General features: G+C 44.3%; 114 protein-coding genes and 2 tRNA genes (2 of these 116 cut by a window edge). 56 read left to right on the plus strand and 60 right to left on the minus strand.

From position 1 onward, the window contains the following. On the minus strand, positions 1–33 hold the 5' end (the start) of the coding sequence (lysA, locus tag E7Z59_RS14200; protein WP_136337021.1) for a diaminopimelate decarboxylase. 1206 nt of this gene lie to the left of the window's left edge; 33 of the gene's 1239 nt are visible here — the first part of the coding sequence; its start codon is at positions 31–33; the stop codon falls past the left edge of the window. A 156-nt stretch (positions 34–189) separates the two neighbouring features. Here lysA and E7Z59_RS14205 point away from each other — a divergent pair, with 156 nt between their 5' ends. Then, a complete protein-coding gene (locus tag E7Z59_RS14205) occupies positions 190–837 on the plus strand; it encodes an LON peptidase substrate-binding domain-containing protein (RefSeq protein ID WP_136337022.1) in 648 nt (215 codons plus the stop codon). Between the two features lie 240 nt (positions 838–1077). Next, positions 1078–2271 carry an ADP-forming succinate--CoA ligase subunit beta gene (sucC, locus tag E7Z59_RS14210; protein WP_136337023.1) on the plus strand — a complete coding sequence of 398 codons (1194 nt, stop codon included), beginning with the start codon at positions 1078–1080 and terminating at the stop codon, positions 2269–2271. 708 nt (positions 2272–2979) lie between these two features. Here the strand turns inward: sucC and E7Z59_RS14215 are convergent. Both E7Z59_RS14215 and E7Z59_RS14220 read right to left on the minus strand, forming a co-directional pair. Then, entirely contained in the window at positions 2980–3231 is a 252-nt protein-coding gene (locus E7Z59_RS14215) for a DUF1456 family protein (RefSeq protein ID WP_136337183.1), read from the minus strand. A gap of 67 nt (positions 3232–3298) precedes the next feature. Further along, on the minus strand, positions 3299–4114 hold the full coding sequence (locus E7Z59_RS14220) for an alpha/beta hydrolase (RefSeq protein WP_136337024.1): 816 nt from the start codon (positions 4112–4114) through the stop codon (positions 3299–3301). Between the two features lie 65 nt (positions 4115–4179). Here E7Z59_RS14220 and E7Z59_RS14225 point away from each other — a divergent pair, with 65 nt between their 5' ends. Then, on the plus strand, positions 4180–4584 hold the full coding sequence (locus tag E7Z59_RS14225) for a TerB family tellurite resistance protein (RefSeq protein ID WP_136337025.1): 405 nt from the start codon (positions 4180–4182) through the stop codon (positions 4582–4584). Here E7Z59_RS14225 and E7Z59_RS14230 read toward each other — a convergent pair whose 3' ends face one another. Then, the gene (locus tag E7Z59_RS14230) at positions 4585–5028 is read right to left on the minus strand and encodes a DUF2214 family protein (protein ID WP_136337026.1); all 444 of its coding nucleotides are present in this window, start codon (positions 5026–5028) and stop codon (positions 4585–4587) included. Positions 5029–5050: 22 nt separating this feature from the next. Next, a complete protein-coding gene (locus E7Z59_RS14235) occupies positions 5051–6331 on the minus strand; it encodes a DUF2254 domain-containing protein (RefSeq protein WP_136337027.1) in 1281 nt (426 codons plus the stop codon). Positions 6332–6564: 233 nt separating this feature from the next. Here E7Z59_RS14235 and E7Z59_RS14240 point away from each other — a divergent pair, with 233 nt between their 5' ends. Next, positions 6565–6996, plus strand: coding sequence for an Hsp20/alpha crystallin family protein (locus tag E7Z59_RS14240; RefSeq protein WP_136337028.1), 432 nt, complete (start codon positions 6565–6567; stop codon positions 6994–6996). Positions 6997–7067: 71 nt separating this feature from the next. Here the strand turns inward: E7Z59_RS14240 and uvrB are convergent, their stop codons facing one another. From uvrB to E7Z59_RS14260, 4 genes are all read right to left on the minus strand, one after another. After that, entirely contained in the window at positions 7068–9065 is a 1998-nt protein-coding gene (gene uvrB, locus E7Z59_RS14245) for an excinuclease ABC subunit UvrB (RefSeq protein ID WP_136337029.1), read from the minus strand. Positions 9066–9121: 56 nt separating this feature from the next. Then, positions 9122–10837, minus strand: a complete 1716-nt coding sequence (locus E7Z59_RS14250; RefSeq protein ID WP_136337030.1) for a T9SS type B sorting domain-containing protein — start codon at positions 10835–10837, stop codon at positions 9122–9124. 450 nt (positions 10838–11287) lie between these two features. Then, the gene (locus tag E7Z59_RS14255; protein WP_136337031.1) at positions 11288–12118 is read right to left on the minus strand and encodes an ABC transporter permease; all 831 of its coding nucleotides are present in this window, start codon (positions 12116–12118) and stop codon (positions 11288–11290) included. Between the two features lie 15 nt (positions 12119–12133). Beyond that, positions 12134–13036, minus strand: coding sequence for an ABC transporter ATP-binding protein (locus tag E7Z59_RS14260; protein ID WP_136337032.1), 903 nt, complete (start codon positions 13034–13036; stop codon positions 12134–12136). Between the two features lie 95 nt (positions 13037–13131). On the opposite strand from E7Z59_RS14260, the gene E7Z59_RS14265 reads away from it, so the two are divergent. After that, complete coding sequence (locus E7Z59_RS14265; RefSeq protein WP_136337033.1) at positions 13132–14199, plus strand: hypothetical protein; 1068 nt, start codon at positions 13132–13134, stop codon at positions 14197–14199. 41 nt (positions 14200–14240) lie between these two features. Further along, positions 14241–14948: a LolA family protein gene (locus E7Z59_RS14270; RefSeq protein WP_136337034.1), complete on the plus strand. Its 708-nt coding sequence runs from the start codon at positions 14241–14243 to the stop codon at positions 14946–14948. 52 nt (positions 14949–15000) lie between these two features. On the opposite strand, the gene E7Z59_RS14275 is transcribed toward E7Z59_RS14270, so the two are convergent. From E7Z59_RS14275 to E7Z59_RS14290, 4 genes are read right to left on the minus strand one after another with little or no spacing between them, the layout of a single operon-like run. After that, positions 15001–16059 (minus strand): nucleoid-associated protein, encoded by a 1059-nt coding sequence (locus E7Z59_RS14275; protein WP_136337035.1) that lies wholly within the window; start codon positions 16057–16059, stop codon positions 15001–15003. A 48-nt stretch (positions 16060–16107) separates the two neighbouring features. After that, positions 16108–16626, minus strand: a complete 519-nt coding sequence (locus tag E7Z59_RS14280; protein WP_136337036.1) for a plasmid pRiA4b ORF-3 family protein — start codon at positions 16624–16626, stop codon at positions 16108–16110. A 27-nt stretch (positions 16627–16653) separates the two neighbouring features. Next, positions 16654–17688 (minus strand): COX15/CtaA family protein, encoded by a 1035-nt coding sequence (locus E7Z59_RS14285; protein ID WP_136337037.1) that lies wholly within the window; start codon positions 17686–17688, stop codon positions 16654–16656. Positions 17689–17726: 38 nt separating this feature from the next. Next, positions 17727–19166, minus strand: a complete 1440-nt coding sequence (locus tag E7Z59_RS14290) for a CCA tRNA nucleotidyltransferase (protein WP_136337038.1) — start codon at positions 19164–19166, stop codon at positions 17727–17729. Between the two features lie 289 nt (positions 19167–19455). Here E7Z59_RS14290 and E7Z59_RS14295 point away from each other — a divergent pair, with 289 nt between their 5' ends. After that, the gene (locus E7Z59_RS14295; protein WP_136337039.1) at positions 19456–20565 is read left to right on the plus strand and encodes a glycosyltransferase; all 1110 of its coding nucleotides are present in this window, start codon (positions 19456–19458) and stop codon (positions 20563–20565) included. A gap of 30 nt (positions 20566–20595) precedes the next feature. Here the strand turns inward: E7Z59_RS14295 and E7Z59_RS14300 are convergent, their stop codons facing one another. Next, positions 20596–21162: an L-threonylcarbamoyladenylate synthase gene (locus E7Z59_RS14300; RefSeq protein WP_136337040.1), complete on the minus strand. Its 567-nt coding sequence runs from the start codon at positions 21160–21162 to the stop codon at positions 20596–20598. Between the two features lie 396 nt (positions 21163–21558). Here E7Z59_RS14300 and E7Z59_RS14305 point away from each other — a divergent pair, with 396 nt between their 5' ends. Continuing rightward, on the plus strand, positions 21559–22353 hold the full coding sequence (locus E7Z59_RS14305) for a glycosyltransferase family 2 protein (protein WP_317130474.1): 795 nt from the start codon (positions 21559–21561) through the stop codon (positions 22351–22353). On the opposite strand, the gene E7Z59_RS14310 is transcribed toward E7Z59_RS14305, so the two are convergent. Further along, positions 22350–23420, minus strand: a complete 1071-nt coding sequence (locus tag E7Z59_RS14310) for a glycosyltransferase family 9 protein (RefSeq protein WP_136337041.1) — start codon at positions 23418–23420, stop codon at positions 22350–22352. The two genes, E7Z59_RS14305 and E7Z59_RS14310, sit on opposite strands and share 4 nt — an antisense overlap. Before the next feature lie 103 nt (positions 23421–23523). Here E7Z59_RS14310 and E7Z59_RS14315 point away from each other — a divergent pair, with 103 nt between their 5' ends. Continuing rightward, positions 23524–24468, plus strand: a complete 945-nt coding sequence (locus E7Z59_RS14315) for an NAD-dependent epimerase/dehydratase family protein (protein WP_136337042.1) — start codon at positions 23524–23526, stop codon at positions 24466–24468. Between the two features lie 65 nt (positions 24469–24533). On the opposite strand, the gene E7Z59_RS14320 is transcribed toward E7Z59_RS14315, so the two are convergent. Next, the gene (locus E7Z59_RS14320; RefSeq protein WP_136337043.1) at positions 24534–25349 is read right to left on the minus strand and encodes a 2,3,4,5-tetrahydropyridine-2,6-dicarboxylate N-succinyltransferase; all 816 of its coding nucleotides are present in this window, start codon (positions 25347–25349) and stop codon (positions 24534–24536) included. Positions 25350–25451: 102 nt separating this feature from the next. Between E7Z59_RS14320 and ruvX the strand changes: the two genes are divergently transcribed. The 9 genes from ruvX to E7Z59_RS14365 all read left to right on the plus strand — a co-directional run bounded on the left by ruvX (position 25452) and on the right by E7Z59_RS14365 (position 31726). Beyond that, positions 25452–25865 carry a Holliday junction resolvase RuvX gene (gene ruvX / locus E7Z59_RS14325; protein WP_136337044.1) on the plus strand — a complete coding sequence of 138 codons (414 nt, stop codon included), beginning with the start codon at positions 25452–25454 and terminating at the stop codon, positions 25863–25865. A gap of 130 nt (positions 25866–25995) precedes the next feature. Next, positions 25996–26421 (plus strand): T9SS type A sorting domain-containing protein, encoded by a 426-nt coding sequence (locus E7Z59_RS14330; RefSeq protein WP_136337045.1) that lies wholly within the window; start codon positions 25996–25998, stop codon positions 26419–26421. A gap of 89 nt (positions 26422–26510) precedes the next feature. Then, the gene (gene def / locus E7Z59_RS14335; protein ID WP_136337046.1) at positions 26511–27101 is read left to right on the plus strand and encodes a peptide deformylase; all 591 of its coding nucleotides are present in this window, start codon (positions 26511–26513) and stop codon (positions 27099–27101) included. Positions 27102–27160: 59 nt separating this feature from the next. Next, the gene (locus E7Z59_RS14340; RefSeq protein ID WP_136337047.1) at positions 27161–27595 is read left to right on the plus strand and encodes a DUF5606 family protein; all 435 of its coding nucleotides are present in this window, start codon (positions 27161–27163) and stop codon (positions 27593–27595) included. 231 nt (positions 27596–27826) lie between these two features. Further along, complete coding sequence (locus E7Z59_RS14345) at positions 27827–28498, plus strand: NRDE family protein (protein WP_136337048.1); 672 nt, start codon at positions 27827–27829, stop codon at positions 28496–28498. A 186-nt stretch (positions 28499–28684) separates the two neighbouring features. Beyond that, positions 28685–29461 (plus strand): nucleoside triphosphate pyrophosphohydrolase, encoded by a 777-nt coding sequence (gene mazG / locus E7Z59_RS14350; protein ID WP_136337049.1) that lies wholly within the window; start codon positions 28685–28687, stop codon positions 29459–29461. Between the two features lie 39 nt (positions 29462–29500). Beyond that, on the plus strand, positions 29501–30895 hold the full coding sequence (locus E7Z59_RS14355) for an MATE family efflux transporter (protein WP_136337050.1): 1395 nt from the start codon (positions 29501–29503) through the stop codon (positions 30893–30895). 4 nt (positions 30896–30899) lie between these two features. Beyond that, on the plus strand, positions 30900–31130 hold the full coding sequence (locus E7Z59_RS14360) for a hypothetical protein (protein ID WP_136337051.1): 231 nt from the start codon (positions 30900–30902) through the stop codon (positions 31128–31130). A gap of 23 nt (positions 31131–31153) precedes the next feature. Further along, a complete protein-coding gene (locus E7Z59_RS14365; protein WP_136337052.1) occupies positions 31154–31726 on the plus strand; it encodes a phosphatase PAP2 family protein in 573 nt (190 codons plus the stop codon). Here the strand turns inward: E7Z59_RS14365 and E7Z59_RS14370 are convergent. The 5 genes from E7Z59_RS14370 to meaB are packed head-to-tail and all read right to left on the minus strand — an operon-like array spanning position 31713 to position 36437. Beyond that, entirely contained in the window at positions 31713–32375 is a 663-nt protein-coding gene (locus tag E7Z59_RS14370) for a hypothetical protein (RefSeq protein ID WP_136337053.1), read from the minus strand. The genes E7Z59_RS14365 and E7Z59_RS14370 overlap by 14 nt on opposite strands. Positions 32376–32380: 5 nt before the next feature. Beyond that, positions 32381–34009 (minus strand): ArnT family glycosyltransferase, encoded by a 1629-nt coding sequence (locus E7Z59_RS14375; protein WP_136337054.1) that lies wholly within the window; start codon positions 34007–34009, stop codon positions 32381–32383. Then, complete coding sequence (locus E7Z59_RS14380; RefSeq protein ID WP_136337055.1) at positions 33993–34625, minus strand: lipid-A-disaccharide synthase N-terminal domain-containing protein; 633 nt, start codon at positions 34623–34625, stop codon at positions 33993–33995. Before E7Z59_RS14380 ends, E7Z59_RS14375 begins: the two co-directional genes overlap by 17 nt. A 1-nt stretch (position 34626) precedes the next feature. After that, the gene (locus E7Z59_RS14385; protein ID WP_136337056.1) at positions 34627–35340 is read right to left on the minus strand and encodes a glycosyltransferase family 2 protein; all 714 of its coding nucleotides are present in this window, start codon (positions 35338–35340) and stop codon (positions 34627–34629) included. A 44-nt stretch (positions 35341–35384) separates the two neighbouring features. Further along, positions 35385–36437, minus strand: a complete 1053-nt coding sequence (gene meaB / locus E7Z59_RS14390; RefSeq protein ID WP_136337057.1) for a methylmalonyl Co-A mutase-associated GTPase MeaB — start codon at positions 36435–36437, stop codon at positions 35385–35387. Positions 36438–36545: 108 nt separating this feature from the next. Here meaB and E7Z59_RS14395 point away from each other — a divergent pair, with 108 nt between their 5' ends. Beyond that, positions 36546–36971, plus strand: a complete 426-nt coding sequence (locus tag E7Z59_RS14395) for an organic hydroperoxide resistance protein (RefSeq protein ID WP_136337058.1) — start codon at positions 36546–36548, stop codon at positions 36969–36971. 21 nt (positions 36972–36992) lie between these two features. On the opposite strand, the gene E7Z59_RS14400 is transcribed toward E7Z59_RS14395, so the two are convergent. Then, positions 36993–37946 (minus strand): aldose epimerase family protein, encoded by a 954-nt coding sequence (locus tag E7Z59_RS14400; RefSeq protein WP_168731314.1) that lies wholly within the window; start codon positions 37944–37946, stop codon positions 36993–36995. A gap of 107 nt (positions 37947–38053) precedes the next feature. Here E7Z59_RS14400 and E7Z59_RS14405 point away from each other — a divergent pair, with 107 nt between their 5' ends. From E7Z59_RS14405 to E7Z59_RS14415, 3 genes are read left to right on the plus strand one after another with little or no spacing between them, the layout of a single operon-like run. Then, on the plus strand, positions 38054–38602 hold the full coding sequence (locus E7Z59_RS14405) for an RNA polymerase sigma factor (RefSeq protein ID WP_136337060.1): 549 nt from the start codon (positions 38054–38056) through the stop codon (positions 38600–38602). After that, entirely contained in the window at positions 38586–39182 is a 597-nt protein-coding gene (locus tag E7Z59_RS14410) for an Mce/MlaD family protein (protein WP_136337061.1), read from the plus strand. The genes E7Z59_RS14405 and E7Z59_RS14410 overlap by 17 nt, the downstream gene beginning before the upstream one ends. Next, positions 39163–40674 (plus strand): hypothetical protein, encoded by a 1512-nt coding sequence (locus E7Z59_RS14415; protein WP_143969386.1) that lies wholly within the window; start codon positions 39163–39165, stop codon positions 40672–40674. The genes E7Z59_RS14410 and E7Z59_RS14415 overlap by 20 nt, the downstream gene beginning before the upstream one ends. Here the strand turns inward: E7Z59_RS14415 and msrA are convergent. Together msrA and E7Z59_RS14425 are read right to left on the minus strand one after the other, a co-directional pair. Next, the gene (gene msrA / locus E7Z59_RS14420; protein ID WP_136337063.1) at positions 40671–41357 is read right to left on the minus strand and encodes a peptide-methionine (S)-S-oxide reductase MsrA; all 687 of its coding nucleotides are present in this window, start codon (positions 41355–41357) and stop codon (positions 40671–40673) included. The two genes, E7Z59_RS14415 and msrA, sit on opposite strands and share 4 nt — an antisense overlap. A gap of 163 nt (positions 41358–41520) precedes the next feature. Next, positions 41521–41862 carry a DUF6249 domain-containing protein gene (locus tag E7Z59_RS14425; RefSeq protein WP_136337064.1) on the minus strand — a complete coding sequence of 114 codons (342 nt, stop codon included), beginning with the start codon at positions 41860–41862 and terminating at the stop codon, positions 41521–41523. Between the two features lie 151 nt (positions 41863–42013). On the opposite strand from E7Z59_RS14425, the gene E7Z59_RS14430 reads away from it, so the two are divergent. Together E7Z59_RS14430 and E7Z59_RS14435 are read left to right on the plus strand one after the other, a co-directional pair. After that, positions 42014–42589: an RNA polymerase sigma factor gene (locus E7Z59_RS14430; protein WP_136337065.1), complete on the plus strand. Its 576-nt coding sequence runs from the start codon at positions 42014–42016 to the stop codon at positions 42587–42589. Beyond that, on the plus strand, positions 42586–42969 hold the full coding sequence (locus tag E7Z59_RS14435; protein ID WP_136337066.1) for a hypothetical protein: 384 nt from the start codon (positions 42586–42588) through the stop codon (positions 42967–42969). The genes E7Z59_RS14430 and E7Z59_RS14435 overlap by 4 nt, the downstream gene beginning before the upstream one ends. 55 nt (positions 42970–43024) lie before the next feature. Here the strand turns inward: E7Z59_RS14435 and E7Z59_RS14440 are convergent, their stop codons facing one another. The 10 genes from E7Z59_RS14440 to lnt form a co-directional block, all read right to left on the minus strand. Then, the gene (locus E7Z59_RS14440) at positions 43025–45547 is read right to left on the minus strand and encodes a M14 metallopeptidase family protein (protein ID WP_136337067.1); all 2523 of its coding nucleotides are present in this window, start codon (positions 45545–45547) and stop codon (positions 43025–43027) included. A gap of 79 nt (positions 45548–45626) precedes the next feature. Further along, positions 45627–46892 carry a sterol desaturase family protein gene (locus E7Z59_RS14445; RefSeq protein WP_136337068.1) on the minus strand — a complete coding sequence of 422 codons (1266 nt, stop codon included), beginning with the start codon at positions 46890–46892 and terminating at the stop codon, positions 45627–45629. Between the two features lie 78 nt (positions 46893–46970). Then, positions 46971–47876 carry a sensor histidine kinase gene (locus tag E7Z59_RS14450; RefSeq protein ID WP_136337069.1) on the minus strand — a complete coding sequence of 302 codons (906 nt, stop codon included), beginning with the start codon at positions 47874–47876 and terminating at the stop codon, positions 46971–46973. A gap of 199 nt (positions 47877–48075) precedes the next feature. Next, the gene (gene secA, locus E7Z59_RS14455) at positions 48076–51435 is read right to left on the minus strand and encodes a preprotein translocase subunit SecA (protein WP_136337070.1); all 3360 of its coding nucleotides are present in this window, start codon (positions 51433–51435) and stop codon (positions 48076–48078) included. Between the two features lie 83 nt (positions 51436–51518). Further along, positions 51519–51740 carry a DUF2795 domain-containing protein gene (locus E7Z59_RS14460; protein ID WP_008612884.1) on the minus strand — a complete coding sequence of 74 codons (222 nt, stop codon included), beginning with the start codon at positions 51738–51740 and terminating at the stop codon, positions 51519–51521. 156 nt (positions 51741–51896) lie between these two features. Then, positions 51897–52472 carry a cob(I)yrinic acid a,c-diamide adenosyltransferase gene (locus E7Z59_RS14465; protein ID WP_136337071.1) on the minus strand — a complete coding sequence of 192 codons (576 nt, stop codon included), beginning with the start codon at positions 52470–52472 and terminating at the stop codon, positions 51897–51899. A 4-nt stretch (positions 52473–52476) separates the two neighbouring features. After that, positions 52477–52629: a hypothetical protein gene (locus E7Z59_RS15340; protein WP_168731315.1), complete on the minus strand. Its 153-nt coding sequence runs from the start codon at positions 52627–52629 to the stop codon at positions 52477–52479. Positions 52630–52657: 28 nt separating this feature from the next. Continuing rightward, a complete protein-coding gene (locus E7Z59_RS14470; protein ID WP_136337072.1) occupies positions 52658–53161 on the minus strand; it encodes a hypothetical protein in 504 nt (167 codons plus the stop codon). A gap of 3 nt (positions 53162–53164) precedes the next feature. After that, positions 53165–55033, minus strand: a complete 1869-nt coding sequence (locus E7Z59_RS14475) for an ABC-F family ATP-binding cassette domain-containing protein (protein ID WP_136337073.1) — start codon at positions 55031–55033, stop codon at positions 53165–53167. 53 nt (positions 55034–55086) lie between these two features. Beyond that, positions 55087–56673 carry an apolipoprotein N-acyltransferase gene (lnt, locus tag E7Z59_RS14480; RefSeq protein WP_136337074.1) on the minus strand — a complete coding sequence of 529 codons (1587 nt, stop codon included), beginning with the start codon at positions 56671–56673 and terminating at the stop codon, positions 55087–55089. 147 nt (positions 56674–56820) lie between these two features. Between lnt and E7Z59_RS14485 the strand changes: the two genes are divergently transcribed. Beyond that, the gene (locus tag E7Z59_RS14485; protein ID WP_136337075.1) at positions 56821–57573 is read left to right on the plus strand and encodes a CDP-alcohol phosphatidyltransferase family protein; all 753 of its coding nucleotides are present in this window, start codon (positions 56821–56823) and stop codon (positions 57571–57573) included. Here the strand turns inward: E7Z59_RS14485 and lptB are convergent. The 4 genes from lptB to E7Z59_RS14505 form a co-directional block, all read right to left on the minus strand. Continuing rightward, positions 57570–58310: an LPS export ABC transporter ATP-binding protein gene (lptB, locus tag E7Z59_RS14490; protein ID WP_136337185.1), complete on the minus strand. Its 741-nt coding sequence runs from the start codon at positions 58308–58310 to the stop codon at positions 57570–57572. The genes E7Z59_RS14485 and lptB overlap by 4 nt on opposite strands. A gap of 85 nt (positions 58311–58395) precedes the next feature. After that, entirely contained in the window at positions 58396–58752 is a 357-nt protein-coding gene (locus E7Z59_RS14495) for a carboxymuconolactone decarboxylase family protein (protein ID WP_136337076.1), read from the minus strand. After that, complete coding sequence (tatC, locus tag E7Z59_RS14500; protein WP_136337077.1) at positions 58752–59576, minus strand: twin-arginine translocase subunit TatC; 825 nt, start codon at positions 59574–59576, stop codon at positions 58752–58754. Before tatC ends, E7Z59_RS14495 begins: the two co-directional genes overlap by 1 nt. Beyond that, positions 59576–60541, minus strand: a complete 966-nt coding sequence (locus E7Z59_RS14505; RefSeq protein ID WP_242015595.1) for a KpsF/GutQ family sugar-phosphate isomerase — start codon at positions 60539–60541, stop codon at positions 59576–59578. Before E7Z59_RS14505 ends, tatC begins: the two co-directional genes overlap by 1 nt. Before the next feature lie 84 nt (positions 60542–60625). Between E7Z59_RS14505 and recQ the strand changes: the two genes are divergently transcribed. Further along, a complete protein-coding gene (gene recQ, locus E7Z59_RS14510; RefSeq protein WP_136337078.1) occupies positions 60626–62824 on the plus strand; it encodes a DNA helicase RecQ in 2199 nt (732 codons plus the stop codon). A 315-nt stretch (positions 62825–63139) separates the two neighbouring features. Here recQ and E7Z59_RS14515 read toward each other — a convergent pair whose 3' ends face one another. The 3 genes from E7Z59_RS14515 to E7Z59_RS14525 all read right to left on the minus strand — a co-directional run bounded on the left by E7Z59_RS14515 (position 63140) and on the right by E7Z59_RS14525 (position 66326). Further along, complete coding sequence (locus E7Z59_RS14515) at positions 63140–64258, minus strand: pyridoxal phosphate-dependent aminotransferase (RefSeq protein ID WP_136337079.1); 1119 nt, start codon at positions 64256–64258, stop codon at positions 63140–63142. Positions 64259–64721: 463 nt separating this feature from the next. Continuing rightward, entirely contained in the window at positions 64722–65222 is a 501-nt protein-coding gene (locus E7Z59_RS14520; protein WP_136337080.1) for a GNAT family N-acetyltransferase, read from the minus strand. A gap of 45 nt (positions 65223–65267) precedes the next feature. After that, complete coding sequence (locus E7Z59_RS14525; RefSeq protein WP_136337081.1) at positions 65268–66326, minus strand: S66 peptidase family protein; 1059 nt, start codon at positions 66324–66326, stop codon at positions 65268–65270. Between the two features lie 178 nt (positions 66327–66504). On the opposite strand from E7Z59_RS14525, the gene E7Z59_RS14530 reads away from it, so the two are divergent. Genes E7Z59_RS14530 through E7Z59_RS14550 form a run of 5 tightly spaced genes read left to right on the plus strand, consistent with a single transcriptional unit; the run spans position 66505 to position 69494 of the window. Then, positions 66505–66717 (plus strand): hypothetical protein, encoded by a 213-nt coding sequence (locus tag E7Z59_RS14530; protein ID WP_136337082.1) that lies wholly within the window; start codon positions 66505–66507, stop codon positions 66715–66717. Continuing rightward, positions 66704–68068, plus strand: a complete 1365-nt coding sequence (locus E7Z59_RS14535) for a 2TM domain-containing protein (RefSeq protein WP_317130475.1) — start codon at positions 66704–66706, stop codon at positions 68066–68068. The genes E7Z59_RS14530 and E7Z59_RS14535 overlap by 14 nt, the downstream gene beginning before the upstream one ends. Further along, a complete protein-coding gene (locus tag E7Z59_RS14540; RefSeq protein ID WP_136337083.1) occupies positions 68065–68376 on the plus strand; it encodes a 2TM domain-containing protein in 312 nt (103 codons plus the stop codon). The genes E7Z59_RS14535 and E7Z59_RS14540 overlap by 4 nt, the downstream gene beginning before the upstream one ends. Before the next feature lie 11 nt (positions 68377–68387). Then, positions 68388–68714: a 2TM domain-containing protein gene (locus E7Z59_RS14545; protein WP_136337084.1), complete on the plus strand. Its 327-nt coding sequence runs from the start codon at positions 68388–68390 to the stop codon at positions 68712–68714. A 24-nt stretch (positions 68715–68738) separates the two neighbouring features. Next, positions 68739–69494: a LytR/AlgR family response regulator transcription factor gene (locus E7Z59_RS14550; RefSeq protein WP_136337085.1), complete on the plus strand. Its 756-nt coding sequence runs from the start codon at positions 68739–68741 to the stop codon at positions 69492–69494. Here the strand turns inward: E7Z59_RS14550 and E7Z59_RS14555 are convergent. Continuing rightward, the gene (locus tag E7Z59_RS14555) at positions 69475–70731 is read right to left on the minus strand and encodes an LETM1-related biofilm-associated protein (protein WP_136337086.1); all 1257 of its coding nucleotides are present in this window, start codon (positions 70729–70731) and stop codon (positions 69475–69477) included. The two genes, E7Z59_RS14550 and E7Z59_RS14555, sit on opposite strands and share 20 nt — an antisense overlap. A gap of 129 nt (positions 70732–70860) precedes the next feature. Continuing rightward, positions 70861–71409 carry a DUF2911 domain-containing protein gene (locus tag E7Z59_RS14560; RefSeq protein WP_136337087.1) on the minus strand — a complete coding sequence of 183 codons (549 nt, stop codon included), beginning with the start codon at positions 71407–71409 and terminating at the stop codon, positions 70861–70863. Positions 71410–71663: 254 nt separating this feature from the next. Here E7Z59_RS14560 and asnB point away from each other — a divergent pair, with 254 nt between their 5' ends. The 5 genes from asnB to secDF all read left to right on the plus strand — a co-directional run bounded on the left by asnB (position 71664) and on the right by secDF (position 80838). Next, positions 71664–73334 (plus strand): asparagine synthase B, encoded by a 1671-nt coding sequence (gene asnB, locus E7Z59_RS14565; protein WP_136337088.1) that lies wholly within the window; start codon positions 71664–71666, stop codon positions 73332–73334. A 168-nt stretch (positions 73335–73502) separates the two neighbouring features. Continuing rightward, complete coding sequence (gene gyrB / locus E7Z59_RS14570) at positions 73503–75443, plus strand: DNA topoisomerase (ATP-hydrolyzing) subunit B (protein WP_136337089.1); 1941 nt, start codon at positions 73503–73505, stop codon at positions 75441–75443. Between the two features lie 86 nt (positions 75444–75529). Further along, entirely contained in the window at positions 75530–76540 is a 1011-nt protein-coding gene (locus E7Z59_RS14575; protein WP_136337090.1) for a DUF6588 family protein, read from the plus strand. 232 nt (positions 76541–76772) lie between these two features. Then, positions 76773–77699, plus strand: coding sequence for a malate dehydrogenase (gene mdh, locus E7Z59_RS14580; protein WP_136337091.1), 927 nt, complete (start codon positions 76773–76775; stop codon positions 77697–77699). Positions 77700–77859: 160 nt separating this feature from the next. Beyond that, entirely contained in the window at positions 77860–80838 is a 2979-nt protein-coding gene (gene secDF / locus E7Z59_RS14585) for a protein translocase subunit SecDF (protein WP_136337092.1), read from the plus strand. Positions 80839–80952: 114 nt separating this feature from the next. On the opposite strand, the gene E7Z59_RS14590 is transcribed toward secDF, so the two are convergent. The 10 genes from E7Z59_RS14590 to E7Z59_RS15345 all read right to left on the minus strand — a co-directional run bounded on the left by E7Z59_RS14590 (position 80953) and on the right by E7Z59_RS15345 (position 91413). Continuing rightward, positions 80953–81384, minus strand: a complete 432-nt coding sequence (locus tag E7Z59_RS14590) for a hypothetical protein (RefSeq protein ID WP_136337093.1) — start codon at positions 81382–81384, stop codon at positions 80953–80955. Positions 81385–81640: 256 nt separating this feature from the next. Next, positions 81641–83002: an alpha/beta hydrolase gene (locus tag E7Z59_RS14595; protein WP_168731316.1), complete on the minus strand. Its 1362-nt coding sequence runs from the start codon at positions 83000–83002 to the stop codon at positions 81641–81643. A gap of 176 nt (positions 83003–83178) precedes the next feature. Continuing rightward, the gene (locus E7Z59_RS14600; protein WP_136337095.1) at positions 83179–83676 is read right to left on the minus strand and encodes a DUF1648 domain-containing protein; all 498 of its coding nucleotides are present in this window, start codon (positions 83674–83676) and stop codon (positions 83179–83181) included. Positions 83677–84173: 497 nt separating this feature from the next. Then, complete coding sequence (locus E7Z59_RS14605) at positions 84174–84644, minus strand: DUF192 domain-containing protein (RefSeq protein WP_136337096.1); 471 nt, start codon at positions 84642–84644, stop codon at positions 84174–84176. Continuing rightward, positions 84634–85458 carry a prolipoprotein diacylglyceryl transferase gene (lgt, locus tag E7Z59_RS14610; protein WP_136337097.1) on the minus strand — a complete coding sequence of 275 codons (825 nt, stop codon included), beginning with the start codon at positions 85456–85458 and terminating at the stop codon, positions 84634–84636. The genes E7Z59_RS14605 and lgt overlap by 11 nt, the downstream gene beginning before the upstream one ends. A 90-nt stretch (positions 85459–85548) precedes the next feature. Beyond that, positions 85549–85782, minus strand: coding sequence for a membrane protein insertion efficiency factor YidD (gene yidD / locus E7Z59_RS14615; RefSeq protein WP_136337188.1), 234 nt, complete (start codon positions 85780–85782; stop codon positions 85549–85551). Between the two features lie 31 nt (positions 85783–85813). Further along, entirely contained in the window at positions 85814–87301 is a 1488-nt protein-coding gene (gene cysS / locus E7Z59_RS14620) for a cysteine--tRNA ligase (RefSeq protein WP_136337098.1), read from the minus strand. Positions 87302–87361: 60 nt separating this feature from the next. After that, positions 87362–88042 carry a GTP cyclohydrolase I FolE gene (gene folE, locus E7Z59_RS14625; protein WP_136337099.1) on the minus strand — a complete coding sequence of 227 codons (681 nt, stop codon included), beginning with the start codon at positions 88040–88042 and terminating at the stop codon, positions 87362–87364. 568 nt (positions 88043–88610) lie between these two features. Then, positions 88611–90125, minus strand: a complete 1515-nt coding sequence (locus E7Z59_RS14630) for an OmpP1/FadL family transporter (protein WP_136337100.1) — start codon at positions 90123–90125, stop codon at positions 88611–88613. Positions 90126–90177: 52 nt separating this feature from the next. Beyond that, positions 90178–91413 (minus strand): hypothetical protein, encoded by a 1236-nt coding sequence (locus tag E7Z59_RS15345; protein ID WP_168731317.1) that lies wholly within the window; start codon positions 91411–91413, stop codon positions 90178–90180. A 95-nt stretch (positions 91414–91508) separates the two neighbouring features. On the opposite strand from E7Z59_RS15345, the gene proS reads away from it, so the two are divergent. The 6 genes from proS to E7Z59_RS14660 all read left to right on the plus strand — a co-directional run bounded on the left by proS (position 91509) and on the right by E7Z59_RS14660 (position 95280). Continuing rightward, positions 91509–92984 (plus strand): proline--tRNA ligase, encoded by a 1476-nt coding sequence (gene proS, locus E7Z59_RS14635; protein WP_136337101.1) that lies wholly within the window; start codon positions 91509–91511, stop codon positions 92982–92984. An 84-nt stretch (positions 92985–93068) separates the two neighbouring features. Next, positions 93069–93140 (plus strand) — tRNA-Glu (locus tag E7Z59_RS14640). A gap of 63 nt (positions 93141–93203) precedes the next feature. Then, positions 93204–93275 (plus strand) — tRNA-Glu (locus tag E7Z59_RS14645). Between the two features lie 72 nt (positions 93276–93347). Then, positions 93348–93602, plus strand: coding sequence for a 30S ribosomal protein S20 (rpsT, locus tag E7Z59_RS14650; protein ID WP_136337102.1), 255 nt, complete (start codon positions 93348–93350; stop codon positions 93600–93602). 128 nt (positions 93603–93730) lie between these two features. Further along, positions 93731–94663 carry a peptidylprolyl isomerase gene (locus E7Z59_RS14655; RefSeq protein WP_136337103.1) on the plus strand — a complete coding sequence of 311 codons (933 nt, stop codon included), beginning with the start codon at positions 93731–93733 and terminating at the stop codon, positions 94661–94663. 68 nt (positions 94664–94731) lie between these two features. Next, positions 94732–95280 carry a YfiT family bacillithiol transferase gene (locus tag E7Z59_RS14660; protein ID WP_136337104.1) on the plus strand — a complete coding sequence of 183 codons (549 nt, stop codon included), beginning with the start codon at positions 94732–94734 and terminating at the stop codon, positions 95278–95280. Positions 95281–95434: 154 nt separating this feature from the next. Here the strand turns inward: E7Z59_RS14660 and E7Z59_RS14665 are convergent, their stop codons facing one another. Then, positions 95435–95992: a thioredoxin family protein gene (locus E7Z59_RS14665; protein WP_136337105.1), complete on the minus strand. Its 558-nt coding sequence runs from the start codon at positions 95990–95992 to the stop codon at positions 95435–95437. A 164-nt stretch (positions 95993–96156) separates the two neighbouring features. Here E7Z59_RS14665 and E7Z59_RS14670 point away from each other — a divergent pair, with 164 nt between their 5' ends. Together E7Z59_RS14670 and E7Z59_RS14675 are read left to right on the plus strand one after the other, a co-directional pair. Next, positions 96157–96459 carry a phosphoribosylpyrophosphate synthetase gene (locus E7Z59_RS14670; RefSeq protein ID WP_136337106.1) on the plus strand — a complete coding sequence of 101 codons (303 nt, stop codon included), beginning with the start codon at positions 96157–96159 and terminating at the stop codon, positions 96457–96459. Positions 96460–96470: 11 nt separating this feature from the next. Further along, positions 96471–96809 (plus strand): tRNA-binding protein, encoded by a 339-nt coding sequence (locus E7Z59_RS14675; RefSeq protein ID WP_136337107.1) that lies wholly within the window; start codon positions 96471–96473, stop codon positions 96807–96809. 2 nt (positions 96810–96811) lie between these two features. Here E7Z59_RS14675 and E7Z59_RS14680 read toward each other — a convergent pair whose 3' ends face one another. From E7Z59_RS14680 to E7Z59_RS14695, 4 genes are all read right to left on the minus strand, one after another. Next, on the minus strand, positions 96812–97276 hold the full coding sequence (locus E7Z59_RS14680; RefSeq protein WP_136337108.1) for a DUF4440 domain-containing protein: 465 nt from the start codon (positions 97274–97276) through the stop codon (positions 96812–96814). A 573-nt stretch (positions 97277–97849) separates the two neighbouring features. Beyond that, positions 97850–100357, minus strand: coding sequence for a M14 family zinc carboxypeptidase (locus E7Z59_RS14685; protein WP_136337109.1), 2508 nt, complete (start codon positions 100355–100357; stop codon positions 97850–97852). 74 nt (positions 100358–100431) lie between these two features. Then, a complete protein-coding gene (locus E7Z59_RS14690; protein WP_136337110.1) occupies positions 100432–100821 on the minus strand; it encodes a PUR family DNA/RNA-binding protein in 390 nt (129 codons plus the stop codon). A 74-nt stretch (positions 100822–100895) separates the two neighbouring features. Beyond that, positions 100896–102656 (minus strand): ABC transporter ATP-binding protein, encoded by a 1761-nt coding sequence (locus E7Z59_RS14695; protein ID WP_136337111.1) that lies wholly within the window; start codon positions 102654–102656, stop codon positions 100896–100898. A gap of 139 nt (positions 102657–102795) precedes the next feature. On the opposite strand from E7Z59_RS14695, the gene E7Z59_RS14700 reads away from it, so the two are divergent. The 4 genes from E7Z59_RS14700 to yajC all read left to right on the plus strand — a co-directional run bounded on the left by E7Z59_RS14700 (position 102796) and on the right by yajC (position 105807). Continuing rightward, complete coding sequence (locus E7Z59_RS14700; protein WP_136337112.1) at positions 102796–103899, plus strand: Leu/Phe/Val dehydrogenase; 1104 nt, start codon at positions 102796–102798, stop codon at positions 103897–103899. 89 nt (positions 103900–103988) lie between these two features. Then, the gene (gene nusB, locus E7Z59_RS14705; protein ID WP_242015687.1) at positions 103989–104930 is read left to right on the plus strand and encodes a transcription antitermination factor NusB; all 942 of its coding nucleotides are present in this window, start codon (positions 103989–103991) and stop codon (positions 104928–104930) included. Positions 104931–105023: 93 nt separating this feature from the next. Continuing rightward, positions 105024–105479 carry a DUF1573 domain-containing protein gene (locus E7Z59_RS14710; RefSeq protein ID WP_136337113.1) on the plus strand — a complete coding sequence of 152 codons (456 nt, stop codon included), beginning with the start codon at positions 105024–105026 and terminating at the stop codon, positions 105477–105479. A 37-nt stretch (positions 105480–105516) separates the two neighbouring features. Continuing rightward, on the plus strand, positions 105517–105807 hold the full coding sequence (yajC, locus tag E7Z59_RS14715; RefSeq protein ID WP_136337114.1) for a preprotein translocase subunit YajC: 291 nt from the start codon (positions 105517–105519) through the stop codon (positions 105805–105807). 36 nt (positions 105808–105843) lie between these two features. Here yajC and E7Z59_RS14720 read toward each other — a convergent pair whose 3' ends face one another. Both E7Z59_RS14720 and pepT read right to left on the minus strand, forming a co-directional pair. After that, positions 105844–106347 (minus strand): YdeI/OmpD-associated family protein, encoded by a 504-nt coding sequence (locus E7Z59_RS14720; RefSeq protein WP_199287191.1) that lies wholly within the window; start codon positions 106345–106347, stop codon positions 105844–105846. Positions 106348–106431: 84 nt separating this feature from the next. Then, entirely contained in the window at positions 106432–107673 is a 1242-nt protein-coding gene (gene pepT / locus E7Z59_RS14725; RefSeq protein WP_136337115.1) for a peptidase T, read from the minus strand. Positions 107674–107787: 114 nt separating this feature from the next. Here pepT and E7Z59_RS14730 point away from each other — a divergent pair, with 114 nt between their 5' ends. The 8 genes from E7Z59_RS14730 to E7Z59_RS14765 all read left to right on the plus strand — a co-directional run. Continuing rightward, positions 107788–108801, plus strand: a complete 1014-nt coding sequence (locus E7Z59_RS14730) for a quinone-dependent dihydroorotate dehydrogenase (RefSeq protein WP_136337116.1) — start codon at positions 107788–107790, stop codon at positions 108799–108801. 2 nt (positions 108802–108803) lie between these two features. Continuing rightward, entirely contained in the window at positions 108804–109430 is a 627-nt protein-coding gene (locus tag E7Z59_RS14735; protein WP_136337117.1) for a LysE family translocator, read from the plus strand. Positions 109431–109477: 47 nt separating this feature from the next. Further along, positions 109478–110140 carry an HAD family hydrolase gene (locus E7Z59_RS14740; protein WP_136337118.1) on the plus strand — a complete coding sequence of 221 codons (663 nt, stop codon included), beginning with the start codon at positions 109478–109480 and terminating at the stop codon, positions 110138–110140. Beyond that, a complete protein-coding gene (locus tag E7Z59_RS14745; RefSeq protein WP_136337119.1) occupies positions 110131–111003 on the plus strand; it encodes a hydroxymethylglutaryl-CoA lyase in 873 nt (290 codons plus the stop codon). The genes E7Z59_RS14740 and E7Z59_RS14745 overlap by 10 nt, the downstream gene beginning before the upstream one ends. Positions 111004–111137: 134 nt before the next feature. After that, positions 111138–112334 carry a DUF4856 domain-containing protein gene (locus E7Z59_RS14750; protein WP_136337120.1) on the plus strand — a complete coding sequence of 399 codons (1197 nt, stop codon included), beginning with the start codon at positions 111138–111140 and terminating at the stop codon, positions 112332–112334. A gap of 34 nt (positions 112335–112368) precedes the next feature. Beyond that, positions 112369–113493 (plus strand): imelysin family protein, encoded by a 1125-nt coding sequence (locus E7Z59_RS14755; RefSeq protein ID WP_136337121.1) that lies wholly within the window; start codon positions 112369–112371, stop codon positions 113491–113493. A 65-nt stretch (positions 113494–113558) separates the two neighbouring features. Beyond that, the gene (locus E7Z59_RS14760) at positions 113559–114938 is read left to right on the plus strand and encodes an HTTM domain-containing protein (RefSeq protein ID WP_136337122.1); all 1380 of its coding nucleotides are present in this window, start codon (positions 113559–113561) and stop codon (positions 114936–114938) included. After that, positions 114919–115343, plus strand: the beginning of a protein-coding gene (locus tag E7Z59_RS14765) for a TonB-dependent receptor (protein ID WP_136337123.1). It continues 2002 nt past the right edge of the window; only the first 425 of its 2427 coding nucleotides appear in the window; it begins with the start codon at positions 114919–114921; its stop codon lies beyond the right edge, outside the window. Before E7Z59_RS14760 ends, E7Z59_RS14765 begins: the two co-directional genes overlap by 20 nt.

The raw sequence follows: 115343 nt of genomic DNA on the forward strand, positions 1-115343 counted from the left end.
CCGGGCTATGTTTTGGAGATCTTGATGTGTCATTTTCGGTAAAATTTATGGTCGCAAAAATAATACGGGAAATTAATGCGAAGAAATAACATGGCAAAACATTTAAAAATAAAACAATATGTTATGTATGTAACAATATTACGATAGGGTCACCCGGGTTTTATTCATTAGATTTGTAATACAAACATTATGAATCAGTTACTCCCTCTTTTTCCGTTACAGATCGTTGTTTTTCCCGGAGAGCGTCTTCCCCTCCATGTTTTTGAGGAGCGTTACCGTGAATTGGTGCAGGATTGCCGTGATGGCCGATCGGCTTTTGGTATCCCTGCCTATATTGACGGGAAACTGGGGTTTGGGTGTGAGGTCGTAATCAGTAAGGTGGCCAAGGAGTACGATTCAGGGCGTTATGATATTCTTTGTGAGGCTACCCGGGCTTTCAGTTTGCTGGAAATGAGCAATCCTATGCCGGGGAAGCTCTATGCGGGTGGCTTGGTCAGTTATGTTGATAACATGGAAGACGGGCAGGATACCCAGCGGGAGCGGGTGGTCAACCTGATCTATACCCTTTATGAAGAGATCGGGGTGAACTACAAGGTGGTTCCCTTTCAGGAATTTAACTCCTTTGCTTACGGACATAAGGTGGGCTTTAATCTCAAAGAGGAGTACGCTCTGTTGCAAATGGCCAGTGAAGCCGAGCGTTTGCTGTATATGGAGCGTCATCTCCAGCGCATTATCCCGATCATCCGCCAGGTCAACCAAACCAAAAAGACCATACAGCTCAATGGGCATTTCAGGAATTTTGATCCCCTCGATTTTGAGGAGTATAAGTTGAGTTAGACGGGTAAGCGGGTAGGCGGGTAGGCCGGAAACCGGAAATTCCAAATTTCAATCTCCAAATTCCAACAATTCGTATCATTCACCATTCACCATTCATCCTTCATCATCCATAATTTATGACTCACTATTATCTGCAAACTGATACAGAAACTCGTCCCTCAAACTGTTATCTGAAATAATTGGTATTATAACCTTGCTTTTGTTACATTTGTTTCCGCTTAAAATCTACAAGAAATCGTTATGAATTTACACGAATATCAAGGAAAGGAAATTTTAGCAAGTTTCGGAGTCCGCATTCAACGCGGTATCGTTGCCGGAAGCGCCAAAGATGCGGTAGCAGCTGCAAAACAGCTTACCCAGGAAACGGGTACAGGATGGCACGTGATCAAGGCTCAGGTGCATGCCGGAGGCCGCGGAAAAGGTGGTGGAGTAAAACTGGCTAAAAACCTGCAGGAAGTTGAAGAGATCGCAGATAGCATTATCGGGATGGATCTGGTAACCCCACAAACCTCTGCAGAGGGGAAGCGGGTACATCAGGTATTGGTTGCCGAAGATGTGTATTATCCGGGAGACAGTGAGCCAGACGAATTCTATATGTCGGTACTGCTTGACCGAAGCAAAGGTCGCAATATGATCATGTATTCTACCGAAGGAGGGATGGATATCGAAGAGGTAGCCGAAAAGACCTCTCACCTGATCTTTCACGAAGAGGTAGATCCATCGATCGGATTAATGCCATTCCAGGCCAGAAGAATTGCCTTCAACCTTGGCTTAAGCGGAACTGCGTTCAAAGAAATGGTGAAATTCGTAACAGCATTATACAAGGCGTATGAGTCTTCAGATTCATCACTTTTCGAGATCAACCCAGTACTGAAAACATCAGACGATAAGATCATGGCTGTTGATGCCAAGGTAACTCTTGATGATAACGCTCTTTACCGTCATAAGGATTATGCAGAGATGCGTGACCTTCGTGAGGAAGACCCGATCGAGGTAGAGGCAAAAGAGGCCGGATTGAATTTTGTGAATCTTGACGGAAACGTAGGGTGTATGGTAAACGGTGCCGGATTGGCCATGGCTACTATGGACCTTATCAAGATGGCCGGAGGAGAGCCTGCCAACTTCCTTGATGTAGGAGGTACAGCAGACGCCAAGCGTGTGGAAACAGCTTTCAGAATTATCCTGAAAGATCCTAACGTAAAGGCCATCCTTGTGAATATTTTCGGTGGTATCGTTCGTTGTGATCGAGTTGCCCAGGGTATCGTTGATGCCTATAAGAACATGGGTGATGCTATCCAGGTGCCGATCATCGTAAGGCTGCAGGGTACCAACGCTGAGATCGCAAAAGAACTTATCGATAACTCCGGACTGGCAGTACACTCTGCTATCGAGTTCCAGGAAGCTGCCGATAAGGTTCAGGAAGTATTGAAATAATACATATACTCGCTATAGAAGGAAAGCCCGGCCCATTGGTCGGGCTTTTTTTGTCAGTCCTGTCTTCGCTGTACACCATCGTATCCTTTAAATGAATTTTTTCAGGGTACATTAATTGATGATCATGTGACTTTCTCGTTTCCGGGAATCTATTCTTCCGGGATTTGGAATATTAATTTGGCGATAAAACCATCGGTTTATACGATGAAAATTCCTTCAATATTACCACAATGTTAAATGGGGTTACCCCAGGGTTAAATGATGGATTGGAAGTTGTAATGTTGTTCCATGAGGTTGTAGTTTTGGACAGACGTTCATCATCAATCGTTTAAAAAACGAGCCTTGTAAAAATTAGTGATTAGCATATTATGGTATACAGCAAGTAGTATTTTATCTGCAAAGCTGCCCCTTTCCTGCGTTAGCACCCGGTAATGAGCAATGGCTCGCAGTTAATGCGAGCCTGCTTATAACCATGAGCTGTCCGGGAGGTGTTTTTGGATAAAGGAGTGTTTACCTACGAGGAGGGCCGGGAGTTTCAGTGTGAAAAGCAGGGAGAAGGAACGTTCAGGAGGGGTGATACCTCTGGTCAAACCGGAATGACTACGAAAAGACTGAATTAATCAATTCAGAATAAGATTATATGGTTTCCCCGCCGATCAAGTCTTTTGGTGGATTTGGTTAGTTAGTTTGTTAGGGGAATGCCCGGGCTTAGTTCCGGGCATTTTTATTTTGTGGCTTTTTCTCCATGGGCCCGCGCATGTGGATGATCAGGCCGTTGAGAAAATTACGTAAGATCTGATCGCCACATTCAACGTATTTAGGATGATCTTCTTTTCTGAAAAGATTGTTGATCTCTCCCTTGGAAATGTTGAAGTCAGCAAGTTTCAAGATGTCGATAATATCGGTATCTCTCAGCTTAAGGGCTACTCTTAGTTTTTTTAAAACGTCATTATTGGTCATGATCTCTTCTGTTATATGTTTTTGAGTAAATGATCTGGTAAGCAATGGAGGTAAAGTTGCAAGTTACTTATTTCCTGTTGAAATAATTTTCCAGGTACCAGGACATTGCTTTAGGAAATTCTTTCTTCCAGAAATCTTCATTATGAGCTGCTCCTTCACGTATCTCAGTGTGCAGATCCTCTTCATCGAATCCGACCTGCTTTAATAGTGCTGCCATTCGTTCGTGGTCAGCTACGGTAGAGCCGGGTTCCATGGCTCCTGAAGCAAGGTAGATCATAGTGTTTTCCGGTGCTTCTCCGGTTTTGGTAAGATCGTAGATCTTTTCTGAGTACCAGTAACTGGGGGAGAACAAGATCCCCTTAGAGAATACCTCGGGATAGGTGAATAACATATAATGAGAAATGAGTCCGCCAAGGGAGCTGCCGCCCACCAGGGTGTGTTCGTTCTCCGGGAGGGTGGGGTAAATACTGTCAATCGCTGGTTTCAGGGTGTTCACAATAAAGTTTGAGTAAGCACTTCCTTTTCCACCCCCGTATTTTTCGTGGGTGTAGGGGGTAAGTTCGTCAATTCTCTTTTCATTACCGTGTTCTATAGCGACTACAATACATGGAATATTCAAACTGTCTATGGTCTCATCTACCTGCCATTCCCCGGCATACGATCTGGATGCATCGAAGAGGTTTTGAGCGTCATGCATATAAAGCACGGGAAATCTTTCCGATGTGGTTTTTGCATCCTCCGGCAGTAAAACCCAAATAACCTTTGTGGTGTCCAGTTCAGGGGAAAAGATGGTAATGGATTCTGGTTCAAGGTGTTGGCTGTGTCCTTTGGTAAGGCATAACAACCCTATAAGTAGTATTATTCTGTAAGAAAAATAGTCCATTGGTCGATATTTTTTTATGGTAAGGCAATAAATATCTAATTTTTTCTTCCAATTCGCTTTGTATTATGAAGAATAAAGAAGAAAAATTAAGTCTTCTTTCCGACCTGATCTACCTGGTGCGCTCCGATCATGATGTCAATGAACGGGAGTATCTATTTATTCAAGCGGTTGCCCGTAATATGAAGGTTGATGATGATGACCTTAACCGTCTCTTTTCTGACGAGCGCCCGCCCTATGTAGCGCCTGAGACAGAGCCGGAGCGTATTCTTCAGTTCCAGCGTTTACTCTTGTTGATGAATATCGACCGAAGAATACACCCTAAGGAGAGGTTGGCGCTTAAGGATTGCACCCTTAAAATGGGTCTCAACCCCATTGCGGTAGACCAGGTGTTGTCGGTCATGAACAACTATCCTGACCGGGTGGTGCCGCCCAAGGTAATGATCGATATTTTTAAGGTCTATTACAATTGATCAGGATAAACCTGTGCCTGCAGCCATCAGAACGGCGAGCAGGGGGATGAACAAAAGGATGATCAACTCCAGCCTGACCACCCATCTCACCATTCCCGGAACCTTAGTACTCTCATTTTCTTTTAATGCCTTTCGTTTGTTCCTGTAAAATAAGGTCGGGTAAACAGACAGTAAACCCACCAGGATAAACAATCCGACCTTTATCAGAAAGAGGTGGTTCTTGCTGTAAAAGTCAGCCGGTTTTCCAACCCCGAACCAAAGGGTGAGTCCGAGGCCTACCACCACTATGGAAGAAATTCCGTAAACAAGGTCTGTTCTGCTGATCACCCGGATCTCCTTCCCGTTCATTTGCTTTTTTAATAAGAATTGTTGTGTGATCACGCTGCCTATCATAATAAACAGGAAGAGCAGGTGGAGGTATCTGAAAATAAGGTAATAATTCATTTTCGGGATTTATAAGCGCTGGTTATATGTGAATCGTATTTGCAAGTTCCTTAATGGTGGTCAGGTCCTTTTCATTACTGATGCTTTTACCGGCATCATCCAGGAGTAATTTAACCTCCTCTTTGAGGCATTCAGAATAATGCTCTTCTGCTGCAGGTTGAAATAATAAGTAGCGGATCATTAGAATTAACTTCTGCATGATGATCACATCGTGTTTGCAATAAAGTCTCAGGGAAGCCATGACATTGTAAAGCAGTTCCTGAAAAGAAACTGACCCCATTTTGATCACCGGCTCCTTCTCGATGCTTAACATGATCTGGTCCTTTTTCTTCATGCGTCCGGCAAATAATTCGGTGAGATAATCAATGGCATTGAGTGCTGTTCCGGGATCGTTTATACCGGGAGACATGGCTTTTACCGCAATCTCTGTGATCTGCTTAAAGGCGAGGACGTAGTTCTCTTTTAATAATTGGGTTTTAGAAATAATGATACTGCTTCTCAGCTTATTTATGACTTCTTCCTCCAGTTTCCGATCGCATCGTATCAGAGGGATGCCTTCCAGAATAAAACTCCCCTTGGGAGGAATGATCTCCAGCTTAATGCTGTGTTTTTGACAGAGCTCTTTTAAAGTGTCTATAATGCAATCCTGGAAATATCCTGTGCTATCTGCATGGTAAACATGCCACTCATCAGTTGCCGGAAACCTCATCCCGTCTTCATCAGCCTCCAATACCTCCTTTAGATGTCGTTGGGACGTACGGTAAATGTTATCAAGAATATTATTTACCAGAATGGATTGAGAGATCGAATGGATGAAGTACACAAATAATCCCAGGCAGAAAATAGTCAATATAATGGCCACCAATACAGGGAAGCCTGCCGGGTTTGTCGGATGCTCATTACCATCAACTGACACCAAAATAAAGATACAATAGATCAAACTGGCCAGGAATGACCCCAGAACCAGTTGGTGTCTTCTGTTGGAGATCAGGCCTGGTAATAACCTTGGTGAAAAATTACTGGAGGCCTGGTTGAGCAGGATCATCACCATAGAGAAACTAAAGACCATCAGGGAGATCATACCGGCAATAAAGGCACTTAATAGTGTTCTTGCCGTTTGCAGGTCTTCAATGACAAGGATGGGGGCTTTTTCTTTGAGGTAGGCAGATACGCCCATCTCATTCAGGTAGAGTACGATCAGGGTAAGCAGGAATCCGAAAGCCGAGAGCAGGGTAGGGTAAAAAGCGATCTTGCTCTGAAGTTTCGATGAAAAATGAAGGAGTTTATGGTATAATGCTTTCATGAATCGCAATGATCGCTAACAAACAGAAAGTTACATAAAATGCTCGTTTCTTGTAGACTATCAGGGAAATAAGGGTTTAGAGATTTCGGTTAAGGGGAGGTGAATTGACATTTTGTCGGTATAAACCAGTAAAATCGCGTCAAAATGACATTAAATCGCAAATGGAATTGATTTTGTTTTATATAGGGTGCAACGATTTAAAATTAGAAGTTAAACCTAAAAAACATAGCATTATGAATTTGATCAGAAGAAACCCAGGTACCTTACCTTCCCTTTTAGATGAGTTTTTCAAGCCAGATTGGTTTGGAGGTATGGAAGGTATGAACGCCAATGTTCCGGCGGTAAACATTTCCGAATCTGAAACAGGATTTGAACTGGAAGTAGCCGCTCCGGGAATGAAGAAGGAAGATTTTAACATTGAAGTCGACAACAATGTGATGACGATCTCTAATGAGCACACCTCTGAAACCAGTGAAGAGAATAAGGAGAAAAACTTCAGCCGAAGAGAGTTCTTTTACTCTTCTTTCAGGAGATCATTCAATTTACCAGAAACGGTGAATACCGAAAAGATCAAAGCCTCTTACAAAGACGGAATCCTCAGTGTGGAGATCCCGAAGAAAGAAGAAGCTTTGCCTAAGCCAAAACGAATGATCCAGATCGGATAACCGAACATTTATTTAGAGTTCTAAAATTTGTAGTTAGTTAGCTGAAAACGCCTCCAATTGGGGGCGTTTTTTTATTCTGTAATTCGTTCCTGCAGGGTTTTGATCTCATCCCGGAGCCTTGCGGCTTCCATAAAGTCGAGCTCTTTGGCGGCCTTCTCCATGGACTTTCTTTTTTCCCGAACCAGTTTCTCCAGCTGGTCTTTGGTCATGTATTCCACCTCAGGCTCGGCAGCCTTTCTTGCCGCTTCCTTCTCCTGCTGGTAGGTGGCAATGGAGTTTTTTGCCAGGGCGCTGTCCAGGTTCTTTTTCAGGGCTTGTGGCGTGATGCCATGCTCCTTGTTGTAATTCATCTGTTTCTCCCTGCGGTATTCGGTCTCATCAATGGTCTTTTGCATGCTATCGGTGATCTTATCAGCATACATAATGGCCATCCCGTTCACATTCCTTGCTGCCCGACCTACCGTCTGGGTAAGTGATCGGTTGCTTCGTAAGAATCCTTCCTTGTCGGCATCCAGGATAGCCACGAGGGATACCTCCGGAAGGTCGAGCCCTTCCCGTAACAGGTTTACCCCGATCAGTACATCAAATAACCCTTTTCGAAGATCCTGCATGATCTCCACCCTTTCCAGGGTATCTACATCTGAGTGAATATATCGACACCTGATCTGAATACGGGTCAGGTATTTGGTTAACTCCTCGGCCATTCGCTTGGTGAGGGTAGTTACCAGGGTTCTTTCATCCTTGTCTACCCGTTGTTGAATCTCTTCGATGAGGTCATCGATCTGGTGCTTGCTGGGGCGGACTTCTATCACCGGATCCAGCAGTCCGGTAGGTCTGATCACCTGTTCTACATAGACCCCGCCGCTGTGTTCCAGTTCATAATCTGCCGGGGTGGCGCTCACATAGATCACCTGGTTTTGCAACCCTTCAAATTCTTCGAACTTCAGCGGACGGTTATCCATGGCTGCCGGCAAACGGAAGCCATACTCCACCAGGTTCTCTTTTCGGCTGCGGTCACCGCCGTACATGGCATGTACCTGGGGAATGGTTACGTGACTCTCATCCACCACCATTAAATAATCGTCCGGAAAATAATCCAGCAAACAGAAAGGGCGGGTTCCCGGGGGGCGCCCATCGAGGTATCGTGAATAGTTTTCGATCCCTGAACAATACCCCAATTCCCGTATCATTTCCAGGTCAAAATTCGTGCGTTCTTCCAGGCGTTTTGCCTCCAGGGGTTTCCCGATGTCCTTGAAATAGTCTACCTGTTTTACGAGATCATCCTGGATCTCGTGAATGGCATTTTGCAATACATCAGGAGAGGTTACGAACATATTGGCGGGATAGATGTTCAGTCGGTCGTACTTCTCGATTACCCTGTTGGTGTTTGGATCAAAGGCTTCGATCTCCTCGATCTCATCTCCAAAGAAATGGATGCGGAAGGCATCATCAGCGTACCCGGGGTAGACATCAACCACATCTCCCTTTACCCTGAAATTTCCATGATTAAATTCAGCCGTGGTCCTTGAATATAAACTCTGCACCAGACGATGCAATAATTTGGTTCTTGAGATCACCTGGTCCCTTTCCAGGGTAATCACATTCTTTTGAAACTCTATGGGGTTCCCGATACCATAAAGACAAGATACGGAGGCCACCACCAGGACATCTCTTCTCCCGGACAGGAGGGAGGAGGTGGTGCTGAGTCGTAGTTTTTCGATCTCCTCGTTGATGGAAAGGTCTTTTTCGATATAGGTTCCCGTTACAGGGATATAAGCCTCCGGCTGGTAGTAATCGTAATAGGATACAAAGTACTCCACGGCATTCTCAGGAAAGAACTGTTTGAACTCAGAGTAGAGCTGTGCTGCCAAGGTTTTATTATGGGCCAGCACCAGGGTAGGTCGCTGCACCTCTTCCACCACATTGGCAACGGTAAAGGTTTTTCCGGATCCGGTTACTCCCAAAAGGGTCTGGTAACGTTCTCCTTCTTCTATGCCCCGGGATAATTGTGCAATGGCATTGGGTTGATCTCCCGTAGGCTTGTATTCTGACTGGATCTTAAAACGCATAAGGCAAATCTAGTAATTTGCCCTGTGTCATGGGATTAACGTCCTCTTAAATTTCATTAGCGTTTCAGGGAAAAATGTCCTTTTTTCAAGGTGCCATCATTGAACTCTGCCCTGTACCAATAATCAGAAGCCGGGAGCTCCCGACCGTTGTAGGTCCCGTCCCATCCGCTATCCTCAGGAGCTAAACTGATCAGTAATTTTCCGTAGCGGTCAAAAATATGCACTGCGAGCAGGTCAGGTTGCATTCGCCCAATAACAGTGGGTTTCCAGGTATCGTTAAAGCTGTCCCCGTTAGGGGTAAAGAAATTCGGAAAGGAAACCGGGTTAAGGGTGAAGGAGGTGATCCCGCATGCCAAAGGCTCCCTGATGAAAAGGGTGTAGGATTCCTGTTCCGGAAGATCAAAGGTTAGTCCTGTGGTATAAGGTCCTGCTTCACTGTTGATCGAGTATTCATAGTTGCTCTCTCCCTGTACCGAGATCGCTACCCTGATGCCTGACGGCGTCTCTGTAAAATCTGCTCCGGCCAGACGGGGTGGATCGGTAATGATCACGGTAAAGGTTTCGATCGTGGTGCATTCCAATACATTATTTTCCTGTTGTATGGTATCGGTGACCTCTACAAAATAGGAGCCTGCCTCTTCCAGTTGCAGAAAAGGGTCATTTCCTAATTCCCTTATCCCTTCCTCTGAATCCAGGAACCAGGAATAACTCAAAGCAGGGTCAAATCCGTCCAGCAAAGGAAGATTCTGAGTACTGCAAACAGCCAGGGTATCGGGAATGCTGACGACCGGGTTCAGGTCAATGATGTTTCCTGTAACGGGATCAGTAAACGGGCCACACCCTGCAGTGGTTGAAAAGGATTCTGTAATACAACCCAGAGCCTCTCCGACTTCATTAAAGGGGGTAATGGTTACATAGACATCACTATTGGGTAAAAATTCAAGGACCCTGGCGGTAGGGCCGGTAAAGACAGCATTATCCAGGATATCATTTACGCCGGGTGAATACCCCATGTTTACAATATAACCGGTGGCCTCAGTCTCAGGCTCCCAGTCGATAGATGTGGTTAAAGCTACGTTCATGGCTCCGTCCTCCGGAAAGGTCAGAAATGTACACCCCGGAGCCGACCCTGATGGGCGGGTGATAAAGGTGGTTTCTGCACAGTTCATAGTAATCCCGAGGCTGTTGTACGGAGCAATACGAACATAGATGACCGTTTCGGGAGGAAGGGTGCCGGTCAGGTTGTAGCGGGTGGAATTTCCTGCGTCTTCCATATTGAGAAAGTCGGTGCCTCCGGGTGTACTGCCTGCAGAAATAAAATAGCCTTCGGCTCCGTAGGCATAGTCCCAGCTGAGAAGGGGGGTGTATTCAATACCTGCCTCCCCATTAGCCGGATCGTTTAATTGGGTACAATCGGGGGGCGCGGTCAGCGCTTCGGTGGTAAAGGTTTGAGGGGGACAGTTCGTACTGGGAGCATCAAAATAAAAGGGGGCAATGGTCACATAAATGGTGGTTCCTGCGGGAAGCCCGGCTTCGGGGGTGTATGAGGTTACCGAGCCTACCATTTCATTATCGAGGATGTCGTTGGCCCCTGGCGCGGTTCCAATGCTCAGCAGGTAGCCGTTCACCCCGGGTACCGTGGTCCAGCTGATAGACGTATCAAGCCGTACATCAGTAGCTCCGTTCAGGGGTGCTGTCAATTGTGCACAAGGGTCCTGTGCCAGGATAATTAAGGGGAGCCCCAGTAAAAATATGAGGATTAACTTTTTCAATAGCAGTGAATTAGCGTCACTGCAATTTAAGTATTAATTGGAAAATCCGGTTAAGCACAGGATGTCCCGAATTGCTGAGCTCCTGCTTTGTGGCAGATGAGTTCTGGTTGCGAAGAAGCAAGGAGGTAAAGAAGCAAAGGATCCATATTTAATCAAAAATTAAATTATAGATGGTTCGTCTTCGCGAACCCTACCCACTGGGTAGGGTGTGGCGATCTCATGGTTTTATCTCCAGGCCTATTTTTGGTCTTTCATCACCAAAGTTAATTTTGAAAATGCTTTTACCCTCCCCTTTTTTAAGGGGAGGTGGTTTTCTATAGGAAAACCGGAGGGGTATAAGGAGGGGTGTCTCATGGCGATGCCATGAGACGGGGTGGTTTGTCAGTTCCTAAACACCTGTTTTAAGAATATTGACCCCTTTGCCGATTCAATTAGAAGCTCTTTTAGAGTTTACAAATCCCTTTTCTTCAACAACCAATAAGAAGCATAGATAAAAAAGGCTACCCATACCAGAACGATAAGGATCTCTGAAAAGTGAATAGCGTAGTCCTTTGAAAACTCTTCTCCCAGCTGGTTGGCCACCGACTGCACGGCTCCCAGTCGTGAAAAGGGTTCTTTTATAAGGCTGGCCATAGCCTCCAGAGGCATGAATTGATGTACGGTATCTGCTAAAGATTTACTGGTTCTCCAAACCAGGAGTCCGTAAATAATGCCTTCAACGGCCTGCCAGAGTACCAGGAACCCCAGGGCAAAGGCTGAACGCTTCACCAGCATCCCCAAAAACAGACAGAAAGAGAAGAATCCAACTAATTTGGCAAAGAAGGCGATCAGGTATTCCAGGTCTGAAAAGATGATACCTACTTCATTGTAATCCGAAAAAATAAGTCCCAGAACAAGGGAAACCACAAAGACAAATACCGTAGAGATCAGGGCAAACACCACTACAGTAATGAACTTACTTAAAATGAACTCTTTTTTGCTTAAACCGTCTATCAGATTTTGTTTTATAGTCTTATTACTGTATTCGTTGGCCATCATAGATACGATAATGATAGCGAGAAACAGTTTGAACCAGGCGGTGATATAGGTGTTAAAATGCCATATATACGGGAAATTAAAGATGCCCTGGTCGGCCAGGTGAAACTGAATTGGACCAATATCAAATTTAATGGCTGCTATCAGCGCGATGGAGGTAAGCAGCACAAAATAAGCGATGATAAGAATTCTGCTGGATCGGTTGTTCCAGAGTTTTATTGCTTCTATTTGGAGTAATCTTGTCATGATGGTGGTTTGCGATTAGTTGGATTGGTCTTCGGTTAATGTCAGGAATTGTTCTTCGAGGCTTTCTTTGCGTTTTACAAGATGTGAAAGCACTAATCCTTTTTCAAAAACCAATTTATTGAGGTCTGAAGCTTCCAGGGGTTCATTCAAAAAGGCAGTGATCAAACCGTTATCCCTGTTAATTCGTCCGAATGCCTGGTGGTCTTCGAGCAGGCTGATCAATTTTTCCTGGTCGTTACTTTGCAACACAAAATAACCGTGACTGGCTATCATTTCATCTACGCGACCGGAATAAAGCTTCTTGCCTTTTCTCAAAATGACTACATGAGAACATACTTTCTCTACCTCGTCCAGCAGGTGAGAGGCCAGCAATATGGTGGTACCCCTTGAGGCGATCTCTTTGATAAGTGACCTGATCTGATGAATACCCTGAGGATCTAATCCGTTGGTGGGTTCATCAAGAATAAGGATCTCAGGATCGTTTAAGAGAGCAGAGGCGATGGCCAGACGTTGTTTCATTCCCAGGGAATAGGTTCTGAACTTATCATCCTTTCTGTCGAGAAGTCCTACCAGTTCCAGTTTTTCCCTAATCTTATCATAAGGGACTTCCTTGATCTTACATACCAGTTTCAGGTTTTGTTCGGCACTCATATAAGGATAAAAGTTAGGACGCTCGATGATGGCTCCAACTTTTTTAAGGGCCTCATGGGTAGAGACTGTACCGTCAAACCACTGAAAGTCGCCTGATGTTTTGTTGACTACGTTCAGGACAATGCCCAGGGTCGTTGATTTCCCACTTCCGTTAGGTCCCAGAATTCCGTAAACGTTGCCTTTTTCTATGGTGAAAGACAAGTCGTTCACAGCGGTGAGATATCCGAATTTTTTCGTTAGATTGTTAATGGTTAGTATCGTGCTCAATGTATAAAGGTACTTGTTGATTTCTATTAATGTGACGAGTCTTCAGGGCTTTTGTTACAATATAATTTAAATTTGAGAAAACTTAAGGAAGCCAGATGAGTCAGAAATTAATGTCAAAAAAGAAGCCGACCTACCCGATCAATGAAATGTTGCTGGGGTATCTTGAACGTTATAACCGAACGACCAAGATCCCGATCTTTTACGATGATCTGCTGCGTTTCTCGGGGTCAATAGTGGTTTATGATGAGGATGATAACGATACTATGTGGATCCGGGTTTTCTATTCAGAATTCGAGCGGCCGGAGATCGATTATAACTTGAAAAAGGTTTATACGCTGATCTTTTCTGATGGTAATGAAGAGGTTTTTCAATACCTGAATGTAGACGCTATTGATTTTTGCACCTTTGGAAACTCCAAGCCTTTCCGAATCAAGATCCGGAATATTCTCAATGACAACTATACCTATCTCTATGTAAAAAAGGCCGATGCTTCGAGGGTTTATGGCCTGGAGCTGGAACATATACTTTCTCCAAACCGGATCAATTTCGCGGTGTATAAAGATACCCTGATCGAGGAGCATATCTCCGGGATTCCGGGAGATGAATTCATAAAGAATTCCTTGCCCGGTTGTACTGAGATTCAGAAGAGTCAGATCGCAAAGGAATTCGTGAAATTCAACGAGCGCTGCATGATCAGGCTACTGGGCGACATGCGTTCCTATAATTACGTGATTCTGCCCATGCATGATTTCGATAATGTGATCTTCAGGATACGCGCCATCGATTTTGATCAGCAGTCTTACGAAGGTAATTTCAAGGTTTATAAACCACAGTTCTTTAAGGAGAATTACCAGATGGTCAAGATGGTCGAGGAGAAACTAAAACCGGCCTCCATAGAACAATACCGTAAGGAAGAAAGGTCGGTGATCGCAAAAAGGATCATTACCTCTAAAAAAAGACTTCGCGCCCTGATGCGGTGTATGACCAAAGACAGGATCAGTCCGCCGGAAAATCTTCACGAATTACAAATGGAACTGTATCAGTATACGCTTGATATGAAATTTAAGCGCTGTAAAAGTATGGGCCAGGTGGTGCGAACCGCCCTTGACTTTGTAAAACGCAACTATGAAGATGTGAGTATGCAGCGTTTATTAGGAGGGTGATATTGTATTATTTTTACTACATTTAGCCAAAATCAAAAAGCATGAAAAAGTTTCAGATACTCTTCTTTTTCCTGATCTCATTAGGACTGGGAGCTCAAACTCCTGCAGAGGTGGTCGACAACTACCTCGAGGCTATAGGAGGAAAGACGGCCCTTAAAAATATCAAATCGCTGCAGGCAGAGATCCGTGTAGAGTCTAATGGGATCGTCATGGATGGTCGCCTGGCATACAGCATTCCGGGGAAGCAGTATACTGAAATGACCTTTAGAGATGATAAGATTGTTGAAGTGATCAATGGAGATCAGGGTTGGATGATCAATCCGATGACGGGTTCTTCAACTCCCATTCCCATGACCGCAGAACAGGTAAGGGCTGCTAAAAAAAATATTACTGCAGAAAAATTACTGAACACTGCCGACTATACCCTGGAAGACCTGGGAGAGAAAGTGTTAAAAGGCAATACCTACAGGGTCCTCAATGTGAAGTTCAAGCAGGGCGATGAGCCTGCCCGCAAACAATACTTCAATAAAAGTACGGGACTCATAGAGTTTACAGAGGTGGCATCTCCTATGGGAGGTACTATTTTTGTGGCCTTTGAAGACTATAAGGATGTGAACGGATTGAAGTTTCCCGCATCCATCCTCAGCTATACCGACTCAGACCTGGATTCACCTGCCATGAGTTTGACCATGAAGAATTTGCAGGTAAATGCACCGGTTGATAATACGCTGTTCAGTAAGCCTCAATAAGTGGACCTGTTATGAAATAAAAAGGCTGTCCATCCGGACAGCCTTTTTTTAATTAGCTCTTTTGCTCCTTGTTAAAGTAAACCAGGTAGTAATACATCTGTTTTTCTTCATCCCAGCCTTTTTCTACATACTTTTCAGCCGATTCAGGATTGATAAAATCCATCTTGATCTGAATGTTGGTATCCAGCTCGATCACATTTTTGATCTTTTTTCGGGCGTCTGAAACAGCTTTGTTAGCAATCGGAAAATTGCTCACATCTTCAATGCTGTATTTAGGACCTTTTTCGGTTTTATAATTTTTGAACTCAGGAATCAGCTGTGGATTGTCCATTACCTCGTTCAAAAAGCTGGTCTCCTCAAATTCGTCATTGGAAGCAAAATGATTCACGGCCCTATTCATGAACATGACCTCTTCCTTTTTATCCTCCGCAGGCAATACAACATCCTTGGCAAAATCCTGGCAGAATTTAAGGTACTTTTTAGTGTAGTAGTTCTCATCGGTAGTAGCCTCTACCTGGAGGAATTTTTCCAGCCAGTACTTCGTATCGTAACGGTTACTGTCTACCGAGAGGATCTTGAAGCCTTCCTCTTTATTGCGATTAATGATCAAGGCTCCCTTATCGAGTTTGTTTACATTGATACCTTGTCTGATTATGATCTCCAGGTTATTCCCTTCTTCTTCAAACTCAAGGAAATCGTGTTTCAATTCTGATTTAAAGATACCGACCGCGTCGATCTTTTCGTTGTCGAGAACAACATCTCTGAGGTAGCAAACATATAATTCCCCGCTTTTAATGTGAGGGTGATTTGATTGTTCAAAGAGATGAGAAGCAATTCGTTTTGAGTTCTGATGAGCACTTGAAGGCTCCTCAAAGATATCAGAACAAATTTTGTACAGTTCGTTGAACTCTACATCCACTTCATTGCTGAAATGAAGGTAATTTTCTTCTTTCTCGCGAAATGGCTTAAAAAAGTATTCTTTTAAAATAGCGGTGATCTCGTCATTGAGATGGTAGGGTTCTTCAGAGAAAAAAACCTGTTCGTTCTTACTTTTGTTCCCAACCTTGTGAATAGACAGGGTTTCAAGCTGAGTAGGGTATAGGTTAATCATAGGTTTTTCGTAGGATGGTCGGACAATCGTAACTGTCCTGGGTTAACATCAATTCCAGTTTTCGTCAAAATCAAAGTCCTCGTAATTCTCAGTACCGAACTCCAGGGCATCTTCGTCGTCAAAATCAGAAGATCCTGTTAATTCGGCTTCGAAGGATTTTTCCGGCGGGCTCTCCGGGAGCTGTCCGTGAACAAACATAAGGTTCGGATAGGTAGTCCCATCTTCTTTTTCAGAGATTTCGGCAAGCTCTACATAAAAGGTCCACATATTGAAGAAATCATAAACGTAGATCAGGTTGCGGTTATCTTCGTTTAATTGGTCTTCCATCAGGGTCTCACTCATGAGTTTTACCTGTTCATCACCTTCGCTCATATCGAACAGGGCGATCTCTTCACCTTGCTCCCATTCTTCATTACTCACGTAAAAGGACGCCATCTCGGTTCCGTCAAACCCGAAGGATTGAGCGATCGCATTGTGAAGGTCTTCCAGAGTGTTGGAGGCTTCGATCTCCAGGTCCCGGAATACATCTTCTTCGGCATCCAGTATAATTCTGAACTTATAGATCATTCCTGATAATTTAATTAGGTTCGCAATTTACAAAGAAATACGCTGTTTTTTGGCTGAGAGGGATTCCAATACGAGGTAAAATTGCAGCCCGAACAATACGGAAGCAATAACCAGGTGAACAGGCTGGCTGCCGAAAGGAAAATTCACATAATACATCGCCATCCCGCTTAAGATCTCGATCCCGAGAAGGGCGATCACCCAACTGATCTTGTTGAAACCCAGTCCCGCTCTCTTGTTGAGATAGAGCAGATAGATATTGACGGCTAATACCAGGATTGAAAAACTTCTGTGTACATAAAAGTTCCACTCCGGTGCGCTTAGCCATCCTCCTTTATCAGCCTCTCCCAGTAATTTAACCTGCTCGTCTATGAATTGACGTACCTGGGTTCCAAGGATGACCTGAAACAGGGTGAGCAGTAAGGCCAGCCACAGCAGATGATGAAAAGACTTTTTGAATACTTGTCTGCCTCTCATGGGCTTTAACAACTGAATGATTTTTAATACAACAGCTACGATCAACAAGGCCATAACCATGTGCAGGGTGATGCGTACAGGAGCCAACACTGAATAGACGACGGTGGCCCCCAGCCAGGCCTGGAATCCCATGCCGAAAACAGCCAGCCAGGACAGCAGGGTAACCGTTTTGTTCTTTTTCCACCAACCTACAGACCATACCGCCATGATAAGTACGGCTAATCCTGCCAGGGCGCCCAGTAAGCGGTTGATATATTCTACCCAGGTATGGGAGGCATTGAAGATATTGTAATCGTGTTTGGTATAGACCTCCCAATGGTCTGCATTAAAAGTCTCCCCGGTGGTAAGGTCTTCATTTGCGGTAAGCAACTGTTCATCCTTAATGATCACCTGTCCTTTCTTGAAGGTTCTTCCGGGAGCCCACAACAATTGAGCTTCCTCTGTTGGAGGAATATAATACCCGAAACATTTGGGCCAGTCGGGGCAGCCCATCCCGCTTCCTGTCATTCTCACAACAGCCCCGGCAACGATGACCAGGTAGATCAGGATAAGTGATAATTTTGCAAGTTTTCTGAGATTGATCTTCATAGCTTTTATTTGGCAGGTCGACCTGGCAACCCTTTTAATTATACTCCTTTAGGGGTTTGCTCTTCTTTCGGGGTCAGGCCGAGGTCTTTTCCTTTTCTGATCATAAAGGCCCGTGCGGCCTCGTATTCGTTAGGGATCTCACCCTCAAGAATTGCCTCTTTGATGGCGTCTTTTATTAGGCCGATCTCACGCGAAGGCTTCAGGTCAAAGAAATCCATGATCTCCTGCCCATCAACCGGAGGTTGGAAATTTCGGATATGATCCCTTTCTTCCACTTCCTTGATCTTTTCCCGTACCAGGCGGAAATTGTTGTGATACTTTTTAAAACGCCTTGGGTTCTTAGTGGTAATATCCGCCTCACAAAGCGTCATCAGGTCTTCAATATGATCGCCGGCATCAAAAATAAGTCGGCGTACCGCAGAATCTGTTACCTCGTCCTGTGATAGAACGACCGGTCTGGAACTAAGAAGCACCATCTTTTGAACAAATTTCATTTTTTCGTTCAGCGGTAAACGCATTCGTCTGAAAAGCTTGTAAACCATTTTAGACCCTACAAACTCGTGTCCGTGAAAGGTCCACCCGATCTTTTTATCAAAGCGTTTGGTAGGGGCTTTTCCGATATCGTGCAATAAGGCCCCCCAACGCAACCAAAGATCGTCTGTGTGAATTGAGATATTATCCACGACCTCCAGGGTATGCCAGAAATTGTCTTTATGGCGTTGACCTTCAATCTCCTCGATACCTGAAAGGTTGGTGAGCTCCGGGAGGATCATTTTGAGAAGCCCGGTTTTATACAACAGGCTCAAACCAACGGAAGGTTTTTTGCTTAGAAGGATCTTATTGAATTCGTCAACGACGCGCTCCTTGCTGATGATCTTAAGTCGGTGGCGGTTTCTCGTGATGGCTTCAAAAGAATGTTGCTCGATCTTAAAGTTGAGTTGAGAGGCAAAGCGAATGGCCCTGAGCATTCTCAAGGGGTCATCAGAATAGGTCAGGTCGGGATCTAATGGAGTGCGAATGATCTTATTCTTCAGGTCTTCCTGTCCGTTAAAGGGGTCCAGTAGGTCTCCGTAATTTTCAGGATTCAATGAAAGGGCCAGGGCGTTGATGGTAAAATCTCTTCTGTTTTGATCATCTTCAAGAGTCCCGTTTTCTACAACCGGTTTTCTGCTGTCAAAATGGTAGCTCTCTTTTCTTGCGCCCACAAACTCCAGCTCCAGCTCGTCAGTTTTGATCATGGCAGTGCCAAAATTCTTGAAGACAGAAACCTTTGGTTTGCCTTCCAGGGCGTTGGCAACGGCCGTGGCCAGTTCAATGCCGCTTCCAACAGCTACAATATCAATATCCTTGGGTGTACCTCGTTTCAGAAGAAAGTCTCTGACAAACCCACCTATCACATAGCTGTCTGTACCCAATTTTTCAGCCACCCTGGCAATGGTATTAAAAACCGGATCTTCTATTGCATGTTTGTAATTCATAGTACCTCGAATATTAGAGTGCAGCATGGGGTTAAATTTCCCCGGAGATCTCAGAGAAAAGAGGTGGGCCTATTTCCTGACGATCTTAACGAGTCCGCTGTTAATCAGCTGGGTAATGGTTGAAGGCGGACCGGTTTTCTTTTTGCGGTGCAAAGGTAGTATATGCGGTAGTTCTTTGAAAATTTTGGAAGACTTTAGTTTATGGGCTGGCTCTTTCCGCTAAGGGTGTTTTGAACATTGTGCTCCCCCATAAAAGAATGCTATCTTGCACCACTAAACGCAGGCGCACATGAACATTTTGCACTTATCCGGAGCCATGGTATGGGGAGGAAATGAAAATCAACTGGCTCATTTTGTGACCGGTCATACAGGTGAAGCATTAGAACAAACAGTGTTTTGTTTTGAAGGCGCACCTATCCATAAGTTCTGTAAGTCCAAGGGGGTGCGGTATTATTCCGTTCCCAAATCGGGGTCGTTTTCGTTAAGAACAGCTCGCTCGCTCAAACAATGTGTGATGGAGCATACCATTGATATTGTTCATATCCACACCAGTAATTTCGTATCGCTGTATATGTTGTCGGATATGTTGTTTAAACTGGGAGTTCAATGTGTGTTTTCTAAGAAAGGGATCAGTGATGCTTCCACCACGCTGAGTATGCTCAAGTATAATTACAAAGGCATCAACGCCTATATTTCCGTGTCTGAAGTTGTCGAACAATCATTTAAACAGCAGCTTTATAAAAGAAACTGGAGTAAAATGCATGTGGTATACGATGGAATTCCTGAGGAAAGAATACTGGCAGACAGAAATAAGTCCATTAAAGACCTGCCGTTCATAAAAGAAGATACTTTCATCATCGGATCGGTAGCCAACCATACTCCTGCGAAAGATCTGGAGACTTTGGTTGGGGTTGTAGATATTTTGGTGAATGACCTTGGCAAAACTAATGTTTTATGTGTGCAGTTTGGCGGCCATAGTGATCTTACCACTACCTTATCAAAGATCATTGAAGAAAGAGGTTTACACGATCATATCAAATTATTGGGATACAGGGAAAATGTTAAGGAGTTCATCAAGGATTTTAACGTTGCCCTCATCACCTCAAAGGCTGAAGGTGGTCCGGTATTTCTTTTGGAGGCCTTACGGGATGAGGTTCCGGTAGTCACCACCAGGGTGGGGGTAGTTGGAGAGTTGTTGACACATTCAAAGCATGCGCTCATTTCAGAAATCCACGATGCAAAAGCCCTCGCGCAGTCTGTGCAGAAAGTGATGGAAGATCCGGATCTTGCTATGCGTATGACCCGTGAAGGGAAGAGCCTTTTCCTTAGGGAACTGACGCTGCAAAATACGATATCCGCAACGTTTAAGATCTATGAGGACTTAATGAAATCTGCGTAGAGAATGATCGCAACCACTAAGAGGAGTGTATTATTTTCTGATGATTCTCACCTCTCCGTTATTGGAAAGTTTTATAACGGTTGAAGGGATGTTTATAACCAGTTTCATTTCAGGAGAAATGGTGTGGTCGGTTTGATTCTTGATCTCGGTCTCAATATTTTTAAAAGATCTCGGCGCTTGCTGCCCATGGGTATTAGCAGAAGTGAAAACCAAAGGGCGCTTAAATTTGGCTATTAATTTTTGACAGAGTTCGTTCTGTACAACCCTGAAAGCAAGGGTGTTATCTGAACCGATCAGGCTTGGAGCAATGTTGATTGGCCGATCGTAAATGATGGTTAAGGGTTTGTTGCTGGCCTCAATAAGGTCGTAGGCCGGATCAGGCACCTCGTAAACAAATCGTTCCAGCATCCTGGTATTAGCTACTAAGCACAGCATGGCTTTTGGGTCTGTATGCTTTTTAAGATCGTAGACCTTTTGAACGGCAGCTTCATTGGTGGCATCGCAGCCTATACCCCATACCGTATCAGTAGGGAATAATATCAGCCCTCCCTTATTGAGAACGTCTAAAGCATTGGTTATTTCCGTTTGTAACTGCATGAAGGCTGGAATTGAAATGTAAAGTTAACCGAAGTTTTGCTGATATGGTATAGAAATGATGTTTTGCTACTTGTTCGTCTTATCATGCGGTGGGGGTGAGGTTGGATTTCTTTGCAGGGGCAATAGTAGGAATCAGAGGTGTCTCCTCGAGTGATTCCGCACCGGGGGATCGTATCGATAGGCTATCAGTACAGAATTGTTCTCGATACACCACGCTTTCAGCGTGTCACTCGAACTGACGCTTTCGGATAACTTTTGACATAATATGAATCATCAAAACCCGTCTCCTGAAACCTTTCCGATTGACTTATAGTACCTTTGCAATGAGGATTAAAATAAAAGTATTATATTTGCCGCCCCAAATTATTGGTTTTTAATGAGTTAAATCAGCGGACCATGAACAAGATATCGACAACATTACTCATTTCTACATATAATTGGCCGGAGGCCCTGAACCTCGTTCTTAAGAGTGTATTAAATCAAACAGTAATGCCCGATGAGGTGATCATTGCCGATGATGGTTCTGACGAACGTACCAGGAAGGTGATTGACAGTTATCGTTCAGGCTTTTCCGTAGATCTTAAGCATATCTGGCATGAGGACAAAGGATTTCGTAAATCGAAGATCCTGAATAGGGCTGTGGCTGCAGCTACTGCAGAGTATATTATTCAGGTTGATGGAGACTGCTTTCTTCACTCAAGGTTTATTGAAGATCATATCGAAAATGCCAACCGCGACCGCTACCTCTATGGTACCCGCGTTCGCATCAAAGAATCGGTAGTTCCGGAAGTGTTGAATACTGAACAGATCAAGCTGCATTTCTTCAAGCAGGGACTTAAAAAACGCCCAAGGAATATCAGGATCCCCGTTATTTCTACCTTGTTTAAAGTTCAGTCCCAGATCTCACCGAAGTTTCGCGGTTGCAATACGTCTTTTTGGAGGGAAGATTTTATTGCCGTTAACGGTTATAATGAAGATCTCGAAGGATGGGGGAGAGAAGACTCTGAATTAATGCTTAGAATGCATCACCTAGGGGTAAAGGCCAAGCGTCTGAAGTTTAACGGGATCGTTTATCATCTGGATCATCATGAAAAACCAAAAGACCGGTTTGATGAGAATGACCGTATTCAAAATAAAACCATTGAACAGCGTGCTGTACAGTGTAGTAACGGGATCGATAAATATCTCTAACCCCTGATTTCTTGTAAAAACTCTTTTAGAGCCGGGAATATAAGCTCAGGTGAGTAGGCCCGGTACAATTCATTACTTTTTGCTTTCAGGGCTTTTGACTTGACATTGTTAAAACGTTCCGGTTGAAAGTCCCTTAAATGAACACTGCGGTTTTGACCGTCCTCAAAAATGGCCCAATCTCCCTTTGGTATCCAGGGAGAAAAAATGGAAAAGGTTGGAATATCCAGTGCCTTGGCCATGTTTACCGCTCCGCCTTCGTTCCCTATCAAAGCCTTACAGTAGGATAACAGCGCTATAAATCCTCTGAGAGAGTTGGCAAAAAGGTCCAGCTTAATCCGCTCCCGGGTCTCAGGTTTGCACAGGTCGTAGATCTCTTTTACCTGTTCGTATTGATTTGGAATGTAATTGAACAGCATAGCTCGTTTTGTTGCTGCTGCCAGCTCATCCAGGAACCGTGCCATATGGTCTGCCGGATAGCTCTTGTTTGCACCGCTTCCCAGGATGGAGATCATAAAGGGTTGTTCGTCCGCATCCAGTCCGTGAGCCTGCATCAGGGCTAAAGCCTCTTGTTTTTCTTCACGAGTCAGATGTATCTTGGGCTTGTGAATCATTTCCTCCATGCTTTTGCCATTTAATAAAGGCTGGAGAAGCTGTAACCGGTGCTCAATGGCGAGACCCAGGCCATACTTGCTCTCTTTCCATCGTTTTACAGGGTGGGTATATGCAAAAGCACTGTACCATTTATAATATCCTATGCTCTTAGGAGATCTACTCCACAAGGCGATAAGGGAGGTCTCTATTTTGGCATATACATCAATAATAGCATCATACTCCTCCTTGTCCAGTTCTTTTACATAGTGGTAAAAACGAAATTTATTGTTTCGAAGCTCCGGATCAAATCGAATGATCCTGTCTATAGAGGGGTGGTTTTCAATAACTGCCGTCGTGTGCTTATGGGCCATATAATGAACCACTGCATCGGGGAATTCGCGCTTGAGATTATCACAAAGGATGCTGGAGGTGAGTACATCACCTATCATTTTTTGCTGGATAACGAGGAATTTCAAAGGCAGTAGAATTTTTCTGCAAATTAATCAAAGTTTTGCCAGACGTTTACTATGATTAAATGGTAATTTTAGCTCGTGTAAGCAAAGTTATTAAAATCGAATAATGAAAATACTTATTACCGGAGCCGCAGGGTTCATAGGTTCTCATACTGCCGAATATTTTGCCCAGCAAGGACATACCGTGTACGGTCTTGACAATTTCTCCACCTATTACGACCCGATATTAAAACGTCTGAACAAGGCAGACCTGGAGGCTAAGGGGGTTGAATTTATTGAGATCGACCTTATGGGAGATCTCGATACACATATGCCGGCAGACTTTGACCTTGTCTTTCATTTTGCTGCACAACCCGGAATTTCTGCTACCACTACCCTGGAAGAATATGTTAGAAATAATATTTATGCAACCCAAAGGTTGCTTGACTGGACAAAGCAATACAATCCTGAGCTGAAATTATTCGTGAATATAGCCACCTCCTCCATTTATGGAAAAGAGGCTACCCTTCCTGAAACCGCAGTACCCACACCGATCTCTTTCTATGGCACCACAAAGCTTGCCGGAGAACAGCTGGTGATGGGAGAGCAGCGCACCGGCAAGATCAAAGCATGTTCGCTACGCCTGTATTCTGTGTATGGACCACGTGAACGCCCGGAGAAATTATATACCAAATTGATCAAAAGCATTTTTGACGGTGAACCTTTTCCTCTTTTTGAAGGCAGTGAAAGGCACTCCAGAAGCTTCACCTATGTTGGCGATATCGTGAAGGCTATGGCTGCAGTTCCCGGTCGGGAAGAAGTGCTGAACGGGGAGATCATCAATATAGGATCAGACTATGAATATACCACCGGTGAAGGGATCGCCCTCATAGAAAAGATCATCGGTAAAAAAGCCCAATTGCAAAAAACACCTCCCAGACCCGGAGATCAATTAAGAACAACCGCCCTGATCGATAAGGCACGGAAATTACTCGATTATGAACCGGACACGGATTTTGAGGAAGGACTCAGGGCTCAGGTAGAATGGTATAGGAGCAAATTCCTACGGTAATGCACTTAAATAACACAAGCCTCCGGATGGAGGCTTGTTCGTATTCTTATCAACCGGAATATTATTTATACGGCTACGTTGTATTCTCTGAGGGCATCGTTCAATGATGTCTTTTTGTTCGTGCTCTCTTTTCTTTTCCCGATAATTAACGCGCAGGGTACCTGGTATTCTCCGGCAGGGAATTTCTTAGTGTAGCTTCCCGGGATCACTACTGATCTGGCCGGTACCTTTCCTTTCATTTCAATGGGTTCTTCTCCTGTCACGTCGATGATCTTGGTAGATGCGGTAAGTACAACATTGGCTCCCAGAACGGCTTCTTTTTCTACATGAACCCCTTCAACAACGATACAGCGGGAACCTACGAACACATTGTCTTCAACGATTACGGGAGAAGCCTGTAAAGGCTCGAGTACTCCACCGATACCCACTCCGCCACTCAGGTGCACGTTCTTACCGATTTGGGCACAGCTCCCTACAGTAGCCCAGGTGTCAACCATGGTGCCCTCATCAACATAGGCTCCTATGTTTATATAGCTGGGCATCATAATAACCCCACTGGAAACATAGGCTCCGTGACGTGCTACGGCATGAGGTACCACGCGAATACCTTTCTTTTTGTAACCTGTCTTTAGTGGTATTTTATCATGAAATTCCAAAGGACCGGCTTCCATGGTACGCATTTCCTGGATAGGGAAATAAAGTACCACCGCTTTCTTTACCCATTCGTTTACCTGCCATCCGGTGGCTGTTGGTTCAGCAACCCTAAGAGAGCCTTCGTCAAGCATATCAATAACCTTTCTGATGGTATTCTGCGTTTCCGCCTCTTTGAGAAGTTCCCGGTTCTCCCAGGCTTTTTCTATAGTATTCTTTATTTCGTTCATTAAACTTGCATTTTTGCAGACAAAGATAAAGTCTTATCAATTATTGACACCCCACATTTACAGATGTAACAATTTAAAGTTTAATTTTGGTAAAAATGAAGTATGGCAAGAATACTCGCTATTGATTACGGGAAAAAAAGAACCGGCCTGGCAGTGACCGATGAGTTACAAATTATCGCCTCCGGATTAACCACTGTTCCCACAAAAGACCTGCTAACCTTCCTCAACGATTACTGCAAAAACGAGCAAGTGGAAACCATTGTTGTTGGGGAACCTAAACGATTGCATGATGAAGCCTCCGATATAGAGGTGGATATTTCTCGATTCCTTAAAAAACTGGACAAGGTCTTACCGGGAATCAAGGTGGTGCGAATGGACGAACGATTTACCTCAAAAATGGCATTTCAGTCGTTGATTGATAGTGGTTTAAGTAAGAAAAAACGACAAAATAAAGCGTTATTGGACGAAGTTAGTGCGACGATAATCCTACAAAGTTATATGGATAGCAGGCCTTAAATTTTAGTAAAATCCTTATAAAATTTACGAAAAAAGGTGGTTGGTATTGAAATATTTTTAACTTTGTTTACTGATAATTAGATAATTACCCATTTTAACCTACATATGTCTAACATTAAATTAATAGTGAATGAAACAAATAACTACCCTAATCATTTGCTTATTACTCTTACAACCAGTCTTTTCCGCCCCAAAGGAACCCTGTGAAGAGTTTCAGTCAACAGTATCACCGATGGAGTTAATTGATCCGCCCGGAGATACTCCTGAGTGGTCTATGGAATATAGATTACTGTTACTGTCAGAGACCCAAAATCAGAATAATGCCGTGAAGGTATACCCTAACCCGGTATATCGCAAGGATGAACTTAATATCAGTCTTTCCGGAGAAGGAACCAAAAATCTGAGCTTCTATGATATCACCGGTAAAATGGTGAAGAAGGTGGTTACCGAAAGAAATTCGGTTTCTATCAATATAGGCGATCTCGGCGTTGGGGTATATATTCTGAATGTCAAATCTGCCACGCTTCAGACCACCAAGAAGGTGATCATCAGGTAGAATTTCAATTTTAAGATAAGCTTTACTGTCACCCTGAAATGAATTAGGGAATATCTTTGTATTTTTGCTGGCCTAAAAGCTTAGCAAATATGATATTACCTATTGTTGCCTATGGTGATCCTGTGCTGCGTAAGGTTGGCAAGGAGATCGATGCTGAATACCCAAACCTGAATGGATTGCTCGAGAATATGTTCGAGACCATGTACAATGCTCAGGGGGTGGGGCTTGCAGCTCCTCAGATCGGTTTACCCATCAGGTTATTTATAATTGATGCAACCCCGTTTGCTGAAGATGAAGATCTTCAACCGGAGGAGCAGGAACTTCTCAAGGATTTTAAAAAGGTATTTATTAATGCAAAGATCCTGGAAGAGAATGGAGACACCTGGAATTTCAATGAAGGCTGTCTCAGTATTCCTGATGTCCGTGAAGATGTAAGCAGGCAGGAGAAGGTTCGCCTTGAATACTACGATGAGAATTTTGAACGTCATGAAGAGGAATTCACCGGGTTAGCGGCACGTGTCATACAACACGAGTACGATCATATTGAAGGAGTGCTTTTTACCGATAAGCTTTCCAGTTTACGAAAGCGCTTGCTAAAAGGGAAGCTTGCCAATATATCTAAAGGGAAGGTAAGGGCCGATTACAAAATGCGATTCCCGGCGGCTAAAAAAGCCAGATAATTACTTTGAAATCTATAGTAAAGCTGTAATATTTGCGTTCGCAAAAAAATAATATGATTATGGGGTTAGATAAGATCTTAGCTATTTCCGGGAAACCCGGTCTATACCAGTTGAAAGCACAAACCCGTTCAGGATTTGTGGCAGAGTCATTAATTGATGGAAAAAAGATCTCGGTAGGATTGAGAAACAATGTAAGTCTTCTTTCTGAGATCGCCATCTATACCTTGACTGAAGAGGTGCCTCTTCGTGAAGTTTTTAATAAGATCTCAGAGAAGGAAGAAGGAGGGAAGACCTCTGTCAGTCATAAAGAAGGGAAAGATAAACTGGAAGAGTATTTCTTTTCAGTACTTCCCGATTATGATGAAGACCGCGTTTATCCAAGTGATATCAAAAAAGTAGTGCAGTGGTATAACCTGTTACACGAGAATGGTATCACAGATTTCGCCGAAGAAAAAGAAGAAGAGGTGAAAGAAGAAGACGCTGCGGCAGAATAGATCTCCAGAGCATATAACTCATATAGAAAAAGGCCTTCCTGTTTCGGGAAGGCTTTTTTTATGCTGCCATGAACTATAGATCACTGAAATTCGGTTTTTTTTAGATAAAAAGCCGGCTTTAAATTCATTGATACCCTGATTGGTTCCTGTTTTTAAGGGAGTTTTGTATGTTAGTGCCGTAAAATTTCTTATAATATTTCAGGCTAAAGGCCTTTTACATCAGATCTTATTATGTGTACTGTTACTTATATACCTGTAAACAATGGCTTTGTATTAACCTCGAACCGGGATGAAGCGCCTCATCGAAAAACCTTTTCCCCCGAGATCTGGGAGCTTGAAAATGCAGGTAGTATCAAGGCACCAAAGGACGGTGAAAAAGGAGGAACATGGATCGCAGTTGAAGAGGAAGGCAGAGCAGCTTGTCTGCTGAACGGAGCCTTTGAGAAACATCATCGAAATCCGCCCTATGCCATGAGCAGAGGAGCGCTTATCCCGATGGCCTTTAAGGCTGAAAGTTTTTTTCATTTTTATGAAAACCTGGATCCCAAGGGTATGGAACCATTTACCCTGATCCTTATTGACAGCGAATTGCAAGTATTGAAATGGGACGGGCAAAAATTACAGATCCAGTATTTGAGCAGAAAGCATCCTCATTTATGGTCTTCAGCGACCTTGTATTCAGCAGAGGAACATAAGCAGCGGGTTGCCGTGTTTGAAGAATTTCTGGAAAGCAAGAAGGAGAAGAGTGTAGATCAGATCCTGCACCTGCATGGTGTAGACGGGAAGGATGATTTTGTGTTGAGACACCCGGAAGTTCAAACCGTTAGCATTACCCAGGTGGTAGTTCAGGGAAGCGGGGTGGAAATGAACTATTGCCAACCCTTTGAAATTTTAGCAGAATAGAACCGGCATTACCAGGACTTAGTCTCTGAGCTGGAGGTATTTGTATTTGGAAATGAGGTGATCTGCCTGTCACCATTTCTGTGGTGATGACTTCAATTTCCCTGTGTTTTATAATGTAAAACCCCGTTATTTGCACTACCTGAGCTTTTAATATATTGTCTGATAGCTTCAAATAAGTATACTGTTATGAAGAATACCCGTGAAGAACAACTCAAGGCCTTCGAACGTTTGCTCACCATTATGGATGAGTTGCGTGAACAATGTCCGTGGGATCGTAAGCAAACCTTGCAATCGCTTCGTCACCTAACTATTGAGGAAACCTATGAATTGGGCGATGCCATCCTGGATAACGATCTGGAGGAGGTAAAAAAAGAACTGGGAGACCTGCTGCTTCATATAGTTTTTTATGCGAAGATCGGCAGTGAAAAAGAAGCCTTTGACATCGCTGATGTGGCTCATGGTATTTGTGATAAACTGATAGACAGACACCCTCATATTTATGGTGATGTAGAGGTGGCCGATGAAGAGGAGGTAAAGAAGAACTGGGAGAATCTCAAGCTTAAGGAAGGGAAGAAAAGCGTGCTGGAAGGCGTGCCTAAAAGTCTGCCGGCCCTCGTAAAAGCAAGCCGGATTCAGGATAAGGTAGCTGGGGTAGGATTTGACTGGGAAAAACCGGAACAGGTTTGGGAGAAATTAGAGGAGGAATTACAGGAATTTCGCCAGGAGATCGATTCGGGAAGCCAGGATCATATAGAGGCTGAATTCGGAGATGTCATGTTTTCAATGATCAACTATGCCCGATTCCTGAAAATTAATCCGGAAGATGCTCTTGAGCGCACCAATAAAAAATTCATCAAAAGATTTCAATACCTCGAAGAGAAGGCTATGAATTTGGGTAAATCACTCAAGGATATGACCCTTGCCGAGATGGATGTCTTTTGGGAGGAGGCCAAAAGATTATAAGGGGTAATTCACGTATCTTTGACGGACTGAAACAGAGGTATGTTAAAAAAATACACCCGGGAATTTGGATATAACTGGCGGCTGGCATCTCCCGTGATATTGGGAATGCTTGGGCACACCTTTGTAGGGTTTGCAGACAATGTCATGGTAGGCCAGTTGGGTACCGCAGAACTGGCTGCAGTTTCACTCGGGAACAGTTTTATTTTTGTTGCCATGTCACTGGGAATTGGTTTTACAACCGCCATAACCCCTTTGGTGGCCGAAGCCGATGCTGCCGGAAATGTCCTGGAGGGTAAAAGTGCCTTTAAACACGGACTTGTATTATCTACCCTGATCGGGGTGGCTCTTTTCCTGGTCGTTTTATTCTCCAAGCCTTTGATGGATCTTATGCAGCAACCCGAGGAAGTGGTCACCCTTGCGCTGCCCTACATGGATATTGTTGCGGTGTCACTGGTGCCTTTGGTCATGTTCCAGGCCCTAAAGCAGTTCTCAGACGGACTATCGCAAACGAAATACCCTATGTATGCCACCATCGTGGCTAATCTGTTAAACATAGTGCTGAATTATCTGTTGATCTTCGGTAAGTTCGGTTTCCCTCAATTGGGTATCGTTGGTGCCGGTATAGGTACCCTGGTATCACGTATTCTGATGACTGTATTCTTGTGGAAATTGCTTCACAACCGGAAGCGAATCCGAAAGTACCTGACCAATATTCGGTTTTTCAGGCTTAAAAAGATCATGGTGAAAAAAGTATTTGACCTGGGCTTTCCTTCTGCCCTGCAAATGTTTTTTGAGGTGGGGATCTTTACGGCTGCCGTCTGGTTGAGCGGTGTATTAGGTAAAAATCCACAGGCGGCAAACCAGATCGCTCTCAACCTGTCAAGTATGACCTATATGGTAGGTGTCGGATTGAGCGTAGCGGCTATGGTACGAGTAGGAAATCAAAAAGGCTTAAAGGATTACCGGGAGTTAAGAAGGATCGCCATTTCAGTTTTTGTGCTCACATTTTTCCTGGAAGTGCTCTTTGCTTCTTTCTTTATACTGTTTAGAGACTGGCTGCCCACACATTACCTGGATCAATATGATATGGCAAACATGAAGGATAATATGGAGGTGATCTCCGTAGCTTCCCAGCTGCTATTGATCGCAGCATTTTTCCAGATCTCAGACGGGTTTCAGGTGGTGTTCCTGGGGGCTCTCAGGGGGCTGCAGGATGTAAAGATCCCAACCGTGATCACCTTTATTGCCTATTGGGTGGTAGGATTTCCGATCTCTTATTTTCTGGGGCTTCACACCGAATTGGGAAACATGGGTATCTGGATAGGTCTTCTATCCGGACTCACGGTAGCAGCCGTATTTTTGTATTTTAGATTTAATTATTTAACTCGAAAATTAATCATGGGCATTACTTTGAAGCCCGGAGATAACAATTAATATTATGGAGCTTCCAAAATTTTTACTGGGTGACAACACTGATTTTCCCAATGCTATTTTTATTGTTCATACGGATTATCCGCGATTTATTATAAACCTGGAGAACGATGAAGTAGAGTGGCTGGAGGAGTTTTCGCCGGAGGATGAAAAAGAGCTGGCCTCAGAAATGTCGGGATTGATCGAGGAGGCTACCAATTTTTATGATCGGGAGATCAGTCGTTACGAAGATGAATAATAAAGCTGTTCACTCTTAGCCCTATGCTTGATCAACTAATTTCCTGGGATAAAGAAATGTTTACCCTGCTCAATGGGCTGGGACAGCCTGCCTGGGATCCGTTCTGGATGTTTATTACCAACAAATTTGGCTCCATCCCCCTTTATTTGGCTATGTTGGGGATGGCCATATATTTTTTGGGGCGTAAAAAGACCCTGGTATTATTGGTGGTCATTGCTTTAATGATCGCTGCTACCGACCAATTAGCCAACGTATTCAAATACGGTTTTGAGCGATTACGTCCGTGTTACGATCCCGACCTTGAAGGGTTGGTGCGATTGGTTAAAGACAATTGCGGAGGGCAGTTTGGGTATTTCTCGGCTCATGCCGCCAACAGCTTTGCTGTAGCAGCTTTCTTTGCCATAGGTTTTAAGCGTTACTTGCGAATTTTGCCCCTATTTCTCTTCCTGTGGGCTGCTATGGTAGCCTACAGCAGGATCTACATCGGAGTGCACTTTCCCTTGGATGTGATCACCGGAATGGCCGTTGGATTGCTTAATGGAACGTTGTTCTACCTTTTGTACCGCTGGGCCGTGAAAACCTTTAATCTTTCCTGAAGATCTCCTTGTTCAAAGGATTCAGGAAGATGAGGAAGAAGATCACACCAAAAGCCAGCTCATATACTTCCCACTTGCGATCAGGAGGGTTGATGCTTACCAACAGAGAGGTGATCAAAAACACAATGGTATGGTGCCACTGCACCACCGGTACGGCAAAACGATCCATAAGGTTTTTTACCCATGTCTTTTTTCTGTACAATATGGGCGTTACAATGAGGTAGACCACCATGATCACCATGAGCAGCTGGCTAAAAATGACTTTGTTCACTTTTTTACCGCCTACCACTAAATTGTGAAGATTAGTTTCCTGTTGGGCGTTGTTTTCGAGGAAATATTCTCCTGATTCTATATTAAAAATGCGCTGTCCCCATGAAATTTCTTCTCCTGCTCCGAATATAAAGAGCAGGGCAAACCCTAAAACTCCTATTTTCCAGGTAAGGCCTTTAGACTTACCCAGGGTAATAAATCTGTAGAGACATAAAACAGCGATAAGGAATAAAAATATTGCTGTACCGTATTCTACAACCCCATCTTCTCTGGTAATAACCCCATTAAAGAATTCCGGATCTGTGAATCCAAAATAAAGACTGATCGCGAATACAAATGCCAGGAAGGTGTATGCTATTTTTTCTGTGTTTGTCAACATAGTGGTTATTTCTTTTTAAGCAGGTAATACTTACTCACCAGTCTGTCCTTGTAATTACTGTCACCCGGTGAGGCAGTGTAATTTATGTCAAAGGTTTCCAGGAGTTCCATGGAATATTCTTCAGCAAAGATACGTTTAAATTCATCTTCCAATTCAGGACCGACAAGGACGGTGAAATCTTTTCCCTGCGCATCCGGACCGTTCTCCATTTTGGTAATATCAGGCGCGGTATGCCCCAGGTGCCAGATCATTTCGGGAGCAGGTTCGCCATAGGAATAGCGAATTTCAGCCTTTTGTTCATAGGTGTTGATATTGTTGAATTGCGGATTGCTGTATAGCATATGGCTCAGGGGGAGTACAAAACAAACAATAGCAGCTATCAACAGGATACTCAGGTAAAAAAGCTGCTTGAGCTCTCTTTTGTAAACATAATAAACAAAGCCTGTTCCCAGAATGAAGAGCAGCAAAGAAGCGGCTGCAAACCAACCTTCATATCCCTTAAGCTTATCTCCGAACATCCAATAACCTCCTATCGGAAACGCCAGGCCGATCAGGGCAAGGAGCCCGAAATGCAGATATACCGGTAATTTTTCTTTTACGGTGGCACTATTCTTAAAAGACTCCACCAGGTATTCTATATAAAAGGCAGTATTTATTGCCATGGGGATAAGTACAGGTAACAAATACCTTGACTTTTTTTCAGGGATCACAGAGAGTAATATCACAGAAAAAAGTGTCCAGAACAGCGTGAATCGATACGACTTCAGATCCTGAACCCTGTTTTTCATATAAGGGTATAACAGTGCAATGAATGCCGGAAGAGTCCACATGCCACTTTGGGTAAAGAAGCTCCAGTAGTACCAGAAGGGTCTTACGTTATAACTTGACCAGTTGGCAGTTTCTTTTGAGGTGATCTTTACAAAGGTCACAGGATCAGCGATACGCACATAGACGTACCAGGAAACCCCAATAACGATCCCGGAGATGAGAAGTCCTATGAAAGGCTTCCATTTCTTAGCGGGAATATCCTTTCTGTAAACCACTAAAACGGCCAGAAGAAAGGGCAACCATAGCGCATAGAGTGATACGGGGCCTTTACTCAGAATCGAAGCAGCAAAGAATAAGGATGCGGCCAGGGCGTATATAAAGACCCTGTTCTTCTCTAAAAACAGTTTCAGTGAAAAGTAGATAGCACCGGCCATAAAAGAATGGGTATAGATATCCCATTGCCCGTTTCTGCCCGCAAAAACGATATAGAAAGAGGTGATAAGAATAAGTCCGCTGTATAAGGCAAAGCGGGTGTTGCTTCGAATTAGAAGCGCGATGTTGTACACAAAATAGGCAAGCATGATAGCGCTTAAGGCCGCTGTAAGTCGCAGGCCAAAAAGGTTGTGAACTCCGAACACACCGGCTGAAAATGCCGTCAGCCAGGTAGGCAGCGGAGGCTTGGCATACCTGGGGTAGTCATTCATGGTCGTCAGTATCCAGTTGTTTTCCGTGAGCATCTCCCTGGCAGTTACGAAATTCCGGGCTTCCATGATATTCACGTAGATAACGTCGAGATTAACCAGGAAGATCAGACCTGAAACGACGAGTAATGATTGAAGTGGATATTTCTCAAGAAGTTTTATCATCTTGTTTTTTTAACAGCATTAGGTTTCTGATATAAATGACCGATCCCAGGGAGTGTCCCACCAGGAGTACCGGATCTTTTCTGAAAATGGCATAGGTGAAGATCAATAGTGCCCCGGTAAGACTCAACAACCAAAATCCCTTAGGCAGGCTTGATTCTTTGTGTCTTTCTGAATGGATCCATTGGTAAACAAAACGCAGGGTAAAGGTAATCTGGGCAATACTTCCCAGTAGCAGGAGCCAAAGTGGAATATCTTCGTTTTGAAAAAGCTCGTAAACATCGTAAGTATTGTTGTTGTAACCGTAAATGACTACCATCAAAGGGAAGAACCATAGAAAGGTGCGCAACAATTTTGGACTCTTCTGCCATTCTCCCTGCAACTGTAAATTTCTGATATAAATAAAATAGGTGAGGGTTTGCCCCAGCATTATGGCAAAGTCATCCCTGAGCCAACCATATACAAACAGGAGAAAGGAAGCCAGCAGGCTCAATTTCCAAAAAAGGGTAGGAGTGAGTACCTTTTTACTTTTTTCAGAAAGGAACCACTGCAGAAAAAGACGTCCGGAGAACAGGATCTGAGCAGTAAATCCTATGGCGTAGATCAACCAGGAATCCATATTAACTCTTCTTGGCTATTTGGTAGTTGATATACTTTTTCTTCATCCACAAATATGCAAAACAGTCCATTAAAGGCCCCAATAACCTGTTCCATAGTCCGTATTTTGCCGTTCCTGCTATCCGGGGGAAGTGTTGTACCGGAACCTGTTTGATTCTTCCGTTCTGAAGCAGGATCATGGCAGGTAAAAACCGGTGCAACCCATTAAACATCGGAATTCTCTTGGCGTAATCAGTTCGGATAACCTTCAGGGGGCATCCCGTATCGTCCATCCCATCATGGGTAAAGGCCCTGCGAATACCATTGGCTATGGTTGACGACATATTCTTCACAAACGAGTCCTGACGATTTGACCTTACACCAGTAACAAGCTCGTGATCTTTGATCTCTGAAAGCAGTAGGTTGAAATCTTCAGGGGCCGTTTGCAGATCAGAATCGATATAACCGGTAAGTGGTGTTTCAATGTGGTCAAAGCCCGCTTTAATAGCGGCGCTCAGGCCTCTGTTTTCTTTAAAAAGCAGGTATTCAAAATCTTCATTGCGCTCACAGATCCGTTCTATCAGGTCCTGACTATTGTCTTTTGAACCATCGTTAACAAATAAGATCCGTGTTTTTTTGTCAGCCACCTTGAGGTATGAAGACAGCTTTTCCTCCACTCTCAGAAGGTTGTCTTCTTCATTGTATACGGGTACAATAATGGTGAATTCGTAGTTCATTCAGGGCGTTTAAAATTTTTGCAAATGTAGCGTATTTCAACCGATTAACGGCTTAGGTCTAACAAAATATGTGCAGCCGTGATAGGCGATGTTTGATGTGTTTCCACCAGTCTCAGTTGTTCTTCCAGTGCTGCTTTAACAGCAGGGTCCTGGTAAAATCGAAGCTTGAGTTGCTCGTCGATGGTCTGCAAAACCCATTGTCTGTTTTGTCCGGCTCGCTTTGATTGTAACCACCCGCTCTTTTGGTTCTCTTCCACGTATTTCCTGATCAGATCCCAGACCTCGGTGATACCTTCATGCTTAAGTGCAGAGGTGGTGAGCACTTCAGGAGTCCATCCGTTGTCTTTTGGAGGAAAAAGGTGAAGGGCTCTTTTAAATTCTACTCTTGCTTTTTGTGCCCTTTTAAGGTTATCGCCATCGGCTTTATTGATCACCACCCCATCGGCCATTTCCATGATACCTCTTTTGATTCCCTGTAATTCATCTCCCGCGCCGGCAAGTTTTAACAGGAGAAAAAAATCGACCATGGAGTGTACTGCGGTCTCACTTTGACCAACCCCCACGGTTTCTATAATGATCACATCAAACCCTGCGGCCTCACATAAAATGATGGCTTCCCTGGTTTTTCGTGCCACTCCCCCCAGAGAATCACCTGCAGGGGAGGGGCGAATAAAGGCATTACTTTCCAGCACCAATTGCTGCATCCGGGTCTTGTCGCCCAGAATACTACCGCCGGAAACACCACTTGTAGGGTCTACTGCAAGAACGGCTACCCGATGCCCCTGCTCTGTAAGGTGTTTGCCAAGGCTTTCGATAAACGTACTTTTTCCTACCCCGGGAACCCCTGTAATTCCTATTCTGACAGTTCCTGTAGCAGCCCCGATACATTTTTCAATGATCAACCTTGCTTTTTCCCGGTGTTCATTATTCCTGCTTTCAATAAGTGTAATACCCCTGCTCAAGGCTACACGGTCACCCTCCTTAATTTTACGGGCCAGCTCTTCGGGGTTGGCTGCAGCTTTTCGCAGTTGACGAATACGGGCTATGGCTTCCCGGTTGGTGTTGAAATCATCTGCATTAGATGGGGTTTTGTCCATAACAAAGAGTGAATATTAACAAGGATGTTTTCAAAATTTACAACAAATTTAATAATTCGTTCATAGCCCGCTCGGGACAATCACGTATCTTAATGCAAAACTTTATTTATGGATACTTTATATGAAGCAACTGCCACCACTACAGGTGGTCGGGCCGGCCATGTACAAAGCAGTGATGGACTCATCGATATGAAACTGGAGCTTCCGGAAGAACTGGGAGGAAAAGGTGGCGATTATACCAACCCTGAACAACTTTTTGCGGCGGGATACTCGGCTTGTTTTGGCAGTGCGCTTGACGCAGTAGCTAAAATGCATAAGGTAAAACTTGAAAACCCTGAGGTTACGGCAACCATAGGTATAGGAAGGCATCCTGAAGAAGATGGCTTTCTACTCAATGCGGTTCTTGATGTGTATTTACCCGGGATTGATCTTGAAACTGCCGAGATGCTCGTGGAAGAGGCTCATGAGTTATGTCCTTATTCCCGCGCCACGCGTGACAATATTGATGTAACCCTGAATCTTCTGGAAGATTAATAATAGGGTTCCCAGCAACCACTATATCAGGTCAAAATCCAGAGTAATGCTGTTTGAGTAAACATCTCCGGGTTCAAGCACTGATGACGGAAAATGGGTTTGATTAGGGGCGTCCGGGAAATTTTGAGGCTCCAGGCAGATAGCAGGAAAAGCAGCCGGAGTAATGTTCCTGAACTGCTCTTCGCCCAGATCAGCTGGGGTAAAGATCACCACCCCCGGTTGATTAGTGGTTAATGTCATAGAAATGCCTGTTTCCTGAGAAAAGATCTTAGCCCTGCGGTGACCCTTACTAAAGGCATATACATGATCCAGGGAAATGTGTTTAAGTACATCTCCCAGGCGTATGTCTTTCCGGAGATCGTAAGGGGTAGCCTGTAAATCTGTGAACTTACCGGTAGGTACTTTCAGGGAATCTGTTTCCAGTAATTTATCGGCAGTCACCTTTATCTTATGGTCAACAATGCTGCCACCGCCGTTAAGGTTATAGTAATTATGATTGGTCAGGTTCAGGTGGGTGGTACGATCGGTTTTACCCCGGTAATGAATAAGGAGGGAATTGCCTTTTAATGTGTATTGCGCTTCAATCTCCAGGTTTCCGGGATAACCGCCCTCCAAATGTGCACTATGTATGGTATATATAATGTAAGGCTCTTCGCCATGATGAATTTCCTTTAATGTCCATGGTTTAAATGCCAGGGAGGCACCTCCTCCATGAAGATGAACGGGGCCGTCAGAATCCAGGATATACCGTTGGCCTTTCAGCTCAAAACCATGATCGGCTATACGCCCTGCGAAACGTCCGCAGGTGGCACCCATGAAGAATGGATTTCCTTTATATTTTTCTCCATTGGAATAACCATAAATAAGATTGCGGGTGACGTGGCTTTTATCGTTCATATATAAGGCGGTCATACTTGCTCCGTAAGGAGAGGTATGAAGTTCCAATACCCTATTTTTGATGCTGTATGCTCTCAAAAAATTATAAATTTTAATAAAGATGAAACTTTTTTGCAACGCCCGCTAAACAGCATCGTCTTTATAGTGTACAACAAATGTAATCAACCAGGAAGAAATCAACCGGAATGTTTCAATCAGATCTGATCGAGAAATGTCGCAGAAACGATCGTAGGGCACAAATGCAGCTATACGACAAGTATTGTGATGCTATGTATGCGGTCTCTATGCGATATCTCAAAGATGGTGAAGACGCCAAGGATGTGACCCAGGAGGCTTTTATCAAAGCCTTCCGGAACCTGGGGCAATTTCGTGGTGAGGTAACATTCGGAGCCTGGTTAAAACGCATTGTGATCAATAAGAGTATCGATTTTTTAAAATCAAGAGCCGGCTATCATGAATCTCTCGATGAAGGATATTTACAGGTGGCCGATGAGGAAGGGGAAGATTGGACGGTAGACGATTCAGTCTCCGTGACACAGATCAAAGACGTCATGGAGACCCTTTCAGAAAAGTACAGGTATGTGCTGATGCTTTATCTGATAGAAGGGTATGATCACCAGGAGATCTCAGAGATCCTGAACATCACTGAAAATACCTCCCGAACCCAGCTTTTAAGAGGGAAACGAAAATTAAAAGACCGATTAAAACATTTACAACATGGCACAGGATATTAGAGAATTATTAAAAAATGACTCCGGAAAACAACGGGAGTCCATGCCTGCAGGTCATCGTGAAGATTTTAAAAACCTGCTCGATCAGGAAATGCCTCAAACCGGAAACAACATTTCAATGTTCTGGTTACGCATTGCGGCAGGGTTCTTCTTTCTTCTAGCGGTTGGAACCTTTGTGTTTTACCAACAAGGAGGTAGCGGCCCTGAAGTGAATGATGGTTTTGTGAGTACACCTACTCAGCAAGAGGAAAGCGTGAAGGAGATCACCCTTGGTGACCTGTCTCCCGACCTGAGTAAGATCGAACAGTATTACACGGCCAATATTAATATGGAGCTTGCTTCCCTGGAAATGAATGATGAAACCAGTCAGCTGGTAGATGGGTATATGAACCGATTGTCTGAACTCAACGATGAGTATAAACGCCTTACCGACGAGCTGAATGAAATCGGCCCGAACCAGCAAACCGTAGATGCCCTGATTGATAATCTTCAACTGAGATTGGATTTGTTGTACAGACTAAAAGATCAGTTAAAAGAACTTAAAGAGAACAAAAATGAAAATTTTGAATTACAAACCGTTTAATATCACTTTAGTCCTGGCATTGATGTGCAGTGCAATTCTGCAGGCGCAAACCCAGACCAAGCGCTATAGTGAGAAGTTTAATGTGGATGAAGATGTTGAGGTTGCGGTGAATACTACCTATACCGACCTGATCTTCGAGACCTGGAGTCGCGATCAGGTAGAAGTGGAGGCCATTATTGAGGTGGAAGGTATTACAGAAGAAGAGGCGGAACGCCTTTTTAAAAAATGGAATTTTAATGCCCTAGGCAATAGTGATAAGATCACTGTTTCTACCGGTTCGGGTTTTCATTTCAGAGAAAATGACAGGATGGCCTTTGCTACCACCATTCCCGGGAATGACTTTAGTTTCAATTACCAGATTGAAGTACCCGATGTAGATATGATCTTTGAAGCGCTTCCGCAGGAAATAGTTATTCCACCTATCCCGCCATTACCACCAATGCCCGGTAATATGAAGTCGTTCCAATTTGATTATGATGCCTATAAAGCGGATGGAGAGGCTTATATGAAAGAGTGGAAAAAGCAATTTGAAAAGAACTTTGACGAAGAATACATGAAAGCTTACGAAGAGTGGGGAAAACAGGTCAAGGAGTTCTACGGGCAGGAAGAGAAGCAACGCGCTGAAATGGATAAGAATCGCGCGGAGATGGAGAAGGAGCGTGCAAAAATGCTTGCGGAGCGTCAAAAGATGAAAGAAGAGATACGCAAGGAACTCGAGGAAAATCGTGCTGAAACCCGCATTATGCTGGAAAAGGTCAGGGAAGAGGCCAGACGGGCCAGTCGTGAGGCGAGAGAAGCGGCAAAAGTATATGGCTACCGCGTTCAACCGGGATCTGATGCCAAGATCTTTTTCTATGAAAATGACGGGATGCCAAAGAATCTGAAGATCAAAAAGACCATCAGGATCAAAGCCCCGAAGGGTGCCCGTCTGAAACTTGACGTTCGCCACGGGGAAATAAAACTGGCAGAAAATTATAAGGATATCAATGCAACCTTGTCTTACACAAGGTTGCATGCCCCTTTAGTTGATGGGAAGGATACCAGGATCAAGGCTTCGTATTCTCCTATGAAGGTAGATTACTGGAAAGAAGGAGCATTACATGTTAACTATGCCAAGGCATTAGAGCTTAAAAAGGTTCAGAATATTAATCTGTCGTCTAAATCTTCAAATGTGGTGGTTAAAGAGCTCGATGGTAATGCGATCATCAACGGTAGTTTCGGCGATCTGATCATAGAGAAGGTGAATGAGAATTTCAGCTCTCTTGATATCGTTCTGGAAAATTCAGATGCTGTACTGGTTCTTCCTTCAGGGGCCTTTGACTTCTATACCAGGGCCACCCAATCCCGTATCAGTACCCCTGCAACCTTACACCTTAAAGTCAATGAGCTGTATAACACTAAACAGATCAAAGGCTATAACAAGTCAAAGGGCAGTGGGCGTATCATTAATATTATTGCCAACTACAGCACCGTGAATCTTAAGGGAATTTAGTGAATTCCGTCTTTTAGGAGTTCCGGGTATTTATTCTGAAACCTTTTTAAACGAGGAATGGAAACATTCCTGACATAAGGGTTGTCAGGATTTCTTTTTTCATAATCCTGGTGATAGTCTTCTGCCTCCCAGAATTTCTTGATCTCTTTTATCTCTGTTACTATGGGCTTATCAAAATAGTTGCCATCTTCCAGTTTGGTAATATAGTCCTGTATGATCTTTCGTTCTTCAGGGGTGCTGTAAAAGGTAATAGACCGGTATTGCGCCCCTTTATCAGGTCCCTGCTGATTCAGGGTGGTGGGGTCATGGGAGCCGAAAAATACCTGGACCAGGGTCCCGAAACTTACTTCTTCCGGGTCGTAATATACCTTTACAGATTCTGCATGCGTAGTGCGACCATAACTAACGGCTTCATAGGTCGGGTTCTCTTCTTTTCCTCCGGCATACCCTGAAACAGCCTCCTTAACCCCTTTAACACTTTCAAAGATGGCTTCGACACACCAAAAACAACCACTGGCAAAATAGGCGGTTTTATATTGGGAGAGATCTTGCGTTTCTTTTTTAAGAACAGTGGCAGCGAGTGGGTCATTTTCTGTGTCAGCTTCCTTCTTTTTGGTTGCCGACTGGCAGGAAGAAATGGTGAAGAAGGCAAAAATACCTAATAATACGGATGATGATTTCATAGGATGGTTTTTTCAATAGGTCTGAAAGAATTTACTTTCCTTACAGTTCCATTATTTAAGATACATAAAACGATCATGAGGTGGAGGTTGCTCTGCATAAAAAGAAACACCATCCTTCCGAAGAAGAATGGTGCTTAAAAGAATTCGTCAGGGTTGCTGTAAATTAATCCAGCTTTTGCGACATTTTGAATCCTGCAAAAAGGCCTGCTCCGGCAAGGGTGAAAATGGTGCCCGGAAAGGCGATATTCTCATCTACCCCCAGGTTGTAATGAAGCATGCCGGCAATAAAGATGCCCAATCCTATTCCAAACAGGATCATAGCCAGGTTCAGGATAAGGACCTTCCAAATGGGGGAGGTGGTTTTTTTATTGCTGTAAAATATAGAGGCGTCGGCTCCCTTATCTATAAGTGCCAGGCGTTCTTTATGCCTGGAAGAGATAAAGAGGTAGATCACTCCGAAAACAACCCCGAACATGATTGGTAAAATAATGACTTCAGATCCCATAATAAATTAATTAAGATTACTATATTTTATTGATTAATGAATACATTCACCCATAGGACGACACCTTGAAGAAGGCGGTTACATTTTTTTCGAAAAAATATTTTTAGAGTTTTATGTAACCCGGTTAAAGGTATTGTCGTCTTAAGGCTACATGACCAACCTAAACGAAAACCTAATCATCAACAACGTTCTGGCGGGAGACAAGGATGCCTTTGCAATTCTTGTAGACCGCTACCAGGATATGGCGTATACCATTGCCGTTCGTATTCTCCATGATCCTGATGAGGCAGCAGATGTGGTGCAGGAGTCTTTTATTAAGAGTTATGAGGTGTTAGATAGTTTTCGGGGTGATGCCAAGTTTTCCTCCTGGATCTACCGTATCGTGTACCGTAAGGCCCTTGACAGGCTAAAGTCGATCAAGCGAAGACGAACAGATGCGATTGATCCTGTAAAAGAAGGGACTATGATGGCAGAAGATGCTGAAAATGCCTTTCAGCAATTAATGAAGGCAGAACGCAGGGAAATGGTAAAGAATGCGATTTCCCAATTGAAGCCCGACGAACAGACCTTGATCCTGCTTTATTATTTCGAAGAATCTTCGATCAAGGAGATCACTGAAGTGCTGGGTTTAGGTATGGAAAATGTCAAGGTGAAATTATTTAGAACACGAAAAAAGTTGTTCCACTTATTAAAGGGACAGGTTGATCATATAAAAGTTGAATCATGAGTACACAGGAAGAAAAAGAAATGGATGATTTTATCAGGAAGATGGTGGTAGATACCGGCCTTGAAAAGCCTTCTCCAGATCTGAAAAGTTCTATTATGAAGGGGCTTAAAAAGAAATACTCCGGCGTAGTGTACAGATCGTTGATCTCCAAAAAAGGCTGGGGGCTTATGTTTATCTCGCTCGCAGCATATATTGCCTTTGCGTTCTATAACCCTTTCGGAGTAGAATCCATCGGGGTCGACCTTTTTCCCTGGGATCTCAGCGGGCTGTTTGGGCAATCTTCAACGGTTACCTTATCTGCCATCGGTATCTTTGGTTTTATGATGGTTATCCAGGTGCTACTCTTAAAACGAATGTTAGACCAGGATTTTAAGAAATAAACATAAAAGAGAAAAGGGCCGTAAAGGCCCTTTTTTGTTATTAATAGCAAGACTATTATTGAGGTACCTGAATATGCGCTCCAAAAAAGAGGGCGTTCAGGAATAACTTATTGGTGCCGTACCAGGATCCTCTGAAATTAGGATTGTCTGCAAAAAGGATCACCCTGCCACTTCCGACCTTTGTAGTGACTATAGAGGCTGCATTTTTCATGAATTCATTAAGGTTTTTATCCGTAATAAATCCATCAATATGCGGGTCGTCCGTATATTTTGCAACGGTGGAAAACTGATTTTTTGATGGCTGTAACCATACCGAATTGTTCTTGTAAACCGGCAGCTTCTCGTCGGTATAACCAAAGGCAACAGGGTGTGTGAGGTCCAGGTCTACCTCAAATATACCGCCACCGACCTCGCTCTTACCAAGTTCTTCCCTGGCTGTAATATAGGGCAGTCGGTCTGAAGTTTCTGTTGTATCTTTTTTCTCAACCAGTTTTTCTGAGATCACCTTATTCTTGATCAGCCAGGAAACGGCTGTTCCACTGGCAATAAGGGTATTTCCTTTAGAGATCCAATTTTTGAGTTTGGCAACAGCAGCGCTGTCGAGGGTATTGTAACCGCCGGAAACCATTACCATAGTTTTGTAGTCTTGAAGGGATGCTCCTTCAAAATTACGTGTGGGAATCTTGGTGATGGGCATATGTACTCTTTGATCAAGAAGATGCCATACTTCTCCGGCCTCATAAGAGCTGACACCATGCTCTACCAACATGAAGGGTTTGGGAGGTGTCATAGGGTTCACGTAGCCGCTTCCCAGGTCAATACCCTTACCGCGGTGATATCCTGTGGCTACACTTTGTACAGGAACCTTAAACTGGGTGGCCCCGGCTTTCATGATCTCAAAGAGTTGATCCGTGTTAATTTCCTGTTTGCTAACCGGTATCATTAACGTACCCGGTGCAAAGGAGGTCGCATTACCATTTATTTCAGTGGTGAAACCTTTGAAAGCGGCCGCTACCCTTACCTTATTTTCCTGAAGGAAATTCAGGAAGGCCGGACTGTTGTAATCACTCCAGTTAACCAGGTAAGCATAGGAGGAAGGACCGAAATCGGGAATACTGACAACAGATTCACTATCGGTGATCTCTCTTCCCGGATTGATACGTCCCTTTACAGCTTCATAGTCGGCATTATAGAAGTTGGCTAAAGACCAGGCTGAGGCATCGTAATATACGCTGTCACGATATTCGTTATAGGTTTCGAAAACAGACTGCACCATTCGGTATTGTTCCTGGGCTGTAGGTACAAGGTAAGAACCATCATTCTGCTCATAAACTTTGATCTTGTGCAGGAGAAGTTTGTCCAGAAAGGCCTGGAGCCGGTTCTGATCATTATTTATCTCAAAGCGATACCCGTTGATACCACTTTTTCTGGCATTGTCGACCCCGGATTCGAAGAATCGTTTCTGATAGTCCTGGAGGTAGGTTCGGTTTTCAACCGCAGCCTTGACAGTGGTCATACTCGATACAAACTGATTTCTAATGGTAAAAGGAAAGGTAACCTTACCCATGTCAGTTTCCTGAACATGGCCCCTGGAGCTGGCCTGCTCAAAAAGCAGTCCAAGGCCTCCCTGAAGGTCAGGGTAAGAGGATCCGTATCCGGGATAGGTCCCGTCAAAAACTTCTCCGGTAAAATAAAGCGAACCTATAGAGTCCAGTGAGGTTGCAAAATAGTCGCCAAACAGGTTGTTGAGGTCTTCATAATTTTCTTTAGGCATGATGGGGTCTTTAGAGCCATTGGCCTTCATGGGTTCAAAAAAATAGGTGCTTTGCGTACCCATTTCGTGAAAATCGGTCACTACATGAGGGTACCACTGGTGGTACCAGTTAAGTTTTCCGCGACTTTCCGGATGCACTGCTAAAAACCAGTCTCTGTTAAGATCAAACCAATAGTGATTGGTACGCCCGCGAGGCCAGGTCTCGTTGTGTTCAATATCCTGCGGATCTGCCACCAAAGGACTGCCCTTAAAGCTGTTGGCCCATTGCGTATGCCGGTCTCTGCCATCAGGATTAATGGTGGGGTCTACAAAGATCACAGCGTGATCACGGTATGCTGCGATCTCAGGATGTTCTGATGCAACCAGGGTATATGCCGATAATAAAGCTGCTTCTGAGCTGGAGGGCTCATTACCGTGTACATTGTAGCCGAGGTTGATGAAAACAGGCTGGGTGTCTTGTGCCGGAACTTCTCCGTTCTTAATGGCCAGGTGCTGCGTTCTTATCGATTCAAGATTGTTGAGGTTTTCTGCTGTGCTGATTCTTAATATCACCAACGACCTGCCCTCATAGGTCTTTCCATATTCTTCCAGTTCTGCCCGGTCAGATAATGTAGCCAGGGTTTTTAAATAGGCAACGATCATATCGTGACGGGTGTGTTGCTCTCCGATACCATAACCTAAAAAGCTTTCGGGTGAAGGAATATTTTGGTCAAAAGGCTGGTATTTTTCCAGAAAGTATTCCTGTGCAGATAGGGGGGCAATGGCTCCTAAGAGAAGCATGGCCATAACTAAGAATTTTCTCATAAAAAAGTCAGGTATTATTTATAGACGGACAAGATAAATAATTCCTTCGCCAAGTGAAAATCAGAAAGTGTCTAATGAATTAAGCCAGTCGCGCCGTCTTATTTTTCCATTCCAGCGCACTGAAGTAATAGGTGGAAACAATAGTGAACATAAAATACAACAGCATGATAGCATTAGCCCAGGGCAGGAATTCCTCCATACCGAACCAGCTTCCCGTAAGCAGGATGAACAGGATGCCACCCGCAGACCGCAAGTATTCGATCCATGGAGCATAGGAATGTCCGTCCATCAGGCTGGAATAGCCAAAGATACCTGCAAACACAAAAAAACCGAAAAGCAGTAATCCGTTGAAACCGATCTCCGCATAATTGTAAAACATGAAGAGCATTAGGCAGGTACTAAAGATCAATTGAAAAACAGCGTAGCTTTTCAAAAGGAAAGAGGCTTGCGGGTTGTATTTCTTAAAATTGTATACATCTTCAATGATGCTGTAAGGGTATTTTTCTTTTACATCTTCCGGTCTCCACCCGGTAGGCATGATCCAAATCCTTAATTTGTCGAACCAGCTGCGTGTTCTCCATGCATCTTTCAGGAGTCTCCAGAAATGTTGGAAATTTATGATCACGGGGTTCCAGGTAGCTGCAGGTTTGAGAACACCGTATACGGGTGGTACCTCTTTCAATTCTTCCTGGAAAGTGCCGAACATTCGATCCCAGATGCAGAAGATCTGTCCTAAATTCTTGTCGATGTACTCCGGATTGATGGCGTGGTGTACACGGTGTTGAGACGGAGTTACAATAATATATTCAAGCCATCCCATTTTGCCGATATGTTTGGTGTGATACCAGAACTGTAGAAATAATTGCAGGGGAGCCAAAATGGCGATCACCTCTGAAGGTACGCCCAGCAGCGCTGCCGGAATTAATAAAAGCGGGAAATAACCAAAAATATTAGAGATCGATTGTCGTAAGGCACAGGCCAGGTTAAATTCTTCGCTGCTGTGATGGATCACATGCTGATTCCAGAAAATATTCACTTTGTGACTAAGACGGTGATTCCAGTATCCTGCAAAATCAATAGCTATGAACCCAAGGGCGTAGACCATCCAGGTTGACTCGATCTCCATCAGAGCGAGATGCTCCAGGAGGAAGGGGTACGACACCAGGACCACTGCAAGACCGAGGGAATCCTTGATAATATTGGTGAGTCCGGAGCTTAGGCTGGAAACCGTATCCATGACGGTGTGGGTCTGTTTCCCACTGAGATGGCCGTACAGGATCTCAAAAAGAACCAGGCCAATAAAAAACGGAATGGCGTAAAGCAGGGCGGTGGCATAGGTTTCCATAGATAGCGATGCGTTGTTTCTTCTTTATTACTATAAAAATAACGGAAATTTCCTGATTAAGGAATGGATATCATTCCATCAATCTTCCGGTTGGTTGTTGATCCTGCGCTGAGGTTCTCTGAAGTTTACCGTAAAGTGTACGCCCCCATGAGAGGTTTCTCTTGTAAGACTTCCTCTAAGCTGACGAACCAGGTTGTTAATAAGGCGAAGACCCAGAGAATTTGGTTTTTTGGCCAGGGTCGTATCATTAAATCCAATGCCGTTATCCTTGAGTTGAAGGAGGTAGTTTTCTCTGTGATCCTTGTGAAGGGTGATGGTGATCAATCCCTTTTTGTCGCCCAGGATACCATGCTTAAGGGTGTTTGTTATAAACTCATTGATCAAAAGCCCCAGGGGTACAGCCGTATCGATGCCCAGTTTGATGTCGGGCATGCTTACCTTCAGCGTAATATTGTTATTGACTCCTTTGATGGAGCGGATCAGGTGAGATGCCAATTGCTCTACATATTCCTGGTATTGTATTCTTGAAATATCATCATAGGCATACAGCATTTCATGGATCAGTGCCATGGAGATAACCCGGTACTGACTGCTTACAAGTAGTTCTTTAGTTCGATCGTCCGTGGTGTTTCGGGATTGCAAACTGAGCAAACTGGATACCGTTTGCAGGTTATTCTTTACCCGGTGATGGATCTCCTTGAGAAGGATCTCATCCTGGGTGTTTTGCTTTCTTAAATTTCGGTTGGTCTCTATAAGGAGTTGCTGACTTTTCTTTAAGCGTATATAAATGGCGGCATTAAAGAGCAGTGCCATTCCCAAAAGGGCTGTGAATATACTGATATACCAGGATGTTTGAAGGTAGTAGTAACTAAATGGACCCATAATCAGTGCTGCAACGCCCAGTATCATACTGATATTGAGATAGGGGCGTAGCTTTGCGGAGTGCAGCATAGTATCCTTTTTCGGGGCCATAGTTTCGTTCATTTTGATCGGTTCTGAGAACGGACACAGGTCTTTGGGGGGTTACCGCAGTTCCTTACAGATTGATTCAGGCGAAAGTTAAATACGGTATTAACCTTTAAAGTTGTTTTCGTGTTAAATATATTTAATTTTTTTAAAAAAGAAGCGGTGACTTCTAAGGAAGCCACCGCTTTTATCATAATAATCCGATAATTTTCTAAAATTACTTTCCGTCTACCAGTACCCACTCTCCGGAACTAAGCATCGGAAGGGCTTGTTTGAACTTTAAGGTCTTATTTTCACCACTAACTACATTCTTAATGGTAACCTTTTCATTTCTTCCGATTTTCGGTCGTTCTCTGGTGATGGTTTCTGTAACCTGGGGTCTTTGTTGAGTCTGTCCTGCCGCCCTGTTTTGAGCAGCCATTTCATCGGAATTCGGGATCTCTTCTTTAGAGGTTTTATAGCTTTCCTTGCGTTTTACCTCACGAGCCTCCTGAATATTAGAGGTATCTTCCGTTGGCAGTTCTCCTTTGAACAGGAAGGATACCACCTCACGGTTTACCTTATCGATCATGGCTTTGAACAGTTCGAAGGCTTCAAACTTATAGATCAATAGAGGATCTTTTTGTTCGTGCACAGCTAACTGAACCGACTGTTTCAACTCGTCCATTTTGCGAAGGTGTGTCTTCCAGGAGTCATCGATAATGGCCAGGGTGATATTCTTTTCAAAATCAGTCACCAGCTTTTTACCTTCAGACTCATAAGCTTCTTTCAGATCGGTAACTACTTTTAAGGTTTTTACACCGTCGGTGAAAGGCACTACAATACGCTGGAAACGATCTGACTGGTTTTCGTAAACATTCTTGATCACCGGGTAGGCAGTTTCCGCATTTCGCTTCATCTTGTCTTCGTAGTAGGTGTAGGCCGCCTTATAGATCTTTGAAGCGATCTCCATATAGGTGAAAGTCTTGAACTCTTCTTCACTGATAGGTGAGGTGATCGAGAAATGCTTGATCAGTTCGAATTCGAAGTTCTTAAAATCATTCGCCTCTTTATTGTATTCTGCGATGGCTTCGCAGGTATCAAAGATCATATTGGCAATGTCGAGCTTCAGCCTGTCTCCCTGAAGGGCGTGCTTTCTTCTTTTGTAAACAACTTCCCTTTGAGCATTCATCACATCGTCATACTCCAGGAGTCGCTTACGAATACCAAAGTTATTCTCTTCTACTTTCTTCTGGGCTCTTTCGATAGATTTGGTCATCATGCTGTGCTGTATCACCTCTCCCTCTTCAAGTCCCATACGGTCCATGATCTTGGCAACGCGGTCTGAACCGAAAAGTCGCATCAGGTTGTCTTCAAGAGATACGTAGAATTGAGAGCTTCCGGGATCTCCCTGACGCCCTGAACGTCCTCTTAACTGACGGTCAACCCTTCTTGAATCGTGACGCTCGGTACCGATAATGGCCAATCCTCCGGCATCTTTAACCTCTTTAGAAAGTTTAATGTCGGTACCACGACCAGCCATGTTGGTCGCAATAGTTACCACCCCGGGGTTACCGGCCTGGGCAACAATATCGGCCTCCTTCTTGTGCAGCTTCGCGTTCAGTACATTGTGATTGATCTTTCTGATCGAAAGCATTTTTGATAGTAATTCAGATACCTCTACCGAGGTTGTACCTACCAGTACAGGACGTCCCTGGTTAACCAGTTTTACAATGTCGTCAATAACGGCGTTGTACTTCTCTCTCTTGGTCTTGTAGATCAGGTCTTCTTTGTCAAACCTGGCAATAGGACGGTTGGTAGGAATTTCAACCACATCCAGTTCATAGATCTCCCAGAACTCACCGGCCTCAGTAATGGCTGTACCTGTCATACCCGCCAGTTTGCTGTACATGCGGAAATAATTCTGCAGGGTAATGGTAGCAAAGGTCTGGGTAGCGGCTTCGATCTTTACGTTCTCCTTGGCTTCTATAGCCTGGTGAAGTCCGTCAGAATAACGACGCCCGTCCATAATACGACCGGTTTGCTCGTCTACGATCATGACCTTGTTATCCATCACCACATATTCCACATCCTTCTCGAATAAGGTGTAGGCCTTTAAAAGCTGATTCATGGTGTGAATACGCTCACTCTTAACAGAGAAATCTTTGAAAAGGTCTTCCTTCAGTTCAGCTTCTTTCTCAGCTTCCAGTTCCTGTTTCTCTATGCGGGCGATCTCAGTACCGATATCTGGCATTACGAAGAAATCAGGATCGGTATCTCCCGATAAGTATTCGATACCTTTATCGGTCAGTTCTATCTGATTGGTTTTCTCATCAATAACAAACCAGAGGGCCTCATCAACTTTCGGCATCTCCCGGTTGTTGTCCTGCATATAGTAGTTCTCGGTTTTTTGCAGTAACTGCTTAACCCCCTCTTCGCTGAGGAATTTGATCAGCGCCTTGTTTTTCGGAAGTCCTCTGTAAACCCGCAGCAACTGGAATCCACCTTCCTTGGTATCTCCGTTCGCGATAAGCTTTTTAGCTTCAGCAAGTACTCCGGTAAGATACTGGCGCTGTTTAGAAACAATGTCGCTTACCTTAGGCTTGAGCTCGTTGAATTCGTGAAGATCACCTTTGGGAACCGGACCGGAAATGATCAGAGGGGTACGTGCATCATCCACCAGTACCGAGTCAACCTCATCAACAATAGCAAAATTGTGTTTGCGTTGTACCAGGTCTTTGGTCGTGTGGGCCATATTATCTCTCAGGTAATCGAAACCAAATTCATTGTTCGTACCATAGGTAATATCGGCCAGGTAGGCTTTGCGTCGGCTGGCAGAATTTGGCTGATGATTGTCAATACAATCAACAGACAGCCCGTGAAACTCAAATATAGGGGCCATCCATGCGCTGTCTCGTCTGGCCAGGTAGTCGTTTACGGTAACCAGGTGAACCCCGTTCCCGGTAAGGGCATTGAGGTATACAGGCAGGGTAGCCACGAGGGTTTTACCTTCCCCGGTCTGCATCTCTGCGATCTTCCCCTGGTGCATGGTGATCCCCCCGATGAGCTGTACATCATAATGGATCATATCCCAGGTGACCTCCTTGCCGGCAGCATCCCAGGAGTTATTCCAAACCGCCTGATCGTCTTCCAGGTTTACGTATTCCTTAATGCCTGACAGCTCCCTGTCAAAAGAGGAGGCTGTTACCATTAGGGTAGGGTTGCTGGCAAAACGTTTGGCTGTTTCTTTTACCACGGCAAAGGCCTCGGGGAGAATCTCATCAAGGATCTTTTCAGAAGCCTGGTAAGCCTGCTCTTCCAGGCGGTCGATCTCATTGTAGATGCCTTCGTTCTTGTCGATATCCACAGAAGATTCTGCCTCTTCTTTTAATTTGCTGATCTCGCGGTCAAGGTCTGCTCTGGCCGCTTTTATTTTGTCTTTAAATTCCTGTGTTTTGTTTCTGAGCTCGTCGTGAGAAAGCTTTTCCAAGCCGGCTTCAAAGGTTTTGATCTTTTCCACCAGCGGCATAATTGCCTTTACATCCTTCTTCGCTTTGTCTCCTACAAAGAGCTTAATAACGGAATTAAGTAAACTCATACTTTATATCTTGTTAGGCCCCAAAATTAAACAAAAAAAAAGCCTCGAAAGAGACTTTTAACTTTATAATATTAAGGCATTTGTTAATATTCATCCTCGTTCCAGAGGTAATCTTCTTCGGTTGGGTAATCCGGCCAGATCTCCTCAATTGACTCGTACATATCTCCTTCATCTTCCATTGCCTGTAGGTTTTCAACAACCTCAAGTGGGGCTCCGGTTCGAATAGCATAATCAATTAACTCGTCTTTTGTTGCTGGCCAGGGAGCATCGTCTAAATAAGATGCCAATTCTAATGTCCAATACATATGCTATTTGGTTTAATGATTTTGTGCAAAAATAAATTTTTAAGTTAAATAGCCAAGTAAATTTTATGTTATTTACCAATTATTTCTAAGAACGTAAAAAATGGCAACTTTTAGCTGTAAAATCCCAAGTTTCACGAAGTTAAAATCTTTATAGTATTAAGATTTTTTCTCCGGTATCCAGGCAACCTCCTCTGCGTTGTGTGCTAAGGTCAACTTTCGTGCCAATACAAAAAGGAAGTCAGATAGCCGATTCAGGTAGCGGATAACCACCTCTTCAAAGGGTTCATTTTCATAGAGATGGGTGGCTCTTCGCTCAGCCCTGCGACATACGGTACGTGCCAGGTGACAATATGACACGATAGGGTGTCCTCCGGGAAGAATAAAATGTGTCATGACCGGTAATTCAGCATCCATCTTATCGATGGCTTTTTCGAGGAAAGTGATGTCTTCGTTAGAGATGCGCTCTATGTTCAATCGATCTTTCCCGCTTTTCAGGGTTGCTTTTTCCGGTGGAGTGGCTAATATGGCACCTATGGTAAATAGTTTGTTTTGTACTTCGATCAGAATATCCTTGGTTTCACGGTCAATATCCTGATCTCTCAGGAGTCCTATCCATGAGTTCAACTCATCTACTGTTCCGTAGCTTTCAATACGTATATGGTGCTTGGGTACCCGGTCGCCACCGAAAAGCGCAGTGGTGCCTGTGTCTCCCGTTTTGGTGTAGATCTTCATTTTTTCAGCAATTTTTATTTTTCTTCTTTTCCTTGTAGCTGGCTCCGAAATCCCGATGTCTGCGGTTGCGATTACGCTTCATATGGCTTCGGTTATTCAGCAGAACTGCTACAAAAAGCGTGGCTAAAATAACGATCCAGATCAGGAATTCATTCATTTGTGATGGTTTTTTTGAAAATAAGGATTTACAAGCGGATGGTGAAATTTTCTTTGACTTGTTCCTTCCTTTTTAATGCATAGCCAATATGGTAGCAATCAATGGTGAGATGTACTTCCGGGTGTGTGGTAAGTGCTCTCCAAAATGAGGGTACGCCAGTTTTCCGAATAAGTACGAGCGTGTCATTATCAAGTATGCGGACTAATGCCTCCGGTTGAGGGGGAGGGGCACCTTTAGTCAGGTCTATGAATACAAGCCTGTTGGTTTGTTCAGGGGCTTTGGCTGTTATTCCCGGAAGAATGATCTGGGGACAACGATCACCATACAGGTGATATAAACTTCGGTTGAGCGCCTTGAGATCCTTTCTCTTAAGGTCGTTCAGGGTTTTTAGTTCTTTTAATACAGGGTGAACATCCTGTTCCTGTTTTCCGTACATGGCCTGTGTAACCCATTGAAACACGAAGGGGGAGTGCACTCCGTGTTGGTTGGTTGATCTGTACAGGTATTTCAGGTATTCCAGGGTTTTGTACATAGCCTAACCTTCTCCTTCCATCTTCATGGATAGTTCGAACCAGCGTTCCGTTTTTTCATCGATCTGATCCATGATCTCCTGAAGCAAAATAGATTGCTTGTCAATTTGGTCGCCTTCCAGCTCTCCCGTAGCGAAAATCGCTTCAGCTTCCTTTTTTTCCCGTTCCAGTTTCTTGATATCGCGTTCCAACTTTTTATACTCTTTCTGTTCGTTATAGGAGAGGGTACTGTTGGCGTCTTTTTTCCAATTCTTTTTGCTCGCAGGGATTTCCTTAGACTCTGAACTTACGGGGGCGCTGCTCTCATAGGCCCGATAATCGGAATAATTTCCCGGAAAGTCTTCTATGATTCCCTGTCCTCTGAAAACAAAGAGATGATCAACGATCTTGTCCATAAAGTATCTGTCGTGAGAGACTACGATCAGGCACCCCGGAAAGTCCATCAGAAAGCTTTCGAGAACGTTGAGTGTAATAATATCAAGGTCATTGGTAGGCTCATCAAGGATCAGGAAATTCGGATTTTGAATGAGTACCGTACAGAGGTAGAGTCGCTTTTGTTCTCCCCCGGATAGCTTTTCCACATAGTCGTACTGCTTTTTACGGTCAAATAAAAAGCGTTCAAGAAGTTGGGCGGCTGAGATCTGCCGGCCTTTGGTGAGTGGAATGTAATCGCCGAACTCTCTGATCACATCGATCACCTTTTGTTCGGGTTTTACCCGGATCCCTGATTGGGTGTAATACCCAAATTTAACGGTGTCTCCAATAATGACCTTTCCGGAATCGGGTAAAAGGTTCCCGGTAAGAATATTGAGAAATGACGATTTCCCTGTACCATTCTTGCCTATAATTCCAATGCGTTCTCCTTTCTTAAAGGTATATTCAAATTTGTCCAGGATCTTCTTTTCTCCAAAGGCTTTCCCGACATTGTGAAACTCAACGATCTTGCTGCCCAGGCGCTCCATGTTGATCTCCAGCTGTACCTGGTGGTCTTTTCGTCTTTGATGTGCCTTATCTTTGATCGTGTAAAAATCATCAATTCGTGACTTCGACTTGGTTGTACGGGCCTTGGGTTGCCTTCGCATCCAATCCAGTTCTTTGCTGTAGAGGTTTTTGGCTTTTTCCACCGAGGCTTTTTCAGCCTGAATACGGGCTTCTTTTTTCTCCAGGTAGTAACGGTAATTGCCTTTGTATTGATAGATCTGGCCATTTTCCAGTTCCAGGATCTCGTTGCAGACACGCTCCAGGAAATACCGGTCGTGGGTCACCATGAACAAGGTGATGTTCTCTCGTGCAAAATAAGCTTCCAGCCATTCGATCATCTCAAGATCTAAATGGTTGGTGGGCTCATCCATGATCAAAAGGTCAGGGGTGTTCAAGAGGATCCTGGCCAGGGCCAGGCGTTTCTTTTGTCCCCCGGAAAGCTTTCCTACTTTCACATCCAGCTGATCGAGCTTAAACAGGAAGAGCATTTGCTTATACTGGGTTTCAAAGTCCCAGGCATTCAGGGCTTCCATCTTTTCAAAGGCCTTTTGATAACTGTCCTGGTCTTCAGGGTGCAGTAAGGCTTGCTCGTATTCATGGATGACTTTGAGGGTTTCATTTTCTGAGGTAAAAATGGTTTCCTCTACGGTAATGGTCGGGTCTAATTCGGGCTCCTGTGGCAGAAAGGCGATATTTAAGCCGTTTCTTGAAACAACCTGTCCGCTATCGGGCTCTTCCTGACCGGTAATAATGTTTAACAGGGAGGTTTTACCCGTTCCGTTCTTGGCAATGAATGCAATTTTTTGATCCTTGTTGATTCCAAAAGAAATATCTGTAAAAAGGACCCGTTCTCCGTATGATCTGGCAATATTCTCTACCGAAAGATAATTCAAGCGCTGCTGTTTTTCTGCAAAAATAAATTAAAAAGGGGGTATTACGCCTATGGTTACCCTTTTTTGCGGGCTATGGCAAACAAGAGAATAAAACCGGAAAGCAGGGTGGCAATACGAGCTATAAAATCACCATACCGGGTATAGAAGGTTTTTTTATTATTGATGCTTATTTCGCCTTTGAGTATTCCTTTGGTACCATAGTCGAGGGTTTTTAGAAGCTCTCCCTTTTCATTGATCAGGGCCGAAATACCGGTATTGGCGCTTCGAGCCACGCTTCTTCGGGTTTCAACAGCGCGTAAGCGGGCATAGCTTAAATGTTGCTGGTGTCCCTGGGTACGGTCCCACCAGGCGTCATTCGTAATGATGCTCAGGAAGTTGGCTCCGTTTTTAACATAGTCGGTGACATATTCTCCGTAAACCGATTCGTAACAAATAATTGGTGCAGCCACCATTTGACCGTTCATGGAAGAAAAAACACCGCGATCTTCCTGGGTGGCTCTTGATAAGACGGTGCCGCCAAGATCTATCATAACGTTGCCAAGGATGGGTTCCAGGGTCTCCTTAAAAGGAAAATGTTCAACCCCGACAACTAACTTTGATTTAAAATAGTTTTGTGTTTCGCCAAATTTATTCAGGTGAACTGCAGCGTTGTATACCTCGAACCAATTACCTCTTTGGGTGCGATTAGCGGTGGGAGAAGGGCGATCTCCTTCAGGGAATAACTGGTAAAAATCGGCTCCGGTAATCAGATGAAGGCTGTCGTACCTGGACAAGAAGCTCTGAAGAATATATTTTTCTCTGCTGAAATCGAATTGGTTGATGTCGCTGTTCTTGGCCAGCATGGTTTCCGGGGCAATGATATAGTCGGTAGTTGCTGTGGTAACCGGTGCCGCCATTTCAACAATGGATCGGGCTACCTCGGCATTGGGTTGATCGTATTTATCGGTATAGGGGTCGGTATTGGGTTGGATGATCACAACCTCTGCCTTTTGCTCTGCCTCCTTATAGTGGTTCCAAAGGAAAAGGGACAGGATCACCGGGATCGCTATTTTCAGGGCCTGTTTGGCAATGCCAATGGCCAATAGGGATGATCTTTTGTTTTCACGGTAGCTTACCAGGGTTTTGTAAACTCCGATATTTACCAGCCAGATCCAAAGGGCGCCGCCAAAACTTCCGGTGTATTCATACCATTGTATCCATGAGATGTGTTCAGAGAATACATTACCAAGGTTGAGCCACGGCCAGGAGAAATCCCAGTTGAGATGAAATTTTTCAAAAGCCATCCATATGGCAGGCAGGAAAACCAGGTGAATTTTTTGAGGGAGTCGCCCGGCTACGAAATGGTATAGGAGAAAAACCAGGCTCATCAGTAATGTATTCACCAAAAGGGCAAAAAACATTCCGAAAGGTGTGGAATACCAGATCCACCAGGTGGTAATGCAGTTCCATATCAGAAAGCCCAGGTAACTGTAACCGAATACCCGGAGGCCTTTTCTTTTACCGTCATCCAAGCGTATGTGGCGTTCCATCAAAAGCAAGGGAGCGAAACCTATAAAAGCCAGCAGGGCAAGTCCGTAGGTCGGCCAGGCAGCTCCAAGTAAGACTCCGGATAATACAGTGAGTAGAAGTAGTTTCCTCATAAACCTGTTTTGGAGTGCTAATATCAACAATTTCTGTGAGCTAAAGCAAGTTTGCCCCGGGATGGTTGAAAAAAGTAGTGTGCAAAATTACCTTCGTCCTATAGTAGAAAGATCATATTGATTATTTTTACCGAAACTTCCGGTTCCATGAAAAAGCATATTCCCAACCTGATCACCCTGTTAAATTTATTCAGTGGCTGTATTGCCGTGGTTCTTGCGGTTCAGAACCGCCTTGAACTCGCTGCTTTATTTGTCTTTTTAGGTATTTTTTTCGATTTCTTTGACGGGCTGGCAGCCAGAACACTTAAGGTGCAGAGTGAAATCGGGCTGCAGCTGGATTCTCTTGCCGACATGGTGACCAGTGGGGTGGTGCCCGGAATTGTAATGTACCAGATGTTCGTACGTTGCCGTGGTGGGTTCGTGCACAGCTGGGAAGGTACAGAAGAAATGGTTTGGGTGGGTTCTGAGGTCATACCGCTTGCCTTTGTGGGCTTTCTTATAACCCTGTCTTCGGCCTACCGACTGGCAAAGTTTAATGTGGATGATGATCAGAAAACTTCTTTCAAGGGGTTGCCCACGCCGGCAAATGCCTTGTTCATCCTTTCTTTACCCTTAATTACCCGTTATCAGGAAAATCTTCTGATCGATAATTGGCTGCTCAATCCATGGGTGTTGTTAGGAATTACCCTGGTAAGTACCTATATGCTCAACGCACCGGTTAGACTGTTCGCCTTAAAGTTTAAAACCTGGGGAATGAAGGGAAATGGAATGCGGTATACCTTTTTATTACTTTCGGTGGTCATGATCGCAACGATGAAGTTTCTCGCGATTCCAATGATCATCATCATGTATGTGCTGTTGTCGCTTCTCGACAACATGATGCATAAGGAGACTGTTTAAAACTCCAATTTTTTCTTTCGCAGTTCGAAGTTTTGTCCAAGGTATACTTTTCGTACCATTTCATCGGCGGCAAGATCTTCCGGAATGCCCGACTTGAGGATGTTACCTTCAAACATCAGGTAGGAGCGCTCGGTAATGGCCAGGGTTTCCTGAACGTTGTGATCGGTGATCAGAATTCCGATATTCTTATTTTTTAACTGGGCTACGATACGCTGAATGTCTTCCACTGCTACGGGGTCTACCCCTGCAAAGGGTTCATCAAGAAGGATGAATTTGGGGTCGGTGGCCAGGGCTCTGGCGATCTCTGTACGTCGCCTTTCTCCCCCCGAAAGCAGGTCACCTCGGTTCTTGCGAATATGGCCGATATTGAATTCGTCCAGCAAGGCTTCTACCTTCATTTCCTGTTCTTTGGAAGAGAGTTTGGTGAGTTGCAATACACTTCTGATGTTATCTTCAACACTGAGTTTTCTGAAAACAGAAGCTTCCTGGGCTAAATACCCGATCCCGTTCTGAGCTCTTTTATACATAGGGAATTGCGTGATCTCCATATTGTCGAGAAAGATCTTTCCCCCATTGGGTTTGATCAGTCCTACGATCATATAGAATGAAGTCGTTTTACCGGCTCCGTTAGGCCCGAGTAATCCAACGATCTCTCCGCGGTTTACCTCCAGGGAGATCCCTTTTACCACTTTCCGTCCTTTGTAGGACTTCATGATATTTTCAGCTCTTAACTTCACGTCTTTGGGTTTTAGCATGCCCGGGGTTTACCCTGAGGCATTCAAATTTAACCAAATCCCCGGGAAGGGGTGGGGCTTTTAAGATTTAATTATCGTTGGCCATTTCCTCCAGTGCATCCCAGTATTCATAGGCCCTTCTCAGGTGAGGGATCATGATGGTACCTCCGATGAGGTTGGCTATGGCAAGGGCTTCCTCTACCTCTTTCCAGCTGTAACCTATTTTATGACAGGCTTCCAGATGATACTTTACGCAGTCATCACAGCGCAATACAGCTGAAGCAACGAGTCCGAGTAATTCTTTGGTCCTTTTATCAAGAGCACCGTCTGAAAAGGCGTTGGTATCGAGATTAAAAATACGTTTGGTGATCTTATTGTTCCCTGATAGGATCCTCTCGTTCATTTTTGAACGGTAGGCGTTGAATTCTTCTACCTGATTTGACATTACTTTGCTTTTCTAAGTTTTTTTTCTTCATTTTTTACAACCACCCTTGATATATGGATGCTTATCTCATAGAGCACCAAAACAGGGATGGAAACCACGATCTGGCTCGCTACATCGGGCGGAGTAATGATGGCCGATAAGATGAGAACCAGTACCAGGGCAAATTTCCTGTAAGTTTTTAAAAATTCAGGAGTAACCAGACCAACTTTGGTCAGGAAATATATAATAATGGGTAATTCGAAGATGAGTCCGCATGCGATCACAGCAGCTCTGACAATACCGATATAGGAGGCCAGATCAATGTCGTTAAAAACCTCTTCACTCACCCGGTAGTTGGCCAGGAAGTTAATAGAAAGGGGTGATACGACATAGTACCCGAACAGAACCCCTGAAAAGAACAACAGGGAAGCGATCAGGATAAAGCCCCTTGCATTTCTTCTTTCGTTGTCATAAAGTCCGGGGCTGATGAATTTCCACATTTCGTAGAGTACATATGGGAAGGCTATAATGAAACCTGCCCAAATAGAGGTCCAGATGTGGGCCGAGAACTGTCCGGCCATTTGCCGGCTCTGAATACGGAATTGCGGCCCCTCACAGAAGGATTCATCCAACCCCAGGGTCTGGGCGATATTGCAGAACAGACGGTAGGTTGGAAAATCGGCCTTTTTAGGTCCGAAAAGAATGGTGTCAAAAATAAAGTCTTTGGCGAGAAAGGCTACAAAGGCAACGATCACAACAGCCAGGGTAGATCGTATCAGGTGCCATCTCAATTCTTCCAGGTGGTCTAAAAAAGACATTTCCTGGTTGGTGCTGTTCGCTGTCATTAAATAATTCCTTCTTTTATTAGATCGTGAAGATGAATGACTCCTGCGTATTTGCCCTCCTCGTGCACCAGCAACTGAGAAATTTCGTTGGCTTCCATGATCTCCAGGGCGTCTACGGCCATCATGCTGCTCTCTACCGATTTCGGTGCGTGAGTCATAATGTCGGCAGCTTTGAGTCCGTTTATGTTATCGTGTTTATTTAACATTCTTCTGATGTCACCATCGGTAATGATACCTACCACCTTTTCATTTTCCACCACGGCAGCAACTCCCAGCATTTTCTCCGAGATCTCTACGATCACTTTTCGTACGTCGGTGTCTTTGGTTACCTGGGGTTTTTGGTTTACAGAAGAAATGTCTTCTACCCTGAGGTAGAGTTTTTTTCCTAAGGCTCCTCCGGGGTGGTATTTGGCAAAATCCTTACTACTGAACCCTTTCATGTTCAACAGGCATATTGACAAGGCATCACCGATGACCAATTGGGCGGTGGTGCTGGTAGTAGGAGCAAGGTTGTTAGGGCAGGCCTCCTTTTCTACGTAGGCATTAAGGACAAAATCGGCCTGTTGCCCCAAAAATGATGATTTATTGGCGGTAATGGCGATCAATTTGTTGGGCCCGTTCTTGATCAACGGTACCAATACCTTTATCTCCGGGGTGTTCCCGCTTTTGGAGATACAGATCACTACATCGTCATTTAAGATGGTTCCCAGGTCACCGTGAATTGCGTCTGCGGCATGCATGAAAATAGCCGGAGTACCGGTAGAGTTCAGGGTGGCTACGATCTTGGTGGCTATGATGGCGCTTTTTCCAATACCGGTAATGATCACCCTGCCTTTAGAGTTGTAGATCGCCTCAACAGCGCTGGCAAATTCGTCATCGATAAATGAGGAAAGTTCCATAATTGCCTTTCCTTCGGTTTCGATCGCCGTTTTGGCATCGCTTATGATAGCACTTTTGTCGATCAAGATTTTATTTTTTTAAAAATTCGAAAAGAAAAAGATTGCTTATCTTTAGTAGTGCAAATGTAAATAAAATAGTAAAACGGAAGGATGAGTACAGCTGAAATTGACTTGAACGCTGCGCTGAAGAAGTACTTTGGATTTAGTCAGTTTAAGGGACTGCAAGAGGATGTCATAAGAAACGTTGTTAATAATCAAAATACATTTGTGATTATGCCCACCGGTGGTGGGAAATCGCTTTGTTATCAACTTCCCGCCCTGGTTCATGAGGGCACAGCCATCGTTATATCACCGCTAATTGCTTTAATGAAGAATCAGGTAGATGCCATAAGAGGTATTTCTGCCAATGAAGGGATCGCCCATGTATTGAACTCTTCCCTGAATAAGAGCGAGGTCAAAAGGGTGATGGATGATATCACTTCAGGGACGACCAAACTGCTTTATGTGGCCCCTGAATCATTAACCAAAGATGAATATGTTGAATTTTTCAGAACGGTAAAGATCTCCTTCGTAGCCGTTGATGAGGCACACTGTATCTCTGAATGGGGGCATGATTTCAGGCCGGAATACCGCAATATCAGAACTATTATTCAGCGTCTGGGTGATGATATCCCTATCGTGGCGCTTACAGCAACGGCAACCCCGAAGGTGCAGGAAGATATAATGAAGAACCTGGGTATGACCGATGCCAAGGTGTTTAAAGCGTCTTTTAACCGGCCAAACCTCTATTACGAGGTGCGCCCGAAAACTAAAAACGTAGATGCTGATATTATCCGCTTTGTAAAACAGCGGGAAGGCAAATCAGGTATCATTTACTGCCTGAGTAGAAAAAGGGTGGAAGAACTCGCCCAAACCTTGCAGGTAAACGGACTAAAGGCGGTTCCTTATCACGCGGGTCTCGATGCCAAAACAAGGGCTAAGCACCAGGATATGTTTCTGATGGAAGAGATCGATGTGGTGGTGGCAACCATTGCTTTCGGGATGGGGATCGATAAGCCTGATGTGCGCTTTGTCATTCACCATGATATTCCTAAAAGTATAGAAAGTTATTACCAGGAAACCGGAAGGGCCGGTCGCGATGGAGGAGAAGGCCATTGCCTGGCATTCTATTCCTATAAGGATATTGAAAAGCTTGAGAAGTTTATGAGCGGCAAGCCTGTGGCTGAGCAGGAGATCGGCCATGCCCTGCTACAGGATATGGTGGCCTATGCCGAGACCTCCATGTCAAGACGAAAATTTATTCTCCACTATTTCGGGGAGGAATTTGATGAGGTAAACGGAGAGGGAGCCGACCTTGATGATAACGTTCGGAACCCCAAGAAGAAGCACGAGGCCAAGGACGATGTGGTCAAAATTCTCAAGGTGATCAAGGAGACTAAAGAGAAATACAAGGCTAAGGAGGTGGTCAATACCCTGATAGGGAAAACCAATGCCCTGATGAAATCGCATAAGACAGAAGAACGTGAGGTGTTTGGTATCGGGAAAGACCAGGAGGATAAATATTGGAAGGCCCTGATCAGGCAGATCCTGGTGAGCGGACTCATTAAAAAAGAGATAGAGCAATACGGGGTACTGCGGCTTACCAAGGCCGGAAAAGCCTTTAAGAAATCACCGGAATCATTTATGATGACCGAAGATCACAGTTATGAACATCTTGGGGATGAAGGGGTGGTTACTGCCAAGCAAGGCGGAGGGAGTGCCGATGCGCAACTGCTTAAAATGCTTAAAGACCTTCGGAAATCACAGGCCAGGAAGCTGGAGGTGCCGCCGTTCGTTGTTTTCCAGGACCCGTCTCTGGAAGATATGGCCCTGAAGTACCCGGTTACTATGGAGGAACTCAATGCCATTCACGGGGTAGGAGAAGGAAAGGCTAAAAAATACGGCAAGCCGTTTATACATCTAATCGCTCAATACGTGGAAGATAATGACATTCAGCGCCCTGATGATATGGTGGTGAAGTCTACCGGTGCCAACTCGGCCCTGAAACTGTATGTGATCCAGAATATTGACAGAAAATTACCCCTTGATGACATTGCTTCTGCCAAAGGCCTGCAGATGGATGACCTGATCAAAGAAATGGAGCAGATCGTTTATATGGGTACCAAGCTCAACATCAGTTATTGGATAGATGAGCTGTTTGATGAAGACCAACAGGAAGAATTGCATGAGTATTTTCTGGAGGCAGAAAACGATAAGATCTCCTCAGCCATGGAAGAATTTGATGGCGACTACGAGGAGGATGAATTGCGATTGTATCGCATCAAATTCATCAGTGAAGTAGCTAATTAACCAACCAACTTTATATATATTGTTGAAATGAAAGGAAGGCGTTTATAGCCTTCCTTTTTTTATGGTCAGGATCATTCCCCTTTTATTTAAGTTATTATTATCGAATAATAGCGGTATTGAAATCTGAGTGCTAATCTTCAGCCTTGTTCAAGTTTTGAGCAGATCGCCACGGTCACATTGCTCCCTCGCGAAGGCGAAGAGCCATAATCTGTATTTAGCAACTCGCTTGCCAAGCCGAAGGCATGGTCCCTGAAACTGAAACTCGTCCCTCAAACTCGTCCCTCAAACTCGTCCCTCAAACTCGAACTGTTCCCTCTACACATAGATCTCCTTTAATCCGTCACAAAACCTTTGCACTTCTTCCAGGGTTCCAGTACTTATGCGGCACCAATCTGTAAAAGGAGGGAAGGGACGTCCTATTTGAACCCCTTTGTCGAGCATGGCTTTGTGCAATTCACGGATCGGTTTTCCGGAATGGAAGAATACAAAATTCGTATGTGAAGGTGCGTATTCTAGCCCCAGGGAATCGAGGGTGTTGCAGATCATTTGTTTGGCCTCCTTATTCTTTTTAAGGCTGAAATTGTAAAACTCTTTATCGTCCAGGGCTGCCTTGGCGCCTTGAATAGCGGGTACGTTGCTGTAGGCCATGACCCGGCTTCTTATCTTTTCAGCCAGTTTCGGGGTGGTTACCAGGTAGCCGATGCGCAAGCCTGCCATGCCGTACACCTTGGAAAAGGTTCTCGAGACTACCACGTTTTTACCCTCGTGTACCATGCTGACAAGAGAAGGGTATTTGGGGTCTTCTATAAAGTCATAATAGGCCTCATCACTGAATAAGACCGTTTTTTTAGCAATAGCCTCACTGTATTCCAGTAATACATCTTTAGGCAGGAGGGTAGAGGTGGGGTTGTTAGGATTGCAAAGAAAAACCAGGCCTGTCTTGCTGCTGATGGCATCGTTGATGGCCGGCATATCGTACTGCATCTCCTCATTAACGGGTATCCATTTTACCTTGGCGCCCCATTGGGAGGCATAGGTCATCATGGCGAGAAACGTAGGCTTCCCGGCAATGATCTCTCCGCCGTTTGCTGCAAAGGTGATCCCGCAGGCCTTCAGCGCTTCGGTAGACCCTCCGGTAATGATGATCTGCTCTCTGGTAACTCCTTCCTTCTTAGCCAGCATCTCCGCCAGTTCATCGGCATAGCTGTATGGATAGCGACAAGCAATATCAAACGAGCTTTTGATGGCTTCTCTCACCTGTTCAGAAGGTCCGTATGGATTTTCATTCGAACTGAGTTTAATGACCTTTTCAAGGGGTCGAGGGTTAAACTTTTTGCGCTCCTCCGGGGTGAGGGCATAGAGGGAAGGTATGCCTCCAAGAAGGGCCATCCCTCCTCCTAGGGCAGAATTGCGAATCCAGTCTCTTCTGTTCATAATTTTAAGGTATTTGTGGTTGGAACCTTTCGAAGGTACAAAATTTAGTGGGATGTGGGGAGAGAGGGATGTGGGTAGGTAGGTAGACGGGTAGATGGGTAGACGGGTAAGCTAGTGGAATCTATTCGTCTTCGCGAGACGGCCAAATGGCCGGCGTGGCGATCTCCCGGTTATACCTCCATGCATATTTTTGGTCTTCCATCACCAAAGCCAATTTTAAAAACGTTTTTACCCTCCCCTTTTGTAAGGGGAGGTGGTTTTGTATAGCAAAACCGGAGGGGTCTAAGAAGGTGTGGCTGAAGGCAGGGGTGGTTTTTCATGAAGGAAATATACGCCTTGTTGAAAATTTCAGGAGATCGCCACAACCTGCTCTGCAGGTCTCGCGAAGACGATAACATTCATATTCTCGCATAACCGCATAACCGCATAACCGCATAACCGCATAACCGCATAACCGCAAACTCTAATTAGAGATCTGGTAATACCGGTCAATGCAATCCTCTTCATCATTGTAGAATTCTTTGATGAAACGGAAGGTCGAATCCAGGATCTTTACCGAGGCTACATTATTCTTATTCACGTAGGCCACGATCTTACTCAGTTTCATTTCTTCAAAACCATATCGTATCAGACCGTTGGTGATCTCTTTGCCAAAACCTTTTTGCCACTCTTCCTTCAATAAGCGGAACCCGATCTCGTATTCCTGCTGCTCATTCTTTACCAGGGCACAGGTGCCTATGAACCGATGGTCTTCAACGCCGGCAATAGCCCAAACCCAAAAATCGTTTCCGGCTTTTTTGTAAAACTGCATCACCCGCTCGAGGTCTTTGGTGTTCTCTTCCAGGGTATAGGTCTTGCCTCCCACGTATCGCATGACCGCATGATCATTTTGCATACGATGAAACAGAGGAAGATCGCTCTTCTTCAGTTCACGTGCATACAATCTTTCGGTTTTGAATAACATGTTTTAAAGTTAAAATAATTTCCTGTTCCCGCAATTAATTGTGGGCTATATGACGCTGCTTGTCAGTATTTTAACAGTTATCTCCCCGGTGTTAACTTCAACAGGTACTCCAATGGGTAAGGTGGCGTTCTCATCAATGTGACCGATCGGGTAGCCATAGGCAACCGGCATATCAAGATCACCCAGCAGATCTGTAAGTACCTCTTTTAAGGTGAAGGATTCGGGGTTACGTGCCTTGTTACACCCGGCAAAGATGCCTAGGATCACTGCACTGGCCTTAGTAAAGGTGGCCGATTGCAATAGCTGGGTGAGCATGCGGTCTACCCGGTAAGGTTCTTCCTCGATCTCTTCAATGAATACGATCTTGTCTGTATAATCCGGTTCATAAGGCGTACCGGTCATGGCCGCGAGTAATGATAAATTACCACCTGCCAGAATACCCTGGGCAATGCCCGGATTAAGGGTGTAAGGTTCATACTCAACAGGGTGCTTCTCCTCTTCTTCCTGGTATGGAAAAGGGCTTAGGGTGATGGATGCAGCCCCTTCAGTGATGACTTTTCGAAAATATTCCCGATTGTATTCTGTGTCCAGGGTGGTACCTACAGGGGCGTGAAAGCATACCAGTCCTGTTCTTTTGTTCATTTCATTGAGCAGGGCGGTTACATCGCTAAAACCTGCAAATACTTTGGGATTTCTTTTGATCAGATCCCAGTTGATATGTGGTAATAACCTGGTACAGCCATATCCGCCGCGCACGCATAAGATCCCGTCTACGTTTTCATTCTCGAACATATGGTGAAGATCGGCCAGGCGTTCTTCATCGGTATTACTCAGGTAACCGTGGTTGCCAAGTATCCTGTCTGTATGATAGGGGGTGTACCCAAGGTCTTTTACATACCCCAGCGCTTCTTCCAGTTTTTCCGGAGATACGGCATACCCCGGCGCAATAATTCCGAGAGTGCTTCCCGGTTTTAATCGCCTTCCCATGGCTAAATGTACAGGAGCAAGATCAAAAGAGGTAGATCTTCCTAAAAGGGTGCTGGCCGGTAAAAGGGTGGCGGCGGGAAGGGTGATTCCGGTTTTTATGAAGTTTCTTCTTTTCATGGTTGTTCAGGTTCTGTGGGGTTAATTGATGATTGCTTACGCATGAATTTTTTAAATCAAGGCTGAAAATAAGGAAGTTTTTCAATTCATCCATTAAAAACTACAATTCGGTCAACCTTCTTTTAATAAATGAACCCATAGGGGCATCTTTGAGGTGTCAATCAATAAAAGAACAGTTATGTTACGCTTGATCGGGTACCTTGCCATCACGCTTTTGAACCAACTCGGGTTTCTCTCTTCAGAAAGTACGAAGTCTCCCGTGTCTGATTGTGCGGCTGTTGTCTGCGTTTCCGGCAGTGCTGAACACAATGGTATTATAAATGAATCGGGTTGTTTATTGAAGGAAAATTCGGAAATTACCCGGGAATGTAAATATTATGATGTCTACTAAGCGCTTTCTAAAAGAATTCGGAAGAGCCTTTCTCATAGGGGTGTTGATCTTTGTTTTTATACAGGTTTTAAACCTGGTCTATTCGGAGGAATACACCATTAGGTTTAACAGAGATCTCCTGGTCTGGTTCGCAACCACCCAACTGTATTCCCTGCTTATCTATATGGGGAATATGATGGTTATCCGTTTTTTTCTTCGAAAATACGGGGGGCGGATCTTTCAGGGAAAACATTTGGTTCAGGCCATATTGAGCAGTATCGTGGTTACGCTGATCACCATATTTATAGCAAACCTGATCATGAAAACAGGGGTGCAGGGTATGAGCCTGGAGGAGTTCATCGCTTCGGAGCGCATAAAGAATTACCGGAATACCCTGATATTATCACTATTCATTACAAGCATATTTTACCTGATATATTATTACAAAACGAAAAAGGATGTACAGGTAACACGGCAGCAGGTCATTGCCGGTACGGCGACCGCTCAATTCGATGCCTTGAAGAATCAGCTGGACCCTCACTTTCTGTTTAACAGTCTGAATGTACTGAGCAGCCTTATAGAAGAAAATCCGGATGCGGCCCAGAACTTTACCACGGCCCTGTCAAAGATCTACAGGTATGTTCTGGAGCAGAAGAATAAGGAGTTGGTTTCTCTTGATGAAGAACTGCAATTTGCACGCACTTATATTAAGTTGTTAAAAATGCGGTTCGAACACAGTATTCATTTCGAGGTGCCGGAGCATGCTTCAGACCCTGAATATAAGGTAGTGCCCTTATCGCTTCAATTGCTGCTGGAGAATGCGGTAAAGCACAACCGGGTAGACCCTGAATCGCCTTTGGTGATTCGTATAACGGAAAAGGACGGGGTGTTGGAGGTACGGAACAATCTTCAACCTAAACAGGTGTTGAAAAAGGGAAGTGGGGTTGGATTAAAAAATATTGCCAACCGCTATGCCCTGCTTACCAAAAAACAAATGAAAACATTGAAGACAGCAGAGGAGTTTATTGTTCAGATTCCGCTTTTGTCAAAAAAAGTATCGAACGTGGAAATACAAAAAGAACATATTGAAGACAAGCGATACCAACGGGCTAAAGAACGTGTGGAGGCGCTGAAAGGATTTTACGGCAACCTGATAGCTTTTTGCATTGTTATTCCGGCCCTGGGCTGGGTGAACTACAGAACCACAGATTTTCCGTGGATCTTTTTTCCGATCCTTGGATGGGGATTCGGGTTGATCATGCATGGCATGGAAGCCTATGGATACAACCCCCTGTGGGGCAAGCGCTGGGAAGAGCGTAAGATCAGGGAGTTTATGGAAGAAGAACAAAAGAATAAAAACCTATACCAATGAAAGATCTGAATCAAGAAGAACGATATCAGCGGGCCAGAGACCGTGTCTATGAACTAAAAAAATTCTACGGGAATCTCACCTCCTATATATTTGTGGTGATCCTATTGGCATCGATAAATTATTTTACCAACGGATTCAGTTATCCGTGGTTTCTGTGGGTCGCCGGATTTTGGGGGCTCGGATTAGCGTTTCATGCCCTGAGGGTTTTAGGGGGTAACTTTTTCTTTGGAAGAGATTGGGAAGAGCGTAAGATCAAGCAATTTATGGAGGAAGAAGAACGTTCCGGTCGTAATCGCGGTTGGGAATAATAATAAAGGCTATGAATCACAATACAGGACCATCGCAGAGATCGCCTTATCAGAAGGCCAAACAAAGGGTCGATGAACTCAAAGGGTTCTATTGGCACCTGGCCATATATATCATTGTTCATGCTTTCCTGGTCTTGAATTTTATTCTCGGATGGGCCTGGAATGAAGGGTTTGGTATATGGACGGTGGGTTTGAGTTTATTTGGCTGGGGCATTGGCCTGGCCTTTCACGCCTTTCAGGTATTCGGCATGAGCCGGATATTCGGGAAAAACTGGGAGGAACGTAAGATAAGGGAGTATATGGAGCAGGAAGAAAAGGACAAACAGAACTATGTGTAAACCATTCAACTTAATCATCCTCATATGCGCGCAATAGTAATAGAAGATGAGGCTCCTGCAGCCCGACGTCTCCAAAGGATGCTGGACCGTCTTGGGGTGGAGGTTGAAGCTTCCATCCCGTCGGTTCATGAATCTGTAGCCTACTTCAAAAAGCATCAGGCTCCTGATCTGATCTTTCTTGATATTCAGCTCTCAGACGGCCTCTCCTTTGAAATATTTGAACAAGTAGCTATTTCCAGTGCGGTGATCTTTACCACCGCCTACGACGAATATGCGCTTCAGGCCTTTAAACTCAACAGTATCGATTACCTTCTTAAGCCCATTGATGAAGAAGAGCTGGCACAGGCGGTAGATAAATACAAGCAGTTTCAGCCGGGGGAGAAATCCTTGCAGGTGGATTTTGAGGATATTAAAAATCTCCTGGTCAATCCGGTTGACAGGGTGTATAAAAAGCGGTTTGTGGCCAAGGTCGGGCAGCACCTGAAACTTATTCCGGTGACCGATATAGAATGTGTATACAGTGAAAATAAAGGGACCTATGCCTATACCACTGAGGGTCGTAACTATCTTTTAGACCGTACCCTTGATCAGCTTGAAGACGAGCTGGATCCTGAAAAATTCTTCAGGGTAAGCCGTAAATTCGTGATCCATATTGATGCTGTTTCAGATATTGTAAGCTATACCAACTCCAGGTTGCAGATCCGCTTAAATCGCTTTAAAGAAGCGGAGGTGATCGTGAGTCGCGAGAGGGTGAAAGATTTTAAGGATTGGTTAAGTTAGATGACCCTTTGTCTTCAACGGTGTTTTTAGAGCTTCTTCTGTGGTAGGGGTCAACGTAGTTGTCATCAAAAGCAGATGGCAGAAGACTGGGGATCATTTTCACGAACAGGGGTAAAAGAAAGGCTCCTCCCGGAAGGGCAAAGATGGCCAGGGAAGGGATGGTCTTGAACATGTCGAGAAGTTGCACCCGCATGCGTTCCCGTTCTGCTGAATTTAGATCTGCGGTGGCAGATTTACTGATCAAATACAATAATTCTTTGCTTTCTCCGAGTTCTTTTTTCAGTCGGTGACTGTTTCTGAGAATCAGCTTTTTAACCATAAGCTGCGAATTATCGTAGAGCAGCTTAAAAGGATGGGTGTTTTTCAGAAAGGGAAGCTGGTTTCGGTGTTTTCTGAAAAACAAAAGGGCATGATCTACTGAGTCTGTCACGAATTCAGGTGATAGTCTCAGCTCTTCTCCAAGATCACTCAAAATGGATGTTTGTATGGAGGTGTTATTGCTGTCTTCCAGGGCAGCCAAACAGGCGAGATCGAACAGGTATTTGTTTTCAAGAGAATCAGGGTCCGGATTGAGTAAGCTCAGATAACCGGGTTGCCCTTCGCTGGAGGCCGCAGGCCCGTATCGTGAGGAGGTAGCCAGCAGATGCAGCAGGCGTTTATTGTATTCAGAGTCAGTATTTTTTGTTTTAATTACATGGTAGCTTAGGCTGAGAATGATCTGTTCAAGTCGCCGCTCGTTCTCCTTAAGATTACGCTGCCCTTCCAGGAACATTTTAAAGTTGATCACATCGGTAAATAACATGGAATTGGTAAGCATCTGGTTGAAGGCCCTCGAAATGATGTTGTCGTTCAGACTGATACGTTGATGTAAAAGGTATTCAAGTTGATGCGATGTTTTTCTTCCGGCAAGCAGGCGGTCAAAAAAGGAAAATTCTTCCACCTTGAGTAATTGATAAAAGACGGAAAGATCTTCCAGGAAATTGTCAAAACCGGCTTTTCCGCTTTTATGAAGCAAGTATACCTGGTGTAAGGCGCTTAACAGGTTGATCTTTGCTTTTTCTTCTTCCGAGATCAGGGCCGGAGTGGGTATGCCCTGCAGGGTGTAGATGTTGGTGCCGTAGATGAATCCCAGGTTTCTGAAATGGGTGTAAAACTCCAGTTCATTCCTTAAAAAGAAGTTCTTCTTTTCTTGTAAGGAGCCAAATTTTTCTATCCAACCTTGGGCTGAGGGATTCATACATCATTGCTTTAACCGGAACTAAAATACAATCTTCTCCTTAAAATTTCACAGGCTACCTTTTGGCAGTTTGATGTAAAACAAAAAAAGGCGCCAAAATGGCGCCTTGAAAAATTTTATAACAATTATTTACTGTGCCACACTGAATGGAACAGCAACACGTGTTTGTCCCCATCCCATATGCATATGGGCACCGTTTTCTACAGCTTCAAAAGTAATAGAGAAGGCATCAAGAGATTCATCGCCGCTGGAAGCAGGAACAGCAAATCTTGCTACATCCTGTTCTGCGTTATAACTGTAAGCTCCCCAGGTATCAGTGTCCTTATTGATGATAATGGTCCACTCTTCCTTTCCGGGAATACTGAAAAGACTATAAGTTCCGGCGGGAATAGTGGTTTCTCCCAAAACCATGTCCTTAAAGAAACGAATTTCGGTAGCTTCATTAGCTCCCGTTCTCCAGACCTCTCCGTAGGCGGCAAGGTCAACACCGACTTCGCGCCCTTTTAACTGGGGTCGCGAATAGATAACCTTGATCAATGGCGGAGCGTTTCTTTCTGTGCGAAAGTATGCGATATCAGCCGGACTCTTATCCAGTCCGCTAAACTCCTGTGCAAAGGCTGCAGAGCTGACTGTTAAACAAATTAATACTACCAAACCGGTAAAAATGTTCCTGATCATTTGTGTTGTGATTTTGATTTGAAATTAAAACTACAAAAAGAAACCAGCTCTCTGACGAAATATTGTATTAATATTTTTTAAAAGTAATGACTTACAATTTGAAGTGTATTGTAATAAAACAGCACATAAGAGTTATCATCTGTTATAATATTGATTTTTAATTGAATTAAATGTAATTAAAAACAGGTTTAATGTTTTTAATTAAAATAAAACAGAGCACATTTGTTACGTATTGAAATTTAAAACCAACTCTTATGTGTGGAATTGTATGTGCATTTGAACTGAAAAGAAGTGCTGAAGCCCTAAGGCCTCAGCTATTGGATATGTCTAAAAAAATCCGTCATCGCGGTCCGGACTGGAGTGGGGTTTTTAGTAATGACAAGGTGATCATGGCTCATGAAAGACTGGCTATCGTTGATCCTGCGTCAGGGAAGCAGCCCTTGATCAGTAAAGATGGAAAACTGGTTTTGGCTGCCAATGGAGAGATCTACAATCATCGCGAATTGCGTAAGGAGTTGGAAGGCTTATATGAATTTCAAACCGGATCCGATTGCGAGGTGATCCTGGGATTGTATAAAAAATATGGAACAGATTTTCTTGATCGACTCAACGGAATATTTGCTTTTGCCCTATACGATGTTGAAAGAGATATTTACCTGGTCTCCAGAGACCATATGGGTATTATTCCGTTGTATACCGGTCGTGACCGGGAGGGCACCTTTTATGTGGCCTCCGAGCTGAAAGCCCTCGAAGGGGTTTGCTCGGCTATAGAGCTCTTTCCTCCGGGGCATTATATGATCTCCGGAAAAGAAACGTTGGAGCGCTGGTATGTCAGAGACTGGATGGAGTATGAGGCTGTTAAGGAGAATGAGAGTGATATTGCCGCCTTAAGAGATGCGCTTGAGGCTGCCGTACATCGTCAGCTGATGAGTGATGTGCCTTACGGGGTATTGCTTTCCGGCGGACTGGACTCTTCGGTGACCTCTGCCATTGCTAAAAAGTATGCTGCTAAAAGGGTGGAGACCGATGATACCAAAGAAGCCTGGTGGCCTCAGTTGCATTCCTTTTCTGTAGGTCTTGAGGGGTCACCTGATCTGAAGGCAGCGCGGCAGGTGGCCGATCATATCGGTACGGTACACCACGAGATCAAATTTACCATCCAGGAAGGTTTGGATGCTATTCGCGATGTGATCTATCATCTGGAGACCTATGACATCACCACGATCCGAGCCTCTACGCCCATGTATCTGATGGCGCGTGTTATAAGATCTATGGGTATCAAGATGGTGTTGTCGGGAGAGGGGGCTGATGAACTTTTTGGAGGGTACCTCTATTTTCACAAAGCGCCCTCTGCCAAAGACTTTCATGAAGAGACCGTAAGGAAGCTCGATAAATTGCATATGTACGACTGCCTTAGAGCCAATAAATCACTTGCGGCCTGGGGTGTGGAAGGCAGGGTACCCTTTTTAGATAAGGAGTTTATGGATGTGGCCATGCAGATGAACCCAAAAGATAAGATGATCAACGGGGAGCGAATGGAGAAGTGGCTTATTCGTAAGGCCTTTGAGTCGTACCTGCCCGAAAGTGTGGCCTGGCGCCAGAAAGAACAGTTTTCAGACGGGGTGGGGTACAGCTGGATAGATACCCTTAAAACCGTCGTTGCAGAACAGGTGACCGATGAGCAGCTGGCCAATGCTGCCTACAGGTTTCCGATACAGCCTCCCGGTTCTAAAGAAGAGTACTTTTACCGCAGCATCTTCGAGGAGCATTTTCCGTCAGACGCCGCTGCCCTTAGTGTGCCCTCGGTGCCCTCAGTAGCTTGCAGCACCCCGATCGCATTAGAGTGGGATGAAGCCTTTAAAAATATGAATGATCCCAGTGGAAGAGCTGTGGCTTTCGTTCATGAAGAAGCCTATGTGAAGTAGGTGGATCGATTGAATTTTAGCGAGTTGAAGCACCTGTTGCACCGCAGGTGCTTTTTCCACAATTAATGTTGATAACTTGGATGCATTAAACAGCGCTCATCCCTGATGTTTGGTCGTGTTTTGTTATATTTGTCTGTTTGACAGAACGACCTAATATCTTAATAGTTTATGAGCGAAGAACTTAACAAGAAACAGTACTCGGCCGATAGTATTCAGGCGCTGGAGGGTATGGAGCACGTAAGAATGCGTCCTTCCATGTATATCGGTGATGTAGGAGTGAGAGGGCTTCACCACTTGGTTTATGAGGTGGTTGATAACTCTATTGATGAGGCTTTGGCCGGTCACTGTGATACTATTCGTGTTACCATTAACGAAGACAATTCCATTACTGTTGAAGATAACGGTAGGGGGATCCCGGTTGATATTCATAAAAAAGAAGGTATTTCTGCCCTTGAGGTGGTAATGACCAAGATCGGTGCCGGAGGGAAGTTTGATAAGGATTCCTATAAGGTTTCGGGTGGTTTGCACGGGGTTGGTGTTTCTTGTGTGAATGCCCTTTCTGAGCATTTAAAGGCTACTGTTTACCGTGATGGAAAGATCTGGGAGCAGGAATATTCAAGAGGTAAAACACAGTATCCGGTAAAGGCCGTTGGAGAAACAGATCTTCGTGGTACAGTAGTGACCTTCAAGCCGGATGATCAGATATTTAAGCAAACCCTTGAATATAATTACGATACCCTGGCCAGCAGAATGCGTGAGCTTGCCTTTTTGAATAAAGGTATTCGTATAACCATGACCGATAGACGGGGAACGGATGAAAAAGGTGAGTTTCTGTATGAAGAATTTTATTCGGAAGAAGGACTCAAGGAATTTATCCGATTCCTCGATGGAAATCGTGAACCCCTTATCGCCGATGTGATCTCTATGGAAGGAGAGAAGAATGATATTCCGGTAGAGGTTGCCATGGTGTATAATACTTCTTTCAATGAGAACCTTCATTCTTATGTAAACAATATTAATACCCACGAAGGAGGTACACACCTTTCCGGGTTCAGAAGAGGGTTAACAACGACCCTTAAAAAATACGCCGACAATTCAGGACTGCTCGATAAGTTGAAATTCGAGATCTCGGGAGATGATTTCCGCGAAGGACTTACGGCTATTGTTTCTGTTAAGGTAGGGGAGCCTCAGTTCGAAGGGCAGACCAAAACCAAATTAGGTAACCGTGAGGTAACTTCAGCGGTATCTCAGGCTGTATCTGAGATGCTGGAAAATTACCTTGAAGAACACCCGAATGATGCTAAGACCATTGTTCAAAAAGTGATCCTGGCGGCCCAGGCTCGTCATGCGGCGCGTAAAGCCCGTGAAATGGTACAGCGTAAAACCGTCATGAGTGGTGCGGGGCTTCCCGGTAAGCTTTCTGACTGTTCTGAGCAGGACCCTGAAAAATGTGAGGTATTCCTCGTCGAGGGTGACTCTGCAGGGGGTACCGCCAAGCAAGGACGAGACCGTAACTTCCAGGCTATTCTGCCGTTAAGAGGTAAGATCCTGAATGTAGAAAAGGCCATGTCTCACAAGGTGTTTGAGAATGAAGAGATCAGAAATATCTTTACCGCACTGGGGGTAACTATAGGAACCGAAGAAGACAGCAAGGCGTTGAACATTGAAAAATTGCGCTACCACAAGATCGTGATCATGTGTGATGCCGATGTGGATGGTTCTCACATTGCTACCCTGATACTTACGTTCTTCTTCAGATATATGAAGGAGCTTATTGAAAACGGCTACGTTTATATTGCTACGCCGCCACTATACCTTGTAAAGAAGGGTAATAAGAAGGAATATGCGTGGAACGATAAAGAGCGTGATGCTTTGAACGAACAGTTTGGAGGAAGTGCTACTATACAGCGTTATAAGGGTCTTGGAGAGATGAATGCAGAGCAATTGTGGGATACGACCATGAATCCTGAATTCAGAACCCTCAGACAGGTTACAATTGATAATGGTAGTGAGGCCGACCGTATCTTCTCTATGCTGATGGGAGATGAGGTGCCGCCAAGACGAGAGTTTATTGAGAAAAATGCGATCTATGCCAATATAGACGCCTAATAAATAATCATATCATCTTTATATAAAACTCACTTTTTAAAGTGAGTTTTATTTTGCCTTAACGTTTAAATTTTAATCTATTCATTATGAAAAAATGCCTCCTTATTTTGTGTGTCGCACTTACCTCGGTGTTGCAGGCTCAAAATGATTTTGATGTTATTCTCGCCGCAGGGGTAGATGACGCTCAGAAATTTGCCTCCGATTACCTGGCTCCCGGAACTAACGGTTTAATGCACAGTATGAATAACGGGTGGTTTAATTCAGGAGAAGCCAAGCCATTTCTTGGTTTTGAAGTGTCAGTGATAGCCAATGGGGCGCTTGTGAGTGATGCAGACAGGTCTTTTACCATGAATGTGGCCGACTATGATAATATTCAATTCGCTGATGGGTCGTCCTCTAAAACGGTGGCGACAGCCCTGGGAGAAAATAACCCTGATGTTGATGTGGTGCTAACCTATGATGATCCTCTTTTTGGAGATCAAACGGTTGAGGTTACCTTACCTAATGGTATCGGTAATGCGGCTTCCCTCATCCCCTCTGCTTTTATACAGGCCGGAGTTGGGTTGTTTAAGGGGACTGAGTTGAAGGCCCGCTTTGTGCCCAAGGTAGAGTTCGATGGCGTTACCACTGAGCTCTACGGGGTTGGTTTGCAGCACGAGTTTACCCAATGGTTACCGGCAGATAAGTTGCTTCCCGTAGCTATATCAGGTTTGGCAGCCTATACGACGCTGAGCGGATCTTATGATTTTACCGCCTCTTCGGGAATAGAAGGAGAAGACCAACGGGTGGAAAATAAAACAAATACCTGGTTGTTTGAAGCAGTAGCAAGTACCAAACTGCCGGTGATCAATTTTTACGGTGCCCTGGGGTATATTACAGGAGAATCTTCTTCTGATATTTTAGGAACCTACAGGGTTACTAATGGGTTGTTAACCACCGAGGATATTGTAGATCCGTTTTCAGTGCAGAGTGAGGTGAGCGGGGTAAGAGCTACCCTGGGAGCCAAATTAAAGCTGGCTTTCTTCCGTTTTAATGTCGATTATACCTTCGCTGAATTTGACAGCTTCTCGGTAGGTCTGAACTTTGGTTTCAGGTAGCAGGTAGCAGGTAGCAGTTTGCGGAGGATGATGCTAAAAAAATAGAGCGTTGGTTAATCTTCGCTTCTTTGCTCCTTTGCTTCTTTACCCTTTCCGAAGGAGGAATTATCATAAATACATAACACTCCTGAAGAATCCCGGCAAATAGAACGCTTATCATACAGCCGATTATGTTAAAATTAGTAGTTTTGTAGTCGCTTAAAATCAACGTCTAAATTATAATCTTATTTATATGAAAGTAACAGTAGTAGGTGCAGGGGCTGTAGGAGCCAGTTGTGCCGAGTACATCGCCATTAAGGACTTCGCTTCTGAGGTTGTTGTTCTGGATATTAAAGAAGGTCTGGCAGAAGGGAAGGCTATGGACCTTATGCAAACTGCTTCTTTAAATGGTTTTGATACCAAGATCACCGGAACCACCGGAGATTACTCAAAAACTGCAGGAAGTGATATCGCTGTTATTACCAGTGGTATTCCAAGAAAGCCCGGAATGACTCGTGAAGAGCTGATCGGTATTAATGCAGGAATTGTAAAGGATGTGGCTACCAACCTGGTAAAGCACTCTCCTGATGTGATCCTGATCGTGGTGAGTAACCCTATGGATACCATGACCTACCTGGCACATAAAGTAGCCGGACTTCCTGAGCACCGTATCATCGGAATGGGAGGAGCTCTGGATAGTGCGCGTTTCAAATACAGGTTGGCTGAAGCCCTGGAAGCTCCTATCTCTGATGTAGACGGGATGGTGATCGGGGGTCACAGCGATACCGGAATGTTACCACTTACACGTTTAGCTACAAGAAACTCTGTACCCGTTTCAGAATTCCTTTCAGCAGAGCGTCTTGAGCAGGTAAAAGAAGATACTAAGGTAGGTGGGGCTACGCTTACCAAATTACTGGGTACCAGTGCCTGGTATGCTCCGGGAGCTGCTGTTTCTGCATTAGTTCAGGCCATTGCCTGCGATCAGAAAAAAATGTTCCCTTGCTCAGTAAAACTTAACGGAGAGTACGGTCTGGAAGATATCTGTATCGGTGCTCCGGTGTTGATCGGACGCAACGGAATTGAGAAAATCGTCGAGATCGAACTGGATGAGCAGGAAAAGCAAAAACTGTCAGAAAGTGCCGAGGGTGTAAGAAAAACTAACGCGCTTCTAGAGGCTTAGTCTACACTACGACACATAACCAATTAAGTATCAACCCTGTGAGAACCATTGTTTTCACAGGGTTTTTCATGTTTTAAATCCCCTAAAAAATTATTGTCAGTTCATACGGGATATGCTATATTTGGCCGTTTGAAAGAAATGACCATTAAATAATTAAAGAATGCAGAACAAAGGACTTATCAGACTTTTTGCTATTTTATTTGGGTTGGTCAGCATTTACCAGCTGTCCTTCACTTTTGTAGCAAACAAGGTGGAAAATGAGGCCGAAGCCTACGCCATGAGTACCGTTACCGATGCGGAAGAAGATTATGTGGCAAAGCGGGAGGCTGTTGAATCGAGGTATTTGGATTCCCTCTCAGGCCAGGAAGTATTTAACCTGGGTGTAAGTAGCTATACCTATAGCGAAGTAAAAGACAAAGAGCTCAACAAAGGGCTTGACCTGAAAGGTGGTATCAATGCCATTCTTCAGATCTCTGTTAAGGACATCCTTCGCGGATTGGCCGATAACTCAAAAGACCCCGTATTTAACGAGGCACTGGTCAGAGCAGATGAGGCTTCTAAAGACAGCCAGGATGATTATGTAGACCTGTTCTTCGAGGAGTTCGAAGCTATTGCAGGATCTACGAAACTTGCCTCTCCTGATATCTTCGCCAACAAGACTCTGAGCGAAGAGATCAACTTCCAAATGAGTAATGAAGAGGTAAAGCCTATTATCAGAAGAAAGATCGATGAGTCTATTGTTTCCGCTTTTGAAGTACTGCGTAAGCGTATTGATAAATTCGGTGTTACCCAGCCTAATATTCAGCGTCTGGGTACTTCAGGTAGAATCCTTGTTGAATTACCCGGAGCAAAGAATGTTGACCGTGTAAAGAATCTTCTTCAAAGTACCGCCCAGCTTGAGTTCTGGGAGACTTTTAAGACAGAAGAGGTAACTCCTTTCCTGATCAATGCTAATAACACCCTCCAAAGTCTTGTAGAGACCAGGCAAGAGGTTGTTGAAGAAGAGGTTTCTGAGATCGATTCACTTCTTTCTGATGCCGCTCAGGACTCTTTGGATATTGCTAACCAGAACAATCCTTTGTTTGATCTTATCGTAAGCGGTGGATTCCAGGGGTCTCCAATGATCGCAACAGTAGCAATTAAGGATACTGCCCAGTTTACATCATACCTGAGAAGGTCTGAGGTAACTGCTCTGCGTCCTGCTTCCTTGCAGTATGCGAAGTTTGTATGGGGAATGCCTGCTAAAAATTCAGAGGTCGTAAATCTGTACGCCCTGAAAAGCAACAGAAATAACGAGCCTGCAATGAACGGAGACGTGATCACCGATGCAGCTCAATCATTTGATATTGCCGGACGTCCTGCTGTAAGTATGCAGATGAATACGCGTGGAGCGAAGATCTGGGAAGAACTTACAGGAAAAGCCTTCCGTGAAGGAGGTAATATTGCCATCGTTCTTGATAATATCGTTTACTCAGCTCCGGGAGTTTCTAAAGGAGCCATTACAGGGGGTAACTCTGAGATCTCCGGAGACTTTACTCTGGAAGAGGCTGATGACCTTGCCAACGTTCTGAGAGCCGGTAAACTTCCTGCTTCTGCAGAGATCATTCAATCAGATATTATCGGTCCGTCATTAGGGCAGGAGGCTATCGACAGCGGTATGACCTCTTTCCTGATCGCTATGGTGCTGGTACTGATCTGGATGGTATTCTACTATGGTAAAGCCGGTATTTTTGCCGACGTGGCCCTGGTATTCAACATCGTACTGATCTTTGGTGTACTGGCCGGTCTGGGTGCTGTTTTGACTCTTCCCGGTATTGCAGGTATCGTGCTTACCATAGGTATGTCGGTAGATGCGAACGTACTGATCTATGAGAGGATCAAAGAGGAGGTAAAGAAAGGTAAAGGACAAATGCAGGCCATTGCTGATGGTTTCAGCAACGCCTTGTCTTCTATCCTTGATGCCAACATTACCACCGGGCTTACAGCGATCATCCTGTTGTTATTTGGTACCGGACCTATTCAGGGATTTGCTACCACCTTATTGATCGGTATTGCAACTTCGCTCTTCACAGCCATCTTTGTAACCCGTCTGCTTATTGAGTGGTACCTAAAGAATGGTGAGAAAAGACTTGACTTCTACACAGGTGTTACCAAGAACCTGTTTACTAATATTAATATCAACTTCCTGTCTAAGCGTAAGATCTCTTATATGATCTCAGGAGCCTTGGTATTGGTGAGTGCGATCATGCTCTTTACCAAAGGCCTTGATGGAGGTGTAGACTTCGTAGGAGGTCGTTCTTATACCGTTCGTTTTGTGGATCCGGTGAATCCTTCAGAGATCGCTAATGATCTGAACGCTGCTTTCGGAACGGCTGAGGTGAAAACCTTTGGTAATCCGAACCAGGTGAAAATAACTACGAAGTATAAGGTAGAAGAGGAAGGATCTTCTGTAGATGAAGAGATCCAGAACGCTATGTTCAACGCCCTTCAGAAATACCTGCCGGAAGGAATTACCTATAAGGAATTTGTTCAGGGTAGTGATGAAAAGTCGATAGGAATTGTTCAGGCTATTAAAGTCGGACCGACCATCGCCGATGATATCAAGAAAAATGCGGTTTGGGCTATCCTTGGGTCCCTTGCCATTGTATTCCTTTATATTCTTCTGCGTTTTAATAAATGGCAATTCTCTCTTGGAGCGGTTACTGCCGTATTCCATGATGTGGTGATCGTATTGGGAATCTTCTCGGCATTCTCGAGTATTATGCCGTTCAACATGGAGATCGACCAGGCGTTTATTGCAGCGATACTTACCGTGATCGGTTACTCTCTGAATGATACCGTGGTTGTATTTGACCGTATCCGTGAGGTGATCAAGGGTAAAGGCTGGAGAGGTGGAGATAACGTCAATGAGGCGTTAAACAGTACCTTGAGCCGTACGCTGAATACCTCGCTTACTACCCTGGTAGTACTGCTTGCCATCTTCATCTTTGGAGGTGAATCGCTGAGAGGATTTATGTTTGCCATGATCATTGGTATCATTGTAGGTACCTACTCATCATTGTTCATTGCTACTCCGGTAATGTTCGATACCCTTGAATCGAGAGGTAAGAGTAAAAAGAAGGAAGCAGTAGATGCTTAATTCAAAAAATAGATCTTCGGATCACAAGTCATAAAAAAAGCCATCTGAAACAAATCAGATGGCTTTTTTAATCCCTGGTAATTTAGAAATAACACAGGTCGTAGTCAAGGTTAGCTAGGATCTTAATGAGCTTGTGAATACCCGTATCCCCGGAACAGAAGGCTTTGGTAGTTTGCCCTTTCTTTCGGGATAGGAACACACTTTACAGGTACGATCAGAAGTTGATAACTGGTTTCTTAATGCCGGTTGCTGCTTGTTCATGATATCCTCATAGGATAGCCATTGGGTATTAGCAGAAATTTCTCCATGACTGGTGAGCTTCTCTGCCCGGCATCGCGGACAACACTCTGTCTCGTTTTGAAAATCTTTGGCACTTTCATTCATTACGATCAAGGTCCTGATCTTTGATTTGTCTAGTTTTCTTTCCTTAAGGTACAGTTTGATCTTGTCTTGGGTTTCCGGTGCTAACTTCACAGCAGTAAAGGTGGCAAAGTAAGCAAGTTCAAGATCGGTTAATTCCCCTAAGGCAGCACGTATTAAATTCATGTTTAGTGAGTTAGTTTGTTGATCAAATATAAATAGAAAATCGGGATGTAAATTGTTAAACCCTGGTAAAAACGGGTTTCAATTATCAACAAGATGTTGATATTCAGGGGTGTAGACCTCTGGCAAATGGTGTATTTCATCGATGATGAAGTTGCTAAATACTTGAAAATCAAAGCTTTGAACTTAAAGCCTTGTTTTTAAAGTTCTGATAATCACGATGTTAATAACTGTGAAAAAAAGTTTTTAACCAAGTAAGTCAATAGGATTGTATCCATTGGCTGATGGTGTTCAAAGTTTCAGAACTTATGGTGATGTCTATGGCCTGGTACTCTCCGGGTAATCCGCTGACTGCCGGTTGAAACAAGTGATTATGTCCGGCAAGGGTTTTAATGGTAGTGTTTTGAAGTTGAATCGGGGAGAGCGACTTTTTCAGCCGACCAGCATTATCGGGGGCGTTAACTTGAATGTCCTTAGAGCCGTATAAGGCCAATACAGGAAGCTGAAGTTGTTTTAGGTGGTCCGATGGATCGATCTCCAGGAAAGACTTCATCCAGGCATTAGAAAGGCTTTCTGACAGGATATTTAGTTGTTTTCCCGTAATAGTACTGTCGGAATGAATTGTCAGCCGTTCTTTTATAAAATCTTTCAATGCTTCCCCAGACAGGCTAGAGGTACTCATATCATTATAAACCTTTTCAAATATTTCACGGGTGGTCACGGCCTGGTTCTCCGGGATTCCGGAGGCTACTTCGATCTCATATCTCTGAGTCAATAGAATTTCCTTTCCTGTAACTGACGGAGAGGCCAGCAGGACAAGAAAATCCACAGCCATGTTTTGGCTACCCACCATCGTTGCCACAATGCCTCCTTCACTATGACCAATTATACCGGTCCTTTTAGGATCTGTTTCAGGTTGTTTTTCCAGCCATTGGAATCCATACAAGGCATCACGGGAGAGATCTGTGGTAAGAGCTTCTTTGAAATTGCCTTCTGAAGCCCCTATACCCCTGTCGTCATAGCGCAGCACCGAAATACCCTTTCTTAACAGGTGATCGGCTAAGACTTCAAACCATTTATGGCCTAATATATTGCAATCCCGGTCCTGTGCACCGCTGCCACTCACCAATATCACTGCCGGGAAAGGGCCGGATCCGTGCGGAATGCTATAGGTGCCCGCCAGGGTTATGTTGGCCTCCGGATTTCTGAAAGTAACCTCCCGGTTTTCATACGGGAACGGTGGTTTTGGAGTTTGAGGTCGGTTCAGGGGAGATTCGCCTTCCCCTTTGTTAAGTTCCAGGGGAAAGGATAGACCACTTTGGGTAAAAGTCCCTTTTATATGCGTACTGTCTGTGAACTGACCGTGGTAGTGTATTTGTAAGGCGTTAAACCTGATCGAAACAGAGTCTGAAGCGATAAAGACTTCATCGGCAGGAAGTTTATTGACGCCTTGAATCGGAACGCTTAGATAAGCCCTTGTACTGTCATCTTGTTCGATATGAAATATTAACTGAAGCTTTAGGCCATTGACATCCAATTGGCCGTTCCAGGCCGTGTCCTGTGCGTTTAGTTTTGTAAAGAGTATCAAGACGAATAAAATGATAGTGTTATAGACCCTCATAATGCTGTATTTAAGGACTTCAAGGTAAGAAAATTCTGCTTCGTATTTCTCAACCCCCTCATGAAACCATGTGAGTTCAGGTGAAGTGGGAATACAGGGGTGTAAAAGAAAAGTGGAGTAAAAATGGAGTGATGATATAAGGGGAGTTGAGTCGTTCTGTGCTCCTTGCGGCACCATTATTTCTTTTTAAAGGCTTTGAACAGGTACCAGATCAAAGGGAGGGTGGTAATTCCAAATACAAAGGGCAGGAACCAGGTGCCCAGGTTGTCCATGCTCCCTTTTGATATTTCCAGGGTTCGCCAGGTGATTAACAGAAATATGATCACAACAGCCAGTTTAATAAGACGCATTAAACGTTGGGCGATTGCATATTGTCTTGCGGCGTTCTCCGGGGTAATGTCTACCGGATAATTGAAAAGACGTGGATGGTTATTGAGAATAGTGAGTCCGGCGAAAAGCAGGGAGGTGATAACCGGCACTACAAAAATAGATTCTTTGCTGCCCATCCTGTCAACAACCCCTTTTCCGTTAAAGTGCATCGGGATCTGTTCCGGCAGGTCACTGTAACCTCTCAGGGCTAAAAACCACATCAGAAGGAGGCCTGCCCAGGCGAAAAACTCGATCACCTTATCCAGCTTGGTGGGTTTTGGGTTGATGTCAGGACGGTTGTTCATAAGGTGTATTGTTGGTCTTTGAAGGGTATTTCATAAAGTAACCTTTATAATAAAAAGCAAATCAGAAGTACAATCTACTTCCCCTTCTTAGAAAGGAGGAGGTATATTTCAATTCCAAAACTATCTATAGTACAGGGAGGCATTGAATTCGATTCGGGAGATCGCCACAACCTGCTCTGCAGGTCTACCACTGACGGATTTAAAATCTCTATTGAAATAGTTTATAAAATGTGGCTCCCCACCTTGGACAGGGAGGGGTGGCTCAGGGTGCAACCCTGAGACGGGGCGGGTTGATTTAGGTTGAAATATCATACAACCCCTTCCGACCCCGACTCTTCGATGGTTATCGAGAGCCGGCGCCACCTTCCCCTGACCAGGGGAAGGAGCCCGTTGTTGTTTTAATTTTCAATCAGTCATCATCCTCCACAAGAAATCAAATTTCAGCGGTCTCGCGAAGACGAATATCTTTTACCCCGTCACCTTTTACCTGTTACTTGTCACCTAACAACAATACTATCATTCACCTCAATATTCCATGTATCACAGCTGCCGCCATTTAATTCTAAAACATACATCGCAGGACCGTCAGACGGGAGAGAGGATTCGTTGAGAGGGTCGGCATTTTTAATAATGCTTACCACTTTCCCTTCTTTGTCTGCATAAATGATATCAAGGGTCATGAGGGTGTTCTTCATATAAAAAGCCCTCGGAGCTTCTTCTTTGAAAACGAACCACATTCCCTGTTTTTCCTTCATGCTTTCCCGATACATCAGCCCGGTTTGCCGTTCGTAGGGGGTGTCGGCAATTTCGATATCCAATTGATCAACAAGCAGACTGTCTTTTTTGTAAATAGCGCCTTCTGCTTCCTTGGTGAATATGACCGGAGTTTCTGAGATGCTGTTTGTCTTTTTGTCTTTGCATCCAGCAAGTACAGCGCAAGCAAGGAGGGTGATTATTTTAAGCCGCATGATGTTTCTTTCTGAACATAAAATAAAGTCCGGCAAGAATAAAGGGAATACTCAACCACTGCCCGGTACTGAGTATACCCAGTGCCGATTCAAAGCCGCCTTGTGATTTTTTAAAGAATTCTGCGATAAAACGAACGCTCCATAGTAACACCAGGAACAATCCAAAGAGATACCATGGCTGATCTTTTTTGTTGGTCTTCCAGTAGATATTCCAGAGGATGATAAATACGATCACATAACCAAATGCTTCATAGAGCTGAGCCGGATGTCTTGGGAAGTCTTCCCCAAGGCGACTAAAAATGATCCCGTAATCTGAATTGGTGGGCTTACCTACGATCTCAGAATTGAAGAAGTTTCCGAGACGTACAAATATACCCCCCAGGGCTACCGGGATCACGATACGATCCAGGATCCAATGTACCGGTTTTTGAATAACCTTCTTACTGTAAAGGTACATGGCGATAATTATTCCTATGGCTGCACCATGACTGGCAAGACCCTGAAACCCTGTAAAGCGAAAACTCGGACTGAATTCGAAAGGAAGGAATACACTTAGCGGATCTTCCAGGAAAACTGCGGGTTCATAGAAAATAAAATGCCCAAGTCTTGCTCCAAGCAAGGTGGCTATAACGGTATAGATAAAAAGCGGATCGAGTTTTTCAACCGACATTTTCTCGTTAACATAAATGCGCTGCATCACATACCATCCTAATGAGAAGGCAATGATGAACATCAAACTGTAATAACGCAGGGGAAATGATCCGATATGGAAAAGGACTCCGTCAGAATCCCAGGTAATACTTAGTAGGTGCATGTTTGGTATAATTTACGGGTAAATATAGATAATTCGCTCTTATATTAATCATACAGGGCGATTCAATTTTGGAAGATCAGGCAGAACACATCAGGGAACAGGGTCATAACCCGACCCTCCCCAGGGGTTGCAACTGGCAATGCGTTTCACAGCCATCCACCCCCCTTTAAAGAGCCCGTGTTTTTTCAGAGCTTCCAGGGTATACTGAGAACAGGTAGGTGAATAACGGCAGGCGGCAGGTGTATAGGGGGAAATGGCTACCTGGTAAAATCGTACCAGAAAGACAAAAGGACTGATAAGAATATTTTTTAAGGTCCATTTCATCATACCCGAATATCAATGGGGATTACAAAGATCATTGCACCTGGAAGGTGGTACCTTCTTTGCCGTCTTTTAATTGAATGCCCAGGGCAGCCAGCTCATCTCTGATCTTATCTGAGGTGGCGAAATCACGGTTTGCCCGAGCCTCTGCTCTCATTCTGATCAATAGTTCCACGGTACCGCTTAGCTTGTCTGCAGAGGTTTCTTCAGCCTTGTTTTCGTCAACCAGCCCCAGTACCTCAAAAATAAAGTCGTTCATGGTGTTACGCAGCAGATCCAGGTCGGCCTGGGAAAGGGTGAGGGTACCTTCCTTCATCAGGTTGATCTGTTTCACCGCATCAAAAAGTCTTGCGATCAGGATCGGACTGTTGAAATCGTCATTCATGGCATTGTAGCAGGAATCCCGCCAGGCAGCAACATCAAAATCGCCACTGTTTGCACCTGCAGTAATTCTATTCAGGTCGTTCAGGGCCTCCATGAGTCTCTGGAACCCTTTCTCTGAAGCCAAAAGAGCTTCGTTGCTAAAGTCTAAAATACTTCTGTAGTGAGCTTGAAGGATAAAGAAGCGGGTTACAGTGGGGCTGAAAGCCTTGCTTAAAATATCATTGTCGCCGGAAAATATCTCATGAGGAAGGATATTGTTTCCGGTTGATTTGGCCATTTTTTTACCATTGAGGGTAAGCATATTGGCATGCATCCAATAGTTCACCGGAGAATGACCTTTGGCAGCTTCATTCTGGGCGATCTCGCACTCGTGGTGAGGGAATTTCAGATCCATTCCTCCTCCGTGAATATCAAACTGCTCTCCCAGGTACTTGGTGCTCATGGCCGTACATTCAAGATGCCATCCCGGAAATCCATCACTCCATGGTGATGGCCACCGCATGATGTGTTGGGGTTCGGCTTTTTTCCAGAGTGCAAAATCCTGGGGGTTCTTTTTGTCTGATTGTCCGGCGGTCTCCCTGGTGTTGTGGATCATGTCCTCAATATTTCTCCCACTGAGTTTGCCGTAGTGATGTTCTTCATTGAATTTCTGAACATCAAAATATACAGAGCCATTGATCTCATAGGCAAAACCCTTTTCGAGAATTTCCTTGATCACCTCGATCTGTTCAATGATATGCCCTGTGGCTGTGGGCTCAATGCTGGGAGGGAGGTTGTTAAATTTATTGAGGGTGTTGTGGAAGTCAACCGTATAGCGTTGTACCACTTCCATAGGTTCTATTTGCTCCAGGCGTGCTTTTTTGGCAATACGATCTTCTCCTTCATCAGCATCATTCTCCAGGTGGCCGGCATCAGTAATATTACGAACGTAGCGCACCTTATATCCCAGATGTTTCAGGTAGCGAAATACAAGATCAAAGGAGATAAAGGTTCGGCAATTCCCCAGGTGAACGTTACTGTATACAGTAGGACCACATACATACATGCCTACATGGCCGTCGTTAATGGGGGTGAAGTTTTCTTTTTCTCCGCTTAGTGAATTGTAGATCTTGAGTTGCTGTTCGTTGTATAATTGCATTGCCGGTTATTCTCTGGATAGCTGTTTATGAGGTTATGAATTGAGGAGGATTGATCCCTTTTAAAATTCGGTATCTAAGTTAATATAATCCAGGAATTCTCTTCGTACGGCTGCGTCTTTAAATTTACCTCCAAATTCAGCAGTCACCGTGCTGCTTTCAATATCCCGGATTCCTCTGGAATTCACACAAAGGTGTTTGGCATCAACCACACAGGCAACATCCTTGGTACCAAGGGCTTGTTGTAATTCCTGAACGATCTGCATGGTCATACGCTCTTGTACCTGTGGACGCTTCGCGTAATAATCCACGATCCTGTTCATTTTGGAGAGGCCGATCACAGTGCCGTTAGATATGTAGGCCACATGAGCACGACCTACAATGGGAAGGAGGTGGTGTTCGCAGGTAGAGTAAACCGTGATGTTTTTCTCAACGAGCATCTCTCCGTACTTGTATTTGTTCTCGAAAGTCGAAGCCTTGGGCTTTCGGTCCGGATGGAGTCCTGCGAAGATCTCCTTTACGAACATCTTGGCAACCCTTCTGGGGGTACCTCGTAAACTGTCGTCGGTAAGGTCCAGCCCGAGAGTTTCCATGATGTTGTATACCTGGGTTTCTATGCCTTCGATCTTTTCATCATCTGAGGCTTCAAAGGCATCGTCTCTTAAAGGCGTGTTGGCAGAAGAACCAATGTGTTCATTACCTAATTCTTCGTATTGCTCTTCTAGTGCTTTATCTATCTTCATTGCTGTTTTTTGAATGTAATGCCTTTTGTTCTTCGGCATCAAGTCTGATTTCAAAGCTAGGTGATACCCGTAGCTGTTGAAAAAAATAGACTGCAAAGATAAGTATTTGTCGACTATTTACGTAACCTCTTGCACGGGAACTGTTTTTTTTGCAAATCCTTAACGTAAGTAATAGGTTAGGACAAATATGTGTTTCCTGAGAAGCCTTCTATTGATGTATTTAAATTTGGCTTTTCATGAATGATTAGCCCTTACTTTTTTGCATTGCCCAACCCCTTCAGGGCTCACAAACACCTCTAAAACAATAAAAAGGCTGTGAGTAAAAAAGTAACATGATAGTCAAATTAGAATCATTGATATAAAGTTAAGTATTACGGTTCGTTTTATTCGCCTATTTATTATTGTCCTAGAGGTGCTCATGAGGGCTTCGCCGTTGCATCAAGGCAAAATGAACAATAGCTCATTCTTGAAATGCTTTTTCATCGGTGTAGTTTATCTTCAACATCCTTCAAAAGAAATCAAATTTCAGCGTTCTCGTTAATACAATAAATAACCTTGACTGAAAGAATTAAAATTTCACCGTGTAGCTTAAGATCCAGTCAGATCGTTCTTCATCAATTCGCGCAGTATTCGACAGTCCCGGGTAAAGGGTTTGATTGATATCCCGTTGGCTTCCGGACCATGCAAAATCCAGGGCGCTTCCGCCAAAGTCAACCCCCAGTCCTAAAGAATACCCGTTAAGATCTCCTATGGTGTTTTGATTCTGGTAGGCTGATTCTTCAAAGCGGTACCCCCCTCTGAAACTCCAGCGTCCTGCCCGCATTTCTGCCCCCAGCCTGAAGGTAGACACTGCTCGGAGCTCCTGGCTTATGGCAAAATTCTGTTCTGCGAAAAAGGGGTCGCTTGTTGGCCGAAGCTGGGCATTGCTCATGTCCTGAAAAGTGTATTCGGCGCTTATAAGCCCGGCATTTCCGAGTACGAAGGCACCGCTGGCCATCCATTTGGAGGGGAGGCGTAGGGAGTAATCAGGAAATCTGTAGATAACATCCGGATAAACCTCTACCAGTTCCAGTTCGTCGGTGGTGCTATTGAGGATATCGGTATTGATACCCTGCCAAAGTTCATCACCCAGGTCGTACCAGGTGGGAGTTTGGTAGCTTCCTCCTAATCGCAGGGAATTACCGAGCTTGGCAATGAATCCGGCATTGGCTGAGAAACCGCTGCCAAAGGTGTAAAGCTCATTGTCAAATTGTGTGTATTGAAGAAAAGAATCCGGCGCATAATTGAATTCGTCAAAACGAATGATGGTTCTCCTGTTTACGGCGTGTAGATTTAAACCAACACCCATATAAAGGTTCTCGTTATACTGGCCTCCCAGGTTCAGGGTGAATTTACTGTCGGTCCCGCTGGTCAGTATGCGTTGTTCCTGTTGTACTCCGTTGTTCAGGGTCGCATTAGAAACGTAAGAGTTATTACTGTTTGCAGCAGGGTCTATAACAAAGGCCTGGTATCCTAAAAACCCCTGCTGGGCAGCAAACCCCAGGGAATTTCCGATATTGATATAGGCATCTGCCACAGATTCGCCGTCCAGTACACTTAGATCATTCGTGGAAAATCCATTAGCGTTGGCTACGAAATAATCGGCCACGGACTGATTTCCGGTTCCGGCAATAAAGATATCGTTGTCAAAATTGTTTTGGATATCATAATTAAATCCCAGGGCGATCTTTCGAAACCCGTTTTTGTTATTGTTTTTAAACACTAACACCCCGCCGGCCTGGTTGATCTCGTAATTCGTCTCACGTTGCGAAGCAATACCGTTCCCGAAAAATGCTGTATTCTCTTTAAAGTAAGCTGCGCCTGTAAAGGTGAAAGAGGAATAGTTGAACACGGCAGAGGCTGCAGGATTATTGTTAAGCGCTGAAAGATCACCTCCAAGTGCTCCAAAGGCCCCGCTTAATGCCCGGTAGCGGGCTGTGCCTAGTAAGTCTGCTTCAGATAGTGCGGTAACGTCATTTATGCTCTGCGCTTGCAGGCCAGACAAAAAGAGTCCTGAAAGAACGAGGGTTAATATTCTTTTCATCGTTTTGAGTTTTTAAGTTTAAGGGATTGGAATGAAGGTGACTATTAAAAAATCAGATGCCGCCGCGACCACCACGACTTCCGCCTCCGCCACCTCGGGAGCCACCGCTGCTGCCTCTGGAGCCACTGCTACCACCACTGCTCCTGACAGAGCCGCCACTACCTCTGGAATAGCCGGAACTGGATCTTCCTGAGCTGCCTGATGGTCTTGCTGATGAAGAAGGTCTGCCAGACGCGCCTCCACGGTTATAAGTACCTCTGCTTCTTGATGTGCCGGACGATCTGTTGTAGTACCCGGAGCGGGAGTAACCTGAAGTCTGGCCATAACGTCGGTTGATGGTTGAGTTTCTGTTACCTGTTGAATATCCGCGACTACCAACGCCTACACGGGCAGAATTGGAGTATCCTCTTCTGGAAACACTTTGTCGATCACTGTATCCGGAACGTCCAACGGCAGCATTCCTGGTTCTGTCTGTATATCGGGATGATCTAGTCAGCGTACTTCTGACATTACTGGTGTAAGTGTTCATATTGCTATATGAGGTGCCTCTTCGGGTATTGCCGTAGGCGTAACGAGCAGAGCCGTAACGTCCGTAATAGTAAGGAGAGCCATACCAGCCACCCCAACCCCATCCGGGTCCGTACCAGCCACCCCAGCCCCAACTGGGTCCATACCAGCCTCCCCAGGCCCAGGCGCCGCCCCAGCCCCATCCGGGACCGTAAAAGCCGCCCCATCCCCAACCGGGTCCGAAGCCACCCCATCCCCAACCGGGTCCGAAGCCACCCCATCCCCAGCCCCAATAGGGGTCAACCCATCCGCCCCAATAAGGGCTACCCCATCCCCAACCCCAACCGGTGTTGACGATGTTGATATCCACCCCTTGCGGATTGTCACCCCAACCGGGGTTACCAACCTGGTAATCCATATCGTAGTTGATATTTACCAGCGATGAGTCATTAACCTGGGTGCTGTCCATCGAGCTGTAGGTGTCTACATCAGTAAACACGTCCTGCTCGTCCATCTGGGTGATCATGCGATCCAGGGTCTGAGAGGTATTGCTGAAATAATTTTCGAAATTGGTCATCACCTCTGAAGAAGTGTCCTGGGGCTCTGTTTTTTGAGGCCTCGGAGCATTCTGATCTTCGTAGTAAACGATATCTTCACTGTAAATACCGTCATTGCCATAGTAGGATGCTGCTTCAAAAGAACCGCAGGAAACCACCAGCAGGGCCAGGGTTAAAAAAGCGGGGAAGCGCAGTTGTTTTAAAGCAGTATATGAAGATTTCATAGTGATATTTTTATTGTTGAACATAACAAAATTAGTTAGTTTTGCCAAACTAATCTTGCACAAAAGGACTCAAGATTTGTGCCAAACTGAAGTAAATGGGTAAGAAATTAACAAAGCGATCTGAAGATTATTCAAAATGGTATAACGAGTTGGTTGTCAAAGCCGACCTTGCTGAAAACTCAGGGGTTCGCGGATCTATGGTGATCAAACCCTATGGGTATGCCATCTGGGAAAAAATGCAGGCGCAACTTGATCGCATGTTTAAGGAAACAGGACATGAGAATGCTTATTTCCCGTTGTTTATTCCGAAATCTTACCTGAGCAGGGAGGCCGCTCACGTAGAGGGTTTTGCCAAAGAATGTGCAGTGGTTACCCATTACCGTTTGAAGAATGCTGAAGACGGCAGCGGGGTGATCGTTGATCCTGAGGCTAAACTGGAAGAAGAGCTTATTGTGCGCCCTACCAGTGAAACCATTATCTGGGATACTTATAAGAAATGGATACAGTCTTACCGGGATCTGCCCGTACTGGTGAATCAATGGGCCAATGTTGTACGTTGGGAAATGAGAACGCGATTGTTCCTGAGAACTGCAGAATTTTTGTGGCAGGAGGGGCATACAGCTCATGCCACCCGTGAAGAAGCTATTCAAGAGGCAGAACTGATGATGAATATCTATGCAGAATTTGCCGAGAAATTCATGGGAGTTCCTGTTGTGAAGGGATTGAAGACCGAGAGTGAAAGATTTGCAGGAGCCCTGGAGACTTATTGTATCGAGGCACTTATGCAGGACGGAAAGGCTCTGCAGGCCGGTACGTCTCATTTTCTGGGGCAGAACTTTGCCAAGGCTTTTGATGTAAAGTTCGCCACCAAAGAAGGAAACCAGGAGTATGTCTGGGCAACTTCCTGGGGGGTGTCAACCCGACTCATGGGAGCTCTGGTTATGACCCATAGTGATGATAACGGATTGGTGTTGCCGCCTAAACTAGCGCCTATTCAGGTGGTTATTGTTCCTATATATAAAGGCGAAGAGCAGCTGGCTGCTATTTCTGAAAGGGTAGAAGGGGTTGTTAAAGACTTACGGGATCGTGGGGTGTCGGTTAAGTTTGACAACCGGGATACTCATAAACCCGGTTGGAAATTTAATGAGTATGAGTTGAAAGGGGTACCTGTCAGGCTGGGTATCGGAATGCGTGATATGGAGAACCAAACCTTTGAAGTGGCTCGAAGAGATACGCTCGAGAAGCAAACGGTTGCTGCTGATGCTGTGGTTGACCACGTGGTGGGTCTTTTGGAAGAGATCCAGGAGAATATTTATAATAAGGCTCTGAACTACCGGGAGTCTCATATAACCGAGGTCAATTCCTTTGAAGAATTCAAGGAGGTTTTAGAGTCAAAGGGCGGATTTCTCTCTGCTCATTGGGACGGCACTCCGGAGACGGAAGACAAGATCAAAGAGCTCACAAAAGCAACTATACGCTGTATTCCGCTGAATGCCAGGGAAGAAGAAGGGGTTTGTGTATACAGTGGAAAACCATCTAAAATACGGGTGCTTTTTGCAAAAGCCTACTAGGAGAAAAAAAATGCAAAAAAAACAAAAGAGTACTTGCAGCATTTAAAATTGTTTGTATTTTTGCATCCGCAATCAAGAAAAATTGGTCCGTTCGTCTAGGGGTTAGGACGCCAGGTTTTCATCCTGGTAGCAGGGGTTCGAATCCCCTACGGACTACGAAGATTAAGTATATTGATTATTACCCGCCACCAATGGTGGAAATCCTGAAAAGGATTGGATGGTCCGTTCGTCTAGGGGTTAGGACGCCAGGTTTTCATCCTGGTAGCAGGGGTTCGAATCCCCTACGGACTACAAAAATTTGTAAAACGATTTATGTAGAATAGAAGTTAGCTATTCTACCTCTGATTAAACAAACAGGAAAAGATGGCAAATCACAAGTCGGCGTTAAAGAGAATCAGAAGAAACGAAGCGGTTCGTTTAAGAAATAAATACCAGCACAAAACTGTTCGTAATGCGATCAAGAAGCTGCGTAATACAGAAGATAAGAACGAAGCTGCTACAATGCTTCCTTCAGTTGTTGCTATGATCGACAAGCTGGCAAAAAGAAACATTATTCACAGCAATAAAGCTGCGAACTTGAAATCAGGACTTACAAAGCGAGTTAATGCACTTGCATAAGTTATTCTGACAATAATACAATTTGAGAACGCTCTCCTTGCCGGAGGGCGTTTTTTTATGGAAGTTGCCCGGCCTGTGCATCCGGAGAATATGTTAACTTTGCACAACGTTTAAAAAAATATCAGCATATGCAAAACGGGATATACGCGAAATTTAATACAGATAAAGGGGAGATCCTGGTAAAGCTTACTCATGATAAGACACCGGGAACCGTAGGTAACTTTGTGGCTCTTGCCGAAGGGAATCTTGAAAATTCAGCACGACCTCAGGGAAAACCCTATTACGACGGGTTGAAGTTTCACAGGGTGATCAATGATTTTATGATTCAGGGAGGATGTCCATTAGGTACAGGAACCGGAGACCCTGGTTATAAGTTTGATGACGAATTTCATCCTGAGCTGAAGCATGAAGGGCCGGGAGTGCTTTCTATGGCCAATGCAGGACCCGGAACTAACGGTAGCCAGTTCTTTATTACTCACGTAGCCACCCCATGGTTGGATAACAAACATACCGTGTTTGGTTTTGTGGAGTCAGGTCAGGAGGTTGTAGACAGCATTGCTCAAGGCGATCTGATCAAGAGCCTGGAGATCGTAAGAGTTGGAAAGGAAGCAGAAGAGTGGAATGCTATTGAGGCCTTCAGAACCTTTGAGAAAAGTCGTGAGAAGCGCATAGCTGAAGAGAAGAAAAGAGCCGAAGAGGCCCTGGAAAAACTAGCTGCAGGTTTTGAAAAGACCGAGAGCGGATTGCGTTATAAGATCATTCAAAAAGGAGACGGTGCCAAAGCAACCAAGGGAGATACGGTAGCGGTTCATTACAAGGGGCAGCTGGATAACGGACAGGTTTTTGATTCTTCCTACCGCAGAAATCAGCCTATAGAGTTTAAGCTGGGAATGGGGCAGGTGATCTCAGGTTGGGATGAGGGTATTTCTCTCCTCCAGGTAGGGGATAAGGCCCGGTTCGTAATACCATCGCATCTTGCCTATGGCAGATCAGGGGCCGGAGGTATTATCCCACCTGATGCTACACTGATCTTTGATGTGGAATTGGTGAACGTCAAATAAAAACGACCTTACATTTTATATAAAATCCTGTTGCCTTATCTTTAGGTAACAGGATTTTTTTTATTCTTATGGAAGATCAACAACTTGAAGAACTTAAATACCCTATAGGCAGGTTTGCATTGCCTGAAGCGCCCGGAAAAGAGGAAATACAGGCTGCCATAGCTGTTATTGAGGTATTTCCCTCCAATCTTGAAAAAACAGTGAAATCTCTTACTGATGAGCAGCTGGATACGCCTTACCGGCCCGGGGGGTGGACCATCAGGCAGGTGGTTCATCATGTGGCAGACAGCCATACCAATGCCTATATCCGCTTTAAATGGGGGCTAACCGAAGATACCCCCAGGATCAGAACCTATAAGGAAGATCGTTGGGCAACATTAGCCGATGTAGATGGTACTCCTGTTGAACCGAGTATGACCATGCTTCGGGCACTTCACGCAAAATGGGTCTTGGCTTTAAAACACCTCAACCCGGAACAATGGAAACGCTCCATTTTTCATCCCGGGTTTGATAAGGAGATAACCTTGGCTCAGTTAGTATGTCAATACAGCTGGCATTCCCGCCATCACCTGGCTCATGTGAACCATTTGTTGGCGAGAAAAGGCTGGGTCTCTTAATGAGGCGTGAAGAAGCTTCTAAGCAGGGGATAGAGCTAAAAAGTTCTCATCAGAAGAGTTTGAATTAAATGTCGCAACCTTCCATAACCCGTAGGGTGACATGCCTTTCTTCTTCTGTTCTAATTGAACGGGCGTATTCAAAAGTATTGAAACCTTATGATTTCCATTTGATGTTACAACCAATGGAAGGTTTTTGCTTTTTATAGGTCTTTGTGCCCATGAGGGTAGCGTCAAGGGCTGTGCGAATGTCGCGGCCACTTACAGGCATGCTGTTGCCGGGTCTTGAATCGTCAAATTGCCCGCGGTAGATAAGCTCCAGTTGATCATCGAATACATAAAAGTCAGGAGTACAGGCAGCATCATAGGCTTTGGCAACTTCCTGGGTTTCATCATAGAGGTAGGGGAAAATAAAATCGTGATCTTCTGCATTCTGTTTCATCTTATCAGGAGCATCTTCCGGGTAATTTTCAACATCATTGCTGGAAATGGCAACAAAGCCCACCTCTTTGTCGGTATAGTCTTTGGCTAATTTGGAAATACCTTTGTTGATATGTCTTACAAACGGACAATGATTACAGATAAACATGACTACTGTGGCCTTTTCCCCATATACATCACTTAGTTTTAATTTTTTTCCGGAGATGGTGTCTTGAAGTTCAAAATCCGGAGCCTTGGTTCCAAGGGGTAGCATATTACTTTCTGTTCTCGCCATAATGATTTTATTTTTTACACTTTTTCTTAAGATACAATTATTCTTTACATACTAAAATTAAACATCCTTTCCTGATCATAAAAATCATGATCGTACGCTGTTAATTTTGGGCAGGGTTAGAATGTTTCGTAACTTCCTGATAGTCAAAATTAATAAGAGAATGTATGGAAAATTCATATGAGAGTCTTTCGGTGGCTATTACGGCATTAAAAGAGGAAGGGTATACCCATGACTATAATTTGAAAGAGGAAGTTCTGGAAAATAAGGAGGCAGGTACTGTGCATGAGCCTCATGAACTTAGAGTGGTGAAATACTACAGGTTTGAAGGGAGGACCAACCCCGATGATAGTTCAGTACTGTATGTGATAGAGACCGATAATGGAGAAAAGGGACTTTTGGTGGATGCCTATGGTGCGTATTCCGGACAGATCTCACAGGAAATGCTTGATAAGTTAAAAATGCATTAATAGCGAAGCTTATGGAAAGAATATCCTGGAGTGATTTTGAAAAGGTTGATATAAGGGTGGGTACCGTGGTGGCGGTTGAACATTTTCCCGAAGCCAGAAACCCCTCCTACAAGATCAAGATCGATTTCGGCCCTGAATTGGGGGTTCGAAAATCTTCTGCCCAGATCACTGATATCTACGATCTCTACGATCTTTTAGGACAGCAGGTGGTAGCGGTTGTTAATTTTCCGCCTAAACAGATCGCAAATTTTAACAGTGAATGTTTGGTGCTGGGTGCTGTGGGCGATGCGAAAGGGGTGGTATTACTCAGGCCGGAGCGGTTGGTTGCTAACGGACTCCGAATTCTTTAAGCTTATTCTGTGTCGTTTTCTACCCTGGTAGAATGGAGCATGTCAAGTTTCCATCCTTCCTCTGTTCTTATGGCTGTGGCGCTTTCCAGCCAATACGCTTTTCGTACTACCTTACCATCTTCTGTAAATACCGCCCGGTTATGGTAGGCGGTCCAGGCCCGGTCACCAAATATTTTTGTTTCGATTATTTCAATAATATTCTCCCGCTCCCGGGGTGTTTTTCGCAGTTTGTACTGCTCAAGATACCTGGCTATGGTGTCGTTATTCCATAATTCTCCATGCTCAAGAAGGAGGAAGTCTTCGGTGTGATGTTTGCTAATGGCCTCTGTGCTAAGGTCAGACCAGATATCGTTAAAGGTGTCGTTTATAAGTTGCTCGATGCTTTCTTTGTCTTTGGCTTCAGTAGTCTGAGCAAAGCTTTGGAAGGAGAGGGTTACGATAAAAAGAAAAGTATAAAAGATCTTCATGGCCTTATATTTATGACTTGTACTAAGCTACAGAAAATTTTTCGTGATGTTTTTCGGTTTCATCAATATTTAAGGGCTTTTTAATCTTCCTTGTTTGCTTCTCGGATCGGTTTGTATTGTACAGACAGGAAGAACTGCTGATATTGTAGGTGGCGGTTTCAAGCAATCTGTTTTAGTTTTCCTCTCAATAAAAAAAAGCCGTCCTCAGGTTCTGGCAGGCCAGGACCCGCTTGATGAAGTAGCCGTGAAAAACCAGGTGCTGTTTAAGCCACGCTGAAAGCGTGGTGAGCCTGCCTGTAGGCAGGTTCAGCTGGCTTAGGCTTCGAATCGTTAGCGGATGGCCGAAGAACCAGGACTAGACTTTTTTGTTACTTTTTTACTCACAACATTTCTATTGTTTTAGAGGTGTTCGTGAGCCCTTACGGTCCCGACGCTTCGGGAGGGCAATGCAAAAAGTAAGGCTAATCATTCATGAAAAATTAAATATTTATAAGCGGCAGTATTAGTTGAAGATTGGAATAAAAAAAGGCATCCCTCAAGGAATGCCTTTTTTAGCTTTCAGTAAAAGCTGATTTACATGATCTTGCCAAAGAAGATCGCGTTCATAAGCAGCTTGTTGGTTCCGTACCAAAAGGCGCGGAAGTTGGTGTTGTCGGTAAATCCACTTACCTGGCCTCTTCCGAGACTATTGGTTTGGAAGGGTGCGCTGTTTTTCAGAAGCTCCAGGTTCTCTTCAGAGATATAGCCGCTTAAAAGAGGGTCCTGGGTGTAAAGCATAGGATTATTATAGCTTTGCTCATTAGCTTCCATATAAATATTGGTATTACGGAACATAGCAACCTCATTGTTCTTATAGCCCCAGTTCAACGGATGAGAACGGTCTGTTTTTGTCTGGAAAATAGCTCCACCGGTAACCTGGGCACCTCTGAAGTCCTCTGCCTGTTCAAAGCTGATGTTCTTGGCTTTAAGCTTCTCCTCATGTTTTTTGAATGTCACCTTCAGCAAGCCTTTCTTCTCCATCCATTCCACGCTGTTTCTGAATCCTACCAGGTTTCCGCCATCCTGAACCCATTCTTTAATTTTGGTAACGCCTCTCTCGTCGATGGCCCAGTCGTTTATGCTGGGTACAATGATGGTGGTGTATTCAGAAATATCGGTACGGTTAAAATAGCTCAGATCGAGTTTGGTCAGGGTGATATCATAACGCTGGTCAAACAGGTGCCAGATCTCTCCTGCGTCGTAAGACCGGATACCCTCTCCTACGAGCATCGCTATCTTTTGAGGTTTCAGGGCCTCAAAATCATTACTTCCCAGGTCAATACCACGGGTTAATCCGCTGTTAACGCCATAAATATTGATATGGCTGTTTTTAGCAATGGTGTTTAGTTTTTCATAAATGGCATCCGCATCCATTGATTGGTTTTGAACGGGTACCATAATAGTCCCATAATCGTATTTCCTGCCTTCAAGCTCAAACGGGGTTTTCCCGACCTTCGCCCTTAGTCCGGCATTGAGGATCTCGTTCAGCGCTTTAGGAGTATAATATTCATGCCATTCAAAGAGATAGGCATAATTACCTTTTTGGTCTACCCCTCCTGTCTTTAATTCAGGAGCGGCCTTAACGGCATTTCCGGGAACTGATTTTACCTGGTCATAGTCAACGTTGAAGGCCAGAGGAAATGTCCATCCGCTGATATCGTAGAAAAGGCTGTCTTTAAAGGTGGTTCGTTTTTCAAACATGGCCTGTACCAACCTGCCGTTCTTCTGTGTTTTCGGGATCACGTAACTGTAACCCGGCTCGTACGTTTTACCGTTTACGGACACACTTTCTGATAACTCATAAAGATCGATCTCATGACGATCAAGGATCTCTGCCAGGTGAAAAGTCTTGGCTGCATCTTTTGAATCTCCAAAGATCCAGTTTTCCCCCTCTTTAGATGCCTGGTTGTAGAAATCTCTCTGGTAGGTAAGCAGGTCTTCTCTCAAGGCATTTGCTGCTTTGAGGGTCGACAAACCTGTGGTGAATTGATTTCTGATGGTGAAAGGAAAGGTCAGGGTACCATTCTCACTTTCCTGAATATGTCCGCGAGAACTTCCCTGTTCGAATAAGATCCCCACACCTCCGTTAACATCGGGGAAGGTAGACCCCTTTCCATAGTAATAATCGTCGTAATTCTCCTCAGAATAATAAAGAGATCCGATCTGGTCCAGGGCATCAGCATGGTACTTACCGATGGAAGCGGTAAGTTTCTGGTTAAGATCGGGGGTTAATGGATGCACACGCATAGGTTCTCCGGGTTGAAAGAAGAAGGTGCTGTTCGTTCCCATTTCATGATGGTCGGTTAAAATGTTGGGCTTCCATTTGTGGAAGGTGGCAATTCGAGCACGGCTTTCAGGTAATTGTACCGGAAGCCAGTCACGGTTCAGGTCAAACCAGTAGTGATTTGTTCTTCCTCCCGGCCATACCTCGTGATATTCCCTGTCATTATTGTCGGCATTCAGGTTGTGCGCCCTGTTGGTATTTGCCCAATAGGAAAAACGCTGTAGTCCGTCAGGGTTAAAACTTGGGTCAAACAGGATAACGGTATTGTTGAGCATTGTATTGATCTCTTCGCCTTGAGCAGCTGCCAGGTAATAGGCGAGGGCCAGGGCGGCATTAGATCCGCTGGGCTCGTTCCCGTGTATGGAGAAACCCTGGTATACTACAACCGGCATATCTGAAACCGAAGCTTTGCTGTTTCCCGTTGTAAGTGCCAGGTGATTTTGCCTGATGTTTTCAAGGTTTGCATGGTTCTCCGGGGAGGTGATCGTTAAAAGAAGAATCGGGCGGCCTTCATAAGTGCTTCCTCTGTTCTCAATAGCAATACGATCTGATACCCCGGCCAGGCGGTACATATAATTCATGAGTTTATCATGGGTTACATGCCATTCTCCCACTTTATGACCGATCACTTCAGACGGTGTTGGGATGTTCTCATTGTAGGTAGTGTTTCCGGGCAGGTAATAATCCAGGTCGGGAGCGTTTTGCGCTGTAGTAATAAAACCGCAAAGGCTTAGAAATAGGGTAGTAAGTCTTTTCATGATTTCTTTTCGTGGTTATTTAACAAAAAAAGCCACCTTTAAAAAAGGCGGCTTTTATAAGATATGTATGTTCTTTAGAGATCTTCAAAGCTGATGTCACTGAATTTTTCAGCGGTGACACTTTCATTGACCGTTTCTTCTTCTTCAGAAAGGGCAGTACGTTCTTTTTTGAAATCCTTTTGGTGACGTTCAGAAATAACTTCCTCTCCCTTTTCATCGATCACATATTGTGTCATTTCTTCGAGGATGTCTCTAAAAGCATCAAAGTCTTCTTTGTAGAGATAGATCTTGTGTTTCTTGTAGTGGTAAGATCCATCGTCATGAGTGAACTTCTTGCTCTCTGTTATGGTAAGGTAATAATCACCGGCTTTAGTACTTCTTACATCAAAGAAATATGTCCTTCTTCCGGCTCTTAAAACTTTAGAGAAAATCTCATCTTTCTCTGCAAAACCTTTATCGCTCATAATCTCTCTTAAGTGGTTTAATTAAATGTTAACAAAACCAAAAATGGAAAAAAAAACGAAATATACCAATATTTTCAGAAGTTTTCTTTTTCTGACAATTGGCTTAAGTAAAGTTCCTTATAATAGCCGTCTTCGCTTATTAATTGAGCATGAGTACCTTGCTGTTTAATTTCGCCATTATCAAGGACCAGAATTTTATCTGCATTTTTTGCTGAAGAGATACGATGGCTAACGATAATGGTCGTTACACTGTTGGCTACCCTCTTCAAATTGCCCAGGATCTCTTCTTCTGTTTCTGTGTCAACTGCCGATAAACAATCATCGAAGAGGTAAATTTTCGGATTTTTGATCAGGGCCCGGGCGATAGAAACCCTTTGCTTCTGCCCACCACTCAGGGTAATTCCTCTTTCACCTAGAACAGTGTTGTAGCCCTTGGTGAATTCAGCAATATTATTGTGAACTGCAGCCATTTTTGCCGCTTCCACTACTTCCTGTTCTGAGGCGTCTGCTTTACCAAAGCGAATATTATTTCCGATAGTGTCAGAGAATAAAAATGCATCCTGGGGTACGGTGCCTATACTTTCTCTGAGAGTGTCGAGGTTTACCTCTTGAATGGGGTGTCCGTCAATCAGGATGTCACCCTGAGTTGGGTCATATAAGCGGGCCACAAGTTCAAGAATGGTACTTTTTCCTGCTCCGGTTTTTCCAATTACTGCCAGGGTCTCCCCGGGATCTACAGAAAAGCTGACGTTTTTTAAGGCTGTAATGTTGGTGTCGTCATACGTAAAGCTGACATTGCGAAATTCGATATGCCCTTCAATGTCGACAGCAGGAGTTTCCGGATTGCTGATCTCAGGTTCTTCCTGCAAAAATTCATTGATCCTTTTTTGAGATGCCTCTGCCATTTGCACAATGGAGGTTACCCAACCTACAGTGGCTACCGGCCAGGTGAGCATGTTAACATAGATGATGAATTTCAAAATGACGCCGGTAGTGGCGATCTCTCCGTTGATGTATTGAATACCACCTATATATATGACAAAGAGGTTACTGATACCGATCAAAAGGATCATTAATGGGAAAAACCATGCATTCACCTTAGCCAGAGACATGCTGGTATCTTTTCCTTTGTTGGCAAGGGTGTTCCATTCACCATTAATGCGCCCTTCAATACCATATGCCTTAATCACTGAAACCCCTGAAAAGGTTTCCTGGGTAAAAGTGGATAATTCGGAGAGGAACTCCTGTACCTTGGTGCTTCTCACGTGAATAATACGGCTGATCCTATAGATGAGCACCGAAAGAAAAGGCAGAGGTATCAGGGTGTAGAGTGCCAGTTTAGGGGCGGTGTAAAACATTAGAGGGATCACACAGGCAAACAGGGTCAGGGTCTGGATACTATACATAAGAGCCGGCCCTCCGTACATGCGTACCTTACCTACGTCTTCACTAATGCGATTCATGAGGTCTCCGGTACGGTTCTTCTTGTAAAATCCTAAGCTTAATTTTTCGTATTGATCAAACACCTCATTCTTCATGTCAAACTCAATGTAACGGGAAACATTGATAATGGTTTGCCGCATAAGAAAGGTGAACAAGGCAGACAAGGCGGCAGAACCGATAATGATCAGAATATTTTTAAGAAGCGTGGCTTTTACGGCATCAAGATCCTGGGTGTTATTGAGCAAATAGGATTCGATAGCATCTACAGAATACTGCACATACTCCGGCATGACCAGAGAAAACACCCTGGCTATAATGGTGATAATCACTCCAATGAGCAATTTCCAACGGTATTTCTTAAAGAATTTGTTAATATATCGAAGTTCTTTCATAGTATCTGGTCAAAACAGCTTATTATTGATAATAATGCAATATGGAGTTTGAAACAGGACTTCATATTGGAATATCATTTATTTTTGTTCTAGTTTTTTACGAATGTGAAAATTTAACAAACCAAATAAATTATTCAAAATGGTTTCAGATGTAATAGCTTCGGCTGATATCAAAAAAGTTGACCCGGTATTTGGTCAGCTTTCATTCAATGATCATGAGCAGGTTGTTTTTTGCCAGGACAAAGATACAGGTTTAAAGGCAATAATCGGGATTCATAATACAGTGTTGGGGCCGGCTTTGGGTGGTACCCGTATGTGGAATTATAATAGTGAGTGGGAGGCCTTGAATGATGTACTTCGACTCTCGAGGGGAATGACCTATAAATCAGCTATTACCGGATTGAATCTTGGTGGAGGTAAAGCCGTTATCATTGGTGATGCCAGGACTCAGAAAACACCGGAATTAATGAAGCGATTCGGAGAATTCGTTCACTCTCTAAGTGGAAAATACATTACTGCAGAGGATGTAGGGATGGAAACAGCCGATATGGATACAGTAAGAGAAGTTACTCCTTATGTGACCGGGATCTCTGAAGAAAAAGGGGGAGCGGGTAATCCATCGCCTATTACCGCCTATGGGGTGTTTATGGGGATGAAGGCCGCAGCCAAATATCAGTTCGGCGACGACAGCCTTGAGGATAAAAAAGTATTGGTACAAGGAATTGGCCATGTGGGTGAAACCCTGGTTGACTACCTGACCAATGAAGGGGCTCGTGTGTTTATTTCAGATATTAACCAGGAGCGTTTGTCTGACCTGAGTATTAAATACAAAGCCGGTATCGTCGAAGCGAATGAAGTGTATAATGCCGATGTAGATATCTATGCACCTTGCGCTTTGGGAGCCACCCTGAATGATGAGACCATTGGGCAGTTAAGAGCTAAGGTGGTTGCCGGTGCAGCTAATAACCAATTGGCAGATGAATTTCGTCACGGGGCCATGCTTAAGGAGAGAGGTATTGCCTACGCTCCCGACTTTTTGATCAATGCCGGAGGTATCATTAATGTGTATGCCGAATTGGAAGGTTACGGGAAGCATGAGATCATGAGAAAGACCGAGAAGATCTACAAAACAACCCTGGACATTTTCGCTCACTCTGAACTCAACGGGTGTACTACTCATGAATCAGCCTTGAGCATTGCTCAGGAGCGTATTGATAAAAGAAAAATGGAAGCCAAAAAATAAGAGGGGTTTCTAAAATAGTTTTATTTTTGCAAGGCGAAAGTTGGAATGACTTTCGCCTTAATTTTTTATCATCATAAGTTCTTTCAGATATGTTAACAAGGAGACACATCAGAGTGAAGGTAATGCAGTCGATCTATGCTTTTGTACAGGCCCGTGAATCTGATTTGAAAAAGGAAGAGAAATTCCTCAATGCGAGTATGGAAAATATGTATGGCCTCTACCTTTATCTGCTGGCATTGCTTGTAGAGATTCAAAAACTTGCTGAAGAACAACTTACTCTTTCACAAAAAAAATACCTGGCCACCAACGAAGACAGGAACCCGAATCGCAAGTTCATAGATAATGCCTTGCTAAACCGGCTGCGGCAAGATGAGGGGTTGCAGGAAAAGCTCGATAACAGGTCCTTAAGCTGGGAGCTCGATGATGAGTATGTGAAAATTCTTTGGAATGAGATCAAGGAGAGTAGTGTTTTTAAGGAGTATATGAGCTCGGGTCAAAACAGCTTTGAAGAGGATAAGCGTGTTATCCATGATCTATATCAGGAGATCATAGCCCCTAATGACAAGCTTTTTGAACACCTGGAAGATAAAAAGCTTACCTGGATCGACGACCTCCCATTGGTAAATACACTGATCCTGAAAATGATCAAGAAGCTGAAAGAGAATGCCGGTGAAGATTATTTTATGCCTTCCTTATATAAGGATGCCGATGATATGGAATACGCCAAAAATCTTTTCAGAAAGACCATTCTCAACGATGAGACCATTCAAAAGGAAATAGAAGGGAAAACACCTAATTGGGATACAGAGCGTATTGCTGAAATGGATAGTATTCTGTTAAAGATGGCCATATGTGAATTCCTGAAGTTTCCCTCAATTCCTGTGAAGGTAACCATTAATGAATACCTGGAGATCGCCAAGGAGTATTCTACACCTAAAAGCAGCATTTTTATCAACGGTATACTTGATAAACTGGTAAAGGAATACCAGGCCAACAATTCTCTAAATAAGGTAGGGCGTGGCTTGATGTAATGAAATAATTCTTTACATTTGGCCTCCGGGGTTTTGATTAACCCTTTAGAACGTATACAATTAAATAATCAATAACATCAATTCTATACAATTATGAAAAGAGCGATTTTATTGTCAGGAATGGTAGCCCTAATGGCTTTCACTTCGTGCAAAGACGATGCATCATCAAAGATCAAGAGCGAAAACGTAGAAATGGCCCAGCAGAGAGACGAGGCGAATGCCAAAGTTCCTGCCATGACCTTTGATCAGACTGAGCACGATTTCGGAACCATTGCCAAAGGTACGGCAGTAGAAAAGGTATTTACTTTTACCAATACCGGAGATGCTCCCTTGGTGATCACTGACGCCAGCAGCAGCTGCGGATGTACGATTCCGGAGTATCCTAAGAACGAACCTATCGCACCGGGAGAGAGTGGTGAGATCCTTGTAAAGTTCAACGGAAGCGGTATGAACGAGGTTACTAAAACGGTTCGTATTATTGCCAATACTGAAAAAGGAACTGAGCAGCTTAAGATCAAAGCTTTCGTAGAGGCTCAGCCTGCGCAGTAATTAAGTTGCCTGAATAATAATTATATCAACTATTTTAATGGAGGCATTAAATCAATTTGCTCCCTTTATTCTGATCTTTGCGGTAATGTATTTTTTTATGATCCGTCCGCAGATCAAGAAACAAAAGCAGGAGAAGAAATTTTCACAAGAATTAAAAAAAGGAGACCGTATAATAACCAAAAGCGGACTTCACGGTAAGGTGGTTGACCTTGGAGACGATGAAACCTGTATCATTGAAACCATGGCCGGGAAAATGAAGTTTGAAAGATCGGCCTTGTCGCTTGAGCTTTCTCAAAAACTCAATCCTTCAACACCAAAGAAGAAGTAATAAAAAAAAAGCACCGGTATTTTCCCGGTGCTTTTTTTATCGGTATCTGTCATTAAGACCTTCCCCCTTCAGGATCATATCCCTGATCTTGTTTAGTCGCTTTTGTTTCGTAGCGTCTCTTTTTGCTTCATCAATGTACTCGGCAAACTCTTTTTGCTTGAACGGCGTAAACCCCTCGAAAGCATTTTTCAATTCATCATCAGAAGTCAGTGCTTCTTTCAGCAGGGGAGGCACCTGAAGACTTGAGTTTGCAGTTACTTTGTTTTTAGTAGGGGCAGGATTTGTTTCGGCCCATTTCAAAGTTTCTTCCAGGTATTCCTCTACCAGGGCAAGGTCTATTTGCCCTACATCAGTAAACTTCCACTGACGCATGTATTTTGTTTTACCCTTTTGGGCATTTTGCAAAACGCCCCGGGTATCTTTTAGGGTGGCGCCCTCAAAAAACCAGATGCCGAAATGGTGTTTAAATGCAGACAGGCCCCACCAGGTTTCTGCCGTAAGCAGTATATACCGGAGCCCCCCACTTAATATGCTCTTCAAAAGGTTGTTTCTTCAATGCCCGGCGCAGGAGTTTCAGCCCTTCACTCCATTGAACATGTGTTTCGATATAAGTGTCTACGCTTTTCACCGCTTTTCGTTTCGATATCTATCCGCAGTAAGTTCGGCGATCTTTACAATGACTTCGGTGGCTTTTTCCATACTTTCCAACGGAACGTATTCATAAGGGCCGTGAAAATTATGTCCCCCGGCAAAGATGTTCGGGCAGGGGAGTCCCATATATGATAATTGAGAACCGTCGGTACCTCCTCTTATGGGTTTTATGATGGGGGTTATACCAATGGCTTTCATAGCCTGTTCTGCGATATCTACGATATGCATTACAGGCTCTACCTTTTCTTTCATATTGAAATACTGGTCTTTGATCTCCAGTGTGGCAACAGCACCGTATTTGGAGTTGAGGTCGTCAATGATCTTTTTGAGCAGGTTCTTTCTGCCCTCAAAAAGGTCCTTGTCATGGTCTCTTATAATGCCTTTTACTTCGGTGTGTTCAACGTCGCCGTTGATCTCGTAAAAGTGAAAGAATCCTTCCCTGCCGCTTGTTTTTTGCGGTACTTCATTCTCAGGTAAGGCAGCGAGGAATTCATGGGCAAAAAGCACGGAGTTCTTCATCTTGCCTTTAGCATATCCGGGGTGAACACTTTTTCCCTTAAAGCGTATAGAAGCCCCGGCAGCATTGAAGTTTTCGTATTCCAATTCACCGATCTGGGAACCGTCCATGGTATAGGCCCAGTCTGCTCCGAATTTTTCAACATCGAACTTATGCGCCCCTCTCCCGATCTCTTCGTCCGGGGTAAAACCTACCCTGATGCTCCCGTGTTTGATCTCCGGATGTTCCAAAAGGTATTCCATCGCACTCATGATCTCTGTGATCCCGGCCTTATCATCGGCTCCGAGCAGGGTGGTACCGTCTGTAGTGATCAGGGTTTGCCCCTTGTAGAGTTTGAGGTCTTCAAAGTAGTCAGGAGAAAGGATCATCTCTCCCTCTTTGTCAAGGCGGATATCTCCTCCGTCGTAATTCTCTATGATCTGTGGTTTTACATGGGTTCCGGAATAATCGGGGGTGGTGTCAAAATGAGCAATGAAACCGATCACGGGAACCTCATGGTCAACATTAGAAGGCAGGGTAGCCATGATGTAGGCGTGTTCATCAATGGTGACGTCTTCCATACCCATCTCGCGGAGTTCATCAGCCAATTTATTGGCCAGATCCCATTGTTTTTTGGTACTTGGAGTGGTCTCAGAATCCGGGTCGCTCTGGGTGTCTATGGTGACATAGCTTATAAATCGATCTTTGATATTTTTCATCGGAAAAGTTTTTCCAAAAATACTATTTCATAGCCAGTTATTATGGGTATAATCCTTCAAAAAAGCTTCATTATGTAGCAGGTTTCATTTATTTTTGCCCAAACTCAGCGCTACATGTATAAATCCCTGATTCGTCCGTTGCTTTTTCAATTTGATCCTGAAAAAGTTCACCATTTTACCTTTAGCACCGTTAAGTTATTTCACCGTATTCCGGGCATTCCTGCCCTTATCAGGAGTTGTTACCGGGTGGAGGATAGAAGGCTGGAAAGAGAGGTTTTCGGATTAAAATTCAAGAACCCGGTTGGATTAGCCGCGGGTTTTGATAAGGATGCAAAATTGTTTAATGAGCTTTCTGACTTTGGTTTCGGATTTATAGAGATCGGCACCCTGACACCAAAGCCTCAGCCGGGGAACCCTAAAAAGAGATTGTTCCGTCTGAAAGCCGACCAGGCCATCATCAACCGAATGGGTTTTAATAATGGTGGAGTCGAAGAGGCAGTAGAGCGATTAAAAAAGAATAAGGGTGTTCTTATTGGCGGTAACATCGGTAAGAACAAGGTGACTCCTAATGAACAGGCGGTCAATGATTACATTCTTGCCTTCAATGCGCTGTTTGATCACGTAGATTATTTTGTAGTTAATGTAAGCTCCCCGAATACTCCTAACCTGAGAGCGCTTCAGGATAAGGAGCCGCTGACCAACCTGTTGAATACGCTTCAATCACTCAATGCTAAAAAGGAAACGCCAAAACCTATCTTACTTAAGATAGCTCCTGATCTCAATGAAGATCAATTAACCGACATTATTGATATTGTAAGCGATGCCGGAATTGCCGGGGTTATTGCTACCAATACCACCATAGGAAGAGAAGGTTTGCGGGATGGAAATAAGGAAGAAACCGGTGGATTAAGCGGTAAGCCATTAACAGACAGGTCTACAGAGGTGATACGCTTTCTTGCAGAAAAAAGTAATAAAGCTTTCCCGATCATCGGGGTAGGCGGTATCCACTCTGCTGATGATGCTATTGCTAAGCTCGAAGCCGGGGCAGACCTGGTACAGCTCTATACAGGCTTCATCTATGAAGGGCCGGCCCTGATCAAAGCTATCAATAAGAAACTACTGGATTAACCTTGAATACCGAGATCCTTTACGCCTTTATCCTTTCTTCGGGTATACTGGCCATCTCTCCGGGGCCCGATAATATCTATGTGTTGCTGCAAAGCCTGGTACATGGTGTTAAATATGGTCTGGCAACCGTAGCCGGGTTGATGACAGGTTGTATCATTCATACTTCCCTGGTAGCCTTTGGCGTTTCAGCAGTGATCAAACAAAGTCCCTGGTTATTCATGGCGATAAAGATCTTCGGTGCCTGCTATTTATTCTTTCTGGCATGGAAGGTGTTTCAAAGTGACGGGAATATTGACCTGAACTCGGCCCGGGTAAAAAAGAAATCCCCCGGAGGCTTATTTGTTCAGGGCTTTTTTATGAATGTCCTGAATCCTAAAGTTTCTATCTTTTTTTTAGCCTTCTTTCCGGGATTTCTCTTTAGTAAAGAACTCGATACTGTTTGGCAGTTCTATATCCTTGGAGGTCTCTTCATTATTGTTTCAGCAGTGATCTTTTCTTCGATAGCTGTTATGGCCGGAAAGATATCAGGATATCTTCGCGGGCACCGTAAGAGTGGCCTTGTGCTGAAATGGGCACAGATCATTGTTTTTGTATTGATAGGTTTCTTTATTCTACTATCAGAAAATTAATTGCTAATAGGGTAGAGGTTCGTTATCTTTGATCGAATCTCGAAACTATGGGTAAAGACCGATTTCTCATCTTCGATATGGATGGGGTACTAATTAACAGTGAGCCTTTTCATAAGGAGGTTTTGGAGGCGGTATTCAGGTCTCAAGGCCTTCCGATGACCGGTGCCTATTACAACAGTCTGGTGGGAATGTCTAACCGGGCCATTTGGGAAAAGGCTGTTAAGGATCACGGCTTAAAGCAATCTACCGATAATTTAATGAATTATCATATGGAGGTGTTTTTTGAGATGCTGGAGAGTCGCACTATCCCTCAGCCGGAAGGAATGCCGGAGTTTTTAGAAAGGGTAAGGAATTCAGATATACGCTGTTCCCTGGCTTCATCTTCTCCTGTGAAACTGATCAATGAGTTCGTAAGACGTCTGCAGATCGATTCTTTGCTCGATCATAAGGTTAGCGGGGAAGATCTGCCCAGAAGTAAACCTTTTCCGGATATTTTTCTTCGCGTGAGTGCATTATATGGAGCAGATCCGGCTGATTTCTGGGTGATCGAAGATAGTGCCCACGGGGTGAAAGCGGCCTTGGCGGCCGGCATGCAATGTATTGGTTATCGCAATCCGGATTCAGGAAATCAAGACCTCTCTGCGGCTCATATCGAGATCGATCATTTTGATGAGCTCAATGAGAAGTTGCTACGAAAGCTATGGAGTTAAAGGATAAAGTAAAGATCATAGAATGCCCTAGAGATGCCATGCAAGGCATCCGTGATTTTATTCCTACCGAGAAAAAGGCTGCTTATATACAGGCCTTGCTTCGATGTGGTTTTGATACTATTGATTTCGGGAGTTTTGTTTCACCAAGGGCGATACCGCAAATGCGTGATACAGCTGAGGTGCTGGAAATGCTGGATCTTAGTGCCACCTCCAGTAAGTTGCTCGCCATCGTGGCCAATGTAAGGGGGGCGAACGATGCCTGCTATTTTGATCAGATCGATTACCTGGGGTATCCCTTTTCTATTTCTGAAAACTTTCAAATGCGGAATACCCATAAGACCATAGACGAAAGTATTGAGGTGTTAGAGGAGATCCTGGAGATAGCCGACAGGTCGGGGAAAGAGGTGGTGGCCTATTTGTCAATGGGATTCGGAAACCCCTACGGAGACCCCTGGAATGTGGAGATCGTAGGGCGGTGGACAGAACGTCTCTATAAGATGGGGGTAAAGATCCTCTCTTTATCAGATACGGTAGGGAGCTCAACTCCTGAAGTTATAGAATACCTCTTCTCTCAATTGATCCCGGCCTATCCGAAAATGGAATTCGGGGCTCACTTGCATACCACCCCTGATTCCTGGTTTGAAAAAACAGATGCCGCCTATAAGGCAGGATGCCGCAGATTTGACGGCGCCATACAAGGGCGCGGAGGCTGCCCGATGGCTAAGGATGAACTTACAGGTAATATGCCGACAGAGAAGTTGATCTCCTATTTTAACAAGGTAAAAGCCGATACCAATGTCGGAGCTATGAGCTTTGAAAGTGCCTACAATGAAGCCTTAAAGATCTTTACCAACTATTATTAATTGATCTTATCATAACTGTTAGGAATATTAGTTATTTTTATTTGAATTTATTCTAAATAAGTTTTTTCAACCCCAATTTGTTCTGTATTTTTGCGCACAGATAATTTTGTTATTTGTAATTAATCTAAATAAATATGCGTAAATATATACTTGGAGCTGCGGCTCTTTCCCTGACTCTTTTATCTTGTTCAAATGATGATGATGCTTGTGATAATTGCGGTATTGAAGCACCTGCATCTTACGAATTTACCAGAAACGGTGCCTCAACGGTGAGCTTTAGCGGGCAAACTACCAGGATCCTGATGGCTGAAGAATTAATTGCCGGATTGCTTGACCCGGCAAAAGATGCGGCAACCTTAACTGCTATGTTTACCCATGCAGAAGGTGATGCTGATTTTAGTTCTACTGAACTGAATTCATCGGACAAGAACATATATAGTAAAACTGCTGCGTCCAGAGACTTTTTCTCTACAAATACAACCCTTTCCAACCAGATCAAGTCCGATTTTCAAGGCTGGATCGATGCCCAGGTTGAGGAGGTTTATCCCGTTTGGCAGCAGGAGGCGGCTCCAAATGTTCCCGGTTTTATCCAGGAAGCCGGCGGTGGGGCTACCCGATATGTAAATGCGAAAGGGCTGGAGTATGACCAGGCCTTTGCTAAAGGTTTGATCGGAGCTTTAATGACCGATCAGATGTTGAATAATTACCTGAGTGTTTCTGTGCTTGACGAAGGAAGCAATATAGAGAATAACAATGCCGGTATTACCGAAGAGGGCAAGTCATATACCACCATGGAACATAAATGGGATGAGGCTTACGGTTATCTTTACGGTACTTCTGCAAGTCCGGCCAATCCCGGATTAGGTGAAGACTCCTTCCTTAGTAAATACCTTGGTCGGGTAGAAGGAGATGAGGATTTTGCAGGTATTGCCGATGAGATCTTTGATGCTTTTGCCCTGGGGCGTCAAGCCATCACCGATAAGGATTATGAACTGCGCGATATTCAGGCAAATATTATTCGCGAGAAGATCTCTGAGATCATTGCTATCAGAGCGGTTTACTACCTCGAGTATGGTAAAGACGCTATGCAGGCGGGTGATATGGGAGCGGCCTTCCATGATCTATCGGAAGGATTCGGATTTATTTACAGCCTTCAGTTTACCAGGATGCCCGGCACCAATGCTCCTTATTTTACCAGTGAAGAGGTCAATGCATACCTGGAAACCCTTATGGCCGGCAACGGATTTTGGGATGTTGATGCAGCCACCCTTGAGTCGATGGCTTCAGAGATCGCTTCCAGATTTGATTTTACGGTAGCAGAGGCACTATAAAAGATTAAAAGGATCTATTAAATACATGTTAGTTATGAATTTTATCAAAGGTATCACGATTATAACAGTCTTTATGGCTCTTGTAGGGTGTAGCAGCAGTAGTGATGGGGATGGAGGAACACAGCCTGCTGATAATTTTGATCGTCAGGCCATGCTGGAGCACTGGGCAGACAATATTATCATCCCGGCTTTTGAAGACCTGCAACTCGAATTAACAGCACTCTCTGCAGCTAAAGATGATTTTGTAGCCGAACCCGGAGAGGCAACCCTGTTTGCCCTTAGAGAACAATGGCTGGAAGCGTATAAGACCTGGCAATATGTTGAGATGTTTAATATAGGGCAGGCAGAAACCATGTTCTATGCTTTCCAAATGAATATTTACCCTGTTACTGTTGCTGATATTGAAAGTAATATCGCCACAGGAACCTACGATCTCAGAAGTGTGAACAATAATGATGCAGTAGGGTTTCCGGCGATGGATTATCTGCTGCACGGACTGGGTGCAGACGATGCTGAAATATTAGCCCGATATACCACCGCAGAAGGCGCAGAAGGGACCAGGAAGTATTTATCTGATGTTACTGATGAAATGTTAGCGTTGACCGGAGAAGTACTTGAAGATTGGAGGTCGAATTACCGTGATACCTTTGTGGCTAACCTGAACAACAATGCTACCGGATCTGTAAACAAACTCACCAACGATTTCATTTTTTATTATGAGAAAGGACTCAGAGCAAATAAGTTCGGTATTCCTGCCGGGAATTTCTCTGCTACTCCCTTTCCGGAAAAGGTAGAAGCCTATTACAGTACTGAGGTTTCAAAAACCCTTGCCTTAAATGCCTTGAATGCAGTACAGGATTTCTTTAACGGTAAATCGTATGGTACCTCAGGTACCGGAAGCAGTTTCACGGCTTACCTGGATTATCTGCGAGAGCTTCAGGGGGGTGATGATCTGAGCGCCGCCATCAACCAACAATTGAATACTGCACGAGAGCAGATCCAGACCCTTGACGATAATTTCTCAAGACAGATAGAGACCGATAATACCATGATGACAAAGGCCTACGATGAGCTGCAAAAGGCGGTCGTACTCCTTAAAGTGGATATGGTACAAAAGTTGAATATTACCATCGATTATGTAGATGCAGATGGTGATTGATCCTGGTAAAGTATTAGAATAAAAAGTTTGGATTCCCCGGCCGATTGCCGGGGGTTCCTGTTTATATGGGTATTGATCTGAATACATATTTCCGCAAGCAAACGGATGTGGCTCCCCTGGTGGTTTTCAGGATGTTCTTTGGGGTCATGATGTTTCTCAGTGTCCTGCGATTCTGGGCTAATGGGTGGATAGAAAAACTCTACCTCGAGCCTGAATTTCATTTCACCTATTACGGCTTTGAATGGGTCAGGGTGCCGGGAGCCTATACCTATCTTATCTTCCTGCTTTGTGCATTGTCTGCCCTTGGCATTGCCCTGGGATACCGCTACAAATGGTCGGTGCTGCTGTTTTTTCTGTCTTTTACCTACATCGAATTGATGGATAAAACCACCTATTTAAATCACTATTACTTTATAAGTCTTCTCAGCTTTCTGTTGTTTTTTCTACCTGCTGCGGCCCGCTTTTCTTTGGATGCCCAACGACAGGGGAAACTCTATCTGAAGGTACCGGCCTGGAACATAGATGCCGTTAAGTTAATGCTGGGCATTGTGTATTTTTATGCCGGTTTGGCCAAGATAAATTCAGACTGGCTTTTTCGCGCCATGCCTCTTAAGATCTGGCTGCCCTCTAAATTTGATCTCCCGCTTATTGGAGACAGCCTGTTGCAGCAGGAATGGTTTAATTTTGCGATGAGCTGGGCAGGAATGATCTACGATCTTGCGATCCCGTTTCTACTGCTTTATAAAAGAACCCGGCTATTTGCTTTTGCCCTGGTCGTATTTTTTCATGTTTTTACGCGAGTGCTTTTTCCTATAGGTATGTTTCCGTATATCATGATCGTTTCTGCCCTGATATTCTTTGACGCGGGGGTGCACCATAGGATCATGGAAATCGTGAAGCGTATAGGTACTGCATTAGGCCGAAAGCGTCCCACTCCTCCATTACAGGTTATTCCCGAGTACCGTTTACCGATATTACAGGAGAAGCTGATAAAACCCCTACTGATGGTGTTCTTTGTTATCCAATTGCTGTTGCCTTTTCGATATCTACTCTATCCGGGTGAACTGTTCTGGACCGAAGAGGGCTTTCGGTTCTCATGGCGCGTCATGCTGATGGATAAGGTTGGGTATACCACCTTTACCATTGTAGACGGGAAGACGGGGAAATCATTTGAGGTTGATAACACCGATTTTTTAACCTCTTTTCAGGAAAAGCAAATGAGTTTTCAACCCGACTTTATTTTGGAATACGCTCATTACCTGGGCGATCATTTTAAGGCACAGGGACATCAGAACGTTGAGGTATACGCCAGGAGTTATGTGGCCCTGAACGGAAGAAAAAGCACTCCTTTTGTAGAGGAGGACAGAGACCTCTATAAAGAGAAAGAATCGTTTAAACATAAAGATTGGATAATCCCTTTTAAAGATGAGATCAAAGGCCTTTAAGTTTCTAGTTTTATTTTTGATCAGTACCTCAGTATTTTCCCAGGTGGAGGTGAAAGGGCGAATCACCGACGCTGAAAATGGTGAGCCCCTGCCTTTTGTAGAGGTTTATGACAAGGCCAGGGGGCTTTTGACTTCCTCTGATGCCGAAGGTTATTATAGTTTCACCACCACAAAAACGGAACTAACCCTGATATTCTTATCCTATGCCCATGAGATCAAAGAAGAGGTCCTTTTGTTGGACGGCCAGGATAAGGAGTTGAATATTCTCCTTGAGACCCTTACAGTTGCACTTACCGAGGTAGAGGTAACCGCTCGCAGAAAAAGGGTATTTGAACTATCCCGATTGAAAGATGTGGAAGGCACAGCCATCTATGCAGGTAAGAAGACCGAGGTGGTTTTGGTAGA

Source organism: Robertkochia marina, from assembly GCF_004799345.1.
Taxonomy (GTDB): Bacteria; Bacteroidota; Bacteroidia; order Flavobacteriales; family Flavobacteriaceae; genus Robertkochia; species Robertkochia marina.

Bases quoted from the DNA above. Each gene is read 5' to 3' on its own strand.
- E7Z59_RS14680 (WP_136337108.1), bottom strand. From the start codon at position 97,276: ATGAAGATCTTTTATACTTTTCTTTTTATCGTAACCCTCTCCTTCCAA.
- E7Z59_RS14330 (WP_136337045.1), top strand. From the start codon at position 25,996: ATGAAACAAATAACTACCCTAATCATTTGCTTATTACTCTTACAACCA.
- rpsT (WP_136337102.1), top strand. From the start codon at position 93,348: ATGGCAAATCACAAGTCGGCGTTAAAGAGAATCAGAAGAAACGAAGCG.
- E7Z59_RS14465 (WP_136337071.1), bottom strand. From the start codon at position 52,472: ATGAAGATCTACACCAAAACGGGAGACACAGGCACCACTGCGCTTTTC.
- E7Z59_RS14515 (WP_136337079.1), bottom strand. From the start codon at position 64,258: ATGAACAGAAGAGACTGGATTCGCAATTCTGCCCTAGGAGGAGGGATG.
- E7Z59_RS14555 (WP_136337086.1), bottom strand. From the start codon at position 70,731: ATGAATCCCTCAGCCCAAGGTTGGATAGAAAAATTTGGCTCCTTACAA.
- E7Z59_RS14670 (WP_136337106.1), top strand. From the start codon at position 96,157: ATGGAAAATTCATATGAGAGTCTTTCGGTGGCTATTACGGCATTAAAA.
- E7Z59_RS14445 (WP_136337068.1), bottom strand. From the start codon at position 46,892: ATGGAAACCTATGCCACCGCCCTGCTTTACGCCATTCCGTTTTTTATT.
- E7Z59_RS14750 (WP_136337120.1), top strand. From the start codon at position 111,138: ATGCGTAAATATATACTTGGAGCTGCGGCTCTTTCCCTGACTCTTTTA.
- yajC (WP_136337114.1), top strand. From the start codon at position 105,517: ATGGAGGCATTAAATCAATTTGCTCCCTTTATTCTGATCTTTGCGGTA.
- def (WP_136337046.1), top strand. From the start codon at position 26,511: ATGATATTACCTATTGTTGCCTATGGTGATCCTGTGCTGCGTAAGGTT.
- meaB (WP_136337057.1), bottom strand. From the start codon at position 36,437: ATGGACAAAACCCCATCTAATGCAGATGATTTCAACACCAACCGGGAA.
- E7Z59_RS14540 (WP_136337083.1), top strand. From the start codon at position 68,065: ATGAAAGATCTGAATCAAGAAGAACGATATCAGCGGGCCAGAGACCGT.
- E7Z59_RS14710 (WP_136337113.1), top strand. From the start codon at position 105,024: ATGAAAAGAGCGATTTTATTGTCAGGAATGGTAGCCCTAATGGCTTTC.
- E7Z59_RS14550 (WP_136337085.1), top strand. From the start codon at position 68,739: ATGCGCGCAATAGTAATAGAAGATGAGGCTCCTGCAGCCCGACGTCTC.
- mazG (WP_136337049.1), top strand. From the start codon at position 28,685: ATGAAGAATACCCGTGAAGAACAACTCAAGGCCTTCGAACGTTTGCTC.
- gyrB (WP_136337089.1), top strand. From the start codon at position 73,503: ATGAGCGAAGAACTTAACAAGAAACAGTACTCGGCCGATAGTATTCAG.
- E7Z59_RS14605 (WP_136337096.1), bottom strand. From the start codon at position 84,644: ATGCGGCTTAAAATAATCACCCTCCTTGCTTGCGCTGTACTTGCTGGA.
- E7Z59_RS14255 (WP_136337031.1), bottom strand. From the start codon at position 12,118: ATGACAAGATTACTCCAAATAGAAGCAATAAAACTCTGGAACAACCGA.
- nusB (WP_242015687.1), top strand. From the start codon at position 103,989: ATGTTAACAAGGAGACACATCAGAGTGAAGGTAATGCAGTCGATCTAT.
- E7Z59_RS14560 (WP_136337087.1), bottom strand. From the start codon at position 71,409: ATGATCAGGAACATTTTTACCGGTTTGGTAGTATTAATTTGTTTAACA.
- E7Z59_RS14425 (WP_136337064.1), bottom strand. From the start codon at position 41,862: ATGGGATCTGAAGTCATTATTTTACCAATCATGTTCGGGGTTGTTTTC.
- E7Z59_RS14460 (WP_008612884.1), bottom strand. From the start codon at position 51,740: ATGTATTGGACATTAGAATTGGCATCTTATTTAGACGATGCTCCCTGG.
- E7Z59_RS14685 (WP_136337109.1), bottom strand. From the start codon at position 100,357: ATGAAAAGACTTACTACCCTATTTCTAAGCCTTTGCGGTTTTATTACT.
- E7Z59_RS14600 (WP_136337095.1), bottom strand. From the start codon at position 83,676: ATGAACAACCGTCCTGACATCAACCCAAAACCCACCAAGCTGGATAAG.
- secDF (WP_136337092.1), top strand. From the start codon at position 77,860: ATGCAGAACAAAGGACTTATCAGACTTTTTGCTATTTTATTTGGGTTG.
- E7Z59_RS14575 (WP_136337090.1), top strand. From the start codon at position 75,530: ATGAAAAAATGCCTCCTTATTTTGTGTGTCGCACTTACCTCGGTGTTG.
- E7Z59_RS14485 (WP_136337075.1), top strand. From the start codon at position 56,821: ATGAAAAAGCATATTCCCAACCTGATCACCCTGTTAAATTTATTCAGT.
- E7Z59_RS14305 (WP_317130474.1), top strand. From the start codon at position 21,559: ATGAACAAGATATCGACAACATTACTCATTTCTACATATAATTGGCCG.
- E7Z59_RS14655 (WP_136337103.1), top strand. From the start codon at position 93,731: ATGCAAAACGGGATATACGCGAAATTTAATACAGATAAAGGGGAGATC.
- E7Z59_RS14590 (WP_136337093.1), bottom strand. From the start codon at position 81,384: ATGAATTTAATACGTGCTGCCTTAGGGGAATTAACCGATCTTGAACTT.
- E7Z59_RS14300 (WP_136337040.1), bottom strand. From the start codon at position 21,162: ATGCAGTTACAAACGGAAATAACCAATGCTTTAGACGTTCTCAATAAG.
- E7Z59_RS14395 (WP_136337058.1), top strand. From the start codon at position 36,546: ATGGATACTTTATATGAAGCAACTGCCACCACTACAGGTGGTCGGGCC.
- mdh (WP_136337091.1), top strand. From the start codon at position 76,773: ATGAAAGTAACAGTAGTAGGTGCAGGGGCTGTAGGAGCCAGTTGTGCC.
- E7Z59_RS14760 (WP_136337122.1), top strand. From the start codon at position 113,559: ATGGGTATTGATCTGAATACATATTTCCGCAAGCAAACGGATGTGGCT.
- E7Z59_RS14295 (WP_136337039.1), top strand. From the start codon at position 19,456: ATGAACATTTTGCACTTATCCGGAGCCATGGTATGGGGAGGAAATGAA.
- ruvX (WP_136337044.1), top strand. From the start codon at position 25,452: ATGGCAAGAATACTCGCTATTGATTACGGGAAAAAAAGAACCGGCCTG.
- lnt (WP_136337074.1), bottom strand. From the start codon at position 56,673: ATGAGGAAACTACTTCTACTCACTGTATTATCCGGAGTCTTACTTGGA.
- cysS (WP_136337098.1), bottom strand. From the start codon at position 87,301: ATGCAATTATACAACGAACAGCAACTCAAGATCTACAATTCACTAAGC.
- E7Z59_RS14730 (WP_136337116.1), top strand. From the start codon at position 107,788: ATGTATAAATCCCTGATTCGTCCGTTGCTTTTTCAATTTGATCCTGAA.
- E7Z59_RS14405 (WP_136337060.1), top strand. From the start codon at position 38,054: ATGTTTCAATCAGATCTGATCGAGAAATGTCGCAGAAACGATCGTAGG.
- E7Z59_RS14365 (WP_136337052.1), top strand. From the start codon at position 31,154: ATGCTTGATCAACTAATTTCCTGGGATAAAGAAATGTTTACCCTGCTC.
- E7Z59_RS14215 (WP_136337183.1), bottom strand. From the start codon at position 3,231: ATGACCAATAATGACGTTTTAAAAAAACTAAGAGTAGCCCTTAAGCTG.
- pepT (WP_136337115.1), bottom strand. From the start codon at position 107,673: ATGAAAAATATCAAAGATCGATTTATAAGCTATGTCACCATAGACACC.
- E7Z59_RS14345 (WP_136337048.1), top strand. From the start codon at position 27,827: ATGTGTACTGTTACTTATATACCTGTAAACAATGGCTTTGTATTAACC.
- E7Z59_RS14700 (WP_136337112.1), top strand. From the start codon at position 102,796: ATGGTTTCAGATGTAATAGCTTCGGCTGATATCAAAAAAGTTGACCCG.
- E7Z59_RS14695 (WP_136337111.1), bottom strand. From the start codon at position 102,656: ATGAAAGAACTTCGATATATTAACAAATTCTTTAAGAAATACCGTTGG.
- E7Z59_RS14240 (WP_136337028.1), top strand. From the start codon at position 6,565: ATGAATTTGATCAGAAGAAACCCAGGTACCTTACCTTCCCTTTTAGAT.
- uvrB (WP_136337029.1), bottom strand. From the start codon at position 9,065: ATGCGTTTTAAGATCCAGTCAGAATACAAGCCTACGGGAGATCAACCC.
- E7Z59_RS14375 (WP_136337054.1), bottom strand. From the start codon at position 34,009: ATGATAAAACTTCTTGAGAAATATCCACTTCAATCATTACTCGTCGTT.
- E7Z59_RS14275 (WP_136337035.1), bottom strand. From the start codon at position 16,059: ATGATTAACCTATACCCTACTCAGCTTGAAACCCTGTCTATTCACAAG.
- E7Z59_RS14535 (WP_317130475.1), top strand. From the start codon at position 66,704: ATGATGTCTACTAAGCGCTTTCTAAAAGAATTCGGAAGAGCCTTTCTC.
- E7Z59_RS14665 (WP_136337105.1), bottom strand. From the start codon at position 95,992: ATGGCGAGAACAGAAAGTAATATGCTACCCCTTGGAACCAAGGCTCCG.
- E7Z59_RS14205 (WP_136337022.1), top strand. From the start codon at position 190: ATGAATCAGTTACTCCCTCTTTTTCCGTTACAGATCGTTGTTTTTCCC.
- E7Z59_RS14755 (WP_136337121.1), top strand. From the start codon at position 112,369: ATGAATTTTATCAAAGGTATCACGATTATAACAGTCTTTATGGCTCTT.
- E7Z59_RS14340 (WP_136337047.1), top strand. From the start codon at position 27,161: ATGGGGTTAGATAAGATCTTAGCTATTTCCGGGAAACCCGGTCTATAC.
- E7Z59_RS14545 (WP_136337084.1), top strand. From the start codon at position 68,388: ATGAATCACAATACAGGACCATCGCAGAGATCGCCTTATCAGAAGGCC.
- proS (WP_136337101.1), top strand. From the start codon at position 91,509: ATGGGTAAGAAATTAACAAAGCGATCTGAAGATTATTCAAAATGGTAT.
- E7Z59_RS14370 (WP_136337053.1), bottom strand. From the start codon at position 32,375: ATGTTGACAAACACAGAAAAAATAGCATACACCTTCCTGGCATTTGTA.
- E7Z59_RS14530 (WP_136337082.1), top strand. From the start codon at position 66,505: ATGTTACGCTTGATCGGGTACCTTGCCATCACGCTTTTGAACCAACTC.
- E7Z59_RS14225 (WP_136337025.1), top strand. From the start codon at position 4,180: ATGAAGAATAAAGAAGAAAAATTAAGTCTTCTTTCCGACCTGATCTAC.
- E7Z59_RS14355 (WP_136337050.1), top strand. From the start codon at position 29,501: ATGTTAAAAAAATACACCCGGGAATTTGGATATAACTGGCGGCTGGCA.
- E7Z59_RS14660 (WP_136337104.1), top strand. From the start codon at position 94,732: ATGGAAGATCAACAACTTGAAGAACTTAAATACCCTATAGGCAGGTTT.
- E7Z59_RS14385 (WP_136337056.1), bottom strand. From the start codon at position 35,340: ATGAACTACGAATTCACCATTATTGTACCCGTATACAATGAAGAAGAC.
- E7Z59_RS14320 (WP_136337043.1), bottom strand. From the start codon at position 25,349: ATGAACGAAATAAAGAATACTATAGAAAAAGCCTGGGAGAACCGGGAA.
- E7Z59_RS14435 (WP_136337066.1), top strand. From the start codon at position 42,586: ATGAGTACACAGGAAGAAAAAGAAATGGATGATTTTATCAGGAAGATG.
- folE (WP_136337099.1), bottom strand. From the start codon at position 88,042: ATGAAGATAGATAAAGCACTAGAAGAGCAATACGAAGAATTAGGTAAT.
- E7Z59_RS14410 (WP_136337061.1), top strand. From the start codon at position 38,586: ATGGCACAGGATATTAGAGAATTATTAAAAAATGACTCCGGAAAACAA.
- E7Z59_RS14440 (WP_136337067.1), bottom strand. From the start codon at position 45,547: ATGAGAAAATTCTTAGTTATGGCCATGCTTCTCTTAGGAGCCATTGCC.
- yidD (WP_136337188.1), bottom strand. From the start codon at position 85,782: ATGAAATGGACCTTAAAAAATATTCTTATCAGTCCTTTTGTCTTTCTG.
- E7Z59_RS14360 (WP_136337051.1), top strand. From the start codon at position 30,900: ATGGAGCTTCCAAAATTTTTACTGGGTGACAACACTGATTTTCCCAAT.
- E7Z59_RS14520 (WP_136337080.1), bottom strand. From the start codon at position 65,222: ATGTTATTCAAAACCGAAAGATTGTATGCACGTGAACTGAAGAAGAGC.
- E7Z59_RS14690 (WP_136337110.1), bottom strand. From the start codon at position 100,821: ATGAGCGATAAAGGTTTTGCAGAGAAAGATGAGATTTTCTCTAAAGTT.
- E7Z59_RS14285 (WP_136337037.1), bottom strand. From the start codon at position 17,688: ATGAAGATCAATCTCAGAAAACTTGCAAAATTATCACTTATCCTGATC.
- recQ (WP_136337078.1), top strand. From the start codon at position 60,626: ATGAGTACAGCTGAAATTGACTTGAACGCTGCGCTGAAGAAGTACTTT.
- E7Z59_RS14595 (WP_168731316.1), bottom strand. From the start codon at position 83,002: ATGAGGGTCTATAACACTATCATTTTATTCGTCTTGATACTCTTTACA.
- E7Z59_RS15340 (WP_168731315.1), bottom strand. From the start codon at position 52,629: ATGAATGAATTCCTGATCTGGATCGTTATTTTAGCCACGCTTTTTGTA.
- lgt (WP_136337097.1), bottom strand. From the start codon at position 85,458: ATGCACCTACTAAGTATTACCTGGGATTCTGACGGAGTCCTTTTCCAT.
- E7Z59_RS14675 (WP_136337107.1), top strand. From the start codon at position 96,471: ATGGAAAGAATATCCTGGAGTGATTTTGAAAAGGTTGATATAAGGGTG.
- E7Z59_RS14290 (WP_136337038.1), bottom strand. From the start codon at position 19,166: ATGAATTACAAACATGCAATAGAAGATCCGGTTTTTAATACCATTGCC.
- E7Z59_RS14270 (WP_136337034.1), top strand. From the start codon at position 14,241: ATGAAAAAGTTTCAGATACTCTTCTTTTTCCTGATCTCATTAGGACTG.
- E7Z59_RS14525 (WP_136337081.1), bottom strand. From the start codon at position 66,326: ATGAAAAGAAGAAACTTCATAAAAACCGGAATCACCCTTCCCGCCGCC.
- tatC (WP_136337077.1), bottom strand. From the start codon at position 59,576: ATGACAGCGAACAGCACCAACCAGGAAATGTCTTTTTTAGACCACCTG.
- E7Z59_RS14230 (WP_136337026.1), bottom strand. From the start codon at position 5,028: ATGAATTATTACCTTATTTTCAGATACCTCCACCTGCTCTTCCTGTTT.
- E7Z59_RS14430 (WP_136337065.1), top strand. From the start codon at position 42,014: ATGACCAACCTAAACGAAAACCTAATCATCAACAACGTTCTGGCGGGA.
- sucC (WP_136337023.1), top strand. From the start codon at position 1,078: ATGAATTTACACGAATATCAAGGAAAGGAAATTTTAGCAAGTTTCGGA.
- E7Z59_RS14280 (WP_136337036.1), bottom strand. From the start codon at position 16,626: ATGATCTATAAGTTCAGAATTATACTGGATGCCGAAGAAGATGTATTC.
- E7Z59_RS14220 (WP_136337024.1), bottom strand. From the start codon at position 4,114: ATGGACTATTTTTCTTACAGAATAATACTACTTATAGGGTTGTTATGC.
- E7Z59_RS15345 (WP_168731317.1), bottom strand. From the start codon at position 91,413: ATGAAATCTTCATATACTGCTTTAAAACAACTGCGCTTCCCCGCTTTT.
- secA (WP_136337070.1), bottom strand. From the start codon at position 51,435: ATGAGTTTACTTAATTCCGTTATTAAGCTCTTTGTAGGAGACAAAGCG.
- E7Z59_RS14630 (WP_136337100.1), bottom strand. From the start codon at position 90,125: ATGAAAAGAATATTAACCCTCGTTCTTTCAGGACTCTTTTTGTCTGGC.
- E7Z59_RS14380 (WP_136337055.1), bottom strand. From the start codon at position 34,625: ATGGATTCCTGGTTGATCTACGCCATAGGATTTACTGCTCAGATCCTG.
- E7Z59_RS14470 (WP_136337072.1), bottom strand. From the start codon at position 53,161: ATGTACAAAACCCTGGAATACCTGAAATACCTGTACAGATCAACCAAC.
- E7Z59_RS14265 (WP_136337033.1), top strand. From the start codon at position 13,132: ATGAGTCAGAAATTAATGTCAAAAAAGAAGCCGACCTACCCGATCAAT.
- E7Z59_RS14235 (WP_136337027.1), bottom strand. From the start codon at position 6,331: ATGAAAGCATTATACCATAAACTCCTTCATTTTTCATCGAAACTTCAG.
- E7Z59_RS14745 (WP_136337119.1), top strand. From the start codon at position 110,131: ATGGAGTTAAAGGATAAAGTAAAGATCATAGAATGCCCTAGAGATGCC.
- msrA (WP_136337063.1), bottom strand. From the start codon at position 41,357: ATGAAATCATCATCCGTATTATTAGGTATTTTTGCCTTCTTCACCATT.
- E7Z59_RS14450 (WP_136337069.1), bottom strand. From the start codon at position 47,876: ATGAACGAAACTATGGCCCCGAAAAAGGATACTATGCTGCACTCCGCA.
- E7Z59_RS14740 (WP_136337118.1), top strand. From the start codon at position 109,478: ATGGGTAAAGACCGATTTCTCATCTTCGATATGGATGGGGTACTAATT.
- asnB (WP_136337088.1), top strand. From the start codon at position 71,664: ATGTGTGGAATTGTATGTGCATTTGAACTGAAAAGAAGTGCTGAAGCC.
- E7Z59_RS14315 (WP_136337042.1), top strand. From the start codon at position 23,524: ATGAAAATACTTATTACCGGAGCCGCAGGGTTCATAGGTTCTCATACT.
- E7Z59_RS14495 (WP_136337076.1), bottom strand. From the start codon at position 58,752: ATGTCAAATCAGGTAGAAGAATTCAACGCCTACCGTTCAAAAATGAAC.